Origin of the sequence: Citrobacter sp. U14242, from assembly GCF_046555775.1 — a bacterium.
In the GTDB taxonomy this organism is placed as follows: Bacteria; Pseudomonadota; Gammaproteobacteria; order Enterobacterales; family Enterobacteriaceae; genus Citrobacter.
In genome coordinates, this window is the sequence record NZ_JBKGLW010000008.1 from 115,343 (window position 1) to 230,685 (window position 115,343).

The 115,343-nt window shown below is 52.4% G+C and carries 105 protein-coding genes and 1 riboswitch (2 of these 106 running past the window's edge); of the genes, 54 read left to right on the forward strand and 51 right to left on the reverse strand.

Features of this window, described 5'->3' with window-relative positions; genetic code table 11:
- A protein-coding gene (locus tag ACLJXE_RS14670; protein WP_286628242.1) for a YbjC family protein crosses the window boundary here: on the reverse strand, positions 1-176 show its 5' portion. Its footprint begins 115 nt before the window's first position; only the first 176 of its 291 coding nucleotides appear in the window; its start codon is at positions 174-176; its stop codon lies off the left edge, out of view.
- 192 nt (positions 177-368) lie between these two features.
- Here ACLJXE_RS14670 and ACLJXE_RS14675 point away from each other — a divergent pair, with 192 nt between their 5' ends.
- Positions 369-632 (forward strand): GrxA family glutaredoxin, encoded by a 264-nt coding sequence (locus ACLJXE_RS14675; RefSeq protein ID WP_005123606.1) that lies wholly within the window; start codon positions 369-371, stop codon positions 630-632.
- Positions 633-666: 34 nt separating this feature from the next.
- On the opposite strand, the gene ACLJXE_RS14680 is transcribed toward ACLJXE_RS14675, so the two are convergent.
- Complete coding sequence (locus ACLJXE_RS14680; RefSeq protein ID WP_286628243.1) at positions 667-1,047, reverse strand: inner membrane protein YbjM; 381 nt, start codon at positions 1,045-1,047, stop codon at positions 667-669.
- Between the two features lie 269 nt (positions 1,048-1,316).
- Here ACLJXE_RS14680 and ACLJXE_RS14685 point away from each other — a divergent pair, with 269 nt between their 5' ends.
- Positions 1,317-3,002: an aspartate:alanine antiporter gene (locus ACLJXE_RS14685; protein WP_286628244.1), complete on the forward strand. Its 1,686-nt coding sequence runs from the start codon at positions 1,317-1,319 to the stop codon at positions 3,000-3,002.
- A gap of 272 nt (positions 3,003-3,274) precedes the next feature.
- Entirely contained in the window at positions 3,275-4,072 is a 798-nt protein-coding gene (locus ACLJXE_RS14690) for an SDR family NAD(P)-dependent oxidoreductase (RefSeq protein WP_410751257.1), read from the forward strand.
- A 13-nt stretch (positions 4,073-4,085) separates the two neighbouring features.
- Here ACLJXE_RS14690 and ACLJXE_RS14695 read toward each other — a convergent pair whose 3' ends face one another.
- Positions 4,086-5,000, reverse strand: a complete 915-nt coding sequence (locus ACLJXE_RS14695) for a DMT family transporter (RefSeq protein ID WP_410751258.1) — start codon at positions 4,998-5,000, stop codon at positions 4,086-4,088.
- Between the two features lie 102 nt (positions 5,001-5,102).
- Here ACLJXE_RS14695 and ACLJXE_RS14700 point away from each other — a divergent pair, with 102 nt between their 5' ends.
- Positions 5,103-6,017 carry a LysR family transcriptional regulator gene (locus tag ACLJXE_RS14700; RefSeq protein ID WP_410751259.1) on the forward strand — a complete coding sequence of 305 codons (915 nt, stop codon included), beginning with the start codon at positions 5,103-5,105 and terminating at the stop codon, positions 6,015-6,017.
- A 5-nt stretch (positions 6,018-6,022) separates the two neighbouring features.
- Here the strand turns inward: ACLJXE_RS14700 and ACLJXE_RS14705 are convergent, their stop codons facing one another.
- Positions 6,023-6,571 carry a TetR/AcrR family transcriptional regulator gene (locus ACLJXE_RS14705; protein WP_286628248.1) on the reverse strand — a complete coding sequence of 183 codons (549 nt, stop codon included), beginning with the start codon at positions 6,569-6,571 and terminating at the stop codon, positions 6,023-6,025.
- Between the two features lie 85 nt (positions 6,572-6,656).
- Between ACLJXE_RS14705 and ACLJXE_RS14710 the strand changes: the two genes are divergently transcribed.
- The 3 genes from ACLJXE_RS14710 (at position 6,657) to ACLJXE_RS14720 (ending at position 9,070) form a co-directional block, all read left to right on the forward strand.
- The gene (locus ACLJXE_RS14710) at positions 6,657-7,865 is read left to right on the forward strand and encodes an MFS transporter (RefSeq protein WP_410751260.1); all 1,209 of its coding nucleotides are present in this window, start codon (positions 6,657-6,659) and stop codon (positions 7,863-7,865) included.
- Positions 7,865-8,680, forward strand: a complete 816-nt coding sequence (locus tag ACLJXE_RS14715; RefSeq protein WP_271440621.1) for a Cof-type HAD-IIB family hydrolase — start codon at positions 7,865-7,867, stop codon at positions 8,678-8,680. The genes ACLJXE_RS14710 and ACLJXE_RS14715 overlap by 1 nt, the downstream gene beginning before the upstream one ends.
- 108 nt (positions 8,681-8,788) lie before the next feature.
- A complete protein-coding gene (locus tag ACLJXE_RS14720) occupies positions 8,789-9,070 on the forward strand; it encodes a hypothetical protein (protein WP_286628250.1) in 282 nt (93 codons plus the stop codon).
- Between the two features lie 26 nt (positions 9,071-9,096).
- Here ACLJXE_RS14720 and ACLJXE_RS14725 read toward each other — a convergent pair whose 3' ends face one another.
- A complete protein-coding gene (locus ACLJXE_RS14725; RefSeq protein ID WP_286628251.1) occupies positions 9,097-10,329 on the reverse strand; it encodes an MFS transporter in 1,233 nt (410 codons plus the stop codon).
- Between the two features lie 296 nt (positions 10,330-10,625).
- On the opposite strand from ACLJXE_RS14725, the gene ybjG reads away from it, so the two are divergent.
- Positions 10,626-11,234 (forward strand): undecaprenyl-diphosphate phosphatase, encoded by a 609-nt coding sequence (gene ybjG / locus ACLJXE_RS14730; protein WP_410751261.1) that lies wholly within the window; start codon positions 10,626-10,628, stop codon positions 11,232-11,234.
- A gap of 64 nt (positions 11,235-11,298) precedes the next feature.
- Positions 11,299-12,057 carry a DNA-binding transcriptional repressor DeoR gene (gene deoR, locus ACLJXE_RS14735; protein WP_048212169.1) on the forward strand — a complete coding sequence of 253 codons (759 nt, stop codon included), beginning with the start codon at positions 11,299-11,301 and terminating at the stop codon, positions 12,055-12,057.
- Between the two features lie 48 nt (positions 12,058-12,105).
- Here deoR and dacC read toward each other — a convergent pair whose 3' ends face one another.
- Positions 12,106-13,308 carry a serine-type D-Ala-D-Ala carboxypeptidase gene (dacC, locus tag ACLJXE_RS14740; RefSeq protein ID WP_137384369.1) on the reverse strand — a complete coding sequence of 401 codons (1,203 nt, stop codon included), beginning with the start codon at positions 13,306-13,308 and terminating at the stop codon, positions 12,106-12,108.
- A gap of 327 nt (positions 13,309-13,635) precedes the next feature.
- Here dacC and ACLJXE_RS14745 point away from each other — a divergent pair, with 327 nt between their 5' ends.
- Entirely contained in the window at positions 13,636-14,262 is a 627-nt protein-coding gene (locus ACLJXE_RS14745) for a glutathione S-transferase family protein (RefSeq protein ID WP_048212170.1), read from the forward strand.
- A gap of 5 nt (positions 14,263-14,267) precedes the next feature.
- Here ACLJXE_RS14745 and ACLJXE_RS14750 read toward each other — a convergent pair whose 3' ends face one another.
- Positions 14,268-15,365 carry a PQQ-dependent sugar dehydrogenase gene (locus tag ACLJXE_RS14750; RefSeq protein ID WP_410751262.1) on the reverse strand — a complete coding sequence of 366 codons (1,098 nt, stop codon included), beginning with the start codon at positions 15,363-15,365 and terminating at the stop codon, positions 14,268-14,270.
- A 102-nt stretch (positions 15,366-15,467) separates the two neighbouring features.
- Entirely contained in the window at positions 15,468-15,851 is a 384-nt protein-coding gene (gene bssR, locus ACLJXE_RS14755) for a biofilm formation regulator BssR (protein ID WP_286628255.1), read from the reverse strand.
- 231 nt (positions 15,852-16,082) lie between these two features.
- On the opposite strand from bssR, the gene ACLJXE_RS14760 reads away from it, so the two are divergent.
- Complete coding sequence (locus ACLJXE_RS14760; RefSeq protein WP_410751263.1) at positions 16,083-17,006, forward strand: LysR family transcriptional regulator; 924 nt, start codon at positions 16,083-16,085, stop codon at positions 17,004-17,006.
- A 35-nt stretch (positions 17,007-17,041) separates the two neighbouring features.
- Here ACLJXE_RS14760 and glgP read toward each other — a convergent pair whose 3' ends face one another.
- Entirely contained in the window at positions 17,042-19,492 is a 2,451-nt protein-coding gene (glgP, locus tag ACLJXE_RS14765; RefSeq protein WP_410751264.1) for a glycogen phosphorylase, read from the reverse strand.
- Between the two features lie 457 nt (positions 19,493-19,949).
- Here glgP and rimO point away from each other — a divergent pair, with 457 nt between their 5' ends.
- On the forward strand, positions 19,950-21,257 hold the full coding sequence (gene rimO / locus ACLJXE_RS14770; RefSeq protein WP_271449699.1) for a 30S ribosomal protein S12 methylthiotransferase RimO: 1,308 nt from the start codon (positions 19,950-19,952) through the stop codon (positions 21,255-21,257).
- A gap of 94 nt (positions 21,258-21,351) precedes the next feature.
- On the opposite strand, the gene gsiD is transcribed toward rimO, so the two are convergent.
- Genes gsiD through iaaA form a run of 5 tightly spaced genes read right to left on the reverse strand, consistent with a single transcriptional unit; the run spans position 21,352 to position 27,622 of the window.
- The gene (gene gsiD / locus ACLJXE_RS14775) at positions 21,352-22,263 is read right to left on the reverse strand and encodes a glutathione ABC transporter permease GsiD (RefSeq protein ID WP_005123642.1); all 912 of its coding nucleotides are present in this window, start codon (positions 22,261-22,263) and stop codon (positions 21,352-21,354) included.
- Between the two features lie 2 nt (positions 22,264-22,265).
- On the reverse strand, positions 22,266-23,186 hold the full coding sequence (gsiC, locus tag ACLJXE_RS14780; protein WP_410751265.1) for a glutathione ABC transporter permease GsiC: 921 nt from the start codon (positions 23,184-23,186) through the stop codon (positions 22,266-22,268).
- Positions 23,187-23,232: 46 nt separating this feature from the next.
- A complete protein-coding gene (gsiB, locus tag ACLJXE_RS14785) occupies positions 23,233-24,771 on the reverse strand; it encodes a glutathione ABC transporter substrate-binding protein GsiB (RefSeq protein WP_410751266.1) in 1,539 nt (512 codons plus the stop codon).
- A 27-nt stretch (positions 24,772-24,798) separates the two neighbouring features.
- A complete protein-coding gene (gene gsiA / locus ACLJXE_RS14790) occupies positions 24,799-26,670 on the reverse strand; it encodes a glutathione ABC transporter ATP-binding protein GsiA (protein WP_410751267.1) in 1,872 nt (623 codons plus the stop codon).
- Positions 26,657-27,622 (reverse strand): beta-aspartyl-peptidase, encoded by a 966-nt coding sequence (gene iaaA / locus ACLJXE_RS14795; protein ID WP_286628261.1) that lies wholly within the window; start codon positions 27,620-27,622, stop codon positions 26,657-26,659. Before iaaA ends, gsiA begins: the two co-directional genes overlap by 14 nt.
- 284 nt (positions 27,623-27,906) lie before the next feature.
- Between iaaA and moeA the strand changes: the two genes are divergently transcribed.
- Complete coding sequence (gene moeA, locus ACLJXE_RS14800) at positions 27,907-29,142, forward strand: molybdopterin molybdotransferase MoeA (protein ID WP_286628262.1); 1,236 nt, start codon at positions 27,907-27,909, stop codon at positions 29,140-29,142.
- On the forward strand, positions 29,142-29,891 hold the full coding sequence (moeB, locus tag ACLJXE_RS14805) for a molybdopterin-synthase adenylyltransferase MoeB (RefSeq protein WP_410751268.1): 750 nt from the start codon (positions 29,142-29,144) through the stop codon (positions 29,889-29,891). The genes moeA and moeB overlap by 1 nt, the downstream gene beginning before the upstream one ends.
- Before the next feature lie 86 nt (positions 29,892-29,977).
- Here moeB and fsa read toward each other — a convergent pair whose 3' ends face one another.
- On the reverse strand, positions 29,978-30,640 hold the full coding sequence (fsa, locus tag ACLJXE_RS14810) for a fructose-6-phosphate aldolase (RefSeq protein ID WP_410751269.1): 663 nt from the start codon (positions 30,638-30,640) through the stop codon (positions 29,978-29,980).
- A gap of 132 nt (positions 30,641-30,772) precedes the next feature.
- Between fsa and ACLJXE_RS14815 the strand changes: the two genes are divergently transcribed.
- From ACLJXE_RS14815 to ACLJXE_RS14830, 4 genes are all read left to right on the forward strand, one after another.
- On the forward strand, positions 30,773-31,672 hold the full coding sequence (locus ACLJXE_RS14815; RefSeq protein ID WP_410751270.1) for a glycyl-radical enzyme activating protein: 900 nt from the start codon (positions 30,773-30,775) through the stop codon (positions 31,670-31,672).
- 5 nt (positions 31,673-31,677) lie between these two features.
- On the forward strand, positions 31,678-34,110 hold the full coding sequence (locus tag ACLJXE_RS14820; protein WP_410751271.1) for a formate C-acetyltransferase/glycerol dehydratase family glycyl radical enzyme: 2,433 nt from the start codon (positions 31,678-31,680) through the stop codon (positions 34,108-34,110).
- A 121-nt stretch (positions 34,111-34,231) separates the two neighbouring features.
- Positions 34,232-35,047, forward strand: a complete 816-nt coding sequence (locus tag ACLJXE_RS14825) for a Cof-type HAD-IIB family hydrolase (RefSeq protein WP_286628267.1) — start codon at positions 34,232-34,234, stop codon at positions 35,045-35,047.
- A gap of 148 nt (positions 35,048-35,195) precedes the next feature.
- On the forward strand, positions 35,196-36,458 hold the full coding sequence (locus tag ACLJXE_RS14830; protein WP_410751272.1) for a DUF1479 domain-containing protein: 1,263 nt from the start codon (positions 35,196-35,198) through the stop codon (positions 36,456-36,458).
- A gap of 72 nt (positions 36,459-36,530) precedes the next feature.
- Here ACLJXE_RS14830 and ACLJXE_RS14835 read toward each other — a convergent pair whose 3' ends face one another.
- On the reverse strand, positions 36,531-38,123 hold the full coding sequence (locus ACLJXE_RS14835; protein ID WP_410751273.1) for an ABC-F family ATPase: 1,593 nt from the start codon (positions 38,121-38,123) through the stop codon (positions 36,531-36,533).
- A gap of 228 nt (positions 38,124-38,351) precedes the next feature.
- On the opposite strand from ACLJXE_RS14835, the gene ldtB reads away from it, so the two are divergent.
- Entirely contained in the window at positions 38,352-39,272 is a 921-nt protein-coding gene (gene ldtB / locus ACLJXE_RS14840) for a L,D-transpeptidase (RefSeq protein WP_410751274.1), read from the forward strand.
- A 62-nt stretch (positions 39,273-39,334) separates the two neighbouring features.
- On the opposite strand, the gene ACLJXE_RS14845 is transcribed toward ldtB, so the two are convergent.
- On the reverse strand, positions 39,335-40,444 hold the full coding sequence (locus ACLJXE_RS14845; protein WP_410751275.1) for an anion transporter: 1,110 nt from the start codon (positions 40,442-40,444) through the stop codon (positions 39,335-39,337).
- Positions 40,441-40,914, reverse strand: a complete 474-nt coding sequence (gene mntR / locus ACLJXE_RS14850) for a manganese-binding transcriptional regulator MntR (protein ID WP_003831586.1) — start codon at positions 40,912-40,914, stop codon at positions 40,441-40,443. The genes ACLJXE_RS14845 and mntR overlap by 4 nt, the downstream gene beginning before the upstream one ends.
- A gap of 186 nt (positions 40,915-41,100) precedes the next feature.
- Between mntR and mntS the strand changes: the two genes are divergently transcribed.
- Together mntS and ACLJXE_RS14860 are read left to right on the forward strand one after the other, a co-directional pair.
- A complete protein-coding gene (gene mntS, locus ACLJXE_RS14855) occupies positions 41,101-41,229 on the forward strand; it encodes a manganase accumulation protein MntS (RefSeq protein WP_137384317.1) in 129 nt (42 codons plus the stop codon).
- 275 nt (positions 41,230-41,504) lie between these two features.
- A complete protein-coding gene (locus ACLJXE_RS14860) occupies positions 41,505-43,091 on the forward strand; it encodes a phosphoethanolamine transferase (RefSeq protein WP_286628688.1) in 1,587 nt (528 codons plus the stop codon).
- Between the two features lie 64 nt (positions 43,092-43,155).
- On the opposite strand, the gene ompX is transcribed toward ACLJXE_RS14860, so the two are convergent.
- Positions 43,156-43,671: an outer membrane protein OmpX gene (ompX, locus tag ACLJXE_RS14865; RefSeq protein ID WP_048212190.1), complete on the reverse strand. Its 516-nt coding sequence runs from the start codon at positions 43,669-43,671 to the stop codon at positions 43,156-43,158.
- Between the two features lie 411 nt (positions 43,672-44,082).
- Here ompX and rhtA point away from each other — a divergent pair, with 411 nt between their 5' ends.
- The 6 genes from rhtA to ybiO all read left to right on the forward strand — a co-directional run bounded on the left by rhtA (position 44,083) and on the right by ybiO (position 50,758).
- A complete protein-coding gene (gene rhtA / locus ACLJXE_RS14870; protein ID WP_286628271.1) occupies positions 44,083-44,970 on the forward strand; it encodes a threonine/homoserine exporter RhtA in 888 nt (295 codons plus the stop codon).
- A gap of 303 nt (positions 44,971-45,273) precedes the next feature.
- The gene (gene dps / locus ACLJXE_RS14875) at positions 45,274-45,777 is read left to right on the forward strand and encodes a DNA starvation/stationary phase protection protein Dps (RefSeq protein WP_005123679.1); all 504 of its coding nucleotides are present in this window, start codon (positions 45,274-45,276) and stop codon (positions 45,775-45,777) included.
- Positions 45,778-46,141: 364 nt separating this feature from the next.
- Positions 46,142-46,888 (forward strand): glutamine ABC transporter substrate-binding protein GlnH, encoded by a 747-nt coding sequence (glnH, locus tag ACLJXE_RS14880; RefSeq protein WP_271456484.1) that lies wholly within the window; start codon positions 46,142-46,144, stop codon positions 46,886-46,888.
- A gap of 133 nt (positions 46,889-47,021) precedes the next feature.
- Positions 47,022-47,681, forward strand: a complete 660-nt coding sequence (glnP, locus tag ACLJXE_RS14885; RefSeq protein ID WP_005123684.1) for a glutamine ABC transporter permease GlnP — start codon at positions 47,022-47,024, stop codon at positions 47,679-47,681.
- Entirely contained in the window at positions 47,678-48,400 is a 723-nt protein-coding gene (gene glnQ, locus ACLJXE_RS14890) for a glutamine ABC transporter ATP-binding protein GlnQ (protein WP_410751276.1), read from the forward strand. Before glnP ends, glnQ begins: the two co-directional genes overlap by 4 nt.
- 120 nt (positions 48,401-48,520) lie before the next feature.
- Complete coding sequence (ybiO, locus tag ACLJXE_RS14895) at positions 48,521-50,758, forward strand: mechanosensitive channel protein (RefSeq protein WP_410751277.1); 2,238 nt, start codon at positions 48,521-48,523, stop codon at positions 50,756-50,758.
- On the opposite strand, the gene rlmF is transcribed toward ybiO, so the two are convergent.
- Positions 50,755-51,681 carry a 23S rRNA (adenine(1618)-N(6))-methyltransferase RlmF gene (gene rlmF, locus ACLJXE_RS14900; RefSeq protein WP_410751278.1) on the reverse strand — a complete coding sequence of 309 codons (927 nt, stop codon included), beginning with the start codon at positions 51,679-51,681 and terminating at the stop codon, positions 50,755-50,757. The genes ybiO and rlmF overlap by 4 nt on opposite strands.
- Before the next feature lie 200 nt (positions 51,682-51,881).
- Between rlmF and mcbA the strand changes: the two genes are divergently transcribed.
- The 5 genes from mcbA to ybiJ all read left to right on the forward strand — a co-directional run bounded on the left by mcbA (position 51,882) and on the right by ybiJ (position 56,372).
- On the forward strand, positions 51,882-52,142 hold the full coding sequence (gene mcbA, locus ACLJXE_RS14905; RefSeq protein WP_286628274.1) for a DUF1471 family periplasmic protein McbA: 261 nt from the start codon (positions 51,882-51,884) through the stop codon (positions 52,140-52,142).
- A gap of 305 nt (positions 52,143-52,447) precedes the next feature.
- Positions 52,448-54,733 (forward strand): catecholate siderophore receptor Fiu, encoded by a 2,286-nt coding sequence (locus ACLJXE_RS14910; RefSeq protein WP_410751279.1) that lies wholly within the window; start codon positions 52,448-52,450, stop codon positions 54,731-54,733.
- 43 nt (positions 54,734-54,776) lie between these two features.
- On the forward strand, positions 54,777-55,454 hold the full coding sequence (gene ybiX, locus ACLJXE_RS14915) for a PKHD-type hydroxylase YbiX (RefSeq protein ID WP_410751280.1): 678 nt from the start codon (positions 54,777-54,779) through the stop codon (positions 55,452-55,454).
- An 89-nt stretch (positions 55,455-55,543) separates the two neighbouring features.
- Positions 55,544-55,810 carry a DksA/TraR family C4-type zinc finger protein gene (locus tag ACLJXE_RS14920; RefSeq protein ID WP_410751281.1) on the forward strand — a complete coding sequence of 89 codons (267 nt, stop codon included), beginning with the start codon at positions 55,544-55,546 and terminating at the stop codon, positions 55,808-55,810.
- 301 nt (positions 55,811-56,111) lie between these two features.
- Complete coding sequence (gene ybiJ / locus ACLJXE_RS14925; protein ID WP_048212199.1) at positions 56,112-56,372, forward strand: DUF1471 family protein YbiJ; 261 nt, start codon at positions 56,112-56,114, stop codon at positions 56,370-56,372.
- A 96-nt stretch (positions 56,373-56,468) separates the two neighbouring features.
- On the opposite strand, the gene ACLJXE_RS14930 is transcribed toward ybiJ, so the two are convergent.
- The 5 genes from ACLJXE_RS14930 to pcaB form a co-directional block, all read right to left on the reverse strand.
- Positions 56,469-57,554 carry a malate/lactate/ureidoglycolate dehydrogenase gene (locus tag ACLJXE_RS14930; RefSeq protein ID WP_286628278.1) on the reverse strand — a complete coding sequence of 362 codons (1,086 nt, stop codon included), beginning with the start codon at positions 57,552-57,554 and terminating at the stop codon, positions 56,469-56,471.
- Positions 57,555-57,724: 170 nt separating this feature from the next.
- Positions 57,725-58,693 (reverse strand): DNA-binding protein YbiB, encoded by a 969-nt coding sequence (gene ybiB / locus ACLJXE_RS14935; protein ID WP_410751282.1) that lies wholly within the window; start codon positions 58,691-58,693, stop codon positions 57,725-57,727.
- A 29-nt stretch (positions 58,694-58,722) separates the two neighbouring features.
- Positions 58,723-60,873: an ATP-dependent DNA helicase DinG gene (dinG, locus tag ACLJXE_RS14940; protein ID WP_410751283.1), complete on the reverse strand. Its 2,151-nt coding sequence runs from the start codon at positions 60,871-60,873 to the stop codon at positions 58,723-58,725.
- Between the two features lie 208 nt (positions 60,874-61,081).
- Complete coding sequence (locus tag ACLJXE_RS14945; RefSeq protein WP_410751284.1) at positions 61,082-62,503, reverse strand: DASS family sodium-coupled anion symporter; 1,422 nt, start codon at positions 62,501-62,503, stop codon at positions 61,082-61,084.
- 33 nt (positions 62,504-62,536) lie between these two features.
- Positions 62,537-63,889: a 3-carboxy-cis,cis-muconate cycloisomerase gene (gene pcaB / locus ACLJXE_RS14950; RefSeq protein WP_410751285.1), complete on the reverse strand. Its 1,353-nt coding sequence runs from the start codon at positions 63,887-63,889 to the stop codon at positions 62,537-62,539.
- A 202-nt stretch (positions 63,890-64,091) separates the two neighbouring features.
- On the opposite strand from pcaB, the gene ACLJXE_RS14955 reads away from it, so the two are divergent.
- Positions 64,092-64,826: a GntR family transcriptional regulator gene (locus ACLJXE_RS14955; protein WP_410751286.1), complete on the forward strand. Its 735-nt coding sequence runs from the start codon at positions 64,092-64,094 to the stop codon at positions 64,824-64,826.
- A gap of 71 nt (positions 64,827-64,897) precedes the next feature.
- Here ACLJXE_RS14955 and rhlE read toward each other — a convergent pair whose 3' ends face one another.
- Positions 64,898-66,241: an ATP-dependent RNA helicase RhlE gene (gene rhlE / locus ACLJXE_RS14960; RefSeq protein ID WP_286628283.1), complete on the reverse strand. Its 1,344-nt coding sequence runs from the start codon at positions 66,239-66,241 to the stop codon at positions 64,898-64,900.
- A gap of 220 nt (positions 66,242-66,461) precedes the next feature.
- On the opposite strand from rhlE, the gene cecR reads away from it, so the two are divergent.
- The 5 genes from cecR to ACLJXE_RS14985 are packed head-to-tail and all read left to right on the forward strand — an operon-like array spanning position 66,462 to position 72,103.
- Positions 66,462-67,139: a transcriptional regulator CecR gene (gene cecR / locus ACLJXE_RS14965; protein ID WP_410751287.1), complete on the forward strand. Its 678-nt coding sequence runs from the start codon at positions 66,462-66,464 to the stop codon at positions 67,137-67,139.
- Positions 67,136-68,131 (forward strand): secretion protein HlyD, encoded by a 996-nt coding sequence (gene hlyD / locus ACLJXE_RS14970; RefSeq protein ID WP_271441260.1) that lies wholly within the window; start codon positions 67,136-67,138, stop codon positions 68,129-68,131. Before cecR ends, hlyD begins: the two co-directional genes overlap by 4 nt.
- The gene (locus ACLJXE_RS14975) at positions 68,124-69,860 is read left to right on the forward strand and encodes an ATP-binding cassette domain-containing protein (protein ID WP_410751288.1); all 1,737 of its coding nucleotides are present in this window, start codon (positions 68,124-68,126) and stop codon (positions 69,858-69,860) included. Before hlyD ends, ACLJXE_RS14975 begins: the two co-directional genes overlap by 8 nt.
- Entirely contained in the window at positions 69,853-70,986 is a 1,134-nt protein-coding gene (locus ACLJXE_RS14980) for an ABC transporter permease (protein ID WP_410751289.1), read from the forward strand. The genes ACLJXE_RS14975 and ACLJXE_RS14980 overlap by 8 nt, the downstream gene beginning before the upstream one ends.
- Before the next feature lie 10 nt (positions 70,987-70,996).
- Positions 70,997-72,103, forward strand: a complete 1,107-nt coding sequence (locus ACLJXE_RS14985) for an ABC transporter permease (protein ID WP_286628287.1) — start codon at positions 70,997-70,999, stop codon at positions 72,101-72,103.
- Here ACLJXE_RS14985 and ACLJXE_RS14990 read toward each other — a convergent pair.
- Positions 72,065-72,475: a YbhQ family protein gene (locus ACLJXE_RS14990; protein WP_286628288.1), complete on the reverse strand. Its 411-nt coding sequence runs from the start codon at positions 72,473-72,475 to the stop codon at positions 72,065-72,067. The two genes, ACLJXE_RS14985 and ACLJXE_RS14990, sit on opposite strands and share 39 nt — an antisense overlap.
- Positions 72,476-72,665: 190 nt before the next feature.
- On the opposite strand from ACLJXE_RS14990, the gene ACLJXE_RS14995 reads away from it, so the two are divergent.
- Positions 72,666-73,427: an endonuclease/exonuclease/phosphatase family protein gene (locus tag ACLJXE_RS14995; RefSeq protein ID WP_410751290.1), complete on the forward strand. Its 762-nt coding sequence runs from the start codon at positions 72,666-72,668 to the stop codon at positions 73,425-73,427.
- Positions 73,424-74,665 (forward strand): cardiolipin synthase ClsB, encoded by a 1,242-nt coding sequence (gene clsB / locus ACLJXE_RS15000; protein WP_410751291.1) that lies wholly within the window; start codon positions 73,424-73,426, stop codon positions 74,663-74,665. The genes ACLJXE_RS14995 and clsB overlap by 4 nt, the downstream gene beginning before the upstream one ends.
- A 156-nt stretch (positions 74,666-74,821) precedes the next feature.
- Here the strand turns inward: clsB and ACLJXE_RS15005 are convergent, their stop codons facing one another.
- From ACLJXE_RS15005 to moaA, 6 genes are all read right to left on the reverse strand, one after another.
- On the reverse strand, positions 74,822-75,526 hold the full coding sequence (locus tag ACLJXE_RS15005) for a Bax inhibitor-1 family protein (RefSeq protein WP_040230421.1): 705 nt from the start codon (positions 75,524-75,526) through the stop codon (positions 74,822-74,824).
- Positions 75,527-75,567: 41 nt separating this feature from the next.
- Positions 75,568-76,020 carry a molybdopterin synthase catalytic subunit MoaE gene (gene moaE, locus ACLJXE_RS15010; RefSeq protein ID WP_410751292.1) on the reverse strand — a complete coding sequence of 151 codons (453 nt, stop codon included), beginning with the start codon at positions 76,018-76,020 and terminating at the stop codon, positions 75,568-75,570.
- Between the two features lies 1 nt (position 76,021).
- Entirely contained in the window at positions 76,022-76,267 is a 246-nt protein-coding gene (gene moaD / locus ACLJXE_RS15015; protein ID WP_410751293.1) for a molybdopterin synthase sulfur carrier subunit, read from the reverse strand.
- Entirely contained in the window at positions 76,260-76,745 is a 486-nt protein-coding gene (gene moaC / locus ACLJXE_RS15020) for a cyclic pyranopterin monophosphate synthase MoaC (protein ID WP_286628293.1), read from the reverse strand. The genes moaD and moaC overlap by 8 nt, the downstream gene beginning before the upstream one ends.
- A 2-nt stretch (positions 76,746-76,747) precedes the next feature.
- Positions 76,748-77,260 (reverse strand): molybdenum cofactor biosynthesis protein B, encoded by a 513-nt coding sequence (gene moaB, locus ACLJXE_RS15025; protein ID WP_286628294.1) that lies wholly within the window; start codon positions 77,258-77,260, stop codon positions 76,748-76,750.
- Between the two features lie 19 nt (positions 77,261-77,279).
- Complete coding sequence (gene moaA, locus ACLJXE_RS15030) at positions 77,280-78,269, reverse strand: GTP 3',8-cyclase MoaA (RefSeq protein WP_286628295.1); 990 nt, start codon at positions 78,267-78,269, stop codon at positions 77,280-77,282.
- Positions 78,257-78,402: riboswitch (molybdenum cofactor riboswitch) on the reverse strand. Its footprint overlaps the gene before it by 13 nt.
- Before the next feature lie 288 nt (positions 78,403-78,690).
- Here moaA and yvcK point away from each other — a divergent pair.
- A complete protein-coding gene (yvcK, locus tag ACLJXE_RS15035) occupies positions 78,691-79,599 on the forward strand; it encodes a uridine diphosphate-N-acetylglucosamine-binding protein YvcK (RefSeq protein WP_286628296.1) in 909 nt (302 codons plus the stop codon).
- 115 nt (positions 79,600-79,714) lie between these two features.
- On the opposite strand, the gene uvrB is transcribed toward yvcK, so the two are convergent.
- Positions 79,715-81,736 carry an excinuclease ABC subunit UvrB gene (gene uvrB, locus ACLJXE_RS15040; protein WP_286628297.1) on the reverse strand — a complete coding sequence of 674 codons (2,022 nt, stop codon included), beginning with the start codon at positions 81,734-81,736 and terminating at the stop codon, positions 79,715-79,717.
- A gap of 768 nt (positions 81,737-82,504) precedes the next feature.
- Here uvrB and ACLJXE_RS15045 point away from each other — a divergent pair.
- On the forward strand, positions 82,505-83,227 hold the full coding sequence (locus ACLJXE_RS15045) for an ABC transporter ATP-binding protein (RefSeq protein ID WP_410751294.1): 723 nt from the start codon (positions 82,505-82,507) through the stop codon (positions 83,225-83,227).
- On the opposite strand, the gene bioD is transcribed toward ACLJXE_RS15045, so the two are convergent.
- From bioD to bioB, 4 genes are read right to left on the reverse strand one after another with little or no spacing between them, the layout of a single operon-like run.
- Complete coding sequence (gene bioD, locus ACLJXE_RS15050) at positions 83,193-83,891, reverse strand: dethiobiotin synthase (RefSeq protein WP_410751295.1); 699 nt, start codon at positions 83,889-83,891, stop codon at positions 83,193-83,195. The genes ACLJXE_RS15045 and bioD overlap by 35 nt on opposite strands.
- Entirely contained in the window at positions 83,884-84,639 is a 756-nt protein-coding gene (gene bioC, locus ACLJXE_RS15055) for a malonyl-ACP O-methyltransferase BioC (protein ID WP_410751296.1), read from the reverse strand. The genes bioD and bioC overlap by 8 nt, the downstream gene beginning before the upstream one ends.
- On the reverse strand, positions 84,623-85,780 hold the full coding sequence (gene bioF, locus ACLJXE_RS15060; protein ID WP_410751297.1) for an 8-amino-7-oxononanoate synthase: 1,158 nt from the start codon (positions 85,778-85,780) through the stop codon (positions 84,623-84,625). Before bioF ends, bioC begins: the two co-directional genes overlap by 17 nt.
- On the reverse strand, positions 85,777-86,817 hold the full coding sequence (gene bioB, locus ACLJXE_RS15065) for a biotin synthase BioB (protein WP_410751298.1): 1,041 nt from the start codon (positions 86,815-86,817) through the stop codon (positions 85,777-85,779). The genes bioF and bioB overlap by 4 nt, the downstream gene beginning before the upstream one ends.
- Before the next feature lie 76 nt (positions 86,818-86,893).
- On the opposite strand from bioB, the gene bioA reads away from it, so the two are divergent.
- Both bioA and ACLJXE_RS15075 read left to right on the forward strand, forming a co-directional pair.
- Complete coding sequence (gene bioA, locus ACLJXE_RS15070; protein WP_410751299.1) at positions 86,894-88,183, forward strand: adenosylmethionine--8-amino-7-oxononanoate transaminase; 1,290 nt, start codon at positions 86,894-86,896, stop codon at positions 88,181-88,183.
- A 57-nt stretch (positions 88,184-88,240) separates the two neighbouring features.
- The gene (locus ACLJXE_RS15075) at positions 88,241-88,717 is read left to right on the forward strand and encodes a kinase inhibitor (RefSeq protein ID WP_410751300.1); all 477 of its coding nucleotides are present in this window, start codon (positions 88,241-88,243) and stop codon (positions 88,715-88,717) included.
- 61 nt (positions 88,718-88,778) lie between these two features.
- Here ACLJXE_RS15075 and hutH read toward each other — a convergent pair whose 3' ends face one another.
- The 5 genes from hutH to hutI all read right to left on the reverse strand — a co-directional run bounded on the left by hutH (position 88,779) and on the right by hutI (position 95,097).
- Complete coding sequence (gene hutH, locus ACLJXE_RS15080) at positions 88,779-90,299, reverse strand: histidine ammonia-lyase (RefSeq protein ID WP_410751301.1); 1,521 nt, start codon at positions 90,297-90,299, stop codon at positions 88,779-88,781.
- Position 90,300: 1 nt separating this feature from the next.
- Positions 90,301-91,986: a urocanate hydratase gene (hutU, locus tag ACLJXE_RS15085; protein WP_410751302.1), complete on the reverse strand. Its 1,686-nt coding sequence runs from the start codon at positions 91,984-91,986 to the stop codon at positions 90,301-90,303.
- A 137-nt stretch (positions 91,987-92,123) separates the two neighbouring features.
- Positions 92,124-92,849 carry a histidine utilization repressor gene (locus ACLJXE_RS15090; RefSeq protein ID WP_286628306.1) on the reverse strand — a complete coding sequence of 242 codons (726 nt, stop codon included), beginning with the start codon at positions 92,847-92,849 and terminating at the stop codon, positions 92,124-92,126.
- Between the two features lie 86 nt (positions 92,850-92,935).
- Positions 92,936-93,877 (reverse strand): formimidoylglutamase, encoded by a 942-nt coding sequence (gene hutG / locus ACLJXE_RS15095; protein WP_410751303.1) that lies wholly within the window; start codon positions 93,875-93,877, stop codon positions 92,936-92,938.
- Positions 93,874-95,097 (reverse strand): imidazolonepropionase, encoded by a 1,224-nt coding sequence (hutI, locus tag ACLJXE_RS15100; RefSeq protein ID WP_410751304.1) that lies wholly within the window; start codon positions 95,095-95,097, stop codon positions 93,874-93,876. The genes hutG and hutI overlap by 4 nt, the downstream gene beginning before the upstream one ends.
- A gap of 224 nt (positions 95,098-95,321) precedes the next feature.
- Between hutI and ACLJXE_RS15105 the strand changes: the two genes are divergently transcribed.
- A complete protein-coding gene (locus ACLJXE_RS15105; protein WP_410751305.1) occupies positions 95,322-96,605 on the forward strand; it encodes a putative acyl-CoA thioester hydrolase in 1,284 nt (427 codons plus the stop codon).
- 52 nt (positions 96,606-96,657) lie between these two features.
- On the opposite strand, the gene ACLJXE_RS15110 is transcribed toward ACLJXE_RS15105, so the two are convergent.
- The 3 genes from ACLJXE_RS15110 to ACLJXE_RS15120 form a co-directional block, all read right to left on the reverse strand.
- A complete protein-coding gene (locus ACLJXE_RS15110; RefSeq protein ID WP_410751306.1) occupies positions 96,658-98,919 on the reverse strand; it encodes a hydratase in 2,262 nt (753 codons plus the stop codon).
- 63 nt (positions 98,920-98,982) lie between these two features.
- Positions 98,983-100,416, reverse strand: a complete 1,434-nt coding sequence (locus ACLJXE_RS15115; protein WP_410751307.1) for an anion permease — start codon at positions 100,414-100,416, stop codon at positions 98,983-98,985.
- An 83-nt stretch (positions 100,417-100,499) separates the two neighbouring features.
- Positions 100,500-101,552 (reverse strand): 4-oxalomesaconate tautomerase, encoded by a 1,053-nt coding sequence (locus tag ACLJXE_RS15120; RefSeq protein WP_410751308.1) that lies wholly within the window; start codon positions 101,550-101,552, stop codon positions 100,500-100,502.
- A gap of 178 nt (positions 101,553-101,730) precedes the next feature.
- Between ACLJXE_RS15120 and ACLJXE_RS15125 the strand changes: the two genes are divergently transcribed.
- A complete protein-coding gene (locus ACLJXE_RS15125; protein WP_410751309.1) occupies positions 101,731-102,684 on the forward strand; it encodes a LysR family transcriptional regulator in 954 nt (317 codons plus the stop codon).
- Between the two features lie 56 nt (positions 102,685-102,740).
- Here ACLJXE_RS15125 and pgl read toward each other — a convergent pair whose 3' ends face one another.
- Positions 102,741-103,736 (reverse strand): 6-phosphogluconolactonase, encoded by a 996-nt coding sequence (pgl, locus tag ACLJXE_RS15130; RefSeq protein WP_410751310.1) that lies wholly within the window; start codon positions 103,734-103,736, stop codon positions 102,741-102,743.
- 164 nt (positions 103,737-103,900) lie between these two features.
- On the opposite strand from pgl, the gene ACLJXE_RS15135 reads away from it, so the two are divergent.
- On the forward strand, positions 103,901-104,719 hold the full coding sequence (locus tag ACLJXE_RS15135; protein WP_410751311.1) for a pyridoxal phosphatase: 819 nt from the start codon (positions 103,901-103,903) through the stop codon (positions 104,717-104,719).
- Here the strand turns inward: ACLJXE_RS15135 and modC are convergent, their stop codons facing one another.
- From modC to ACLJXE_RS15155, 4 genes are all read right to left on the reverse strand, one after another.
- Complete coding sequence (gene modC, locus ACLJXE_RS15140; RefSeq protein ID WP_286628312.1) at positions 104,720-105,778, reverse strand: molybdenum ABC transporter ATP-binding protein ModC; 1,059 nt, start codon at positions 105,776-105,778, stop codon at positions 104,720-104,722.
- A gap of 2 nt (positions 105,779-105,780) precedes the next feature.
- Entirely contained in the window at positions 105,781-106,470 is a 690-nt protein-coding gene (gene modB / locus ACLJXE_RS15145; protein WP_005125418.1) for a molybdate ABC transporter permease subunit, read from the reverse strand.
- Positions 106,470-107,243, reverse strand: a complete 774-nt coding sequence (gene modA, locus ACLJXE_RS15150) for a molybdate ABC transporter substrate-binding protein (RefSeq protein ID WP_286628313.1) — start codon at positions 107,241-107,243, stop codon at positions 106,470-106,472. Before modA ends, modB begins: the two co-directional genes overlap by 1 nt.
- Positions 107,244-107,432: 189 nt before the next feature.
- Positions 107,433-107,582, reverse strand: a complete 150-nt coding sequence (locus ACLJXE_RS15155; RefSeq protein ID WP_003023026.1) for an AcrZ family multidrug efflux pump-associated protein — start codon at positions 107,580-107,582, stop codon at positions 107,433-107,435.
- 130 nt (positions 107,583-107,712) lie between these two features.
- On the opposite strand from ACLJXE_RS15155, the gene modE reads away from it, so the two are divergent.
- The 7 genes from modE to gpmA all read left to right on the forward strand — a co-directional run.
- Complete coding sequence (modE, locus tag ACLJXE_RS15160; protein WP_137384363.1) at positions 107,713-108,501, forward strand: molybdenum-dependent transcriptional regulator; 789 nt, start codon at positions 107,713-107,715, stop codon at positions 108,499-108,501.
- 157 nt (positions 108,502-108,658) lie between these two features.
- Positions 108,659-110,131, forward strand: a complete 1,473-nt coding sequence (modF, locus tag ACLJXE_RS15165) for a molybdate ABC transporter ATP-binding protein ModF (RefSeq protein ID WP_410751312.1) — start codon at positions 108,659-108,661, stop codon at positions 110,129-110,131.
- A 219-nt stretch (positions 110,132-110,350) separates the two neighbouring features.
- Entirely contained in the window at positions 110,351-111,367 is a 1,017-nt protein-coding gene (gene galE / locus ACLJXE_RS15170; RefSeq protein ID WP_040232497.1) for a UDP-glucose 4-epimerase GalE, read from the forward strand.
- 9 nt (positions 111,368-111,376) lie between these two features.
- Positions 111,377-112,423, forward strand: coding sequence for a galactose-1-phosphate uridylyltransferase (gene galT, locus ACLJXE_RS15175; RefSeq protein ID WP_410751313.1), 1,047 nt, complete (start codon positions 111,377-111,379; stop codon positions 112,421-112,423).
- 3 nt (positions 112,424-112,426) lie between these two features.
- The gene (galK, locus tag ACLJXE_RS15180; protein WP_410751314.1) at positions 112,427-113,575 is read left to right on the forward strand and encodes a galactokinase; all 1,149 of its coding nucleotides are present in this window, start codon (positions 112,427-112,429) and stop codon (positions 113,573-113,575) included.
- The gene (gene galM / locus ACLJXE_RS15185) at positions 113,569-114,609 is read left to right on the forward strand and encodes a galactose-1-epimerase (RefSeq protein WP_410751315.1); all 1,041 of its coding nucleotides are present in this window, start codon (positions 113,569-113,571) and stop codon (positions 114,607-114,609) included. Before galK ends, galM begins: the two co-directional genes overlap by 7 nt.
- A 220-nt stretch (positions 114,610-114,829) precedes the next feature.
- A protein-coding gene (gpmA, locus tag ACLJXE_RS15190) for a 2,3-diphosphoglycerate-dependent phosphoglycerate mutase (RefSeq protein WP_003022999.1) crosses the window boundary here: on the forward strand, positions 114,830-115,343 show its 5' portion. It continues 239 nt past the right edge of the window; 514 of the gene's 753 nt are visible here — the first part of the coding sequence; its start codon is at positions 114,830-114,832; the stop codon falls past the right edge of the window.

Consider the following 115,343-nt stretch of genomic DNA (forward strand, 5'->3'; position numbering starts at 1 on the left):
GCGGGAAGCATCAACAGTACGCCCAGAAATATCATTACCACACAGGCCAATGGCCCGTTTAGCGGTGCGGGTAAAGTGAGATAATCGTTAAGCGACAACAGCGCCAGCGATAACAAAACCATCCCGATGATTTCCAGAATCAATACGCTTTTGGGTAACACGCCCACTGTGCGCATAGGTGCCTCCCGATAAATGGCGCTTAGTGTAAAACGTTCCGACAGCCCATGTTTAACAAAAATGCGGTTTGAAAGACGAAGGCATAGACTAAGGATATCAAAGCAACAGGCTGAACCTGCTTTCCATCCGTCACAAATCGCGGCATCATAACAACATTCGCCATCCGGCCTGATAAGTTCGAGGAGATAGAGATGTTTGCCGTTATTTTTGGTCGCCCAGGGTGCCCGTATTGCGTGCGCGCAAAAGAATTAGCTGAAAAATTAAGCAATGAGCATGACGATTTTAACTTCCGCTACATTGATATCCATGCCGAAGGAATAACTAAAGCAGATCTGGAAAAAACGGTAGGTAAGCCAGTTGAGACCGTTCCGCAGATTTTCGTTGATCAACAACACATCGGCGGCTGCACGGATTTTGAAGCGTGGGCAAAAGAGAATATGAATCTGTTCGCCTGATAGCTGTTTCTACGCCCTCCGCTGGAGGGCGTCATCAGTTTTTTTTCCGCCGCTGACGCTGGTTGAATAAACTACTGATAAATAAAAAACACAATGCGCCAAGCGCGCACCAAAACACTGCACTAAACAACCATGCCAGCTCTTGCCACAGCGAACGCGTCGGCATAAACACGAACCGCATCAGCAACAAGCAACACGGCGCTGCCAGTATTGCACCAAGAAGGGGTTTAAGCACTTCCCGACGGTGGGAGAAAAAGCTTGCCACAGCGCCAGGCAGTATAAAAAATAACAACCCGACCTCAGGATGCCCAGCCGCTCTAAATGCGCCTTTGATATTCAGCGTTAATGAAAGACACACTACAATAAAGAGCACAAAGCAGCAGATCGCACCCGCCCAACTTTGCTTATGTTTCAATCGTTCCTCCTGACACTCTCTCTATCGAACACTCTTTTCGCCCGCAGGCGTCCAGTCAGATAAAGTTACTCGGCATTCCATGCCAAAAACACACCCACACGATTCTTATAGCCGTTGATACGTAATGAGATTAAACTAGTCACATATATTGTCGTGCTGCATTATTTGGGGCTGTGTGCGATGCAGTCGCCCCTTAATTTCTGGCAAAAACATTAGCGTAAATTGCCATTTCTTTCAATAGCTTACTAGTAAACAAGAAGTTAGCCTCCGTGAATATAAACGTCGCAGATTTGTTAAATGGGAATTACATCCTGTTATTATTTGTGGTCCTGGCTCTGGGCCTGTGTCTGGGTAAATTACGCCTGGGGACAGTCCAACTCGGTAATTCCATTGGCGTTTTAGTGGTGTCCCTATTATTAGGTCAGCAGCACTTTAGTATTAACACTGATGCTTTAAATCTCGGCTTTATGCTGTTTATTTTTTGTGTCGGCGTCGAAGCCGGTCCCAACTTTTTTTCGATTTTTTTTCGCGATGGGAAAAATTACCTAATGCTTGCACTGGTGATGGTCGGTAGTGCACTGCTGATCGCCCTGGGACTGGGTAAGCTATTTGGCTGGGATATCGGCCTGACCGCCGGTATGTTGGCCGGCTCAATGACTTCAACGCCGGTGCTGGTCGGCGCAGGTGACACATTGCGCCATTCGGGGATGACGGGAACACAATTGTCGACCGCCCTCGACAACCTGAGCCTCGGTTACGCACTGACCTATCTGATCGGACTGGTCAGTCTGATTGTCGGTGCCCGCTATCTGCCAAAACTGCAGCACCAGGATCTCCAAACCAGCGCCCAACAAATCGCGCGTGAGCGCGGGCTGGACACTGACGCCAACCGTAAGGTCTATCTGCCGGTGATCCGTGCCTATCGTGTCGGCCCGGAACTGGTTGCCTGGGCTGACGGTAAAAATCTGCGCGAGCTGGGCATCTATCGCCAGACCGGTTGTTATATCGAACGTATCCGTCGCAACGGTATTCTGGCTAATCCGGACGGAGACGCCGTGCTGCAGATGGGCGATGAAATCGCCTTAGTGGGCTACCCGGATGCGCATGCTCGCCTCGACCCTAGCTTCCGTAATGGTAAAGAGGTGTTCGATCGCGATCTGCTCGATATGCGCATCGTCACCGAAGAGATCGTGGTCAAAAACCACAATGCCGTCGGCCGTCGTCTGGCCCAGTTGAAGCTGACTGATCATGGCTGCTTCCTGAACCGCGTGATCCGCAGCCAGATTGAGATGCCGATTGATGACAATGTGGTGCTCAATAAAGGCGACGTGTTGCAAGTAAGCGGCGATGCCCGCCGTGTGAAAACCATCGCAGACCGTATCGGCTTTATTTCCATTCACAGCCAGGTGACCGATCTGCTGGCTTTCTGCGCGTTCTTTATTATTGGCCTGATGATCGGGATGATCACCTTCCAGTTCAGTAATTTCAGCTTTGGCATCGGCAACGCGGCCGGGTTGCTGTTCGCCGGAATTATGCTCGGCTTCCTGCGTGCTAACCACCCGACGTTTGGCTACATCCCGCAGGGTGCGTTGAACATGGTGAAAGAGTTTGGCCTGATGGTCTTTATGGCTGGTGTCGGTTTGAGCGCAGGTAGCGGCATTGGTAATGGCCTCGGCGCAGTGGGTGGCCAGATGCTGATTTCAGGTCTGATTGTCAGCCTGGTGCCGGTTGTCATCTGTTTCTTGTTTGGGGCTTACGTATTGCGCATGAACCGGGCCCTGCTGTTCGGGGCAATGATGGGGGCACGTACCTGTGCGCCAGCAATGGAAATCATCAGTGATACCGCACGCAGCAACATTCCCGCTTTAGGCTATGCAGGCACATACGCGATTGCTAACGTTCTGTTGACGCTGGCAGGGACACTCATTGTCATCATCTGGCCGGGCATTGGTTAGAACTGTTTTTTTTTGCTTTTAATGAAAATTTTTTGCAGGTAAGCAGAACTTTTCTTAAAGGTGTCAGTCATAACTATTGCCACTGCTTTTCTTTGATGTCCCCAATTTGTGGAGCCCATCAACCCCGCCGTTTTGGTTCAAGGTTGATGGGTTTTTTGTTGCCTGAAATTTACCTCTCGTCCCCTCTTTATCACTCGTTCTCCCTCTGATTTGCAGCATGCCGGTTATGACTCATACTTTTAAACTGTGCTGTTTCCATAAAGGGGTTAGCAATGTTACTGACTGACAAAATCGCTGTGATTTTCGGTGGCAGCGGCGCTATTGGTAGTGCGGTTGCGCAGGCGATGGTGCGCGAAGGTGCTCATGTGTACCTGGGCGCGCGCTGTCAGGAAAAGCTTGATTGGACGGCCAGTCGCCTGCGAATGGCAGGTGGTACTGTCAATACGTTTATCACCGATGTGCTCGATGAATATGACGCCGTGGAGCAGGTTACGCACCTCGCTCAGCATACTGGCGGCATTGACGTAGTGGTCAATGCAACGGGTTTTATGCATGAACAGGGAAAACGTATTGAAGCATTGTCCCTGACTGAGTTTATGAGCGGTATCACTCCTTTCCTCTCAGCACAGTTCAACATCGCAAAAGCCGTCACACCGCATATGGGTGGTAAACGTGCTGGCGTTATTCTCTCTGTCGTCGCCCCTGCGGCCTCCATGGCGATGCCAGGCCACCTGGGCCACATTGTCGGTTGCGCGGGTGCAGAAGCCTTCATGAAAGCGCTGGCCAGCGAATTGGGCCCACGAAATATCCGTGTTCTCGGGGTACGATCGCACGCAATTATTGATGCCATGTCGGCGGGGTCTTACACGGGGGAAATATTTAGTGCCAAAGCCCAGTCGATGGGGCTAACCGTTGAGCAATGGTTGGGCGGTGCGGCACAAAGCACCATGATCGGACGCCTGCCTACGCTTGCACAAATCGCTGAGGTTACAACCTTTCTGGCTTCAGACCATGCCGGAGCAATGACCGCTACGGTGGTCAATATTACCGGGGGCGCAACCGTAAGCTAATTTACCCGCTCTTTCACGCCGTGCGCTGCTGCGAACCTTTTTTTGCGCTCGGGCGGGAACACAATGCTATACCGCACATAATAACCAACGCGCTGACCAGATGGTATGAATGCAGAGTAACGTGCATAAACATCACGCTAAATAATCCGCCACTCAGTGGAATCAAGTGTGAATAGATCTCTCCGCGCGTTGCGCCAATGGTGCTAATCCCTTTGTTCCATAACAGATATGACAGCCAGGAAGGAAAAATAACAAGGTATGCCAGCCCAGTAATAACCCCCGTATTTGCATAGCTATTCCAGCCCGGCATACCATTGTGTATCAACTCCAGAGTCAATACTGGAATAAGTACCATCGCGCCTATCAGGGCGCTCACGGCGACAAAGGCGTTTCCCTTTACCTCAACCGGTTTAATGCGTAAAAAAGCGCAATAGACCGCCCAACTCAGCGCTGACCCCATCGTCCAGAAATCGCCCTGATTCAGGTGTTCAAACACCCGCGCGTGCATCACATCACCCTGCGATACCAACCAGATAACGCCAACGGTACTGAGGATCACGCCGGCAATATTACGCGCAGAGATCCGCTCTCTAAAAAAGAATTTATTGATTAACAGGACGAGAGCCGGTGTGGTGGACATATAAATCGCCGCATTGAGCGACGTTGTATATTGCAGACCGATATACAACGTTAAGGGGAAAAGAACCTGACCACATAACGCGAGGAACACGATAGTACCAAAGGATTTTCTCATCGCTGGCCACTGCACGGCGATCTGTCGGAAATAAAGCGTCATCAATAGCAATGCGGTAAATACCCAGCGTGCTGCTGATAAAACGATGGGATTAACATCGGCAACCAATATATGGCCGACCACATAGTTCCCGCCCCAAAAACAGGCAGCCAGACTGAGTAAAAGATAGGGCATATTTGCGCCTTATTGTCAGTTGTACGGTATGACCACAAGGCTACGGCGGCGTGAGAATGAATGCTAATATAACGTTTTCATCCTTGTGCATAGATTAAAACTATGAAATTCACGCTAAGGCAACTTGAGTTTTACATCGCACTTGCAGAAACATTACAAATTTCCAAAGCTGCTGCGCGCTGCCATATTTCTCAGTCATCAATGACCATTGCCATGCGGAATCTGGAAGTATCATTAGACGTGCAGCTATTTGTACGTTACCCCAAAGGCGTGAAGCTCACCGCCGAGGGCGAGCGCTTTCTGGCACATGCCTGCAACATCATCAACAGTAGCCACTCGGCAGTTGACGCTTTGCATGACCGGAGCGACATTCTCACCGGCACGGTGCGCATAGGCATTGCCGAAACGCTCTCTGCCTATCTTATCCCGGATATACTCAACGATCTTGAACGACGCTTCCCTTTGCTGGAGATCGTATTTTATGAAGCTACTGCACCGGAACTGGTACAGGCGCTACGGGAAAAAAAGGTCGATTTTTGCCTGCTCCTGACCTCAAATATCAGCCACGACACCGATCTGGAAATCGAAACATTCATTCGTTCACAACGCCGCCTGTGGACGTCTGTTGGACATCCGCTCCAGAGCCAGCCCTCGATCCACCTTACTGATGTCGTAAAACAGCCGTTTTTACTGCTGGAAACCGATAAATACCCTGACGTGATCATCGATTACTGGCAGCAGCGTGGCTATACGCCCAATATCTGTTTTCGCAGCAACTCTTTTGAGGCAATAAGAAGCCTGGTGGCAAAAGGCAGAGGAATAACCATTTTATCTGATCTTGTTTATCGCCCGTGGTCGCTGGATGGCCTGCGCGTCATGCACAGAACAATTGATGATTTTATTACCTGGATGGACGTCGGGACGGTAAAAACAGCGGCTCAACCGCTGACAACAGAGGCGATGAAAGTCATCGACTTTTTACGTCAGGCGATTTCCCGCCTCGACAAGCCATTTTAATGATTTTACTTCTGCGGCACGCCAGCAATGCGTTCCACCATCGTCAGAATATCTTCTCGCGATAGCGGTTTTTTGTCCGTGACAAAATGCAGCGTCATGCCTTCAAGAAACGCATCCAACGCGCGTGCGGTTACCGGCTCGAACCACTGTTCCAGCGTCTGCTGGCTGCGTAACATCCAGTTTTGCATAACCGTCTTTAACGCCGGTTTACGACTGGCAAACGCATACAATTGGTACATGAGTTCCATATTGCCAGGCGTAGTGACCTGGGAGCTATAGATCATATCGGTAATGGCATGGCAGGCCTGTGGCGCATTTTCAACACTGGCAAAAAATGCCTGATATTGCACAGACATGGTGTCAGTAAAACGCTCGAATGCCTCCATTAAAAGCTCATCTATTCCCGAAAAGTAATAGGTCATTGAGCCCAGCGGCACCTCGGCAATCATGGCGATTTTCCGGTGTGTAACCCCATGAATACCATGGATTATAACCGCATCCAGCGTGGCCTGGACTATTTTATCCCGTCGTCGTGGGTCGTTCGCGCGTCGCACTGCATTCCCTCTTTTTGCATTTGTGTACAAATGTACACAACCTTGCTAATGTTGTCTTCTTTCCTCTTTTCTTTGGCTCGAATTCATGACTGGCATCTCATCACGCAAAGCCTTAAGACGCCGTATGTGGGCGCTTTTCACATTCTTCTTTTTACCAGGATTATTAATGGCTTCCTGGGCGACGCGTACCCCTGCTATCCGAGACATCCTCTCTATTTCCACTGCCGAAATGGGCGCGGTGCTGTTTGGACTCTCAATTGGCTCGATGAGTGGCATTCTTTGTTCGGCCTGGCTGGTGAAACGATTTGGCACACGAAACGTCATCCGCACCACCATGTCATGCGCGGTGCTGGGAATGATAATTCTCAGCCTCGCATTATGGTTGCATTCCGCCTGGCTGTTCGCGTTTGGTCTGGGCGTGTTTGGTGCCAGTTTTGGCGCGGCTGAAGTTGCAATCAACGTCGAAGGCGCAGCGGTTGAGCGTGAAATGAACAAAACTGTGCTGCCGATGATGCATGGTTTCTACAGCCTGGGAACGCTGGCTGGCGCAGGCGTTGGCATGGTACTTACCGCCGTCAGCGTTCCGGCGACCGCGCATATTCTGCTGGCGGCGATGGTGGCTATTACCCCTATTTTTATCGCGATTAAGGCTATCCCCGACGGCACAGGTAAGAATGCTACTGACGGTTCGCACACCGCTGAAAAAGGGTTGCCATTCTATCGCGATATCCAGTTGCTGCTGATTGGCGTCGTGGTGCTGGCGATGGCGTTTGCCGAAGGTTCCGCCAACGACTGGCTGCCATTACTGATGGTTGATGGGCATGGATTTAGCCCGACATCCGGATCGCTGATTTATGCCGGCTTTACGCTCGGTATGACCGTCGGGCGCTTCACCGGTGGCTGGTTTATCGACCGCTACAGCCGTGTGGCAGTAGTCCGCGCCAGTGCACTGATGGGTGCGATCGGTATCAGCCTGATCATTTTTGTCGACAGCTCATGGGTGGCTGGTGTCTCGGTGATCCTTTGGGGGCTAGGGGCTTCTCTCGGCTTCCCGCTGACTATTTCGGCCGCCAGCGATACCGGCCCTGATGCGCCAACCCGCGTGAGCGTTGTTGCGACTACTGGCTATCTGGCATTCCTGGTCGGCCCGCCGCTGCTGGGCTATTTGGGTGAACACTATGGCCTGCGCAGCGCCATGCTGGTTGTGCTGGCGCTGGTGCTTGTCGCGGCCATCGTTGCGAAGGCTGTTGCTAAACCGGATGTCAAAAATACAACTGTGATGGAGAACGGCTAATGGGTATCAAGTTAATTGCAGTAGACATGGACGGCACGTTTTTAAGTGACCAAAAGACCTATAACCGCGAGCGGTTTATGGCGCAGTACCGTCAAATGAAAGCGCAGGGGATCCGCTTTGTGGTCGCCAGCGGCAATCAGTATTACCAGCTGATCTCTTTTTTCCCCGAACTGGCCAATGAAATCTCATTTGTGGCAGAAAACGGGGGCTGGGTGGTCAGCGAAGGGGAAGATATTTTTAACGGTGAGCTGGCTAAAGACGATTTCCAGACCATCGTGGAGCATCTGCTGACCCGCGCAGACATCGAGATTATCGCCTGCGGCAAAAACAGCGCCTACACCCTGAAACAGTACAGCGATGAGCATAAATCCATCTCTGCCATGTATTATCACCGTCTTGAATTTGTCGATAACTTCGACAACATCAATGATGTATTCTTCAAGTTTGGGCTGAATATCTCCGACGATCGCATTCCCCAGGTGCAGGCAGATCTTCATGAGGCGATTGGCGACATTATGGTACCGGTGCATACCGGATACGGCAGTATCGATTTAATTATTCCGGGCGTTCATAAAGCCAACGGTTTACGCCTGCTGCAACAACGCTGGAATATCAGCGACGATGAAGTCGTGGTATTTGGTGATGGTGGAAATGATATTGAGATGCTACGCCAGGCCGGATTTAGCTTCGCAATGGCCAACGCTCACGAACCCGTTGTTCAGGCAGCAAAATATCGTGCGGGTTCGAATAACGAAGAAGGCGTGCTGAATGTCATAGATCGTGTACTAAAAAATGAAGCGCCCTTTACTCGTTAACGCATCAGCACAGACGGCAACAAAATGATGGCATGATCTATTCATAATCCGCCTCAAAATTAACCCGCTGGATTATTAACTCCAGTGAATATTTCAGGCGAGCGAATTATGAAAAAAAGTGTACTGATGGCAACAGTGTTGCTGGGATTTGCAGGAACAGCATCTGCACAGAATGTTACTGTTGATGTGCCAGGCGGATACAAAGTGGTGGTTGTTCCTTCTTCCGTCAACGTTCCGCAGGCGGTCAGTGTCACTACTGCCCCGCAAACGGTTTATGTTGCTCCGGCAGCCACTCCAGCCCCTGTTTACCGCGCACATCCGTATGCGCGTCATGTCGCCAGCGTAGGTGAAGGGATGGTCATTGAGCATCAGATTGACGACCATCACTAATGATTGCAAAGCCCGGAAACCGGGCTTTAACCTTCCCGGGAATTCCCTACCCGCTTATCTTTTAGAAAGATAACCATCAGAATCAGCCACAGCACACCGCTCGCCAGATTAAACAGACTGAACAAGCCGTTTCCACCCAACAGATAAGCATGTTTGCTCAGCTCAATACCGACGGTAAATATCAGCATTTGCAGCATACCCATTGCTGCTGAAACTGTCCCTTTGCTCATTTCACTGGCAAACAGCGTCAGGCGCACCAACCCGGCATTCGCCACGCCAATGCCAAACGCATAAAGACTTAAACCTGCCGTCATCCACAGATACGCATGAGAAGAAACAACCGTGGCCGCGGCGGCAATGATCAATCCCATAGAGATTGGCCAGCCCCCCATGATAATCAGCGAGCGCACCGTGCGGCGTGATGTCAGACGCGCCAGCACCAGGTTACCGGCAATCAGTGCGCCAAAAATCGGTACCTGAAGCAGGCCATATTCATAACTGCTGAGATGTTCGCCACTGATAATAATGATCGGGGACTGCGCAATCCACGCCAGCAATGGCAGACTGACAAAGCCCAATGCCAGTGCGCCTGCGACAAACCGCACATTCTTTAGCACCAGCTTATAATCTTTGCCCAACTCTTTAATGGAAAGCTTCTCGCCCAGACGGGTGGCCGTTTCCGGCATCGCGCGCTGCAGGCCAAAAAAGGCGATGGCAGCCAGCGCGGCAAACAGGACAAACATGCCTTCCCACGGAAGGACATGTACCCAGGCGGCCCCAACCAACGGCCCCAAAAGTGGTGCAATCAATGCTACGTTTGCCATTAACGCAGTAATTTTAATGCACACCGCTTCTTCAAAGGACTCCTGAATTGCGGCGTAACCTACCGCGCCAATAAAGCACAGGCTAATCCCCTGTAAAAAACGCAGGAAAGTAAATTGCTCAATATTTTGTGCAAACAGCGTTGCAAGGCAGGTCACAATGAACCAAACCACCCCGGTTAACATCACCGGACGACGACCAACACGATCCGACAGCGGCCCTAACAACCACTGTAAAAACATGCCGCCTGCCAGATAAGCGGTCATGGACGTTGGAACCCAATCTAAACCGGCCTGATATTGCTCCACCACCGCCAACATTCCGGGTTGGATCATATCGTTACCGATATACGTAGAGAATTCGTAAAGCACCAGACAGAGAGGGAAAAGTAATGCCTGACGTCCCAAGCGGGCGCCTGAAGATAAACGGTTCTGCATGCAATCTCTTAACAAATGAAAAAACGCGCAAAGTGTAATAAATGCGCCGTACTGGTGATAGTGAATTATGTGATTTGAAAGCAAAATGCGCACATTTTTACACTCAATTGCACGAGAGCTTTTTGTTTTAAGGTTAATTTAAGTTGAGACCGCTATCATGCTCAATAAGCCTCATTAATTGTCTTAAAAAGAGTCAGTTAACAGACAAATAGGACAAGACCGCTTTTTATCGCCTGAAAGTAATTTTATGATCCCCAATAGGGGCCTTTTTAACGATTACATTGAGTCTGGATGTTATGCTGGAAAATCTGAACAATTCGCTTTTTTACCTGATCAACGCCACGCCGGACTCTGCGCAATGGACGATCTCGCTCGCCATTTTTATTGCCAAAGATCTGATTAGCATCGTACCGCTACTGGCGATCATTCTCTGGCTTTGGGGGCCGCAAAACCGCGTGACCCTCCAGCGCCAGTTGGTCATAAAAATGGCGATTGCGCTGGCAGTCGGCCTGACCATTTCATGGCTCATGGGTCATTTATTCCCTCACGACCGGCCATTCGTCAATCATATCGGCTATAACTTCCTGCACCATGCCGCAGATGACTCTTTCCCGAGCGACCACGGTACTGTTATCTTTACCTTCGCGTTGGCCTTCCTGTTCTGGCACCGCCTGTGGTCCGGAGCACTGTTGATGGTCGTCGCCGTGGCGATTGCCTGGTCACGTGTTTACCTCGGCGTACACTGGCCGCTGGATATGCTGGGGGGGTTACTGGCAGGGCTGATCGGCTGCCTGAGCGCCCAGATGATCTGGCAACGATTCGGCACAACCCTGTACCACGGTTTGCAGACCTGCTATCGCACCTGCTTCGCCCTGCCTATTCGTAAAGGCTGGGTACGTGACTAACCCACGGTAAAGAGAGTAGTATTACGCGCGAAACTGAGCACTTATTCTACTCTCCAGGGGAACTATGGAAACTCGACGCGACGAGCGTATTGGTCAATTACTGCAGGCGCTGAAACGCAGCGATAAATTACACCTTAAAGAAGCCGCGACACTGCTGGGTGTATCAGAAATGACCATTCGTCGCGATCTGAATAATAACACGGCCCCGGTCGTATTGCTTGGGGGCTATATTGTTCTGGAACCCCGTAGCGCCAGCCACTATTTAATCAGCGATCAAAAATCCCGCCTGGTTGATGAAAAACGCCGGGCAGCGCAGCAGGCAGCCAGCCTCGTCCAGGCGCATCAGACCGTTTTCTTCGACTGCGGAACAACAACGCCCTGGATCATTGAAGCGATCGATAATGAATTACCGTTCACCGCAATCTGCTATTCACTGAATACGTTTCTGGTGTTGCAGGAGAAACCGCAGTGCCGCGTCATTTTATGTGGCGGCGAATTCCATGCCAGTAATGCTATTTTCAAGCCACTCGATTTCCAGGAAACCCTGAATAATGTATGCCCGGATATCGCTTTTTATTCCGCAGCCGGCGTGCATATCGATAAAGGCGCAACCTGTTTTAACCTTGAGGAATTACCGGTTAAACACTGGGCGATGTCGATGGCGCAGTATCATGTTCTGGTGGTTGATCACAGCAAGTTTGGGAAGGTGCGCCCCGCGAGGATGGGTGAATTAAAACGCTTTGATACCATCATCAGCGATAACCGCCCGGATGATGCGTTTGTCGAGTACGCCAAAGCGCAGCATATCAAGTTGATGTACTAAATTTGTGCCGGATGACGGTGCTATCACATCGTCATCCGGCATCAGAAATTAAGAGAACCAGCCACCAAACCACTGGTGGAATTTCATCATAACGAAGTCCCACATCCGGCTAAAGAATCCCCCCTCTTCCACCGCTTCCATCACCATCAACGGACGCTGTTCAATAGATTTTCCGTTCAACTGGAAGTCGATTGTCCCCACAACCTGGCCTTTCTTCAGTGGCGCGGTCAGTTGTGGCTCTGTCAGAGTAAAGCTCGCCTTCAGGTTTTTCAGCTGACCGCGCGGAATGGTCACAGACCCACCTTCCCCAGCGCCCAGATTGACTTCACTCTTATCACCAAACCAGACACGTTGGGTAACAAAGGTGGCGTCCGGTTTAATCGGCGTAACGGTTTCAAAGAAGCGGAAACCCCATGTCAGCAGCTTTTCGGATTCATTAAAGCGAATGCGATCGGTTTTTGCCCCCAGCACGACGGAGATCAAACGCATATCGCCCTGTGTCGCGGATGCAACCAGGTTATAACCGGCTCCCGCCGTGGTGCCCGTTTTCATACCATCCACATTCAGGTTGGTACTCCACAGCAGGCGGTTACGGTTTGGCTGGCGAATTTTATTAAAGGTGAACTCTTTCTCTTTATGAATGGCGTATTCTTCCGGCACATCGTGGATTAACGCTTTACCCAACAATGCCATATCACGCGCGGTACTGAACTGCCCCGCGGCATCCAGACCGTGTACCGTCTGGAAGGTCGTGTTCGTCAGCCCCAGTTTTTGCGCATAGCCGTTCATCAAACCAATAAACGATTCCTGGCTTCCGGCAACATAATCAGCGAGCGCAATACAGGCATCATTACCAGACTGAATGATCACGCCTTTGTTCAGATCGGACACCGCAACCTGATCGCCAGGCTTGAGGAACATCACCGAAGAACCGCGCAGGGCCGGATTACCGGTAGCCCAGGCATCTTTCCCGACGGTAACCATGTCATTCAGATTAATTTTCCCGGCTTTTAGCGCCTGACCGACCACATAGCTGGTCATAATCTTGGTCAGACTGGCGGGATCCAGTTTCTCATCGGCATTACCTTCCGCCAGCACTTTGCCGCTGGCGTAATCCATTAAGATCCACGCACGTGCGTCAACGCTCGGCGGGGCCGTTGGTTGTTCCGCCGCCTGTACGGTCGGCGCAAAAAGGATTAAGAGTGCTGAACCTGCAGCAAGGCTGCGTAGGGAAGAGAAGTATTGCGTCATAAATGCCACCCGAGTATCCATTCCAAAAAACCACGTCATACCACACCGTGTTTACACAAAACCGGCCAAGTTGCCTCAGCCAACCATACAGAAAAGTTCTGATGGATGACGTGTAAAATAAGTGCGGTGAGTAATAACGCACTAACGAGCTTAAAGAAACCGTAAGTTGGTAAAGTTTTTAAAGTTTATGCAATAACGCTGCGCTGTGCTGCTCTCATCACGATTTTTTTGCGCCTTGTTGCGTAAATATTAGGTTTACCCCACCATGTGAGCGAGTCAGATAGAGAATGCGGCCATAAAGCTGCTCAATTAATTTACGGGGTTACTATGATTACACTGTGGGGTCGCAATAATTCGACCAACGTAAAAAAAGTATTGTGGACACTCGAAGAACTGGAACTGCCGTACAGTCAAATTCTGGCTGGCGGACAGCATGGCGTAAATCATGACGCAGACTATCTGGCGATGAACCCTAACGGGCTGGTTCCACTGCTACGCGATGACGAAACAGATGTCTTGCTGTGGGAATCAAATACCATTGTCCGCTACCTGGCGGCCCAATACGGGCAAAAACGACTGTGGGTTGACGCCCCGGCGAAACGCGCCGAGGGCGAAAAATGGATGGACTGGGCTAACCAGACGCTGAGCCCTGCACATCGGGTTATCTTATTTGGTCTGGTCAGAACCCCTGCCGATCAACGCGATCAGGCAGCCATCGAGGCCGGTGCGAAGGTCTGTGATAACCTGTTTGCCATTCTCGACAACGCACTGGCCGACCGGGCGTGGTTCTCTGGCGCTGAATTTGGCACTGCGGACATCGCCGTCGCGCCGTTCATCTATAACCTGTTTAATGTCGGCTTGAGCTGGACGCCGCGCCCTCACCTGGAACGTTGGTATCAACAGCTCACCGAACGCCCCGCATTCCAGAAAGTCGTGATGATCCCGGTCAGCTAATCCAATCAGGGACTCACTTTCAGTAATTCCCCGTCGGACTCGTCGGTTAATACATACAAATAACCGTCTGGTCCGACGCGCACATCGCGGATTCGCTGCCCTCTGTCATGCAAAATACGCCCGTCTTCCGTCACTGTATTGCCTTTCACGCTTAACACAATCACCCCCTGTTCTTTCAGCGCGCCAATAAACAGTTTGTGTCGCCACTGTGGGAACGTATCGAGGTTATAAAAAGCCATCCCACTGACTGCAGGTGATTTTTCCCAGTAAAAGATAGGCTGCTCAGTGCCCGCCACAATTGTGCCTTTTGCTTCGGGGATGTTGAAACCACTGTAGTTAACACCCCATGTCGCGATTGGCCATCCATAGTTTTTACCTTTCTCGGGGATATTGATCTCATCTCCGCCACGCGGACCATGCTCGTTGAGCCACAACGCATTACTCCAGGGGTTCATCGCCATCCCCTGCGGATTACGGATCCCATACGACCATATTTCAGCCCGCGCGCCAGTCTGGTTCACAAACGGGTTATCCGGTGGAATTTTGCCCTCATCCGTTAGTCGAACCACTTTGCCCTGTAATTTATCCAGTTCCTGAGCGGTTATACGCTGGTTATTCTCGCCAAGGCCGATAAACAGATAACCTTTGCCATCAAATACCATACGCCCGCCAAAATGGTTCCCGGTTGATAACTTAGGCATTTGGCGGAACACCGTCTGGAACCCCTGCAAGTGTTTACGATCGTCACTTAACCGCCCGTAGCCCACTGCTGTCCCGGCTCTCCCTTCACTGTCAGCTTCCGCAAAGCTAAGCCACACCCGCCGGGATTGTGCAAAATCCGGCGCTAACACCACATCGAGCAAGCCGCCCTGGCCATGCGCCCAAACCTTAGGTACGCCAGTCAGTGGGTCAGAAAGCCCCTTATCGGGTTGCCAGAGCCGAAGTTGCCCTCCTCTAAGCGTAATCAGCATACTGCGATCATCCGGTAAAAAGGTCAGCGACCACGGGTGGTCGAGTTTGGTTTGCAGGACCTCCACCCTGACGGCAGCGGCATAGGGGGAAAGCAACGCTAATGAGGCAACACAGAGAAAGAGTCGACGCATAGCACCTCCTTAATGGCTCTGCTTAAAGCGTAGCCAGCAAGGGGAATTGTTACGCCACTTTTACATAATCTTAACGAAAAGGGGGAGCGCCCTCCCCCTGGTTCAGATGTGTTCCAGCGTTGAATAAGCTTGCAAACTCTGGATACTCAGCGTCAGCGTTGTCAGGCAGTTTTCCAGTTTCTCTGCGTTAACGGCAATAAAGTTCGGACAATCATGATGTCCACTCATCAGACAAACAGCGGTGGCGGCTAACGCCCCTTCAGCACGACGAAGGGCATTCCACTCTTCCTGATCAAGATGCATACCGTGGCGCTGTGATTGATCGTGCAATTCGCGATTCAGTTCAAAAAAGTTATCACGCAGACGATCGCTCTCGCTGACTGACATATAGCCTTTCGCTTTTCTCAACAGCAGATAAGCGGCAAGATCGATGCGGGCGTTTATCAATTTGTTGAGAAGATCGGTTCTCAGTCTGTCAACAACCATACCTTGTTCCTCCTCTTTCCAACCATGGTGCAACTTAATAGTATGGTTGTTTTTTGAACAAATTGATGCTCTACATCAATAAAGCCTAATTGATTAACATAATTTACAATGTTACAACCTTCGGCATGATGCCGGTGTTGCACTTACGCAAAACATCTCGTTTCTGGCGCACCGAACATTTTTTGCTATACCTGAAGTGATTACTGCCATAGCGCTGATTATGAGGGATTTATGTCAAAAGCAAGTGATGCAGAAAAAATACGCACACTATCCAAAATAGATCTGAATTTGCTGACAATTTTCTGTTTGATCTATAGCGTTGGCAGTATTTCCAGAGTCGCTGACATGCTTAACATTTCGCCTTCTGCCGTCAGCCAGTCACTACGAAAACTGCGAGAAATGATGGGCGATAATCTCTTTGTCCGTAGCGGAAATGCGCTGTTACCGACCGTCTACTCTGATGAACTTTATGACAATACGATCCCAATTATCGACAAACTATCGGCGCTGATGCCGCTTTCCTCTCCGGCGGCGAAAAAAAGGCTAACGCTGTATACTGAGTCATTTATTTCCCCGATTGTTATTCCCGATGTCACAGCCAGAATAATCAATACCGATGCGGATATCAGTCTCCTGCACCTCACCGCTGATTTAAACGAGCAGAGCATTGTTGAGCTATTAAACATGCGCCAGGCTGATGCGGTGTTTTCAACATTTTCCGTTGAGTCAGGAAATATCACCTGCCAGAAAATATCTGATATGCGGCTGGTCCTTGTAGCCTCGCAGAATAATGTATTATACGGAAATGCAATGACAGAGGAGCAGTTCAGAAGTGCCAACCTGGTGGGCTACAATACCAAGAATGAAAAAATAATTTACCACCGGAGTATTGTGGATAAAAAATTCAGAACCGGTGAACGTTGTCTGCTTACCTCTTCTTTTACGGCCATACTCACTATTGTGTCCACAACCCAATGCTTAGGGGTGATCCCGGAAAAGGTATTTGAAACACACGCGCATCTGTATGGTCTTAAAAAGATAAACACACCATTTCCATTACCGCAATTTAGTGTATTTTCTTCTTTACGCAAAGATGGTCCAGCCCATCAAATACTGTCACCCATTCTGGCTGATTTACAAACAACCTCCCGGTGATAAAATCCCGGGAGGCCAGATGCCGCCATTAATAACTACACGCGGATTTTAGCGATACGCCAGATATGGTCAGCATATTCCTGTACCGTTCTGTCCGACGAGAAATACCCCATATTAGCAATATTATGCATCGTCTTTGTCGTCCACTCGCGGGGATAACGATATAATTCATCCACCGAATCCTGGCAGTCCACATAGCTGCGGTAATCCGCTAATACCTGATAGTAGTCGCCAAAGTTGATTAACGAATCCAGTACATCTTTGTAGCGTCCGGGCTCTTGCGGGCTGAACATCCCCGTGCCAATTTGCGTCAGTACCTGATGTAACTCCACATCGTTTTCAAAAATACAGCGCGAGTCATAGCCATCGCGACGCAGCGCATCAACCTCACTCGCCGTATTACCAAAGATAAAGATGTTATCTTCCCCAACGTATTCACGCATTTCTATATTCGCGCCATCCAGCGTACCGATTGTTAGCGCCCCATTCAGCCCAAACTTCATGTTGCTGGTACCGGATGCTTCCGTCCCGGCCAGGGATATTTGTTCAGAAAGATCGGCTGCCGGAATGATCATTTGCGCCAGGCTGACGCTGTAATCCGGGATAAACACCACCTTCAGCTTGCCGCCGATTTGCGGATCGTTATTCACCAATCTCGCCACATCATTAATTAAGCGAATGATCTGTTTCGCCATGTGATAGGACGACGCCGCTTTTCCCGCAAAGATATTCACACGCGGAACCCAGTTGGCATCCGGTGCCGCTTTAATGCGGTTGTAGCGAGTAATGACATGGAGCACATTCAGTAACTGCCGCTTATATTCATGAATACGCTTCACCTGCACATCAAACAACGCACCAGAATCCACCACCACCCCATACTGTGTTGCAATATGGTGCGCCAGTCGCTGCTTGTTTGCTCGTTTCGCTCGATGTACCGCCTCATTCACCGACGGATAATCAATATACTGCTTCAACTCGCCCAACTGCATTAACTTAGTCCGCCAGCTATCACCGATATTCTCATCCAGCACTTTTGCCAGCGGAGGATTAGCCAACGCCAGCCAGCGGCGAGCCGTGACACCATTGGTCACATTGGTGAAACGCAGCGGAAAGATGCGTGCAAAATCAGCAAACAGCGATTCCGTCATCAATTTGGAATGGAGTGCCGACACGCCGTTTACCTTATGACTGACCACGACTGCCAGCCAGGCCATGCGCACCACACGACCATGAGATTCATCAATGAGCGATACACGTTTCAACAGCTCACTGTCATCACGATATCGCTCCTGCAACGTCTTCAGAAAGCGATCGTTAATGTCGAAAATAATCTGCAAGTGACGCGGCAAAATTCGACTCAGCATCTCGACCGGCCATGTCTCCAGCGCCTCACTCATCAGCGTGTGATTGGTGTACGAAAAAATCTGACAGGTCACATCAAACGCGTTATCCCAACTGAACTGGTGATGGTCAATCAGCAGACGCATCAGTTCCGGAATCGCCAGGACCGGGTGAGTATCATTGAGGTGAATCGCAATTTTATTCGCCAGATTATCGTAAGTCCGGTGTAACTGGTAATGGCGACTCAGGATATCCTGAATCGTTGCCGAGGCCAGAAAATAAGCCTGCCGTAAGCGCAATTCACGTCCTGCATCGGTGGAGTCATCCGGATACAGGACCCGTGAAATCCGATCAAAGTGGTATTTATTTTCCACTTCAGTTACAAAGTCATCATGTGGATTTAATTTCCCGACATTGACCTCACTATTCACCTGTACATTCCACAGCCGCAGCGTATTCGTCGTGTCGGTCGCATAGCCGGGGATAATCTGGTCATGTGCGACAGCCAGAATATCCTCGGTTTCAATCCAGCGGGCTTTATTCCCCTCCAGTTGCACGCGTCCGCCAAAACGCACTTTATAATGCGTATTATGACGTTTGAACTCCCATGGGTTCCCGTATTCCAGCCAGTAGTCCAGAGACTCTTTTTGAACACCATCAATGATATTTTGTTTAAACATACCGTAATTGTAGCGGATACCGTAACCGCACCCAGGTAAGCCCAGAGTTGCCAGCGAATCAAGGAAACAGGCCGCCAGACGACCAAGGCCGCCATTCCCGAGCCCTGGGTCATTCTCTTCGTCGATCAGCTCTTCCAGATCCAGCCCCATGGCCTCAAGCGCGCTCCGGACTTCATCATATAAACCCAAAGAGAGTAGTGCATTGGAGAGCGTGCGGCCGATGAGAAACTCCATTGACAGATAATAAACCTGGCGGGCATCCTGAGAGAATTGTGCCCGATTAGAGCGGTGCCACCGCTCTACCATTCGATCGCGTACAGCATATAACGTCGCATTCAACCACTCCCTTTTCGTGGCAATTGCGGGATCTTTACCGATAGTAAATAAAAGCTTATTAGCAATATCATCTCTCAGCTTATCAACATCAGAATCCGGGGCAACCGGAAGCGGTGAAATATACATATGAACATTACCTTTCATAATATTGTAGGATACGTAACAGACAGGTGAATTATTTAAAATCTGCTTTGCGAGCGTCAGCTTTATTTCGAATTACTTCATGACTGGCGAGGAAACTTAACTCCGACATTAATACCCGCCAACTCAGTCCCGTAGCCAGAGAGATATAATATAAACTCACTCCGTTAGCATACAGTGTTTTAGCCATTTCAAGTTTCGACTTTAAAACAATTTCTTTCAAAATAAACCTCATTAATAACGCTCGACGAGATAAAATTTACGATAATAAGTTTATATAGCCAAGAAGCGGCACTTAAAGCCGGAATTAGACTCGCTAAACACCTTTCACTAACAGAAACACGTTATGAGTATTCTCTGCGTGTTATGCCGATCAGATATAGATGTAGTGTGAAGGCATCTGTATAATCCCCCGATTACGAGCAATGTACAGTATAAGAAAATGGCAAAAATTGGTTTTATATCACTAGGTTGTCCGAAAAACCTCGTCGATTCTGAGCGCATCCTGACCGAACTTCGTACCGAAGGCTATGATGTTGTGCCAAGTTACGACGATGCGGATATGGTTATCGTTAACACCTGCGGCTTTATTGACAGCGCAGTTCAGGAGTCACTGGAAGCCATTGGCGAAGCGCTGAACGAAAACGGCAAAGTGATCGTCACTGGCTGTCTGGGCGCCAAAGTCGATCAGATCCGTGAAGTCCACCCGAAGGTACTGGAAATTACCGGACCGCACAGCTACGAACAGGTTCTGGAGCACGTGCATCACTACGTGCCGAAGCCAAAGCACAACCCGTTCCAGAGTCTGGTTCCTGAGCAAGGTGTCAAACTGACCCCGCGCCATTATGCCTATTTGAAGATTTCTGAAGGCTGTAATCACCGCTGCACATTCTGCATTATTCCATCCATGCGTGGTGATCTGGTGAGCCGTCCGATTGGCGACGTTCTTAGCGAGGCTAAACGTCTGGTCGATGCAGGCGTGAAAGAGATTTTGGTGATCTCCCAGGATACTTCTGCTTACGGTGTGGATGTGAAGCATCGTACCGGTTTCCATAACGGCGAGCCGGTTAAAACCAGCATGGTTGACCTGTGCGAACAGTTGTCGAAACTGGGCATCTGGACCCGTCTGCACTACGTCTATCCTTATCCGCACGTAGATGATGTGATCCCGCTGATGGCGGAAGGGAAAATCCTGCCGTATCTGGATATCCCACTACAGCACGCCAGCCCGCGTATTCTGAAACTCATGAAACGTCCGGGTTCTGTGGACCGACAGCTGGCGCGTATTAAACAGTGGCGTGAAATCTGCCCTGAACTGACCCTGCGTTCAACGTTTATTGTTGGCTTCCCGGGCGAAACCGAAGAAGACTTCCAGATGCTGCTCGACTTCCTCAAAGAAGCGCGTCTGGACCGCGTCGGCTGCTTTAAATACAGTCCGGTAGAAGGAGCAGGAGCCAACGATCTGCCAGATCAAATCCCGGAAGAAGTAAAAGAAGAACGCTGGAACCGCTTTATGCAGCTGCAGCAGCAGATCTCTGCTGAACGTTTGCAGGAGAAAGTAGGCCGCGAGATTCTGGTCATCGTTGATGAAGTTGACGAAGAAGGCGCGATTGGTCGAAGTATGGCTGATGCTCCTGAAATCGACGGTGCGGTATATCTGAATGGCGAAACCAACGTGAAGCCTGGCGATATCATCCGCGTGAAAGTCGAAAACGCAGATGAATACGACCTGTGGGGCACGCGCGTTTAAATAATCGTAACCTCACCGTAGGCCGGATAAGGCATTTATGCCATCATCCAACAATGCCTGATAAGATGCTAACGCATCTTATCAGGCCTACGCGTTATCCTTTGATCTTCGGATCCAGCGCGTCGCGCAACCCATCCCCCAGCAGGTTAAACGCCAGCACCGTCAGGAATATCGCCACCGCCGGGAAAATCGCCACGTGGGGCGCGATCACCATATCAGCCCGCGCTTCATTGAGCATGGCTCCCCATTCCGGCGTCGGCGGCTGTGCCCCTAACCCCAGGAAAGACAGACTTGCGGCAGAAATTATTGACGTCCCGATACGCATGGTGAAAAAAACCACGATTGAAGAGACCGTACCCGGCAAAATATGGTTAAAGATAATGGTCGCGTCGCTGGCACCAATGCTGCGTGCTGACTCAATAAATGTTTGTTGCTTAAGAACCAACGTATTGCCACGAACCAGTCGCGCAAAAGCCGGAATAGAAAACACCGCAACCGCAATAATCACATTCGCAATCCCGCTTCCCAGCACCGCCACCACTGCTATTGCCAGCAAAATCCCTGGAAAGGCAAACAGTACGTCACAGATACGCATAATCAGCCGATCCCACCAGCCTTCGTAATATCCGGCCAGCAGGCCCAGCACCGTGCCAATCGCCGCACCAATAAAGACGGCAAAGACCCCGGCCGCCAGCGAAATTTGTGCGCCAACCAGTACGCGGCTAAAAATATCCCTGCCTAACGAATCCACGCCAAACCAGTGCAGCATCGACGGTCCATCATTCAGCCGGTCGTAATCGAAGTAGTTTTCAGCATCAAACGGCGTCAGCCAACGGGCAAAGATGGCCACCAGGATCAGGGCCAGCACAAATAACCCCGCGATCATCGCAACATGTTGACGACGAAAACGACGCCAGAACTCATGCCACGGCGTACGTATTTGCTCTGGCTTAACGAGGGGCATCGCATTTAAAATCGCCTGTCGGCGCCAGTTAAAAAATCGCATCCTTACTTGTACCTGATAGCCGGATTAATGGCGGCATAGAGCACATCCACCACTAAGTTGATAAGAATAAACTCCAGGGAAAACAACAGCACTTCGGCCTGGATCACCGGATAGTCACGCATTTCAACTGAGTCGACTAACAATCGCCCAAGTCCAGGCCAGTTGAATACCTTCTCAACCACAATCGAGCCACCCAGCAAAAAGCCAAACTGCAGCCCCATCATCGTGACAACCGGGATCATCGCGTTACGCAGACCATGTTTTAGCACTACCCAGGTTTCGCTCACCCCCTTCGCCCGCGCGGTGCGCATATAGTCCTCGCTAAGCACATCGACAAACGAGGCGCGGGTAAAACGGGCGAGTACCGCCGCCACCGCCGCCCCTAGCGTGATTGAAGGAAGAATGTAGTGCAACCAGGTATCCGCGCCTACAGTCGGTAGCCAACCCAACTCCACAGAAAAGACCTGCATTAACAGCATACCAAGCGCAAAGGCCGGGAAAGAGATCCCGGTGACTGCAAGCGTCATACTCAACCTGTCAGGCCAGCGGTTGCGCCAAACGGCGGCAATGATCCCCGCCGTCATACCAAACAAAACCGCCCACGCCATGCTGGCGATCGTCAGCCACAACGACGGCATAAAACGGCTGGCAATCTCATCGGCAACCGGACGGCGAGAAACCATCGAGGTACCGAAATCGCCTTGTAATACGTTGGTCATGTAATGCCAGAACTGAACGTGCAGCGGCTGATCCAGGCCCAACTGCCGACGTACCAACTCAATCACCTCTGCATCGGCCTCCGGCCCGGCAATAAGCCGCGCCGGATCGCCGGGTAGCAAGTGAACAAACAAAAACACCAGCACCGCCACAATTAACAGCGTCGGAATCAACCCCAGCAGGCGCTTGAAAACATAGTTGAGCATCAGACTCCCTTCGCCGGCCCCATCCACGCAGGGCCGAATGAATAGCTTATTTCAAATCCGCGTCATCAAAACTAAACCCGGTGTCAGGCATGATCCAGAATCCGGTCAAATTCGTACTGTGCGCCGAGATCAGTTTCTCCACCACCAGCGGGATCCACGGCGACTCTTTCCAGATAATATCCTGCGCGTCTTTGTACAACTGCGCTTTTTGCGCCGGATCGTTAGTCTGCAATGCCGCCGTTAAATCCTTGTCCACCTGCTTGTTACTGTAGAACGCGGTATTAAACAAGGTTGGCGGCCAGTTCTGTGACGCAAACAGCGGCGACAACGCCCAGTCCGCTTCGCCCGTAGACGCCGACCAGCCGGTGTAGAACATCCGTACCCCGCTTTCTTTCTGCGCCTTGCCCTCGACTTCTGCGGCCCGCTGCCCGGCATCCATCGCCGTGACCTGAGCCTTCACGCCCACCTGCGCCAGCTGCTGCTGGGTAAATTGCAGCACTTTCTGCGCGGTGCTGTGGTTATGAGATGACCACAGCGTGGTGGTAAAGCCGTTGGGATAACCCGCTTCTTTCAGTAATTCGCGTGCTTTTGCCGGATCGTAAGGCCACGGCGTGTAGCTTTGCGCATAGGCTATCGATGGCGGAAGAACGCCAGTTGCCGGCGTGGCATAACCCGCAAACGCCACTTTAACCAACGCCTGACGGTTGATGGCATAATTCAACGCCTCGCGCACCTTCGGATTATCGAACGGTTTTTGCGTGACGTTCATGCTGATATAACGCTGCATAATAGACGGGCTGGCGACCAGTTCCAGGTTTTTATTCTTCGCCAGTAACGCTGCCTGCTCGTACGGAATTGGGAAAGCAAACTGCGCTTCCCCGGTTTGCAGCATTGCCGCACGCGTATTATTGTCCGTTACCGGACGCCAGGTAATCGTATCAAGCTTTGGCAATCCTTGCTGCCAGTAGCCCGCGAACTTCTTAACTTTGACAAAGTCGGTCTGATTCCAGGTTTCAAGCTGGTACGGCCCCGTCCCTACCGGATGGAAACCGATCTCTTTCCCGTATTTCTCCAGCGCGGCCGGAGATATCATCGCCGTCGCCGGATGCGCCAGAATATTGATAAAGGCAGAGAATGGCTGCTTCAGTGTAATTTTCACCGTAGCGGGATCAACAACCTCGGTTTTATCGATATTCTTATACAGGTTATAGCGTTTAAGGTGATTTTCCGGATTGCTGGCGCGATCAAGGTTGGCTTTTACCGCAGCCGCATTGAAGTCAGTCCCATCCTGAAACTTCACGCCCTGTCGCAGTTTTACGGTGTAAGTCAGACCATCATCAGAAACGGTATAGCTTTCCGCCAACACATTTTTCAGCTTCATCTCTTTATCAAGGCCAAACAGTCCCTGGTAAAACGACTTGGCTACCGCCTGCGACAACGTGTCGTTGGCATCATAAGGGTCGAGCGTGGTGAAATTAGACCCTACCGCAACGACCACATCTTTGGCAGCCCAGGACGGGGATGCAGCCAGCGCAGAGGCAACCCCCAGAGCAACCAGCCATTTACGAGCAACAATTTTTGTCATGTTATTCTCCTTAACCCTGCCTGTCTGTCATAAACGCGAAAGCGCATTTTCCGCTGGCGCACGCGCAACATAATGCCCCGGTCCTACTAACTGTAGTGAAACCGGGGGGATCTCTTCACCGCGTTTGCGGATATTACTGGGGATATCATCCGACAACAGTACGCGCTGTGGTCTTTGATGCGATGGATCGGCAACCGGGACTGCCGCCATAAGTTTTCGCGTGTAGGGATGCTGTGGATTTTCAAACACCGCCCGTCGGGTGCCGATCTCAACAATCTGCCCCAGGTACATCACCGCCACGCGGTGACTAATGCGCTCCACCACCGCCATATCGTGGGAAATAAACAGGTACGCAATTCCCATTTCCCGCTGTAGATCGAGCAACAGGTTAATAATTTGCCCACGAATTGAGACATCCAGTGCCGAGACGGACTCATCGGCAATGATCACTTTTGGATTGAGCGCCAACGCCCGGGCTATACAGATACGTTGCCGCTGACCGCCGGAAAATTCGTGCGGATAGCGCCAGGCGTGCTCAGGTAGCAACCCGACACGCTCCAGCAACCACGCGACCCGTTTTGTCGCCGCATCGCCTTGTAACAAACCGTGCACCCGCAATGGCTCTAAGATGGAATATCCCACCGTCTGGCGCGGATCGAGCGACGCATAAGGGTCCTGGAAGATAAACTGGATATCCCGACGCAGCGGCTGCAACTTGCTGGCGGCCAGGGTATCAATGCGTTGTCCATTGAAGAAAATCTCCCCACGTTGGGACTCCACCAGACGCAGCAATGCCCGTCCGGTCGTTGATTTACCGCAACCCGATTCGCCAACCAGTGAAAGCGTTTCGCCTGGCCAGAGATCAAAACTGACGTTTTCCACCGCATGCACCTCGCGGGTCACGCGATTAAGGATGCCGCTACGCAGGGGAAAACGTGTCACCAGGTTGCGAACCTGCAGAATCGGGTCTCCCTCAACCACCGTATCCTGCTCGGTTTGAGGTTCAACATGATGAGGATCGTGCAGAGAAATAAGCGGGAAGCGTCGCGGAAGGTCATGCCCGCGCATCTCACCAAGTTGCGGCACAGCCGCCAGCAGCGCTTGCGTGTAAGGATGCTGAGGAGCATGAAAAATTTGCGCAACGCTGCCCGTTTCGACCGCTTCGCCCTGGTACATTACCAGCACACGGTCAGCGATATCTGCCACCACCCCCATATCGTGGGTGATAAAAATGACACCCATCGACATCTCTTGCTGCAGCACTTTTATCAGTTGCAGGATCTGCGCCTGAATAGTGACGTCCAGCGCCGTTGTCGGCTCATCAGCAATCAACACCGCCGGTCGGCATGATAGCGCCATGGCAATCATCACTCGCTGGCGCATTCCGCCGGAAAGCTGGTGTGGATAGCGCGATAAGATGGCCTTCGATTCGGGGATTCGAACCTGGTCAAGCATGCGCTTGGCTTCCACCATTGCCTCTTCGCGACTGGCTCCCTGGTGTAGACGGATGGACTCAGCGATCTGCTCACCGACGGTAAACACAGGGTTGAGCGACGTCATCGGCTCCTGAAAAATCATCGCGATATCCGCGCCGCGAACATGGCGCATCTGTGCTGCGCTCTGCTCACCGAGTTCAATCACCTGCCGATTGCGCCGCCGTAGCAGCATCGCATCACAGCTTACCTCGCCGCCCGCCTGTTCAATCAGACGCATCAGCGACAAGGCCGTTACCGATTTTCCGGAACCGGATTCGCCAACAATCGCCAGCGTTTCTCCACGTTTCAGGCGAAACGACAGATTTCGTACGGCGCTGATACGCTGCTGCTCTTGTTCGAAGGCGATATTCAGGTTGCTGACGGCCAGTACATCACTGACATCAAGCTCATCACTGTGTGGCAACACTCTCTCCTTTTTCCCGATAAATTCCGGTGGTTGGCGTATCGCCAGCGTATCCCCATGCGCGGTACATACCTTCACTGTTAAACGGCAAAGCCACATTCCCTTCATGATCGATAGCAATTAATCCGCCGCTGCCGCCCAGCGCCGGCAACTTTTCCATCACCACGCGCTCGCACGCCTCTGACAGACTCAGGCCGCCATAATCCATCAGCGCCGCAATGTCATAGGCCGCCAGCGCGCGAATGAATACTTCTCCGGTTCCCGTACATGAAACCGCAACGTTGGCATTGTTGGCATAGCAACCCGCGCCAACCAAAGGACTGTCGCCCACCCGCCCCGGTAATTTGTTGGTCATTCCGCCAGTCGACGTCGCCGCAGCCAGATTGCCGAAAACATCCAGCGCCACCGCGCCAACGGTGCCCATTTTGTTGTTTTCGTCCAGCGGTGTGCCGCTATGATCAAGTACCGTTTTACCCTCAGCACGCGCCACCAGCAGTTGCGCATAGCGTTCAGGGGTAGAGAAAACATCAGCAGAAACCCGTTCCATGCCCTGTGCAATCGCAAAATTTTCCGCCCCTTCGCCAATCATCATGACGTGAGGGCTGCGTTCCATCACCAGACGAGCCGCGAGGATCGGGTTACGCAGATGACTGACTCCGGCAACAGCACCGGCTTGCAGGGTATTACCATCCATGACGCAGGCATCCAGTTCATGGGTTTCATCACGGGTATACACAGCGCCAATTCCGGCGTTAAACAAGGGGCACTCTTCCAGTAGGCGTACAGCCTCAGTGACAACATCCAGCGCGCTACGGCCCGCTTCCAGCATACGTTGACCGGTTTCAACGATATCTGACAGCGCCTGTATATAACGCAACTCCTGCTCCTGGCTTAGCTCTGCGCGGGTTATTGCCCCAGCGCCGCCGTGAATTGCAATGACTGCTTTGCCCATTTTTTCATCCATTAAGGTGGCAGGTAACGGGGTTATAAATATCAGAATTTCGGTGAGTTATTGATTCGATTTTTGAATATAGAAAGATGCAGACGTCATGTAAAGGTAAAGGCCCCTTCTGCAGAGCCAATCCCATTAACCTCAGGATAGCGGTGAAATATGCAGCGTTACTCTCTGGTATAAAACCTTCAGCAGATCGGATTCTAAGCCTGAGGTGGCATACTGTCCGCGTCCATTTTCTGACATAATAACCGGATTCGATTTTGCCCCGCAGGAGTCTTCACATGGAATTTACCGCCGGACTGATGCCGCTTGAAACGGCTCTCTCTCAGATGCTTTCGCGTATTACCCCACTTACCGCCGTCGAAACGCTGCCACTGGTTCAATGCTTTGGTCGCATTCTGGCGACCGACATCGTCTCTCCCATTGATGTTCCAGGATTCGATAACTCGGCAATGGATGGTTATGCGGTGCGTTTGGCCGACCTGCAATCCGGCCAGCCGCTCTCCGTTGCCGGTAAAGCTTATGCCGGTCAGCCTTTCCATGGTGAATGGCCTGCGGGAACCTGCATTAGAATTATGACGGGCGCCCCGGTACCGACCAGTTGTGAAGCCGTCGTCATGCAAGAACAGACAGAACAAACTGACGACGGTATTCGTTTTACCGCCGACGTCCGCAGCGGACAAAATATTCGTCTGCGCGGTGAAGACATTGCCAACGGCGCGGTGGTTTTTCCGGCAGGAACACGTCTGACAACCGCAGAACTTCCGGTACTGGCCTCGCTGGGTATTGCGCAGGCACAGGTTGTGCGTAAAGTCCGCGTGGCGTTGTTCTCCACCGGTGATGAACTGCAACTACCTGGTCAGCCGCTGGGCGACGGGCAGATTTACGATACCAATCGCCTGACCGTGCATCTGATGCTGCAACAGTTGGGCTGTGAAGTCATCAACTTAGGGATTATTCGCGATGATCCTAACGCGCTACGCGCCGCATTTATCGAAGCCGACAGCCAGGCCGATGTTGTCATCAGCTCCGGTGGTGTATCGGTGGGCGAAGCAGACTACACCAAAACCATTCTGGAAGAGCTGGGAGAAATTGCCTTCTGGAAATTGGCCATCAAACCTGGTAAACCGTTCGCTTTCGGTAAACTGAGCAACAGCTGGTTTTGCGGCCTGCCTGGAAACCCGGTCTCCGCGGCCCTCACGTTCTATCAACTGGTACAACCGTTACTGGCGAAACTCAGCGGTAACACCGCCTGCGGACTGCCGCCACGCCAGCGCGTGCGCACGGCATCTCGTCTGAAGAAAACGCCAGGCCGTCTGGATTTTCAGCGCGGTGTATTGCAGCGTAATGCGCAAGGCGAACTGGAAGTCACCACCACGGGACACCAGGGGTCGCATATTTTCAGTTCTTTTAGCCTCGGTAACTGCTTTATCGTGCTGGAGCGCGATCGCGGTAACGTCGAAGCAGGAGAATGGGTTGAGGTCGAGCCGTTTAACGCCCTGTTTGGAGGCCTGTAATGGCAGAACTCAGCGACCAGGAGATGATGCGCTATAACCGGCAAATCATTCTGCGCGGCTTCGATTTTGAAGGTCAGGAAGCGCTCAAGGAAGCGCGGGTACTGATCGTGGGTCTGGGTGGGCTTGGTTGTGCTGCCACCCAGTATCTGGCGGGTGCTGGCGTCGGGCAGTTAACCCTGCTCGACTTTGACACCGTGTCCGTCTCAAACCTGCAACGCCAGACGCTGCATAGTGACGCAACCGTTGGTCAACCAAAAGTAGAGTCGGCACGCGAGGCACTGGCGCGGATTAATCCTTATATCGCCATTACGCCGGTGAATGCGCTTCTCGACGATACCGCAATTCATGCGCTGATCGCTGAATATGATTTGGTTCTTGACTGCACCGATAATGTCAGTATCCGTAATCAGCTTAATGCCGGCTGCTTCGCCGCAAAAATTCCACTGGTTTCCGGCGCGGCAATCCGCATGGAAGGACAAATTACAGTCTTCACATACCAGGAGGGTGAGCCCTGCTATCGCTGCCTGAGTCGCCTGTTCGGTGAAAATGCCCTGACCTGTGTAGAAGCCGGTGTAATGGCTCCGCTCATTGGCGTGATAGGTTCACTTCAGGCGATGGAAGCCATTAAGCTGCTGGCAAACTACGGTAAACCGGCATCCGGTAAAATCGTGATGTATGACGCCATGACCTGTCAGTTTAGGGAAATGAAGCTAATGCGTAATCCGGGATGTGAAGTTTGTAGTCGGTAAAAAAGTCGGGTGGCGGCTTCGCCTTACCCGACCTACAACGGCCAGAACGCAGGCCGGGCAAGCGTTAGCGCCACCCGGCAACAGCATCAGATCGACGTCCGCCCAAACGCATTCTGCCAGTCGTGTTCAAACTTCGCCACGGCAGCATCAACGGCCGGGGAACTAATCAGCTGCTGTGCAACATCCAGCGGCAGCGTAATGGCTTCACAGCCTGCCAGCAGGCAGTCCAGCGCCTGGCGTGGGGTTTTGAAACTGGCTGCCAGTACTTTGGCGTGCGGAGCATGCATTTTCAGTAAATTCTGCAGATCGGTCACTGTCTGGATGCCATCGCCGCCCTGGGCATCCACGCGGTTAACGTATGGCGCAATGTATTCTGCCCCTGCCAGCGCCGCCAGCAGTCCCTGTGCTGCACCGTATACCGCCGTCCCCAATGTCGGGATACCCTCTTCCTTCAGTTGCTTAATCGCCGCCAGACCTTCTGCTGTGACCGGTACTTTCACCACAATATCCGGAATGATTGCCCGTAATTTACGCGCGTCGCTGACCATCCCTTCGGCGGTCGTCGCCATCACCTGCGCAAACAGACGACCTTGTCCCCCCAGCGCTTCCTGCAATTGCGGCAGTAACACTTCCAGCGTCTTTTTACCTGCCGCCACAATGCTTGGGTTAGTGGTCACCCCTGCCAGCGGAAAAACACGCGCCAGAGCTTTTACCGCATCAACATCAGATGTATCTAAATAGAGTTCCATAACCTGCCCTCAAACGAATAATTAGCATGAATTAAAGGTAGCACGACGAAACCGCGCGGTTAGTTGACGCACGTCAATATAGATTTCATTCGAAAGTAATTTAATCTTTATACGAAAGAAAAGAGGCCGCTTATGATTTTCAATATCCAGCGTTATTCCACCCACGATGGTCCCGGTATCCGTACCGTGGTGTTCCTTAAGGGATGCTCCCTGGGCTGTCGCTGGTGCCAGAACCCGGAGAGTCGTGCCCGTACACGGGATCTGCTGTACGACGCGCGTCTGTGTCTGGACGGCTGCGACCTGTGTGCTCAGGCTGCACCTGACGTTATTGAGCGAGCGCTGAACGGCCTGCTTATTCATCGCGAAAAACTGACCGATGAGACTCTCACCGCGCTGACCCACTGCTGCCCGACCCAGGCGCTGACCGTCTGCGGCGAAGTCAAAAGTGTGGAAGACATTATGGCGACCGTGCTGCGCGATAAACCGTTTTACGACCGCAGCGGTGGCGGGGTAACGCTTTCCGGCGGTGAACCGTTTATGCAGCCGGAGCTGGCTGCGGCGTTGTTCAAAGCCAGCCACGATGCGGGCATTCATACTGCGGTCGAAACCTGCCTGCACGTGCCGTGGAAGTATATTGAACCTTCGTTGGCGAATATCGATCTGTTTCTTGCCGATTTAAAACACGTCGCCGATGCGCCGTTTAAGCAGTGGACCGATGGCAACGCCGCTCGCATTCTGGAAAATCTAAAAAAACTGGCTGCCGCAGGTAAAAAAATGATTATCCGCGTACCGCTGATTCAGGGATTCAATGCCAACGCGGCCGATATTCAGGCCATTACCGATTTTGCTGCCGACGAACTGCACGTCGATGAGATCCATTTTTTGCCCTATCACACGTTGGGCATCAACAAATACCTCTTACTCAATCAACCCTACAACGCCCCGGAAAAACCGCTTGATGCGCCTGCGCTGCTCGAATTTGCCCAGCAGTACGCCAGCCTTAAAGGTTTAACCGCGACCCTACGAGGATAACCGCCATGACGACTCTGAAACTGGACACACTCAGCGACCGTACTAAAGCGCATAAAACGGCCCTGATCCACATTGTGAAGCCGCCGGTTTGTACCGAACGCGCCCAGCACTATACCGAGATGTATCAGCAACATCTGGACAAACCCATCCCGGTACGCCGCGCGCTGGCACTGGCGCATCATCTGGCGGAACGAACCATCTGGATTAAACACGATGAGTTGATTATCGGTAACCAGGCGAGTGAAGTACGCGCTGCACCGATCTTCCCGGAATATACCGTGTCGTGGATTGAAAAAGAGATCGACGATTTGGCCGACCGTCCTGGTGCAGGCTTTGCGGTCAGCGAAGAGAATAAGCGCGTACTGCATGAAATATGCCCGTGGTGGCGTGGTCAGACCGTGCAGGATCGCTGCTACGGCATGTTTACCGACGAACAAAAGGGCCTGCTGGAAACCGGCATCATCAAAGCCGAAGGCAACATGACCTCCGGCGATGCACACCTGGCGGTGAACTTCCCGCTGCTGCTTGAAAAAGGCATTGATGGTCTGCGCCACAAAGTCGATGAACGTCGTTCCCGTATCAACCTGACCTGCCTGGAAGACCTTCATGGCGATCAGTTCCTGAAAGCGATTGATATTGTGCTGGATGCCGTCAGCCTGCATATCGAACGTTTCGCCAGCCTGGCGCGTAAAATGGCGGCGACTGAAACCCGTGCAAGCCGTCGCGATGAGCTGCTGGCAATGGCAGAAAACTGTGATGTCATCGCCCACGAACCGCCAACAACCTTCTGGCAAGCGCTGCAATTGTGCTACTTCATCCAGTTGATCCTGCAAATCGAATCAAACGGTCACTCGGTGTCATTTGGCCGCATGGACCAGTATCTCTACCCGTTCTATCGCCGCGACGTGGAGCTGAACCAAAGTCTCGACCGCGAGCACGCTATTGAGCTGCTGCACAGCTGCTGGCTGAAGCTGCTGGAAGTGAACAAAATCCGCTCCGGCTCCCACTCGAAAGCCTCCGCAGGCAGTCCGTTGTATCAAAACGTCACTATCGGCGGCCAGAACCTGGTCAATGGTCTGGCGGTGGATGCCGTCAATCCGCTCTCCTATGCCATTCTGGAGTCCTGCGGCCGCCTGCGTTCTACCCAGCCGAACCTCAGCGTGCGTTATCACGCGGGGATGAGTAACGACTTCCTTGATGCCTGTGTGCAGGTCATCCGTTGCGGCTTTGGCATGCCGGCATTCAATAACGATGAAATCGTTATCCCGGAATTTATCAAACTCGGCATTGAACCCGAAGATGCCTACGACTATGCGGCCATCGGCTGCATCGAAACTGCCGTGGGAGGCAAATGGGGCTACCGCTGCACGGGCATGAGCTTTATTAACTTTGCCCGCGTGATGCTGGCCGCGCTGGAAGGTGGACGCGATGCCACCAGCGGTAAAGTATTCCTGCCGCAGGAAAAAGCGCTCTCAGCCGGTAATTTCAATAAGTTCGATGAAGTAATGGACGCCTGGGATACACAAATCCGCTACTACACGCGTAAATCTATTGAGATTGAATATGTGGTCGATACCATGCTGGAAGAAAACGTCCATGACATTCTGTGTTCCGCACTGGTCGATGATTGTATTGAGCGCGCGAAAAGCATTAAGCAAGGTGGCGCAAAATATGACTGGGTATCCGGTTTGCAGGTCGGCATTGCTAACCTTGGTAACAGTCTGGCAGCAGTGAAAAAACTGGTCTTCGATCAGGGGGTTATCGGTCAGCAACAGCTGGCGGCTGCGCTGGCGGATGACTTCGAAGGCCTCACTCATGAACAGTTGCGCCAGCGTCTGATCAACGGCGCACCGAAATACGGTAACGATGATGACAGCGTCGACACCCTGCTGGCCCGTGCCTATCAGACCTATATCGATGAGCTGAAGCAGTATCATAACCCGCGTTACGGTCGCGGCCCGGTTGGCGGCAACTACTATGCAGGGACCTCTTCCATTTCCGCAAACGTACCATTCGGAGCAGCAACGATGGCAACGCCGGATGGTCGTAAAGCACATACACCGCTGGCTGAAGGTGCAAGCCCGGCTTCCGGTACTGACCACCTCGGCCCAACGGCAGTCATTGGCTCGGTGGGGAAACTGCCCACGGGTTCGATTCTTGGCGGCGTACTGCTCAATCAGAAACTGAATCCGGCTACGCTGGAAAATGAGTCTGATAAACAGAAGCTGATTTTCCTGCTGCGGACCTTCTTTGAAGAGCACAAAGGCTGGCATATTCAGTACAACATCGTGTCCCGTGAAACGCTGCTGGACGCGAAAAAACACCCGGATCAGTACCGTGACCTGGTCGTTCGTGTCGCAGGCTATTCTGCTTTCTTCACTGCGCTGTCTCCTGACGCCCAGGACGACATTATCGCCCGTACTGAACACATGCTGTAATCCCATTGCCCGGGGGCATTTTCGCCTGCCGGGCATTTTAGTTTCGAATGAAATAAATTTGTGCTTCAGGTCACATTGTTATTAGAATGTTTCTGGTCGCAGTTATGAGCCAGGAGCAAGTATGACCATCAACGTTATCGTCACAGATATGGACGGAACGTTTCTCGACGACGCCAAAAAGTACGATCGAGTACGATTTATGGCGCAGTATCAGGAACTGAAAAAACGCAACATTGAATTTGTCGTGGCCAGCGGTAACCAGTATTACCAGCTCATCTCTTTTTTCCCGGAACTCAAAGATGAGATCTCTTTTGTCGCCGAGAACGGTGCATTGGTGTTTGAGCATGGTAAACAGCTCTTTCACGGCGAACTGACTCGCCACGAATCGCAAATTGTGATTGGTGAACTGTTAAAAGATCGGCAACTTAACTTCGTAGCGTGTGGTCTGCAAAGCGCCTATGTCAGTGAAAACGCCCCGGAATCTTTTGTGGCGTTGATGTCGAAACACTATCACCGACTGAAGCCAGTTAAAGATTATCAGGACATTGATGATGTGCTGTTCAAATTCTCGCTGAATCTGCCTGACCAGCAAATCCCGCTGGTTATCGATCACCTGCATACTGCTCTCGACGGTATTATGAAACCCGTCACCAGCGGCTTTGGGTTTATCGATCTGATTATTCCAGGTTTACATAAAGCCAATGGTATCAGCCGTCTGCTAAAACGCTGGAACCTGTCACCACAAAACGTCGTCGCCATCGGCGACAGTGGCAACGATGCGGAAATGTTGAAAATGGCGCACTACTCTTTTGCCATGGCTAATGCAGCCGGGAACATCAAATTTATTGCCCGCTATCAGACCGACGATAATAACCATCAAGGTGCACTGAACGTGATTCAGGCCGTGCTGGATAACACCTCCCCTTTCAACGCCTGATCCTGCCGACCGGAGTACCTGCTCCGGTTCTCACCGTTTTTGCATTCCGTGCACGCCATCAAGTTTTTAAACTTGCATTAACTTATTTTTAACTTATATTGCACTTGTAAGTTAAATTAGTTTCAAATGAAAGTTATGCGAGGTGGTTATGGCTTTTACTTTTACCAGCGACACGTTACCTGCCGATCACAAAGCAGCGATCCGTCAGATGAAACAGGAATTGCGGACACAGCTTGGCGACGTCCAGCAAATCTTCAGTCAGCTCAGCGATACCATTGCCAGCCGTGTGGCGGAGATCAACGCGCTCAAAGCGCAAGGTTCTGCGGTCTGGCCGGTATTATCTTATGCCGATATCAAAGCGGGCCGTGTGAGCACAGAGCAGCGGGAAGAGATTAAACGTCGCGGATGCGCAGTCATTAAAGGCCATTTCCCCCGCGAGCAGGCGCTGGCATGGGATCAGTCGATGCTGGATTACCTGGATCGCAACCACTTTGACGACGTCTACAAAGGACCGGGAGATAATTTCTTCGGTACCCTGAGCGCATCGCGTCCAGAGATCTATCCAATCTACTGGTCACAGGCGCAAATGCAGGCCCGTCAGAGTGAGGAGATGGCGAATGCCCAGTCCTTTCTCAATCGCTTATGGACGTTTGAAAGTGACGGTAAGCAGTGGTTTAACCCGGATGTCAGCGTCATTTATCCTGACCGTATTCGCCGCCGCCCGCCAGGTACCACCTCGAAAGGGCTTGGCGCACACACCGACTCCGGAGCACTGGAGCGCTGGCTGCTTCCGGCTTATCAGCGTGTTTTCGCCAATGTCTTTAACGGCAAGCTGGCAGAGTACGATCCGTGGCATGCTGCACATCGTACCGATGTTGAAGAGTACACGGTAGATAACACGACGAAGTGCTCAGTGTTTCGTACTTTCCAGGGTTGGACGGCACTTTCCGATATGCTGCCCGGCCAGGGGTTGCTGCATGTTGTACCTATTCCGGAAGCAATGGCTTATGTGCTGTTGCGTCCCTTGCTGGACGATGTTCCGGATGATGAACTGTGCGGCGTCGCGCCAGGCAGAGTGTTGCCAGTGTCAGAACAGTGGCACCCGTTACTGATGGAGGCGTTAACCAGCATTCCACAACTGGAGGCTGGAGATTCAGTGTGGTGGCATTGTGATGTCATTCACGCCGTTGCGCCGGTAGAAAATCAACAGGGCTGGGGTAATGTGATGTACATCCCTGCCGCACCGATGTGTGAGAAGAATCTGGCCTACGCCCATAACGTGAAGGCTGCCCTGGAAAAAGGCGCATCACCGGGTGATTTCCCGCGTGAGGATTATGAAACGAACTGGGAAGGCCGCTTTACACTGGAGGATTTGAATATCCACGGTAAGCGTGCACTGGGGATTATCTAATTTCTAATCCCCTAAGTATTTCACGTTACAGGTGCAGCCAACACACCTGTAACGCGAAAAACGACGGGAACGTTATTCGACGCCTTTAGTACGCAGATAATCTTCGTAGTTCCCGGTGAAGTCGATCACGCGTTCCGGCGTAATTTCAATCACGCGGGTTGCCAGCGAACTGACAAACTCACGGTCGTGAGAAACAAAAATCAGCGTACCCTGATACATTTCCAGTGCCATGTTCAGCGATTCGATTGATTCCATATCCAGGTGGTTGGTTGGTTCATCCATAACCAGGATATTCGGTTTCTGCATCATCAGTTTACCGAACAGCATGCGCCCTTTTTCACCACCGGAGAGCACCTTCGCAGGTTTCTTGATGTCATCCTGACTGAACAGCAGACGACCGAGGAAGCTGCGCACAACCTGCTCATCATCGCCTTCCTGTTTCCACTGACTCATCCATTCGAATACGGTCAGATCGTTTTCAAACTCGTATTCGTGATCCTGCGCGTAGTAACCGACCAGGGCATTTTCAGACCACTTAACGGTACCGTTGTCCGGCTGCAAATCGCCAACCAACGTTTTCAGCATGGTGGATTTACCCACACCGTTGGCACCAATGATGGCAACCTTCTCTCCCACTTCCAGCAGCAGATTAAAGTTTTTAAACAGCGGGCCTTCCTCGAATCCTTTAGTCAGGGCTTCCACTTCCAGCGAGTTACGGAACAGTTTCTTATCCTGCTCGAAGCGGATGAACGGGTTCTGGCGGCTGGAGGCTTTCACTTCGTCGAGCTTAATCTTATCGATCTGACGCGCGCGCGAGGTCGCCTGTCGAGATTTAGATGCGTTGGCGCTAAAGCGACTGACGAAGGATTGCAGATCGGCAATCTGCGCTTTCTTCTTGGCATTATCAGCCAGCAGACGCTCACGAGCCTGAGTCGCCGCCGTCATGTATTCGTCGTAGTTACCCGGATAAACGCGCAGTTCGCCGTAGTCCAGATCCGCCATGTGCGTGCAGACCATGTTCAGGAAGTGACGGTCGTGCGAAATGATGATCATGGTGCTGTCACGCTCGTTCAGCGTCTGCTCCAGCCAGCGGATGGTGTCGATATCCAGGTTGTTCGTTGGTTCGTCGAGCAGCAGAATGTCCGGGTTAGAAAACAGCGCCTGCGCCAGAAGCACACGCAGTTTCCAGCCGGGCGCAACTTCGCTCATCGGTCCGTAATGTTGTTCTACCGGAATACCTACGCCCAACAGCAGTTCGCCCGCACGGGCTTCCGCAGAGTAGCCGTCCATTTCGCCATACTGAACTTCGAGGTCAGCCACTTTATAGCCGTCTTCTTCGCTCATCTCGGCCAGGCCGTAGATACGGTCACGTTCCTGCTTCACTTCCCACAGTTCAGCATGGCCCATAATAACGGTGTCGAGAACGGTGAACTCTTCAAAAGCGAACTGATCCTGACGCAGCTTACCGATGCGCTCGTTCGGATCGAGTGAAACGTTACCCAGCGTCGGTTCGAGGTCGCCGCCGAGAATTTTCATAAAGGTGGATTTACCGCTACCGTTCGCGCCAATCAGGCCGTAACGATTGCCGCCGCCAAACTTGACGGAAATATTTTCAAACAGCGGCTTACTGCCGAACTGCATAGTGACGTTGCTGGAAACTAACACTGGCGTATCCTGAAAGAGAAAGAAATATGTGACAAACCGCTTATTATGCCATAACTCTGCAATAAGATCGCGCCGTTCATGCTGGACAGATAAAGTGAAAGCAAAAGGAAAAAAGTGTGATTTAGTACACATCCGAATTCCTTGTTGCACAGAATGCACATATAATGCGTGCCCAACACTACATAAATCTCAACCCACTAGCCTGCTTGGCTTCAGAATCTCGCAAAAATGAATATGAAATTGACAACGCTTTTCGCGGCGGCGCTCGCGGTAGTTGGTTTTTGTAACACCGCTTCAGCCGTCACGTATCCGCTGCCTACCGATGGTAGTCGTTTGATTGGCCAAAACCAGGTCATCACCATCCCTGAAGGTAACACCCAGCCGCTGGAATATTTTGCGGCTGAGTACCAGATGGGTCTGTCCAACATGCTGGAAGCCAACCCGGGCGTGGATACCTTCCTGCCGAAAGGCGGCACCGTACTGAACATTCCTCAGCAGTTGATCCTGCCGGATACCGTGCATGAAGGTATTGTGATTAACAGCGCCGAAATGCGTCTGTACTACTACCCGAAAGGTACGAACACCGTTATCGTTCTGCCGATCGGTATCGGCCAGTTAGGTAAAGACACCCCTATCAACTGGACCACCAAAGTTGAACGTAAGAAAGCCGGCCCAACCTGGACGCCAACCGCTAAAATGCATGCGGAATACCGTGCTGCGGGCGAGCCGCTGCCAGCTGTCGTGCCGGCAGGTCCGGATAACCCGATGGGTCTGTACGCGCTGTATATCGGCCGTCTGTATGCTATCCACGGTACCAACGCTAACTTCGGCGTCGGCTTACGCGTCAGCCACGGTTGCGTGCGTCTGCGTAACGATGACATCAAGTTCCTGTTTGAAAATGTTCCGGTTGGCACGCGCGTCCAGTTTATCGATGAGCCAGTGAAAGCCACCACTGAACCAGACGGTAGCCGTTACATTGAGGTACATAACCCACTTTCTACTACTGAAGCGCAGTTTGAAGGCGGCGAAATCGTACCTATTACGCTGAACAAGAGCATTACCAACATCACCGGTCAGTCTGACGTCGATCAGGCCGTCGTTGAGCAGGCGGTACAGAACCGCTCAGGTATGCCGGTTCGTCTGAACTAAGCAGACCTGAAACGAAAAAGGCGGATGAATCATCCGCCTTTTTTATTGCCTCTCTGCCGCTATCACATCAACAGCAACAAGCCATATCCCACCAGCGCCGCCCAAATCAGCATCGGCACCGAATACCAATGAAAACGCCACCAGATACGCCGGTCGTTTGCCATGCGTAAAGCAATCAGATTCGCCAGCGATCCCGATAACAGGCCAAAACCGCCAATATTGACAGCCCAGGCCAGCAGTAGCGTTGGCGGGACATAGTTCAGTAGCAAAATAGTGCTGGGTACATTACTGATAAACTGCGACAGACCGATTGCCGTCAACCATAGTCCTGGTTGGGAAAGCGTACCAAAGTGTCCCGAAATCCCCTGGAGTACCGGTAACTGCGTCAACAGATGTACATCAATAAACATCGCCATAAATACCAGCAGCAGCGTCCAGTCCACGCTGGTCATCACACGACGAGCCAGTATCATGAATCCTGTCGCCACAATCGCCAGCCCCCAGAGTTCCTGCTTCAGTTCCAGTGCCGTCAGAAAGACGATATACAGCGCCAGGCAGCTCCACACCAACCGAGGTTGCCAGTCAGGTGCGCGCGTACCGCTATGATAGTGCAGTGTTTTATGTAGGAAACTAAACCAGCACAGCACCACCAACGTCAGCATCATGGCACCCGCAAGCGGTGCCATTTGCCAGGTAAACGCAGTAAATGACAGGCCAGAGCGCCCCCACATCAAAATGTTCTGCGGATTACCTATCGGCGTCAGCAGCGAACCTGCGTTCACCGCCAGCGCCTCAAAAATAATGAGGCGGTTTACCGGGATGGCGCACAGTTTTTTCAGGGTAATGGTGAGGGGAACAACAATAAATAAGGCGACATCGTTGGTCAGAAAGGTCGACAGCAGCGCCGCCGCCAGCACCATAAATATCGCTAACTGACGTTCCGTCTTGAAGCGGCGGGTCATCTTGCGCCCTAAAACATCAAAGTAACCGCTTAGCTCCACGCCTTTGGTTAGCAGCATCAGGCCGCTTAGCGTAATAATTGTGTGCCAGTCAATTGCCCCAGGCCAGGTGCGGGGTGTAAATGGCACAAACAGGCTCAGAACACCCCCGATGAGGATTAACAGCTGGAAAAAACGATCGCGCTGTAAGGCACCAAGAAAAGGAAAACTCATTCAGAGCCTGTTCCTTGCTGTTGCGTAAACCGACTAAAAGCCTCCAGTGTTTCCTTACTGACATGATGCTCCATTCCCTCCGCATCGCGACGGGCAATCTCCGGACTGATACCTAACATCAGCAGGAAGTTTTCCACAATCTGATGGCGTTCCCGGCTCTCCTGCGCCAGACGCTCACCTTCGGCAGTTAAAAACACCCCACGCCAGGGAATCATTTCAATCAACCCAACGGAGGCAAGGCGCTTAAGCATTTTGGCAACCGTCGGCTGGGAAACCCCAAGACGTGCGGCCATATCCACCTGACGCGCTTCACCCACCTCGATAATGAGATCGGAAATCAGCTCTACGTAGTCATCAATCAGCTCACGGCGATGTGCCTCGCGGACCTGACGAAATCCTTCAACGTGTTCTTCGACATTCACCAATTGCGTCACTTTTTTTGTTGTTGGCATACCTGCGCGACGACTCATTCTGCTTCCTCGTTCCTGTGACGCATTAACAGCATCTGATTAGAGAACGCTCATTGTAAACCAGAGTTGCGCGGGCACAAAAAATTAACGTTTTAGCAATAGCTATATAATATAGCCTGTGCTATATCTGTATATAATAAAGACATCCCTCAAGGACTGATGGGATCGTGAAGTCAGGAGGTTTATATGAATGAATTTAAGAGGTGTATACGCGTGTTTAGCCACTCTCCCTTTAAAGTACGGTTGATGCTGATCTCAATGCTGTGTGACATGATTAACGGCAAACCAGAGCAGGATAAACCCTCAGCAAAATAATGCGGCGTCGCGGTACGCCGCTTCATTTTTTTGCCGTAACCTGATTACGGTAATAGGTTTTGTCCGAATACCCCTTCTTTTTGTCTGTTTTGCAGTTGCCCTCTCAAAACAATTTCGTTGTAGTAGTTGACCTTCTCATGCACACACTCTATCTTTTCGCAGCCCTGCATTTATTGCGGCTCGCGGATGCGGACCCATTCCCTCTTCTCGCTCTCTCAGGCAGGCATGACCCTTTGCGCCAGGGGTAGCACATGGCGTTTTTGCAACAGTGGCATATGAATTTAACCCTCAAAGATTCACTTATTGCTCGTAGCCGGGCTATTAGTCCGTGGACTGGCTTTTATTTTTTACAGTCTCTGCTGATCAACCTCGCACTGGGCTACCCACTCAGCCTTCTTTATAGCGTTGCCTTTACCTGTGTATTGATGCTGTTGTGGCGTACTGCGCCGCGCGCGCAAAAAACACTGATTGGCATCTGTTCGCTGATTGCAGCGATGTATTTCCCATTCGGCCAGGCTTACGGCTCGCCAAACTTTAATACGTTGTTGGCGCTGCACTCAACCAACATGGAAGAGTCGACCGAAATCCTGACAATCTTCCCCTGGTACAATTACCTGGTTGGCGTATTTATTTTTGCGCTCGGCGTTATCGCCGTACGGCGTAAAAAAGACGAGCAGAAACGTCGCTGGAACAAGTACGACAGCCTGTGTTTGCTGTTTAGCATCGTTGCATTCTTTGTTACTCCGGTACAAAACCTGGCATGGGGCGGCGTTTTCAAGTTAAAGGATACCGGTTACCCGGTTTTCCGCTTTGCCAAAGACGTTATCGTCAACAATAACGAAGTGCTCGACGAGCAAGAGCGTATGGCTAAGTTGTCGAGCGTAAAAGACAGCTGGACGGTAACCGCCGTGAAGCCGAAGTATCACACCTACATGGTGGTGATCGGTGAAAGTGCCCGCCGCGATGCGTTAGGGGCATTTGGCGGCCACTGGGATAACACGCCGTTTGCCAGCTCGGTTAACGGCTATATCTTCGCGGATTACATTGCCGCCAGCGGTTCTACGCAAAAATCGCTCGGCTTAACGCTAAACCGGGTCGTCGATAATAAGCCTCAGTTCCAGGATAACTTTGTCACGCTGGCCAACCGCGCCGGGTTCCAGACGTGGTGGTTTTCCAATCAGGGACAGATTGGTGAATACGATACGGCAATCGCCAGCATTGCGAAGCGAGCAGATGAAGTTCAGTTCCTCAAAAACGGTGACTTCGAAGCCGACAAAAACACCCGTGATGAAGCCTTGTTGAAAATGACGGCTCAGGTGCTGGCCACCGAACGCACCCAGCCGCAACTGATTGTGCTGCATTTAATGGGTTCTCACCCGCAGGCCTGCGATCGTACTCAAGGAAAATACGACACATTCGTCCAGTCGAAAGAGACCTCCTGTTATCTGTACACCATGACGCAAACCGACGATCTGCTGCGCCAGCTTTACGAGCAGTTGCGTAACAGCGGCAGTAGCTTCTCCATGGTCTATTTCTCCGATCATGGCCTCGCCTTTAAAGAGCGCGGAAAAGAGGTGCAGTACCTAGCGCATGACGACCAGTTCCAGCAGAACTTCCAGGTGCCCTTTATGGTACTGTCCAGCGATGACAAAGCGCATCGGGTGATTAAAGCCCGCCGCTCGGCGAATGATTTCCTGAGTTTTTTCTCACAGTGGACGGGGATCAGCGCGAAGGAAATTACCAACAGCTACCGCTTTATCTCTGAGAAAAAAGCCGGGCCAGTGTATATCACCAACTTTAAGCTGCAGAAGGTGGACTACAACCACCTTGGTACCGACATCTTTGAGACCAAATCTCGTTAATAGCTCAAATTGCAGGCAAAAAAAATCCGCCCCTGGAGGCGGATTTTTTATATCACCGAAGTGATTAGAAGCGGTAACCAACACCCGCGATCCAGGTACCTACGTCAACGCTACGAATACGGCTCTGCTCGTAAGAGAAGTCCAGAGCAACGTTTTCGATCGGGTTGAACTGCACACCGGCACCGTAAGAGAAACCGTAGTCGCTGGTGTCGTGTTTGTCAGCAGGCGTTGCTGCATCCTGGAATTTACCGTAGCCAACACCTACAACACCGTAGACGCTTGCCCAGTCATTCAGACGGTAAGCCGGACCTGCAGTGATGCCGTAGTATTGAGTTTTGTTGTAATCGCCAAACGAGTCGGTACGATCTTTTTCAGTGTAAGTGAAGGAACCGATCACGCCCAGCGGGCTGTTGTCCTGCTCATAACGATACTTCAGGTTGAAACCGTTCATTTTGTTCGCTGCGCCCTGAGCATCGCTCTGAGCGTAACCACCAGTAACGGTAGAAGTAGCCGCTACAGCGGTACCTGCGGAGAAAGCCAGAACAGCGGCCAGTGCTGAAAGACATGCAATTTTTTTCATAACCACCTCAAATGTGCTTCAAGTAAATCTTAAGTTTTAAATATACCAAAAACTGATGGGAAACTCTTTGCGATTAGCGATGTCTAACGGAGCTTTTCATGTAACAGAACATTTCAAAAACCCGCTATCTCTTTCAATTAACATCACTTTTCTAATGATTTATGCCATTATTGCGCGCACAACACGGCACATTCATCCAGATGATTCCTAATCGTGCAGATTATTAATCCATCGTTTTCATGCCATTGTACGGATCTCAGTAATTTTTTTTTCAACGAATACTCAACCAGCCGAGCGTATTTCCATTACACTCGCTGTTTTACTTTTCTATACACAAACTCACGCGCATCGCAGCCAATCTGCGGCGTCCCGCAGGGGAAGGTGTGTAACCATCATTTGACAGGAGAAAGGATGCCGGGGTCGTTACGTAAAGCGCCAGTCTGGTTGCCTATTTTGGTTTTACTGATAGCTATGTCCTCTATTCAAAGCGGCGCATCGCTGGCGAAATCGCTGTTCCCTCTCGTCGGTGCGCCAGGCGTTACCGCCCTGCGCCTCGCGCTGGGAACGCTCATCCTTATTGCATTCTTTAAACCCTGGCGTTTACGTTTTGCCAAAGAGCAACGTCTTCCCCTGCTGTTTTATGGTTTGTCTCTGGGTGGGATGAACTATCTTTTTTACCTGTCAATTCAGACTGTACCGCTGGGTATTGCCGTCGCACTGGAGTTTACCGGCCCTCTTGCGGTGGCGTTATTTTCCTCCCGACGCCCGGTCGATTTTATTTGGGTTGCGCTGGCCGTACTCGGACTTTGGTTCCTGCTGCCGTTAGGTCAGGACGTTTCTCATGTTGATTTAACCGGCGCCGCGCTGGCATTGGGGGCCGGTGCCTGCTGGGCTATCTATATTCTTACCGGGCAACGCGCAGGCGAAGAACATGGTCCGGCAACGGTCGCAGTAGGTTCATTAATCGCAGCGCTGGTTTTTGTGCCGATTGGCGTCATTCAGGCAGGCGATGCGCTGTGGCACTGGTCTATTCTTCCGTTGGGCTTAGCGGTAGCGGTCCTCTCTACTGCGCTCCCCTATTCACTGGAAATGATCGCATTAACGCGACTGCCTACACGTACCTTTGGGACACTGATGAGTATGGAGCCCGCACTGGCGGCGGTGTCTGGGATGATTTTTCTCGGTGAAACGCTGACGCTTATCCAGACGCTGGCTCTGGGCGCGATTATTGCTGCGTCAATGGGCTCTACGCTCACCATCCGCAAAGACCCGCAAATTAAGCAAGTTGACGTGAATTAACCTGCCAATATTCTGCATGGTTTGCATAATCATGCAGAATATCTTGTTATATATCCCCACTATTATTATCGCCCTCTACCTCCCAGTTGAAGCTCGCTATTTATGCTGAGGTACTGCATTAACACAATAATAACACACCATCGCATTAAAATTACATATCATATTGATTTATATTGGTATTTTATATTTTCATTCACCTCGCTATTAAAGTGATAGGTAACACCGGAAAAAGAAAACTGAAATTAGCGCTATACTTATTCTCGTTGAAGATTTGGGACATAAACATCAAGAGGATATGAGATTATGAGTACCGCAAAACTGGTAAAAACAAAAGCATCCGCCCTCCTTTATACCCGTAACGATGTAACAGACAGCGATAAAAAAGCGACCGTTGAACTGCTGAATCAGCAGGTGATCCAATTCATCGACCTGTCACTGATCACCAAGCAGGCACACTGGAATATGCGCGGTGCAAACTTTATTGCCGTACATGAAATGCTGGATGGTTTCCGGACTGCACTGACCGATCACCTCGATACCATGGCTGAGCGTGCCGTACAGTTAGGCGGTGTTGCACTGGGGACAACGCAGGTTATTAACAGCAAAACGCCACTGAAAAGCTACCCACTGGATATCCATAACGTACAGGACCACTTAAAAGAGCTGGCCGAACGTTATGCTGTGGTTGCTAACAGCGTACGTAAAGCGATAAGCGAAGCAAAAGACGAGGATACAGCAGATATCTTCACTGCAGCTTCCCGCGACCTCGACAAATTCTTGTGGTTTATCGAAGCGAACATCGAATAACAGACATATAAGAAATACCTATATTGCCCTCGCAGTTGCGGGGGTTTTGCACTTCTATGGTGCATAACATTGATCATTCGTCACTCCAAAGTAAATTATTTGTAATAATCACCTCACACAATCGTTAACGAAAGATTGTTTTATCAACAATTTTTACGCTAAATAGTCATACCGTTTGCACCGCGCCCGTCATGCACCAAATGAGTGCCCTGAAACGGTGCAGGCCGCCCGCTTTGCCCTACTTATTGTGCAATAAAATGAGCCTCCCTCTTTTTAAAACAATGAGTTGCAAAATTGGCACGATTTTTTCATTAAGCCATATGTTCTCGCAGGGGATCGCCCCGTGGATATAAAAGGAAATCCTATGAAGTCTGTATTAAAAGTTTCACTGGCTGCACTTACCCTGGCTTTTGCGGTGTCCTCCCATGCCGCAGATAAGAAACTCGTTGTCGCAACCGACACCGCCTTCGTTCCATTTGAATTCAAACAGGGCGACAAATACGTTGGTTTTGATGTGGATCTGTGGGCTGCCGTCGCCAAAGAATTAAAGCTGGATTATGAACTGAAACCTATGGATTTCAGCGGCATCATCCCGGCTTTGCAAACTAAAAACGTCGATTTGGCGCTGGCTGGTATCACCATTACCGAAGAGCGTAAAAAAGCCATCGACTTCTCTGACGGCTACTACAAAAGCGGCCTGTTAGTGATGGTCAAAGCGAACAATAACGATGTGAAAAGCGTAAAAGATCTGGACGGTAAAGTCGTTGCAGTGAAAAGCGGTACCGGCTCAGTGGATTACGCAAAAGCGAACATCAAAACCAAAGACCTGCGTCAGTTCCCGAACATTGATAACGCGTATATGGAACTGGGTACCAACCGCGCAGACGCTGTACTGCACGATACACCAAACATTCTGTACTTCATCAAAACTGCCGGCAACGGTCAGTTCAAAGCTGTAGGTGATTCCCTGGAAGCCCAGCAATACGGTATCGCTTTCCCGAAAGGCAGCGATGCACTGCGTGAGAAAGTGAACGGCGCGCTGAAAACGCTGAAAGAGAACGGCACTTACAACGAAATCTACAAAAAATGGTTCGGTACTGAACCTAAATAATAACCTACAACGTAGCCCCGGTAGCGTGATGCTTACCGGGTCTACGCCAGCATTTTACAGACCTGTAGGCCGGATAAGTCTCTCCGGTAAAACGGGCATTTGACTATTTTCACCACGGTAACAGGAACGACATATGCAGTTTGACTGGAGTGCCATCTGGCCCGCCATCCCGCTTTTGATAGAAGGCGCCAAAATGACCCTGTGGATTTCAATCCTCGGTCTGGCTGGCGGTCTGATTATCGGGCTCGCAGCAGGTTTTGCGCGTACCTTCGGCGGTTGGATAGCCAACCACGTAGCGCTGGTCTTTATCGAAGTCATCCGCGGTACGCCAATCGTTGTACAGGTCATGTTTATCTACTTCGCCCTGCCAATGGCGTTTAACGATTTACGTATTGACCCCTTCAGCGCCGCTGTTGTCACCATCATGATTAACTCCGGTGCCTATATCGCGGAAATCACGCGTGGTGCGGTACTCTCAATCCACAAAGGGTTCAGCGAGGCAGGCCTGGCGCTTGGGCTTTCACGCACGGAGACCATCCGCCACGTTATTTTACCTCTTGCGCTGCGTCGTATGCTGCCACCGCTGGGCAACCAGTGGATCATCAGCATCAAAGATACCTCGCTGTTTATCGTCATTGGCGTCGCGGAACTGACTCGTCAGGGTCAGGAAATCATTGCGGGTAACTTCCGCGCCCTGGAAATCTGGAGCGCCGTTGCGGTGTTCTATCTGATCATTACGCTGGTGCTGAGCTTCATTCTGCGTCGTCTGGAAAGAAGGATGAAAATCCTGTGATTGAATTTAAAAACGTTTCTAAGCACTTTGGTCCAACCCAGGTGCTACACAACATCGATCTGAATATTAAACAAGGTGAAGTCGTGGTGATTATCGGGCCATCTGGCTCCGGTAAATCCACGCTGCTGCGCTGCATTAACAAGCTGGAAGAAATTACCTCCGGTGATCTGATTGTTGACGGTCTGAAAGTCAACGATCCCAAGGTCGATGAACGATTAATCCGCCAGGAAGCCGGGATGGTGTTTCAGCAGTTCTATCTGTTCCCCCATCTGACTGCGCTGGAAAACGTCATGTTTGGCCCGCTACGCGTACGTGGGGCGAATAAAGAACAGGCGGAAAAGCTGGCCAAAGAGCTGCTGGCAAAAGTCGGTCTGGCCGAGCGTGCCCACCACTACCCTTCTGAGCTTTCCGGCGGTCAGCAGCAGCGTGTTGCCATTGCCCGTGCGCTGGCGGTGAAGCCGAAAATGATGCTGTTTGATGAGCCAACCTCAGCACTGGACCCGGAACTGCGTCACGAAGTGCTGAAAGTTATGCAGGATCTGGCGGAAGAAGGGATGACCATGGTGATTGTGACTCACGAAATTGGCTTCGCCGAAAAAGTGGCCTCACGCCTGATTTTCATCGATAAAGGACGTATTGCCGAAGATGGTAATCCGCAAGCCCTGATTGACAATCCACCCAGCCAGCGTTTGCAGGAATTTTTGCAACACGTTTCCTGATACCTGATACCTCCCTTCAGCCGGAAGGGAGGTTTTTCACCAGAATCCTCTCATTTCAATCCTCTCCCGCCCTGACATCTATACTTATCCTTTTGAATTTATTTTCTCATGGGAGGAGTGATGCGGTGGATCGTGTTCATCTGCTTTTTTCTGCTGAGCGTCCCGGCTCAGGCGGTCACCATACCCGGTGTAACAACCACAGCATCCGCCAGCCCGCCAACAGAACCCGTTGCAGAGCCTGATATTGAACAAAAGAAAGCCGCCTACGGTGCGCTGGCAGACGTGCTGGAGAATGACGCCTCACGCCAGGAGTTGATAGGTCAACTGCGAAAAGTAGCGGCGACGCCTCCGCCTGACCCGGTTCCGACTATCGTTCCCCCCACCTTGACGGAAGAAAAAACGGTGCTGGAGAATGTCACGGATGTCAGCCGTCATTATGGTGAGGCTCTCTCAAGCCGTTTTGCCCAGCTGTATCGCAACATCACTGACGCCCCCCATAAAACCTTTAATCCGCAAACATTCACGAATGCCCTGACCCATTTCCTTATGCTGGCGGCATCTGTTTTTGGCTTTTACTGGTTGATTCGGCTTTGCGCACTGCCGCTGTATCGCAAAATGGGGCAATGGGCGCGACGGAAAAACCGCGAGCGCAGTAATTGGGTACAGCTTCCCGCCATGATCATTGGCGCGTTCATTATCGATTTACTGCTGCTGGCGCTCACCTTGTTTGTCGGGCAGATATTGAGCGACCGAATGAATGCCGGCAGCCGAACTATTGCATTCCAGCAAAGCTTGTTTCTCAATGCCTTTGCACTGATTGAATTCTTTAAGGCCATTTTACGCCTGATTTTTTGCCCGGCGGTGACAGAACTGCGACCCTTTAACATTCAGGATGCAGGCGCACGCTACTGGAACCGGCGTCTGAGTTCATTAAGCAGTCTGATTGGTTACGGGCTTATTGTGGCGGTCCCCATTATCTCGAATCAGGTCAACGTACAGGTCGGCGCAATGGCTAACGTCATCATCATGCTGTGCATCACACTGTGGGCGCTGTACCTGATTTTCAGAAACAAGAATGAGATTACCCGGCACTTACAGAACCTTGCCGAACGCTCTTTAGCTTTCTTTAGCCTGTTTATCCGTGCTTTTGCGCTGGTCTGGTATTGGCTGGCCAGCGCCTATTTCATTGTGTTGTTCTTCTTCTCACTATTTGATCCGGGCAATAGTCTGAAATTCATGATGGGCGCAACGTTACGCAGTCTGGTGATCATCGGGATCGCCGCCTTTGTATCCGGCATGTTATCCCGTTGGATTGCCAAAACGATAACCCTGTCGCCGCACACGCAGCGCAGCTATCCGGAATTACAAAAGCGGCTAAATGGATGGCTGTCAACGGCGTTAAGCGTGGCCCGGATCTTGACAGTGTGTGTCGCCGTTATGTTGCTACTCAACGCCTGGGGGCTGTTCGACTTCTGGAACTGGCTGCATTACGGCGCTGGCGAAAAAACGGTCGACATTCTGATCCGCATCGCACTGATTCTCTTCTTCTCTGCTATCGGCTGGACGATCCTTGCCAGCCTGATTGAAAACCGCCTGGCTTCAGATATTCACGGTCGTCCGCTGCCCAGTGCGCGGACTCGCACGCTGTTGACGTTATTTCGCAACGCGCTGGCAGTGATCATCAGTACCATCACGATCATGATTGTATTGTCAGAGATTGGCGTCAATATCGCCCCATTACTGGCCGGGGCGGGAGCTCTGGGACTGGCGATCTCTTTTGGATCACAGACACTGGTGAAGGATATTATTACTGGGATATTTATCCAGTTTGAAAACGGCATGAATACCGGCGATCTGGTCACTATCGGCCCGTTAACCGGCACGGTCGAACGCATGTCGATCCGTTCTGTTGGCGTACGCCAGGACACTGGGGCATACCACATCATCCCGTGGTCCTCGATAACAACCTTCGCCAACTTCGTGCGTGGGATCGGCTCGGTCGTCGCAAATTACGACGTCGACCGCCATGAAGATGCGGATAAAGCCAATCAGGCGCTGAAGGATGCGGTCGCTGCGGTGATGGAACAGGATGATATTCGTGGGCTTATCATTGGCGAGCCGTCATTCGCCGGGATTGTGGGTTTGACCAATACAGCATTCACCTTGCGGGTCTCGTTTACCACCCTGCCGCTGAAGCAGTGGACGGTACGTTTTGCGCTCGACAGCCAGGTGAAAAAACACTTCGATCTGGCCAACGTGCGCGCCCCGGTACAGACCTATCAGGTACTGCCTGCACCGGTGTCGGGCCCACAATCAACAGCAGCAGAACCGCTGCCGCCAAGCGAGCCCACGATTTAGCGTTGACGCGCCATAAAACGACGACGCTGATCGTTATCCATAAAGGTCCAGGCAATAAAGCGACTCTGCTTTTGCCCCTGGGCCATCTCTTTTTTAACCACTTTCACCGCGCCGGCATCGGTTAACGCATGGTACAACGGAGGCAGATTCTCGCCCCGTGATACCAGAGTGGTGAACCACATCACCTGACGACCAAAGGCCTGGCTTTCTGCGATCATTTTCTTGATGAACGCCACTTCCCCCCCTTCGCACCACAGCTCCTGCTGCTGGCCACCAAAGTTCAGCGCATCATCTTTGTCTTGCCCCAGGTTGCGGCGTTTGCGCTCGCTTCCGGCACGGGCAGAGGCAGCAGAATCATGGAATGGCGGATTACACAACGTGGCTTCGTACTGCTCATTCTTGTGAATAATGCCGTTGAAGATAGCCGAAGCATCTTTCTGACGACGCAGACGAATCGCCCGGGTTAAGCCAGGGTTGCCATTGATGATTGCCTGAGCGCTGCTAAACGCTTCGCTACTGGTTTCACTGCCGGTAAAACGCCAGCCGTATTCATGCACGCCGATCAGTGGATAAATGCAGTTCGCCCCTACTCCAACATCCAGCATGCTGGCATTTGCAGGGATGGTTCCGGTGGTTTCACCCAACAGGTCGGCCAGATGGTGAATGTAGTCCGCACGACCCGGAACCGGCGGGCACAGGAAACCTTCCGGGATATCCCAGTTTGCCACCGCATAATAATGCGCCAGCAGTGCTTTATTGAGCGCCTTAACTGCCTGCGGATTCGCGAAATCAACACTCTGCTCGCCGCCTGGTGTGAGGGTGAGAAATTGCGTCAGTTCGGGGGTAACCTGGCATAACGTCGCAAGATCATAACGGCCATTGTGGCGATTGCGTGGGTGTAATCCCGGTTTCTGGGGGGGCATAGCATTCTCCTTTTAACAGCGGCGTAAGATACCCGCATAACGCCACGGGGTAAACATACACAGCCGGGAAATTTCATTTTTTATGCGAATTGCATCGTTCAAAAAACAGCCTGTTGTTGGTCGATTTTTTGCGGCAAATGCCCTGCAATGACGACCTAAACTTATCAGGCACGAACTGTTGTTTCTCAGAGGATATCATCATGAAAAAATGCCTCACATTCCTTGCCGCTACCGTACTTACCGGCATGACATTTGCGACTTTTGCTGCACAGCCCAATACCCCTCCAGCCACCGGTCCGCTACAAGCCTCCGGTACGATTTCCGTGAGCGGAGCATCAAGCCTGGACGACCTCGAAGGTAAGCTGGCAGAAAAAGCAAAAGAGCAAGGCGCGAAAGGTTTTGTGGTTAATTCCGCTGGCGGTAAAAATCAGATGTACGGTACTGCAACTATCTATAAGTAACTCTCTAAAAGTCACTCTCCCTCAGCTCAACTGCATTCGCCCTGAATGCAGTTTGCTGTCCTTTCTTGCTGAAATCCCCCGCATGAACTGTAACCGCCATGTTGGAAATTTGAATTCAATGTAAATAAATGTATTTATTTTTGAAGTAATGAATGCTAAAACAACGCACTTATTGATAATGCTTATCAAAATTATTATCAATTACGCATTTCATTCAGGCGAGGCCTGCAGGGTATAACGTCCACAGAGATGTCCCTTCGCTTGAATGAAACCTTCTACTCAAAAATAATAAGTCATTCATTAACATGGATAAAAATCGCAATCTGCCGTCTTGTAGTTTTCATTCGCTCACCTTCTTTGCCGGCCTGTGTATTGGCCTGTCTCCTGTAGCCCAGGCCGTCGCCGCAGGCTCGCAAGAGACAAAGCAGGAAGATACGCTGGTCGTTGAAGCAGCTAAACCCTCGTTGTATGCCCCAACGCAATCTGCCGACCCGAAGTTCTCTCGTCCAGTGGCTGACACCACTCGCACCATGACGGTAATTTCTGAGCAGGTTATTAAGGATCAGGGGGCCACCAATCTTACTGATGCGTTGAAAAACGTGCCGGGTGTTGGCGCATTTTTTGCGGGTGAAAATGGTAACTCCACCACCGGCGATGCGGTGTATATGCGAGGTGCTGACACCTCAAACAGCATTTATATCGACGGTATTCGTGATATTGGTAGCGTCACGCGTGACACCTTCAATACTGAACAGGTTGAAGTCATTAAAGGGCCTTCCGGCACCGACTATGGTCGCAGTGCCCCCACAGGCTCCATCAATATGATCAGCAAGCAGCCGCGCACCGATTCAGGTATTGATGCTTCAGCCAGCGTCGGTAGCGCCTGGTTCCGCCGCGGCACGCTGGACATCAATCAGGCTATTGGCGACACTACCGCGGCACGCTTAAACCTGATGGGTGAGAAAACGCATGATGCCGGACGCGATAACATTAAAAACGAACGCTACGGCGTGGCCCCCTCTATTGCCTTTGGTTTAGGCACTGAAAACCGACTGTATCTGAACTATCTACACGTCACCCAGCACAACACGCCGGACGGAGGAATTCCTACCATCGGCCTGCCGGGTTACTCTGCGCCTTCTGCGGGAACGTCGGCCCTGAACCATTCCGGGAAAGTCGATACGAACAACTTCTATGGCACCGATTCGGATTACGACGATTCAACGACCGATACCGCAACAATGCGTTTCGAGCATGACCTGAGTGACAGCACGACCCTTCGCAACACCACGCGCTGGTCGCGCATTAAACAGGATTATCTGATGACCGCGGTAATGGGCGGCGCATCAAACATCACGCAGCCAACCCGCAACGTCGATACCTGGAGCTGGTCACGGGTGGCGAATACCAAAGATGTCAGCAACAAAATCCTCACCAACCAGACCAACCTGACGTCAAAATTTTATACTGGTACTGTCGGGCATGACATCAGTACCGGCGTGGAGTTGACGCGTGAAACACAGACCAACTATGGCGTGGCGCCACTCACACCACCACCGGTCAATATTTACTCACCAAACAGCAACGTGAACATTGGCGGATTATCCCGTAATGGCGCCAACGCCAACGGCCAGACCGATACCTTCGGTATTTACGCCTTCGATACTCTGCAAATTACGCGTGATATTGAACTGAACGGTGGTATTCGTCTGGATAATTACCGTACCGAGTATGACAGTGCAACCGCGTGCGGCGCTTCTGGTCGCGGTGCCGTTGCGTGCCCAACGGGCGTTGCCAAAGGTTCTCCGGTCACGACCGTCGACACCGCGAAATCCGGTAATCTGGTGAACTGGAAAGCGGGTGCGTTATACCATTTAACAGAGAACGGCAACGTTTACATCAACTACGCGGTTTCCCAGCAACCGCCGGGCGGCAGTAATTTTGCCCTTGCTCAAAGTGGGACCGGTAACAGCGCCAACCGTACCGATTTTAAACCACAAAAAGCGAAGACCAGCGAAATTGGCACCAAATGGGAAGTGCTGGATAAACGCCTGCTGCTGACCGCCGCCGTTTTCCGCACGGATATCGAGAACGAAGTTGAACAGAACGATGACGGGACCTACTCCCAGTATGGCGAAAAACGTGTTGAAGGCTACGAACTCTCCGTGGCAGGAAATATTACCCCGGCCTGGCAGGTGATTGGCGGGTATACCCAGCAGCGCGCCACGGTACATAGTGGCAAAGACGTCGCTCAGGATGGTTCATCCTCCCTGCCGTATACACCGGAACATGCATTCACCCTGTGGAGTCAGTATCAGGCCACTGATGATATCTCCGTTGGCGCAGGCGCACGCTACGTGGGCAGCATGCATCGCGGCGCTGACGGCGCAGTGGGTACACCATCCTTTACCGAAAGCTACTGGGTCGCTGATGCCAAACTGGGATATCGCGTGAACCGTAATCTTGATTTCCAGCTCAACGTCTACAACCTGTTCGACACCGATTATGTCTCCTCGATCAACAAGAGCGGATACCGTTATCATCCGGGTGAGCCAAGAACCTTCCTGCTCACCGCCAATATGCATTTCTGATTTATCGCGTGGGGCGTAAGCCCCACTTGCAGGAGAAACACTGATGATGTACCACATTCCTGGCGTCTTATCGCCGCAGGACGTTGCCTGGTTTCGTGAACAACTGGACACAGCAGAATGGGTAGATGGCCGCGCCACCACCGGCGCTCAGGGTGCACAGGTTAAAAATAACCAGCAGGTTGATACCCGTAGCGAGCGCTATGACATGTTACAGAAAGAGGTGCTGGCCGCCGTGAACAACAATGCGTTGTTCTTTGCCGCTGCGTTACCCAAAACGCTTTCCACGCCATTGTTCAATCGTTATCAGAATGCTGAGACCTATGGCTTTCACGTTGATGGCGCGGTGCGTAGCCATCCGGAAAGTGGCTGGATGCGTACCGACCTTTCCGCCACGTTATTCTTAAGCGATCCCGACAGCTATGAGGGCGGGGAACTGCTGGTCAATGACACCTACGGCCAGCATGCGGTCAAGCTCCCGGCTGGCGATCTGGTACTTTACCCCTCCAGCAGCCTGCATTGCGTCACGCCAGTTACCCGTGGAACCCGTGTGGCATCGTTTATGTGGGTCCAGTCGATGATCCGTGATGACAAAAAACGCGCCATGCTGTTTGAACTGGATAAGAACATTCAATCACTGAAAGCGCGCCACGGAGAAAGTGCAGAGATCCTGTCGTTGCTTAATCTTTACCATAACCTGCTGCGCGAGTGGTCCGAAATCTGATACGCCTGTAGGCGCTCGTTTTTCCCCCATCTCATTCGCTATAATTATTCTATAAACGAATTTTAAAAAACGAATGACAGGAGGCACACATGGCATCCGGCTGGGCAAATGACGACGCCGTGAACGAACAGATCAACAATACAATTGAAGATGCTGTTGCCCGTGCCCGTGGCGAGTTACCCACGGGAGAAAGTCTGCATGAATGTGAAGAATGCGGCAATCCTATCCCACAGGCACGACGTGAGGCAGTACCTGGCGTGCGTTTGTGCATCGCCTGTCAGCAGGATAAAGATTCACATAACGCTGCATTTTCAGGATATAATCGCAGAGGTTCGAAAGACAGCCAGCTACGTTGACTCATCTTTACCAAAAGTTTCAGCGCATACGATTTCCTTTACGAGCACGCTTTTTCACTCGCGGTGTAGCAAAATGTGCCGTTGTCACATTCTCTGTAAAGCGCAATGACAAGAACTGTAAATCCATCTTCTGAATTTATTAATATTCAATAAGTTATTTGTCATTCAATATTTTTGATTGATGTCGTCAATTCTATTCGATTTTCTCTCACCGAAAAAAACGTGATACTTCTCACATCGACGGAACAACGTCTGCTGAACAGAACATCGACTAACCGAATAAACCTGCGAGAGAAAAATCATGAAAAACATTAAATTTGCTGTTGCTGCTATCGCCCTGTCTACCCTGTCATTTGGTGTTTTCGCTGCTGAACCGGTCACCTCCACTCAGGCACAAAGCATGAATAAAATGGGTGTGGTATCTGCTGATGGCGCCACCACGCTGGACGGCCTGGAAGCAAAACTGGCTGAAAAAGCGGCTGCTGCTGGTGCAAGTGGTTACAGCATCACCTCCGCTGTCGGCAACGACAAAATGAGCGGTACCGCGGTTATCTACAAATAACCAACAGAATTCCTGTACGACCCAATGCTCCAACCCTCATTGACCCTGTTTGTTACCCTTTGTTTGCCCGTCCGCCACTGGACGGGCTTTTTTTATCTAACGTTCAAGCCGTTGGCGAAACGCCTGCAATACCGCATCCGGCATACCGATTTGCCGTGCCGCCTCACATATCGCTTGCCAGCTTCCGGCATCAAGCGGGATCCCCTGCGCCAGCCGTTCTTCACGGGTATTCACTTCCCACTCACCCGGTAACAGGATGGGCGCATCCTCAGCATGCGGCGACGCTTTGACCCATTCAGCAAATGCCGAAACCTGATTGTCACAGTCCGGGGCACCGAAGAGTGTTGGGTTAATGATGATCGTGGTCATGCAGTTAATAATGGCGTCCGCGCTGTTCTGCAAACTGGCTTCGTGGGTAGTTTTACCGCCAGAGAGCGCACCGCCCATGATTTCACACATTGCCGCCAGCGCGTAGCCTTTATGCTGAGCGAAGGTGAGCAGTGAACCCAATGGTGATTCCTGCATAACAGCAGGGTCGGTGGTAGGAGCCCCCTGAGCATCAATCAGACAGCCCGGCGCAACCGGCTCACCTTTGTGCCACGCCACGCGCGTTTTACCGAAAGCAATAGCGCTGGTCGCGTAGTCCAATAGCAACGGGAAATCATTTTTACGTGGAAACACAACGCAGAAAGGGTTGGTGCCAAAACGGCTATCACGACCATGGAAGGGGGCAACCATCGGAATCCCCACCACATTCACAAAGTGTATAGAGACAAAACCCGCCGCCGCACACTGCTCCGCCCAGTAGCCAATGCGCCCAATGTGGTGAGAATTATGCAGGGCTACCGCAGCAATTCCGTACTGCTGCGCTTTCTCAATCCCCAGCGCGATAGCTTCATGCGCGGCTACCTGACCAAATGCGCAATCCCCATCCAGCGTAACCACTGCACCTGCCTCTTTCACCACTTTCGCATGACGATTGATCTGCAAATGCCCCTGCGTGAATGAGCGAATATAGCTTGGGATCATCCCGATACCGTGTGAATCATGGCCGGCGAGGTTTGAGGCAATCAGATGATCGGCCACCAACTGCGCTTCCTGCTCGTCACTTCCCATATGGCGGAAAACGGCCTGAATAAACGCATGCAGCGTTGGCGCGTGAAAGCGATGTCCACTGTTCATTGTATTCTCCTGTTGTGTTGCGTGTTTGTTGTGTTTCTTATTTTTCAACAAACTATGCTGCGCCACGGTAGCCAGGAGGTCAATAAACGTGCAGAAATTTCACGTTGCAGGGGGGCAGGACAGGAATGACTGACGGGCCAGATGACAGGCCCGTCGGGATGAAGAGAGGGTCAGAAGCTTTGCTCGACGCGAGCAAGCCCTTCTGCCAGCGTGGCGGATTCCCCGGTGGCCACCAGACAGCAAGCCATCTGAATTTTTAATGAGGCCGGTATCGGCTCGCTTCCGGCCAGACAGCGTTCTATCCAGCGGGCTGTCGTCTCCGGATCTTTTGCTACCGGCAGTGGAACTGGCTCGTCAGGCATCTCACTCTGGCGATCCTGTAGCACACGCACCCCCGTCGTGTCTATCAGGCTTATCTGCGGGCAACGTTGAGGATTGGCGTACACTTCCCCTTCCGTACCGTGCATCAGCAGACCGCGTCCACCGATATCGCCAAAGAATTTCGCCACTCGCGAGACATATTCAGGATGCGAAACGCTGGCAAGACGCAACGCGGCATCTTCGGCAAACGGCGTGGCTAATTTCGCCAGCGTATGCGCACTGTTACGCACACCCATCCGCCAGCGCATCGCCAGTTGTTTCTCCAGCGGAGGACACAGCGCGCGCACCGGGATAAACACCGGTTCATGACCATCCAGTTTTGCCTGCGCCTGCCCCGCATGCAGGGTTGGCACAATACCCATCAGGTCAAAAATAGTTTCCGTCAGCACGCGGGTCGGATCTTCACTCACCCCGTGCACCACCACCGGAAATCCCAGTTTATGCAATAAGATAGCCAGCAGCGGTGTCAGATTGGCCTGCTTTCGCGCGCCATTGTAACTGGGGATAACAATGGGCATGGGTTTGGCCACAGGCGGCGTCAGGCGAATGGTATGGTTTTGCATCGCCTCATAAAAGCCCAGCATCTCCGCTTCTCCCTCGCCTTTAATGCGCAGCGCAATCAGCACGCCGCCCATCTCAAGGTCGGGGACGTCGCCATTCAGCATATGGGTATACAGTCCGCGAGCAGTATCCTGGTCCAGGTCACGCGCGTGATTTTTACCTCGCCCAATCTCTTTGATGATTTTGCGGTAATCCATCGATAACTCCTTTCCTGTTGCTCGCATCGTTAACGCCTACGGCGGCGCGTGGGTTTCGCTTTTTCTTTTGGTTTTACTATAACGTCTGGCACAGCAGGTTGCTCTATCGGAAAAATGGGTAACGCATTCAGTAAACGCTTGCCATAGTTTTTGGTCAACAACCGCTTATCGTAGATCACGACTTCACCCCAGCAGCCATGGCTACGAATGAGTCGCCCAACTTGCTGGATCAAATTGAACGACGCTGCCGGTAAGCTTTGCACCTCAAAAGGGTAGCGGTTCAGGCTTTTCAGCCACTCGCCCTCAGTGACCACGACCGGACTGTCGATGGGCGGAAACGCGATTTTGTGAATATGTACCTGAGTCAGCAATTCGCCTTTCAAATCCAGACCTTCGGCAAAAGATTGCAGTCCGACCAGTACACTGCGTTCGCCGTTTTCCACCCGCTTTCGGTGTAACTCCACCAGACGATAGCGCGGCTGGTCACCCTGTACCAGCAGCAGCAAGCGCAGATCGGTAACGTGCTCAAGAAAACGCTGCATCGCCCGCCCGCTGGCAAAAAGCACCAACATGCCCTGATGTTTTTTACTTTCCAGTTGCTCGCGGAAATAGGCCGCCATTTCGGCTATATGCTGCTCTTCGTTATCTATCAACGGTTCGTAGCGCATCTGCGGAATCACGATTTTGCCTTGCTCTACATGGTTAAACGGTGAATCCAGTGCAACAAAGCGGTCTCCGGCTTTTTCTTTCAGACCGCTCATCTCCTGCAGGCGCGAGAAACTGTTAAGTGAACGGAGCGTGGCAGAGGTCACAATAATATGCGGTACGCTGCGCCACAGCAGTCTTTCGAGCTGATCGCTCACACGGATCCCAACACAATGGAACCAGACATGGAGCTGCCCATCGCGCACCTCGCGCGTCGCCCATTTACTCACTGGCGCGCCTGATGACTGCGCCAGCGACGCCAGACGCCACAATTTGCTTTGCGCCTCGAACATGCCCAATGCCCGGTTCATTTGCAAAATAACCCGATGCAGCCGCACAATATCGTGGGTACCGGTTTTTTCACTGAGATCGTTCAGGAACAGTTCTGCCAGGCCGCGCAGCATTTCCGTCAGTTTCGCCAGTCGCTGGCAGATCTCCATCACTTCACCAGGCAGTTCTCCCATTGCAAAGCGGTGTTCCGCCTCCTGCGTTGCGGGCATATAGAGATTGAGGATGTTATTAAGTGAGGCAATCAGTTCATACAGCTCTTCACAGTGACCATTCAACCGCTCGGCGTTCGCCAGCGGCGGCGTGGTTTTCGGGCGGAACTGCTCCATGCAGGTCGCCACTAATTTGCAGAACAGATCCAGCTGAAGTCGATACCAGGGGGCGCTGATTTCTGCACTCATCTCCAGCGCATCGCGGGCGACATCCGGCAAATGATGGCCTTCATCAAGGACTAACAACAGGTTTTTCGGCTCTGGCAGAACGGCTTCGCTTTCCATTGCCGCCATCACCAACGCGTGGTTCGCCACCACCACTTCGGCTTCCTGAATCTCGCGGCGGGCGACAAAGAAAGGACATTCACGGTAGTAGTGGCAGTTGCGGTTCAGACAGCTCGCTTTATCGGTACTCAGACGCTGCCAGAGTCCGTCATCAATGGCGATATCAGTGTGATCGCGCAACCCGTCCCATTTATAGCTGTCGAGATCGCCTTTCAGCCTGGCGCAGCGCTTTTGTTCTTCCTGATTATTTGGCGTCAGGTCATCGTCTAGAAAGGCCAACAGATCCTGTTGATTGGGTTCGGTACTCGCCAGCGCGGCTAAATTGCGCGGGCAGACATAACGCCCACGACCAAAAGCAGCGGTAAAACGCAGATCGGGGATGATTTTACGCAGCAACGGCAGGTCTTTGCTGTAGATCTGATCCTGCAACGCGACGTTAGCGGTACTGACCACCAACGTTTTCTGTTCTTCACGCGCAATGGCGATACCGGGGATCAGGTAAGATAACGTTTTCCCTACACCGGTCGGTGCTTCAATCGCCAGATGCCGTCCCTCTTCCCCTGCCAGCGTTTTCGCGACATCGGCAATCATCTGTCGCTGCGGTGCACGGGGAATAAAGTCGGGGATCTGTTCCTGAAGCGCCTTGTACCAGGCGGCTATTTGCGCTTTTAGCGCCGCGGTTAATGCCATGAGAAAACCTGAAATACTGTATAAACAGCCACTATTGTGGCACATTTCAGACGCTCAATGTACCTTTTTCCCCCATTCTGGAAAGCGGCTCGCAGCACTGGCTTAAATTGCCGGATAGCGGCTTACACGCCTTATCCGGCCGACAATCCGGGTTCGCACCTTATTCAGCCTACGGTGAGGAACATTGCAGGCCGAATAAGGGGGTTGGTTAATAGTATCCCAACAACTTCCACCACAGCATGCCCACGGCAAAAATGATAATCACATTCGCCGTCACCACGCAGAGGTTGATTTTGTAAAAGCGCGGACGTTCAAAATACCCTTGGGCAAAATAGATAGGACCTGGCCCACCACCGTACTCGGTATTGCCCCACATCAGGTTACTGAAGATACCAAAACAGATAGCGACCATCATCGGTGGCGCGCCTGCTGCGATCGCCGTTGCCGCAAAAGGGGCATACAGTGCAGCAACATGCCCGGTCGCCGTGGCGAAGAGATAATGAACGTAAATATAAAGAATCCCCAGCATAATAAAGGATTCTATCGCGCCAAATCCCTGAATACCGCTGCCCAGTTTTATCGTCATCCATTTAATAAAGCCCAGATCGGCAAGTCCGGTCGCGAGGCTAATAATGACGCTAAACCAAATCACCGTATCCCAGGCCGCGTGGTCATTGAGCAGGCTCTTCCAACTGACCGCGCCAGAGGCAAACAGATACGCAGCCAGCCCCAGCCCGACAGAGGTCGCCGATAATCCCGTGATCAAGCTGGTGCCCCAGCCAACCAACGCCAGCACAAAGCCAAATGCGACCTTTTTCTCGTTACTGCTCATCGCACCGAGTTCACCCAGCGCCTGCTTGCCCATCGCTTTTGCTTCTGGCGTACGCTTAAGCTCAGGGTCCAGCAATTTATAGACCAGAAGCGGCATCAGACAGAAACAGACCATCGCCGGAACCACTGCGGAAACAAACCATCCGCCCCAGGTTATCTCAACGCCTAACGAGGATTTTGCCAGACTGGCCACCAGCGGATTCGCCGCCATCCCGGTGAGGAATATCGCCCCGGTAATTGGCGTAAACTGAAAGCACACCATGGTTAAGAAATCACCGATACGCTTGCCGGTTACCCCAGGAGCCGAGCCCAGCACGTCATTGATTGAGCGGGTGATGGGGAAAATAATCCCCCCGGAGCGGGCAGTAACCGACGGCATTGCCGGGGCCATAATCAGATCGGACACCCCCAGCGAGTAGGCGATACCCAGGCTGCTGCCGCCAAAAAGCGACAGCATTTTGTACGCAATACGTTTCCCAAGCCCTGAGGTAACAAACCCCAGAGAAAGGATATAGGCGCAGAAGATAAGCCATACCGTGCCGGAAGCGAACCCGGAAAGCGCTTTCGCCTCTGGCAACGTTTTGGTAAAAATCACCACGCAAAGCGCAATCAACATGACCGCCCCCGAAGGGAGCGGTTGGGTCAAAATGGCGGCAATAGTGGCGGCAAAAATAGCAAACATATGCCAGGCCTGAGGCGTCAGACCATCAGGTACGGGATAAAACCAAATGATCCCCCCAATCACCAGCGGAATCAGGAACGACAGAATGGATTTTCCCGTGACAGAATTCGTTGACATAAAAATATCCTTATTCCGTTAACCCGAGAACCGTCATTTCTGCGACAGATATTTGGCCAGCACCTGATCGACCATCGCAGGCGCCATTCCCAGGTAATTTGCCGGGTCGGTCAACTCTTCAATCAACTGCGGATCCAGACGTTCTGAAACTGACGGCATCGCATTCAGTACATCCGCCAGTCGTCCCCCTTGTTCATTGACGATACGGCAGGCGTCATACACGACATCATGCGCATCCTGACGACCAATATACGGTGCCAGTCCCATCATGACCGCTTCAGCCACAATCAGTCCGTTAGTCATGCCGAGGTTACGTTTCATCGCAGCTTCATCAACCACCAGCCCCGCTAACATAAAGTTGGCCTGATGCAATGCCCCGGCGCTGAGGACGAAACTTTCCGGGATAGCAATCCATTCTGCATGCCACGGTCCGGTCGCCCGCTCCAGATCCTGCACCATCGCATCCAGCATGAGCCCTGCTTGCTGACGTACGCCTTTCGCACAGGCCAGCATCAACTCGCTGGAAATAGGGTTACGTTTCTGTGGCATAGTACTGCTGGCGCCGCGTCCTTTAACAAACGGTTCATACAGCTCACCAAACTCATTTGATGCCATCAGCATCACGTCATAAGCAATTTTGCCCAGCGAACCGGTCATCACCGCCAGCAGGTTTACGGCTTCTGCAAAACCATCACGTGCAACGTGCCAGGTGGAGGTCGGTACATTGAGCCCTAACTCTTCCATCATGGCTTTTTGTACCGCCAGACCCTTATCCCCCAGCGATGCCAGCGTACCGGCTGCACCAGCAAATTCGCCAACCAGTACACGTGGACGCGCCTGGGCAAGACGTTCAGCGTGGCGTTCGAACATATCCAGCCAAATAGCGGCTTTATAACCAAAGGTTACTGGCAACGCTTGCTGCAAATGGGTTCTGCCCGCCATTGGCGTATCGCGGTAACGGCGCGCGAGGTCAGCGAGCGTCGCACGAAGTTTGTCCATATCGGTTTCAATTAACGCAAACGCATCACGAATTTGCAGAACTACCGCGGTGTCCATGATGTCCTGCGTGGTTGCGCCCCAGTGCACATAGCCACCAGATTCCCCAGCTTGTTTCGAAATCTGGTGTACCAGCGGCAGGATTGGATAACCCACAATCTCGGTTTCATGGCGCAGCACATCGAAATCAAGCGTATCGGCATTACATTTCTCGGCAATTTCCTGTGCCGCAGCCTCGGGTATCACACCGCAGCGTGCCTGGGCTTTGGCTAAGGCCACCTCCACTTCCACGTATTTGCGTACCAGCTCGCGATCGTCAAACACCGCGCGCATCGCCGGTGTGCCGAAAGAATCCCTGAACAGAACAGAATCAAGTACATTCGAAGCCATAAATCCCCCTGGAAAATCTGATAATGATAAGATGCGTGTTTCGGATCATTTGTTGGATAAACAAAGACCGCTTCAATGTCCAGACATAACCAAATGTCCGTACATTTAAATGTACGGACATTTATAGTATTCATGAGAAATGTATGGAATAGTCCGTACATATTTTTGTGATGAAGATCATTAATTTTTTGATGAAACCGCGATGAAAGAATCTCTGTACAAGCGAATAGCACGTGAACTGGCACAGCAAATTTCGGTGGGTACCTTTGCTCCCGGCTCGCTGTTTCCCACAGAAATGGAGCTGTGTGAAACGTGGCAGGTCAGCCGCCACACCATAAGAGAGGCGTTGAGAGAATTAACAGAACAGGGGCTGATTTCACGGCGTAAAGGTGCAGGAACACGCGTTTGCGAACCACAGGCAAACGGTGTTAATCACCCGCTATCGCATCTGGAAGATCTCTTACTGCTGGCAAAAAATAACCTGCGCGTGATTAAGAGAATCGACGAGATTGTGGCGGATATTGAACTTTCCCAGATGATTGGTTGCCCGCCAGGCTCCCGCTGGCTGCACATTGCCAGTACTCGTGAAGATGCGCAGAACCCGGATGCACCAATCTGCTGGACCGACAGTTACGCCAGTACGGATTACGCCAAGCTGCGCACGTACATCCGCGACGATCCGCACTCGTTAATTAGCGATCTGATCGAAACGCATTACGGCATTAAGAGCCATGAAGTTCATCAGACGATTACGGCCGTCGGCGTGCCCAGGAAGATGGCAAAAATCCTTAACGTAGCACCTGATTCTCCGGCGATGAGAATTGTGCGTCGCTATCTGGACAGGGAAGGAAAGGTATTTGAAACGACGATTTCTATTCATCCGGCAGGACGCTATACCTGCTCAATCGTACTGAAATCGCAAAGTTCTGGGGAATGATGCATTGCGTATCCGACCTACGCGACAGGCAGGCCGGATAACACGTTTACGCTGCCATCCGGTAACGTAACTTACTGCGCAGACGAGGGTTTGCGCGGACGACGCGGCGGACGAGGCTTATCGCCCGCCGGTTTGCCTTCGCTGCTACGCGGTTTCGCTTTTGGCGCACCGCCATCCTGACGACGCGGCTGCTGCCCACGACCAGCACCACCCTGACCACGACCACCGCCACCACGCTGCTGACGTCCGTTCTGGATTGGCTCAGCTTTGATTGACGGGTCTGGCTCATAGCCTGGGATCGCAATACGCGGGATCTCTTTTTTCAGCAGCTTCTCGATATCACGCAGCAACTTGTGTTCATCAACGCACACCAGCGACAACGCTTCACCGGTTGCCGCCGCACGGCCGGTACGGCCAATACGGTGCACGTAATCTTCCGGTACGTTTGGCAACTCGTAGTTCACAACATGCGGCAACTCTTCGATATCCAGCCCACGCGCGGCGATGTCGGTCGCCACCAGCACGCGAATATCGCCAGATTTAAAATCAGCCAGCGCACGTGTACGCGCACCCTGAGATTTATTGCCGTGGATCGCCGCACTGCGAATACCGTCTTTGTTCAACTGTTCTGCCAGATGGTTCGCGCCGTGTTTAGTACGGGTAAAGACCAGCACCTGCTGCCAGTTACCCTGACCAATCATCTGCGACAGCAGTTCACGTTTACGTTTTTTATCAACGAAATGCACATGCTGAGTCACCTGCTCTGACGCGGTATTACGACGCGCTACTTCAATTTCCAGCGGATTGTGCAGCAGCTTTTCGGCAAGCTGCTTAATGTCGTCAGAGAACGTGGCCGAGAACAGCAGGTTCTGACGTTTTGCCGGCAGTTTAGCCAGTACGCGACGAATATCATGGATAAAACCCATATCCAGCATTCGGTCGGCTTCATCCAGCACCAGGATCTCAACCTGATCCAGCTTCACCGCATTTTGGTGTTCCAGATCGAGCAAACGCCCCGGCGTTGCAATCAGTACATCCACACCACCGCGCAGTTTCATCATCTGCGGGTTAATGCTCACGCCGCCAAAAACGACCAGCGAGCGAATATTCAGATACTTACTGTAATCACGCACGTTTTCGCCAATCTGAGCCGCCAGTTCGCGGGTTGGCGTGAGGATCAGCGCACGTACCGGACGACGGCTTTTGCCATGCGGCTGGTGGGTAATGAGATGTTGTAACAGCGGCAAGGTAAAACCTGCCGTTTTACCCGTACCGGTCTGGGCACTTGCCATCAGATCGCGGCCTTCCAGCACAGCAGGGATCGCCTGCTGCTGAATAGGGGTAGGTTCACGGTAACCCTGCTCGGCAACGGCACGCAAAATATCAGGATTTAAACCAAGGGAATCAAAAGACATAACTACTCCGAACCGCCCCGACCGTTACCGGTGTCGTTTTCAGGGAGATACACACAATAGAGATGACAAAAACCACAATGTCATGAAGGGGCGGAGTGTAGCAGTTTTTGTGATATGCCGCATAAATTTCCCGCCCACGGAAAATACGTCGACAGACTGGACAAGGGGACATTTGAGTCATAATCTTAATCAATCGATTGATTAATTTCAGAGTCGCGCAATGAATGCACCCACCATGACAACCAAAGGTGAACAGGCGAAAAATCAGCTCATTGCCGCCGCACTGGCGCAATTTGGCGAGTACGGCCTGCACGCCACTACGCGTGATATTGCGGCTCAAGCCGGACAAAACATTGCGGCCATCACCTACTATTTTGGCTCAAAAGAGGATTTATATCTCGCCTGTGCCCAGTGGATTGCTGATTTTATCGGCTCGCAGTTTCGCCCTCACGCGGAGGAAGCAGAGCGACTGTTTGCTCAGCCAAAGCCAGACCGGGCCGCGATGCGCGAACTTATCCTGCGGGCCTGCAAAAATATGATCATGCTGTTAACCCAGGACGACACGGTTAACCTGAGCAAGTTTATTTCACGCGAGCAGCTTTCCCCTACCGCCGCGTATCAGCTGGTGCATGACCAGGTTATCAATCCACTGCATACCCACCTGACACGTCTGATCGCTGCCTATACTGGCTGCGATGCCCATGATACCCAAATGATCCTGCACACCCACGCCATACTTGGCGAGGTGCTGGCCTTTCGCCTGGGTAAAGAAACGATCCTGTTACGTACGGGCTGGTCACAATTTGATGAGGATAAAACCGCGCTGATTTACCAAACGGTCACCTGTCATATCGATCTTATTCTGCAAGGTTTAACGCAAAGGAGTCTGGAGTCATGAAAAAACCTGTCGTTCTTGGGCTGGTTATCGCGGCCCTCGTTGCCGTGATTGCTGGTGGAACGTGGTGGTATCAAAGTCGGCAAGATAACGGCCTGACGCTGTACGGCAACGTCGACATCCGTAGCGTCAACCTGAGTTTTCGTGTCGGTGGCCGACTGGCCTCGCTGGCCGTTGACGAAGGCGATGCCATTACTGCAGGTCAGGTACTGGGCGAACTGGATCACGCCCCGTATGAGAACGCGCTAATGCAGGCGAAAGCCAATGTTGCCGCCGCCCAGGCGCAGTATGATCTAATGCTGGCAGGTTATCGGGAAGAAGAAATCGCACAAACTGCCGCGGCGGTAAAACAGGCCCAGGCGGCTTACGATTACGCGCAGAATTTTTATAATCGACAGGTAGGATTGTGGAAAAGTCGCACTATCTCCGCCAACGATCTGGAAAATGCCCGTTCATCACGTGACCAGGCGCTGGCATCGTTAAAATCCGCGCAAGATAAACTCACGCAATATCGCAGCGGTAACCGTCCGCAGGATATTGCGCAGGCAAAAGCCACGCTCGAACAGGCTCAGGCTGAGCTGGCACAGGCTGAGCTAAATTTGCATGACACCACGCTGACCTCACCGTCTGACGGTACGCTGCTTACCCGTGCGGTCGAACCCGGCAGTATGCTAAGCGCAGGCGGTACGGTACTGACGCTGTCGCTCACCCGTCCGGTATGGGTCCGCGCCTATGTTGACGAACGTAATCTGAGCCAGGCGCAGCCGGGACGTGAAATTTTGCTCTACACCGACGGTCGGCCGGACAAGCCGTATCACGGTAAAATTGGCTTCGTGTCACCTACTGCAGAATTTACTCCGAAAACGGTGGAAACCCCGGACCTGCGTACTGACCTGGTTTACCGTCTGCGTATTGTCGTGACCGACGCAGACGATGCGCTACGCCAGGGAATGCCGGTGACGGTAAAATTCGGTACCGAGGCACGGCATGAATGACGCCGTCATTACGCTGAATGGTCTGACGAAACGCTTTGCCGGGATGGAAAAACCGGCAGTCGCCCCACTTGACTGCACCATTCATGCAGGCTACGTCACCGGTCTGGTAGGTCCTGACGGCGCGGGGAAAACCACGCTAATGCGGATGCTGGCAGGTCTGTTGAAACCGGACGATGGCAGTGCGACGGTGATTGGCTTTGACCCGATAGTCAACGACAGTGCGCTGCATGCGGTACTGGGCTATATGCCGCAGAAATTCGGCCTGTATGAAGATTTAACCGTCATGGAGAACCTCAATCTCTATGCCGATTTACGCAGTGTCACCGGCGAAGTGCGGGAAAAAACCTTTGCCCGCCTGCTGGAATTTACCTCACTGGGGCCATTTACCGGGCGTCTGGCGGGCAAACTTTCCGGTGGGATGAAACAGAAGCTGGGGCTGGCCTGTACGCTGGTCGGCGAGCCCAAAGTACTGTTGCTTGATGAGCCAGGGGTCGGCGTCGACCCCATCTCCCGTCGTGAACTGTGGCAAATGGTGCACGAACTGGCGGGGGATGGCATGTTGATCCTCTGGAGTACCTCGTATCTGGATGAGGCAGAGCAGTGCCGCGATGTGCTGTTGATGAACGAAGGCGAACTGTTGTATCAGGGCGAACCGACGCGACTGACGCAAACCATGGCGGGCCGCAGTTTCCTCATGAGCAGTCAGCAAGAAAATAACCGTCGGTTGCTGCAGCGGGCATTAAAACTACCGCAGGTCAGCGACGGGATGATTCAGGGGAAATCGGTACGTTTGATCCTGAAAAAAGCAGCCACTGCAGACGATATTCGTCAGGCAGACGGGATGCCGGAGATTAACATCAGCGAAACGGCTCCCCGCTTCGAGGATGCCTTCATTGATTTACTGGGTGGTGCCGGTACGTCGGAATCACCGCTGGGCGCGATCCTGCATACGGTTGAAGGAACGCCAGGTGAAACGGTGATCGAAGCTAAAGCACTGACCAAGAAATTTGGTGATTTTGCGGCCACCGATCATGTGGATTTTGCAGTACAACGTGGTGAGATTTTTGGCCTGCTTGGGCCAAACGGTGCCGGTAAATCCACCACCTTTAAAATGATGTGCGGCCTGCTGGTCCCCACCTCCGGCAAAGCGCTGGTGCTGGACATGGATCTGAAGGTCAGCTCCGGCAAAGCGCGCCAGCATCTGGGTTATATGGCGCAAAAATTCTCCCTGTACGGCAACCTGACGGTTGAGCAGAACCTGCGCTTTTTCTCCGGCGTCTACGGTCTGCGCGGTCGGGCGCAGAAAGATAAAATCGATCGTATGAGCGAGGCATTCGGCCTGAAAAGCATCGCGTCTCACGCCACCGACGAACTGCCGCTGGGCTTTAAGCAGCGCCTGGCACTGGCCTGCTCGCTGATGCATGAACCCGATATCCTGTTCCTTGATGAACCCACTTCCGGGGTCGATCCCCTCACCCGTCGGGAGTTCTGGCTGCATATCAACAGCATGGTGGAGAAAGGCGTGACGGTGATGGTCACCACCCACTTTATGGACGAGGCGGAATACTGTGACCGTATCGGGCTGGTGTATCGCGGCAAGCTGATTGCCAGCGGCACGCCTGATGACCTGAAAGCACAAGCAGCCGATAGCGACACGCCGGACCCGACGATGGAGCAGGCGTTTATTACGCTTATCAATGACTGGGATAAGGAGCATACGCATGAGTAGCCACTCTCTCTCCTGGCGGCGCGTACGGGCGTTGTGCGTGAAAGAAACACGCCAGATCGTCCGCGATCCCAGTAGCTGGCTGATTGCCGTCGTGATCCCGTTACTGCTGCTGTTTATCTTCGGCTACGGCATTAATCTCGACTCCAGCAAGCTACGGGTGGGGATTTTGCTTGAACAGCAAAGCAAAGAGGCACTGGACTTTACCCATACCATGACCGGCTCGCCCTATATTGATGCCACCATCAGCGATAACCGTCAGGAATTGATTGAGAAAATGCAGGCCGGACGCATTCGCGGCCTGGTGGTGATCCCGGTAGATTTTGCCCAGCAGATGGCGCGGCCCAACGACGTAGCACCCATTCAGGTCATCACCGACGGCAGTGAGCCAAACACGGCTAACTTTGTGCAGGGTTATGTCGAAGGTATCTGGCAGATTTGGCAAAAGCAACGGGCGGAAGACCAGGGTGAATCGTTCGAGCCACTGATCGATGTGCAGACTCGGTACTGGTTCAACCCGGCGGCCATCAGCCAGCATTTTATTATCCCTGGGGCGGTCACTATCATTATGACGGTCATTGGCGCGATCCTCACCTCGCTGGTGGTGGCGCGTGAGTGGGAGCGCGGAACCATGGAAGCGTTGCTGTCAACCGAAGTGACTCGCGTGGAGTTGCTGCTGTGTAAGCTTATCCCCTATTACTTTCTTGGCATGCTGGCGATGCTGCTGTGTATGTTGGTGTCGGTATTTATTCTGGGCGTGCCGTATCGCGGTTCGTTACTGATCCTGTTTTTTATCACCAGCCTGTTTCTGCTCAGTACGCTTGGCATGGGATTGCTGATCTCCACCATTACCCGCAATCAGTTTAACGCCGCACAGGTGGCGCTGAACGCCGCCTTCCTGCCTTCAATTATGTTGTCGGGATTTATCTTCCAGATAGACAGCATGCCGGCGATTATCCGCGCGGTGACTTACATTATTCCCGCACGCTATTTCGTCAGTACGTTGCAAAGCCTGTTTCTGGCGGGAAATATTCCGCTGGTGCTGATTATCAACGTGCTGTTTTTAATCGCTTCGGCGGTAATGTTTATTGGTCTGACGTGGCTTAAAACCAAACGTCGGTTGGATTAAGGGGACTGGCATGTTTCATCGCTTATGGACATTAATTCGCAAAGAGCTGCAATCGCTGCTGCGTGAGCCGCAAACGCGGGCCATTCTGATTTTACCGGTACTGATTCAGGTCATTCTGTTCCCGTTCGCCGCAACGCTGGAAGTCACTAACGCCACTATCGCTATCTATAACGAAGATAACGGTAAACACTCGGTTGAATTAACCCAGCGTTTTGCCCGCGCCAGCGCCTTTACCCATATTCTGCTGCTAAAAAGCCCACAGGAAATCCAACCCACCATCGACACGCAAAAAGCACTACTGCTGGTGCGCTTCCCGGCAGACTTCTCGCGTAATCTGGATACTTTTCAACAAGCACCCATGCAGCTCATTCTCGATGGACGCAACTCCAACAGCGCGCAGATTGCAGCGAATTATCTGCAGCAGATCGTTAAGGAGTATCAGCAGGAGCTGATGGAAGGCAAGCCGAAACCGAACAACAGCGAGCTGGTCGTGCGTAACTGGTATAACCCGAATCTGGATTACAAATGGTTCGTGGTTCCGTCGCTGATCGCTATGATCACCACCATCGGCGTGATGATCGTCACCTCACTGTCGGTCGCCCGCGAACGCGAACAGGGCACACTTGATCAACTGCTGGTTTCCCCACTGACGACCTGGCAGATTTTCATCGGTAAAGCCGTGCCAGCACTCATTGTTGCCACCTTTCAGGCCACTATCGTACTGGCAATCGGCATCTGGGCCTATCACATCCCGTTTGCAGGTTCACTGGGTTTGTTCTACTTCACAATGGTGATTTACGGGTTGTCGTTGGTGGGATTTGGCTTGCTGATTTCGTCACTGTGCGCGACGCAGCAGCAGGCATTTATCGGCGTGTTCGTCTTTATGATGCCGGCGATTTTGCTGTCCGGGTACGTCTCTCCGGTCGAAAATATGCCGGTATGGTTACAAAACCTGACGTGGATAAACCCGATCCGTCACTTTACGGACATCACAAAACAGATTTACCTGAAGGATGCGAGTCTGAAGATTGTCTGGGGAAGTTTGTGGCCGCTATTGGTCATAGCGGCCACAACAGGCTCAGCGGCGTATGCGATGTTTAGACGCAAAGTGATGTAACTTTTTCTCTTTCGTCAACAACGAGACCACTGCGGGTCCGGCAAGGACAGCCAGCCCCGCCAGCGCCAGTAACACGTTATTTTGCAGCACACGCGACAGCAGCCACAGTACGATCATTGCCGCACCGAAATACCACGTGGTCGTCAGCTCTTCCAGCACATCCGCCACATCACGCCAGCGCTGTTCATGGTGACGTTGCAATGCCAGCATTAAGATAACCGTTACGCCATACACGACGCATAATCCCAGGCCGACGTGCACCAACTTGCCGCTCATCCAGCCCATTACCAGCAACGCCACTACCAGTAAATGCAACACAATCTGCCAGCAACTTAGACCCGTTGCGACACGAACACGTTGTTGCCACCTCATGGCTTTTCTCCTGAAGGATTTTTAACTAATTATTCAGAGTACCGGACTTTCCGGAAAATTCCGTAACACCGCATCTTTTTGTGACGGCGACTACACTATTTATTTCGCCACAGAATTCGGGATGCGGTCAAACCCCCGCATCCCGAAGGATGACGGAGAGAGTCAGGATAGTGACGCCAACGGGAGAATCATGAGCGAATCAGCAGATCGATTTTCATTCAATGTGCTCACCATTAATACTCACAAGGGTTTCACCGCCTTTAACAGACGCTTTATTTTGCCCGAGCTGCGGGATGCCGTCAGGGCAATTGGCGCAGATATTGTGTGCCTGCAGGAGGTGCTGGGCGCTCACGACGAACACTCACTGCAGATAGAAAACTGGCCGGATACCAGCCACTACGAGTTTCTGGCCGACACCATGTGGCGCGATTTCGCCTACGGGTGCAATGCCGTGTATCCACAAGGACATCACGGCAATGCCGTGCTATCGCGTTACCCCATTGAACATTATGAAAACCGTGATGTATCCGTAGGCACGAGTGAAAAACGTGGTGTGCTTTACTGCCGCATTATGCCGCCGATGCTGTCCCGCCCGATTCATGTGATGTGCGTCCACCTCGGTTTACGTGAAGCCCATCGCCAGGCACAGCTCAGCATGCTGGCAAATTGGGTCAATGCCCTGCCCGACACGGACCCCGTAGTGGTTGCTGGCGATTTTAACGACTGGCGACAACAGGCAAATGATCCGTTGAAGAGCCAGGCCGGTCTTGACGAGATTTTTACTCGCGCTCACGGTCGCCCGGCACGAACTTTCCCGGTGCGATGTCCTCTACTGCGCCTCGACAGAATCTATGTAAAAAATGCTAACGCCAGTACACCAGCCGTGCTGGCGCTGCGACACTGGCGACATTTGTCCGATCATGCCCCCCTGAGCGCGGAGATTCGTGTATGAAAACAGGCTGGCGTGAAGGCAATCAAATTCAGCTACTGGAAAACGGCGATCAGTACTATCCCGCCGTATTTCACGCGATTAAACACGCGGAGCAAAAAATCATTCTGGAGACCTTTATCTGGTTTGAAGATGAGGTAGGGAAACAGCTACATGCCGCACTGCTCGCTGCCGCGCACCGCGGGATCGCCGCAGAGGTGTTGCTCGACGGCTACGGCTCACCTGATCTCAGCGATCGCTTTGTCGAAGAGTTAACCGCGGCAGGTATTGTTTTCCGTTATTACGATCCGCGCCCACGTCTGTTCGGGATGCGTACCAATCTGTTTCGCCGGATGCATCGCAAAATTGTGGTCATTGACGATCGCATCGCCTTCGTCGGCGGCATTAATTACTCCGCCGAACACATGTCTGACTACGGGCCGGAAGCCAAGCAAGATTACGCGGTGTGTGTTGAAGGTCCGATTGTGGTTGATATTCTTACATTCGTGCTGGGCAACCTGCCGGGACAAAGCGCCGTACGCCGCTGGTGGCCACGCCATCACCGGGCAGTCGAAAACCATCGCCCCGGTGAAGCGCAGGCGCTGTTCGTCTGGCGTGATAACGAGGAACATCGTGATGATATTGAACGTCATTATTTGAAAATGCTTGCTCAGGCAAAACGGGAAGTGATTATTGCCAATGCCTATTTCTTCCCCGGTTATCGTCTGTTGCATGCACTACGTAAAGCAGCACGACGCGGCGTACGGGTAAAACTCATCGTTCAGGGCGAGCCTGATATGCCCATTGTGAAAGTGGGCGCCCGGCTGCTGTATCACTATCTGGTCAAAGGGGGCGTCCACGTCTACGAATATCACCGCAAGCCGCTGCATGGCAAAGTGGCGCTGATGGACGATCACTGGGCTACTGTCGGCTCCAGCAATCTTGACCCACTCAGTCTGTCGCTGAATCTGGAAGCCAATCTCATTATTCACGACCGTGCTTTTAATCAGATCCTGCGCGACAACCTGAATCCAATTATTGCAGATGACTGTCAGCGAATTGATGAATCAATGTTACCCAGACGTACCTGGTGGAACCTGACCAAAAGCGTATTGGCATTTCACTTTTTACGCCACTTCCCGGCACTGGTCGGTTGGCTACCGGCACACACTCCACGTCTGACGGAAGTGGAGCCGCCAGCACAACCCGCGATCGAAACACAAGATCGCATTCAAACCGAGGATGCAGGAGGAAAAAGCTGATGGCGAAGTCGGGCGAAAACGCGGCGGGTAAAAAACGAGGAGACGATGGCTAAATCATCGTGACGTTAGTGCCGGATGCGGCTTAACACCTTATCCGGCCGACTTTCGTTGCAAAACCGTGGGCCGGACAGGCACTGCCCCATCCGGCGACAAGAATTAGCGGCGATTACCGAAAATACGCAGCAGCATCAGGAACAGGTTAATAAAGTCCAGATACAGCGTTAACGCCCCGAGGATCGCGTATTTACGCAGGTTGGAACTGTCGCGCAGATCAATCTGTTCGCCAATATTTTTCAGCTTCTGCGTGTCATAGGCGGTCAGGCCAACAAACACTATCACCCCAATGTAGGTCACCGCCCACATCAGCGCTTCGCTCTTCAGCCAGAAGTTAACCAACGAGGCCAGAACGATACCAATTAACGCCATAAACAACATGTTGCCAAAACCGCTGAGATCGCGTTTGGTGGTGTATCCGTACAGGCTCATGATACCGAACATCCCGCCGGTAACCACGAAGGTGCTGGCGATAGACGAGTAGGTATAAACGATAAAAATACTCGATAGCGTCAGCCCGGTTAATGCCGAATAGAGCATAAACAGCGTCGTTGCCATTCCAGCACTGAGCTTTTGCACCATTCCCGACAGGACAAATACCAGCGCCAGTTGTGCAATGATCAGCCCAAAGAAGGTAATTTTGCTGGAAAAGACAAACATCATCACCGCAGGCGTATTCGCCGCATACCATGCAATAAACGCCGTCAGTAACAACCCACAGGTCATCCAGCCGTAGACCTGCGCCATGTAGGTTTGCAGGCCGGAACGGGCCTGCACAATAGAATCGGATCGTGGGAATCGGTCCATGACAATCTCCTGAGTCAGTATGTGCCTAAACCAATTGTACTCTACCAGCGTTTTGCTGCTTGCTTATCGCTGTCGCGGGCGTCAACCCAACGTTCACCTTCTGGCGTGGCTTCACGTTTCCAGAACGGCGCACGCGTTTTCAGGTAATCCATAATGAACTGCCCGGCATCAAACGCGCTACTACGATGTGCACTGGTCACACCGACAAATACAATTTCATCGCCCGGCCACAGTTCGCCAATACGGTGGATCACCGTCACACGGCCCAGCGGCCAGCGCTCACGTGCCTCATCGACGATTTCCGCCAGCGCTTTTTCGGTCATGCCTGGGTAATGCTCCAGCGTCAACGCCTGCACGCTGTCACCCAGATTGTGATTACGAACTTTACCGGTAAAAGTGACCACCGCGCCGTCTTCATCGCGCCCGGCAAGCCAGGGGTACTCGTCACCAACGCTAAATGGCGCATACCCAACAACAATTCGCGTTTCAGCCATTTTAGCCTCCGGTCACTGGCGGGAAGAAAGCCACTTCATCACCCGCCCTGAGCGGATGATCAAAGCTGACCAGCGTCTGGTTTACCGCCGCCAGTAGCTTGCCATCTTCCAGCGCCAGCGCCCAACGATCGCCTTTGCCCGCCAGATACTGGCGCAGTGCTTCTACCGTTGGAAATTCAGCCGCAACCTCTAGCGCATCGGTGTTGACCAGTTCTCGCACCTGGGCAAAGAAAAGAACCTTAATCATGTGCATCCACCTTAAAATCCCCCGACTTGCCGCCGCTTTTTGCCAGCAGACGTACCGGACCAATCACCATATCCTTTTGTACGGCTTTGCACATGTCGTAAATGGTCAACGCCGCTACGGAAGCCGCCGTTAATGCTTCCATTTCAACGCCAGTTTTTCCCGTCAGCCGACATAGTGTTTCAATGCGGACACGGTTTTGCTCCGGTTCAGCCAGCAGGTTGACTTCAACCTTGCTGAGCATCAGCGGATGGCACAGCGGGATCAGATCCCAGGTACGTTTGGCCGCCTGAATACCCGCAATGCGGGCCGTAGCGAAAACATCACCTTTATGATGACTGCCATCGATAATCATCGCCAGCGTTTCACTGCGCATGGTCACGAATGCTTCAGCTCGCGCCTCGCGTACAGTCTCAGCTTTGGCAGAAACATCCACCATGTGCGCTTCGCCAGCGGCATTAATATGGGTTAATTGCGACATACTTATTTCTTCAAATGTGGGTGGAAGTTACACGGACGTGTACGGGCATCGAGCTGCGGCGCAATAATATTTTCCCAGGCGGTACGACACGCTTTGGTCGACCCTGGCATGGCGAAAATCAGCGTCTTATTTGCCACCCCGGCAACCGCACGAGACTGCAGCGTCGCCGTACCAATCTCTTCAAAGGAGAGCATGCGGAACACTTCGCCGAAGCCTTCGACTTCTCTGTCAAACAGCGGCAGCAGCGCTTCCGGTGCCTGATCGCCTTCGGTTAAACCGGTACCACCGGTAATGAGCACCACTTGCACATCGTCACTGGCAATCCACGCTGAAACCTGGGCGCGAATCGCATAGCGGTTCTCTTTGACAATCGCCTTATCAACAATCTGATGACCCGCTTCCAGCGCAGAGTCGCGCAGATAATGGCCGGAAGTGTCGTCATCTTCGCCTCGACGGCTGGAAACGGTAAGAATAGCAATGCGTGTCGGGATAAATTCAGCGCTTACCTGACTCATGAGAAACTCCTTTTAGCGATCAGCCGCCAATGTAAGATAAGTTTTGCGTAATACCGGTATTATTCTGATGCAGGAAATGGGTCTGCTTTTTCTCCAGCAACGCGGCAGAGATACGTTCTTCAAGCGCAGACTGCTGGGCGTCGTCTGTCAGCAAATCACGCAAGTTCACCCCGCCTTCACCAAATAAACACAGATGAAGTTTGCCGACGGATGAAACACGCAGGCGATTGCAGGTGGCGCAGAAGTCTTTCTCATAAGGCATGATAAGACCAATTTCACCGGCATAATCAGGATGACAGAAAACCTGAGCCGGACCGTCGCTGCGCTGGCGTAACTGGTGGATCCAGCCGCGCTTAAGCAGTTCATCGCGCAGTACCTGCCCGGAGATATGGTGTTTGCGAAAGAGAGAGCTGCCCTCACCCGTTTCCATCAGTTCAATAAAACGTAGCTGAATCGGCCGCGGTTGAACCCAGGCCAGGAAGGTATCCAGTTGATGATGGTTTACATCGCGCATCAACACGGTGTTGACTTTCACTTTTTCAAAACCGGCATCGAAGGCGGCGTCAATCCCCGCCATCACCTGCTGAAACTTATCCTGCCCGGTAATAGCGTGAAACTGACGTGCATCGAGACTGTCGACGCTGACGTTGAGTGCCGTCAGCCCGGCATCGCGCCATGCAGCAGCATCGCGCGCCAGACGATAACCATTGGTGGTTACCGCAATCTGACGGATAGCGTCGTTTTCACGTACAGCAGCAATAATGTCGGTAAAATCGCGACGCAGTGACGGTTCGCCACCTGTCAGACGCACCTTTTCCGTTCCCAGACTGGCGAACGCACGTGTGACGCGGCGAATTTCATCAACGGTCAGAAAGCCGTTATTAGTCACGCCACCAGGCTTATAGCCATCTGGCAGACAGTAGGTGCAACGAAAGTTACACACATCGGTAATCGACAAACGCAAGTAGTAAAACTTACGCGCGAATGCATCGGTAAGTTGAGAGCCCATGTACACCTTTCCAAATACGGGAGGCGAAGTCATTTCTTCCTGCGCCCTGGTGACAATCGTATTCACGTATCGTCACGGCCAAAGCACCGTATCATTTGACCCAGGTGCAGAGGCTAGAGTGTTTATACTCGTCATGCTTTGAGTACATTGTGGTTATGCCGATACTAGCGTGTAAATGACACTTTTGCCATGTACACTTTCGCTGTATAAACATATATATAGCGACATGATCGTGCAATTTCGCTACAGAATAAGCAAAAACCATGGTTTTGCATTGATATACATCATCTTGCTATCAGGTGGATGTCGTCAGAAAGTGGTAGATCGCAGAAAATTATTTTCTGCGATGACGACTGGATAATTGCTGAAAATACGCTATTTACGTTATTGTAACGCCGATCAATTGATATCAGGAATAACTATGCGCACTCGTACGCTGGCAGATCTGGATCGCGTTGTCGCTCTCGGCGGAGGGCATGGATTAGGACGCGTTCTGTCGTCACTTTCCTCTTTAGGCTCACGCCTGACGGGCATCGTCACGACCACCGATAACGGTGGTTCCACAGGGCGAATTCGCCGTTCAGAAGGCGGTATTGCCTGGGGAGACATGCGGAACTGCCTCAACCAGTTAATTACCCAACCCAGCGTCGCATCGGCGATGTTTGAGTACCGTTTTGGCGGTAATGGCGAGCTTTCCGGCCATAACCTCGGAAATCTGATGTTAAAGGCGCTCGATCACCTCAGCGTGCGGCCTCTGGAAGCCATCAATTTAATTCGCAGCCTGCTAAAAGTTGATGCGCATTTAATTCCCATGTCAGAACTGCCGGTGGACCTGATGGCGCTGGACGATCAGGGACATGAAGTGTATGGCGAAGTAAATATCGACCAGCTCACTACCCTGCCACAAGAATTAATGCTCTCACCTAAAGTTCCCGCTACGCGAGAGGCAATTGAAACCATCGCAGAAGCGGATCTGATCCTGATAGGACCGGGGAGTTTTTATACCAGCCTGATGCCGCTACTGCTGCTTGACGAACTGGCGCAGGCCTTGCGTCGTACGCCGGCTCCAATGGTTTATATCGGCAATCTGGGACGTGAACTCAGCCTGCCTGCCGCCAGCCTGACGCTTGCCGATAAGCTGGCTATCATTGAGCAATATGTTGGTAAGAAGGTGATTGATGCGGTGATTGTAGGGCCAAAAGTCGATGTTTCGGCCGTGACCGACCGCATTGTGATTCAGGATGAACTGGAAGCCAGCGATATCCCCTATCGTCATGACCGTCAGTTGCTGCATAGCGCGCTGGAGAAAGCGGTGCAGGCGTTAGGTTGAACGTATTTGCCTGATGCGCTGCGCTTATCAGGCATACAAAACGCTCTGCGGCACCAAACACAGCCTGGTGCGCTTATAGGCCGGATAAGGGATTCATCCCGCATCCGGAACACGCTTACGATGCCGCGATAAACAACTCACGCAACTGATGCAACTGGTCACGGATCTGGGCGGCCTCTTCGAACTCAAGGTTCTGCGCATGCTGCATCATCTGACCTTCTAACTCGTGAATCTTCTGCTGCAGCGCTTTCGGCGTCATATCCAGCTCAACAACCTCGGATTTCGCCCCGGCACGCGACTTCCCTTTGCCTTTCGCTTTGGTCTTCGCAATATTCTGACCCAACGCCAGAATATCAACGACTTTCTTGTTCAGCCCCTGTGGCGTAATACCGTGCTCTTCGTTATACAGTTGCTGCTTCTCGCGACGACGTTCGGTCTCACCAATGGCCTTCGCCATCGATGCGGTAATTTTATCGCCGTAGAGAATCGCTTTACCGTTGATGTTACGTGCCGCTCGACCGATGGTCTGGATAAGCGATCGTTCCGAACGCAGGAACCCTTCTTTGTCCGCATCCAGAATCGCCACCAGAGAGACCTCTGGCATGTCCAGGCCTTCTCGTAACAGGTTGATACCCACCAGCACGTCAAACTCGCCCAGGCGCAAATCACGAATGATTTCCATGCGTTCCACGGTATCAATGTCGGAGTGCAAATAGCGCACCCGCTCGCCGTGTTCTTCGAGATATTCGGTGAGGTCCTCCGCCATCCGTTTCGTGAGTGTCGTCACCAGCACGCGTTCGTTAATCGCCGCGCGAGTGCGGATCTCAGACAGCAGGTCATCAACCTGCGTCGCGACCGGACGAACTTCAATTACCGGATCCAGCAGCCCGGTTGGTCGCACCACCTGATCGACCACGTCATCACCGGATTTCTCCAGCTCATAATTGCCCGGTGTCGCTGAAACATAAATGGTTTGCGGTGCCAGCGCCTCGAACTCTTCAAACTTCAGCGGACGGTTATCCAGCGCCGACGGCAGACGGAATCCATATTCAACCAGCGTCTCTTTTCGTGCCCGGTCGCCGCGGTACATCCCACCAATTTGCGGAATCGTTACGTGGGATTCATCCACCACCAACAGACCATCGGCAGGCAGGTAATCAAACAGCGTCGGCGGCGGCTCGCCCGGACCGCGTCCGGACAGATAGCGTGAATAGTTTTCAATACCCGAGCAGTAACCCAGCTCGTTCATCATTTCCAGATCGAACTGCGTACGCTGGCTTAAACGCTGTTCTTCCACCAGCTTGTTGTTCGCCAGCAGGATTTTGCGGCGGTCCGCCAGCTCAACTTTAATTTCTTCCATTGCCTGCACAATACGTTCGCGCGGCGTCACGTAGTGGGTTTTCGGGTAAATGGTGAAGCGCGAAATAGTGGATTCAACCTGCCCGGTTAGCGGGTCGAACAGCGACAAGCGCTCAACTTCTTCATCAAACAACTCGACGCGCAGTGCAATATCGTCAGATTCGGCTGGAAAGATGTCGATCACCTCACCACGCACGCGGAACGTCCCGCGCTGGAATGCCTGATCGTTACGCGTGTATTGCAGCTCAGCAAGCCGACGCAGGATCGCGCGCTGGTCGATAATCATCCCCACCGTCAGGTGCAACATCATCTTCAGATACAGATCCGGATCGCCCAGACCATAGATCGCGGAAACCGAGGCCACCACCACCACATCCCGCCGTTCAAGCAGAGCTTTGGTCGCCGACAAACGCATCTGTTCAATGTGTTCGTTTACCGACGCATCTTTCTCGATAAACGTATCAGAGCTCGGGACATAAGCTTCCGGCTGATAATAGTCGTAGTAGGAGACGAAATATTCCACTGCGTTATCCGGGAAAAACTCTTTCATCTCGCCATACAACTGGGCTGCGAGGGTCTTGTTAGGGGCCAGCACCATAGTCGGACGCTGTAAGTCCGCAATCACATTGGCGATAGTGAATGTCTTCCCCGACCCCGTCACCCCGAGCAGCGTCTGATGCGCCAGACCATCCTCCAGCCCTTCTTCCAGGCGACGAATCGCCTCAGGCTGATCGCCAGAGGGTTTAAAAGCGGAATTCAGTTTGAACGGTTTACTCATGGGCAGTTACCTGAAGCAATGGGCGGGCAGGTGTGTAATTTTACTCGCAGCAGTATATTTTGCCAGTAAAATATACTGGATGAAAAAACAGTAACGCGCCAGATTATTTCTGTTACGCCATCAGAAAGCCCGTCATAGCAGGCTAAAATTTTGGCACTGGCGAGATAAAACACCAGTAAAAATGTGTTATCCCCAAACCAATGACTTTTTTAACATTTGTCAAGACGGCAGATGAAAGTTTTATGGCAACGCATGACGCTTCTGCGACAGCCATTGCTTTTATCTAACATTCTGAATTTCAATAACTATTCTCTCGAGCCGTCTTTCGCATCAATTTAGTCGCAGGCCGCGTCTTCTCTCGCTTACATTGTGTTTTCTAACTCTAATACACAAGGTTATCCACAGGAATAGTGGATAACTGCCTCCAGCCCGTGCTGACTGCCGCCTGGCAAAAACACCGACTTGCTCTTTTCGGGTGGGATAAAAAACAATTATCGCCATTTTTTTATATTTATCAGCTAACGCAGCCCTGGACGCAGCCGAGATCTTGCTCGCATTTTCACCATTTACCTGCCTGCACCATCCCGACGCGACCAGGCACTGGCAATGTGCACAAAATCAAGTCAGGTCGTTAAAAGCCAGACATCGCTGCCGGTAGATCACGCTATCCCGCTGTTTTTCGTGTAGTTCCCTTTTCTGGCAAGAGATTTGCAATTTTCTTCTGCTCCCCGGCCTGTCGGGCGGATAACATCATGATGGAGAAAACCTATGTTGAGTCTTCGTGCGGTGAATCACTATTACGGTAACCAGCACACGCTATGGGATGTGGATCTCGACCTGCAACCCGGCAAGTGTACCGGTGTGCTGGGACTTCCGGGGATGGGGAAAACAACGCTTGCCAATTGCATCATCGGCAATTTGCCGATTGAAAGCGGTACGATGGTCTGGTATCAGGCTGGGGCACCACCGTGCGATCTGCGGCCAATGGCAATGGTCAACCGTATCGCCCTGGGTATTCGCTATGTCTCACAAGAACGGCGTATTTTTTCGCAGTTGACCGTCGAGGAAAACCTGCATATTGCGCGTAAAGCGATCGGGGAAAACGCGGCGATGACCGGCAGCGATATATACCGCCTCTTCCCACAGTTGTACAGTCTGCGTCAGACCAAAGGGGGGGTCTTATCAGAGGATGATCAGCACCAGCTCGCGCTCGCCAGCGCACTGGTTACACGCCCACGCCTGCTGATCCTCGATGAGCCTACGCGAGGCACGGGCCAGGCGTATGTTCACAAATTGGGCAATCTGATCGTGCGCCTGAGCCAGGAGTTGGGTATCGCCATTATGCTCGCAGAACAAAGCCTGCCGTTTATTCGTCGGGTCGCGGATTGCTATTGCCTGTTACATCGCGGACGCAATGTGGCCCAGGGACAACTGGCGCAGCTCAACGACCCGTTTCTTAACGACTGGATGGCACCAGAGGCAAAACGCTAAGGTCGAGATAGTGACCTGTCGTTGCGCGTTCTGGCTCGTCTTCCAGCCAGGGAATTTCCCCCAGCAGCTGGGCCGGAATCGCGCGCTTCAGCGTTGCCATATATTCAGCATGGCGTTTCCCTGGTGGAGCCACATCATTGGCAACCCACCCCGCCAGCGTCACCCCCGCCTGTTGTACCGCTTGCGCAGTCAGAATGGCATGGTTGATACAGCCAAGCTTGACGCCAACCACCAGAATCACCGGAAGTTGTTCTGTTTGTACCCAGTCAGAAAAACTCAGCGTGGGTGAAAGCGGCGTAAACCAGCCGCCAGCGCCTTCCACCAGCACCCAGTCGGCTTGCATTTGCAGTGCCTGTAAACCAGCAGACATCACTGAAGCCAGAATCGGTCGCCCTTCATCAGCGCTGATGATATGCGGTGACGTGGGTTCGGCAAAGGTATAGGGATTGATTGCCGCATAGTCCAGTGCCAGCGTGCTGTTACGTTGCAACGCCAGGGCATCGCTGTTACGCAAACCGTCCACCGTCATTTCACTGCCCGACGCAACCGGCTTATAGCCAATGGTCCGATAGCCCAGTTTCCCAGCAGCCTGCAGCAGCGCACAGCTGGCGATGGTTTTACCGACTTCGGTGTCGGTCCCGGTGACAAAATACGTTTTAGTCACGTTGAATCACTCCCAAAAAAAGATGATACGTCAGCGGGTATTTCCCCTGCTGCTGGGGCCAGGCTAACTGAAGCTGGTGCAGCTGTGAGCGAGTCAGCACGCGCTGCTCGCGTCCATCATGGAGATGCGTCGCACCGATCCCTTTGAGCGAGCGCATGGCGCTCAATGCGTCGTCAAACCACAGTGTCACCGTATGAAGCTGATACTCGACGTCCCAGCCATGCAGAGCCTTTTCAAGTTGCTCCACGGGCAAGAAACGGTTGATGTGCTCCCGGTCATCCACCGCCTGCCACGCCCGGCGTAATTCCGGCATCGAGCCGTGCGCCAGCGTACTAAATGCCACCGTGCCTCCGGGGCGCACAACCCGGCAAAGCTCGTTTAACGCCCCGCGTAAATTATCACACCACTGAACCGCCAGATTGCTCCATGCCAGGTCAAAAGTGGCGGCGTTTTGTGGGATGGCTTCAATATCCGCCAGCAGATAGTGGTGGGCGGCATTTTGCCGCTGTGCCTCTGCCAGCATTTGTTCAGAAAGATCCAGTGCGCTGACTTCGCTTCCCTGCTCACGCCAGTAGCGACTCATGCGCCCAGGGCCGCACCCCGCATCCAGTACCCGTGGGAAATCCCGTTCGCCAAGCAGCGTCAGCAAGGCATCGGCGCTTTGGCACTGTAGCCCGGCATGTTGTTCATAATGGGAAGCGGCGCGCCCAAAGGCGGCAGCAATGGCCTGTTTATTGACCTGTGCCATGCAGCACCTCCAGTAAACGGTCGATATCCTGGCATTCATGAGCCTGCGTCAGCGTCAGCCGTAATCTGGCGGTGCCGACCGGTACCGTAGGAGGCCGGATAGCTGTCACCCAACAACCTTGAGCGCGTAAAGCTTCCGCCAGTTGCAGCGCTTTATGATTATCGCCCACGATCAATGGCTGGATGGCACTGTCCGAATTTGCCAGCGTGAAATCCGGAATGTCCAGGCCGGCACGAAAACGTTGGATCAACATCGCCAGTTTTTCCCGGCGTTCATCGCCCTCACGACTGCGGATCACCGCCAGCGCAGCACGTAAGGCCTGCGCCTGCGCCGGAGGCATACTGGTGCTGTAGATCAGATGACGGGCAAACTGCAGCAGATAGTCAGCCACACTGTCAGAACACAGTATTGCCGCACCGCTGACGCCAAATCCTTTTCCGAACGTCACCACCAGCAACTCGGGCTTAACCTGCTGTTGCCAGCACGATCCGCGGCCTTCTTCACCAGTGACACCAATACCGTGCGCATCATCCACCAGCAACCAGGCCCCCTGGCGTTGCGCTGCGGCATGGATATCCGCCAGCGGCGCGCTATCGCCATCCATGCTGAACACGCCTTCGGTCACCACCAACTGTTGTCCCGGACAGGGGGCAGACAGCAGACGAGCCAGATGTTGCGGGTCGTTATGGGGAAAACGGCGTAACGCGGCGGGACTCAGGCTGGCCGCTTCCAGCAACGAAGCGTGGCTGAGGCGGTCGGCGACAATCCGGTCATCTTTGCCCATCAACGCGGTGATCACCGCCTGGTTGGCAGCAAAGCCGGAGATGAACAGCAATGCGCGTGAATAACCCAGCCATTGCGCTAACTCCTCTTCCAGCGCCTGATGCGCAATGGAATAACCGCTGACGTGACCAGAGCCGCCGCTGCCGACGCCAAACCGTTCCGCCCCCTGCTGCCACGCGCACACAATTTGCGGATGGTGACTTAGCCCAAGGTAATCATTGCTGGAAAAATTCAGATACTGACGACCGTCGGCCTGCAGCCAGCGCCCGGCTCCCTGCGTCACTGCATAACGCCGACGCAAGGCATCGGCAGAACGACGCGCCGCCAGCGCATCGTCAATTTTTTGCTGCCAGGTCATACGGTGGCCGCGTTGTAGTAGTCGTCGGTATCCGGCGTGCGCAGGGCCTGTTCCAGGCGCTGTTGCTGTTCGTTATCGCCCGCCAGCACTGCCGTTTGCTGTGGATTCAGACCCAGCTTGCGAAACAGCAGCAGGTCTTTATCTTCGTTTGGATTCGGCGTAGTCAGCAGTTTGCAGCCGTAGAAAATCGAGTTGGCCCCGGCCATAAAACACATTGCCTGGGTCTGTTCGTTCATCTGTTCGCGTCCTGCGGAAAGGCGCACGTACGAGGTCGGCATCATGATACGCGCCACCGCGATGGTGCGGATAAAATCAAACGCATCCACATCGTCGTTATCCGCCAGCGGCGTGCCTTTTACTTTCACCAGCATGTTGATGGGCACGCTTTCCGGCGGCGTGGGCAGGTTCGCCAGTTGCAACAGTAAACCGGCACGGTCAGTAACCGTTTCACCTAAGCCGACGATGCCACCTGAGCAGACTTTAATCCCCGCTTCACGCACTTTATCCAGCGTATCAAGTCGCTCCTGGTAGGAACGGGTGGTGATGATATTGCCGTAGAACTCCGGCGAGGTATCGAGGTTGTGATTGTAGTAGTCGAGACCCGCGCTGGCCAGACGTTGCGCCTGCGTTTCGTCCAGCGTACCCAGCGTCATACAGGTTTCCAGCCCCAGTTCTTTTACGCCCTGGACCATCTGCTCCAGGTAAGGCATATCGCGATCATGCGGATTCTTCCACGCCGCCCCCATGCAAAACCGCGTTGAACCGGCCTGTTTCGCCTTACGCGCAGAGTCCAGAACCTGCTCAACTTCCATCAGACGCTCGGTTTCCAGACCGGTTTTATAGCGGGAACTTTGCGGGCAGTATTTGCAATCTTCCGGACAGGCGCCGGTTTTAATCGACAGCAGTGTACTCACCTGTACCTGCCGCGGATCAAAATGCTGACGGTGCACCTGTTGCGCTTCAAACAGCAGATCCAGCAGGGGTTTTTCAAATAATTCGGTGACTTGCGACATTGTCCAGCGAGAAGTGTGGGCCATATTGATATACGTTTCATTGTGAGTTTCGTGTAGACTCGTAAACCTAAATCTTTTTAATTTGGTTTACAAGTCGATTATGACAACGGACGATATTGCTTTTGACCAACGCCATATCTGGCATCCCTACACCTCTATGACCTCCCCTTTGCCGGTTTACCCGGTGGCACGCGCCGAAGGTTGCGAACTGATTTTAGCCAGCGGTGAAAGACTGATTGATGGCATGTCATCCTGGTGGGCGGCGATCCACGGCTACAATCACCCGCAGTTGAACGCCGCGATGAAAACGCAGATTGATGCCATGTCACATGTGATGTTTGGCGGTATTACCCATGCCCCGGCCATTACGTTGTGTCGTCAGTTGGTAGACATGACACCCAAGGCGCTGGAGTGCGTTTTTCTCGCGGATTCAGGTTCGGTTGCCGTCGAAGTGGCAATGAAAATGGCGCTGCAATACTGGCAGGCAAAAGGCGAAGCGCGCCAGCGTTTCCTGACGTTTCGTAATGGCTATCACGGTGACACCTTCGGCGCCATGTCGGTCTGCGATCCCGACAACTCAATGCACAGCCTGTGGAAGGGTTATCTGCCGGAAAACCTGTTCGCCCCGGCCCCGCAGAGCCGCATGAACGGTGAGTGGGATGAACTGGATATGGTACCGTTCGCCCGCCTGATGGCCGCACATCGCCACGAGATAGCGGCGGTGATCCTCGAGCCGATTGTGCAAGGTGCAGGCGGTATGCGTATGTATCACCCCGAATGGCTGAAGCGTATTCGTAAGATGTGTGACCGTGAAGGTATCCTGTTGATTGCCGATGAAATCGCCACCGGTTTTGGTCGCACGGGTAAGCTGTTTGCCTGTGAACATGCCGGCATTACGCCGGATATACTGTGCCTCGGCAAAGCGTTAACTGGCGGCACGATGACCCTTTCCGCAACGCTCACCACGCGCCAGGTGGCGGAAACCATCAGCAACGGTGATGCTGGCTGCTTTATGCACGGCCCGACCTTTATGGGTAATCCGCTGGCCTGCGCCGTCGCCTCGGCCAGTTTGTCCCTGCTGGAATCGGGCGAGTGGCGCTCACAGGTGGCAGCTATCGAAGCGCAGCTTCATCGTGAACTGGCACCGGCGGCGGATTCCGCGTATGTCGCCGACGTGCGGGTGCTTGGCGCCATTGGCGTCATTGAAACTACGCGTCCGGTGAATATGGCCGCATTACAGAAGTTCTTTGTTGAACAAGGCGTGTGGATACGGCCATTTGGCAAACTCATCTACCTGATGCCGCCGTACATTATCCAGCCAGATCAACTGCGTCGCCTGACAAAGGCCGTGAACGATGCTGTGCGCAATGAAACATTTTTTAGTGAATAATCAGCGGTAAGTTATGAGGTTTCTGGCTACACTTTTTGGCTAACGAGAGGAGTCAGCATGAAATTAATCAGCAACGATCTGCGCGATGGGGAAAAGCTACCACATCGTCATGTCTTTAACGGCATGGGATATGACGGGGACAATATTTCCCCACATCTGGCGTGGGACGATATACCCGCCGGGACCAAAAGCTTTGTCGTGACCTGCTACGATCCTGATGCGCCAACCGGCTCCGGCTGGTGGCACTGGGTGGTGGTTAACCTGCCTGCAGATACCCGGGTTTTACCACAAGGGTATGGCTCCGGACTGGTTGCACTGCCGGATGGGGTAATTCAAACCCGAACAGATTTCGGAAAAGCGGGCTATGGCGGTGCGGCGCCACCGAAAGGCGAAACGCATCGCTATATCTTTACGGTTCACGCGCTGGATGTGGAACGGATTGATGTCGATGAGAGCGCCAGCGGAGCGATGGTCGGATTTAACGTCCATTTTCATTCGCTCGCCAGCGCGTCGATTACCGCGATGTTCAGTTAAGCTGTGCTGTGCCGGATGGCGACGCGATGCGTCTTATCCGGCCGACAAAGCAAGGCGTTATTTACAGAAACTCGGGCACCAGCTTCAGCAAGGTTCCCTGTGCCAGCAGTTCGGTCGCACACTCGATATCCGGGGCGAAAAAACGGTCCTGGGTATAGTGTGAAACCTGCTCACGCAGCGTCTGACGCGCCTGCTCCAGTAGCGGGCTTGAGGTTAATCCTTCACGTAGATCGATCCCCTGACAAGCCGCCAGCCACTCCACAGCAATCACGCCACGCGTATTCGCCGCCATCTCCCACAGTCTACGACCTGCTGCAGGTGCCATTGAGACATGATCTTCCTGATTTGCTGACGTTGGTAAACTGTCCACGCTGTGCGGGTGCGCGAGTGCTTTATTTTCGCTCGCCAGCGCAGCTGCGGTTACCTGGGCAATCATAAAGCCGGAGTTAACCCCGCCATTTTTCACCAGGAAAGGCGGCAGTTGCGACATGTGTTTATCCATCATCAGCGCAATACGCCGCTCGGATAACGCCCCGATTTCGGCAATCGCCAGCGCCAGATTATCCGCTGCCATTGCTACCGGTTCCGCATGGAAGTTGCCGCCGGAAATAACATCACCTTCTTCGGCAAACACCAGCGGGTTGTCCGACACGGCGTTGGCTTCGACCAGCAACACCTCCATCACCTGGCGCATTTGTGTCAGACACGCGCCCATCACCTGCGGCTGACAGCGCAGAGAATACGGATCCTGCACTTTTTCACAGTTATGGTGCGATTGCGAAAGCGCGCTGGAGTCGGTTAATACATGACGATAAAGAGACGCGGCATCAATCTGCCCACGTTGTCCTCGTGCCGCATGAATACGGGCATCAAACGGACGACGAGAACCCAGCACCGCTTCAGTGGTGAGCGCCCCGCACACCGTCGCAGACGCAAACAGCTCCTGCGCCTCAATCAACCCACGTAATGCAAAGGCGGTGGACGCCTGGGTGCCGTTCAACAGCGCCAGCCCTTCTTTCGCCTCCAGCGTAATCGGCTCCAGTCCGGCCTTCTTCAGCGCATCTGTCGCCGGGAGCCATTCCCCCTGCCAGCGCGCCTTCCCTTCTCCCAGCAACGTCAGCGACATATGCGCCAGCGGAGCCAGGTCGCCCGATGCCCCCACCGATCCTTTCGCCGGAATTAGCGGGTACACCCCGGCGTTGACCAGCGCAATCAGCGCGTCAATGACGCTCAGGCGAATACCGGAAAAACCACGCGCCAGGCTGTTAATTTTCAGCACCATAATCAGGCGCACCATCGCATCATCTAACGCTTCGCCTACGCCTGCTGCATGAGACAATACCAGCGAACGCTGTAAATTTTGCAGATCGTCAGTCGCGATACGTGTCTGAGCCAGCAGCCCAAACCCGGTATTAATGCCATACGCCGTGCGGCCTTCCGCGACAATGCTATTGACGCAGGCGACGCTTGCATTAATTGCGTCAATCGCACTGGCATCGAGTCTCAGTTGAACCGGCTGCTGCCAGATATCGCGCAACTGCGCAAAGCTTAGGTGGCCAGGCGTTAAGGTAATTGTGTTCATATCAGCGTTTCCCCTGCGTGGCGGCAATCATCGGCAAATTCAGCCCTTCTTCGACGGCGCATTCCACAGCAATGTCATACCCGGCATCGGCATGGCGCATGACGCCTGTCGCCGGATCGTTATGCAATACCCGGGCAATACGTGCAGCCGCTTCATCAGAACCATCACAAACAATCACCATTCCGGCGTGTTGGGAGAACCCCATCCCAACGCCACCACCGTGGTGCAGTGATACCCAGGTCGCACCGCTGGCGGTATTAAGCAGTGCATTCAGCAGCGGCCAGTCGGATACGGCGTCAGAACCGTCGCGCATCGCTTCGGTTTCGCGGTTCGGGCTGGCAACCGAGCCAGAATCCAGATGATCGCGACCAATGACGATAGGTGCAGAGACTTCACCGCTGCGCACCATCTCATTAAATGCCAGACCCAGCTTTTGTCGCCATTCCAGACCAACCCAACAGATACGTGCCGGTAAGCCCTGGAAGTTAATCCGCTCACGTGCCATGTCCAGCCAGTGGTGCAGATGCTTATCATCAGCCACGATCTCTTTCACTTTGGCATCGGTCTTATAAATATCCTGCGGATCGCCGGAAAGCGCCACCCAGCGGAAAGGGCCAATGCCACGGCAGAACAACGGACGAATATAAGCAGGCACAAACCCTGGGAAATCAAAGGCGTTTTCCACCCCCATCTCTTTGGCCATCTGGCGAATGTTATTACCGTAATCAAACGTCGGTACGCCCATTTTGCTAAACGCCAGCATCGCCTCAACATGCGTCGCCATTGAACGTTTTGCCGCCTGTACCGTACCCTGTGGATCGGACACCGCTTTCGCCTGATACTCTTCCCAGCGCCAGCCGGACGGCAGGTAACCGTGCAGCGGATCGTGGGCGCTGGTCTGGTCAGTAACCATATCCGGGCGCACGCCACGCTTCACCAGTTCCGGCACAATGTCTGCCGCGTTCGCACACAGCGCAATAGAAACGGCTTTCCCCTCGCGGGTGTATTTGTCGATACGCGCCAAAGCGTCGTCCAGTGAGGTGGCCTGCTCATCCACGTAACGGGTACGCAGACGGAAATCAATGCGGCTTTGCTGGCATTCAATATTCAGAGAACACGCGCCCGCCAGCGTTGCAGCGAGCGGCTGCGCGCCACCCATGCCCCCCAGCCCGGCAGTCAGAACCCAGCGTCCACTCAGGTTCCCCTGATAATGCTGACGTCCGGCCTCAACGAAGGTTTCATAAGTGCCCTGTACGATGCCCTGACTGCCGATGTAGATCCAGCTCCCGGCCGTCATCTGGCCATACATCGCCAGACCTTTGGCGTCCAGCTCGTTAAAGTGTTCCCAGGTCGCCCAGTGCGGCACCAGGTTGGAGTTGGCAATCAACACGCGTGGCGCATTGTCATGAGTTTTGAACACGCCGACCGGTTTCCCGGACTGAACCAGCAGGGTTTCATCAGATTCCAGTTGGGTCAGTGCCTTGACGATGGCGTCATAGCATTCCCAGTCACGCGCTGCACGGCCAATCCCACCGTACACCACCAACTCATGCGGATTTTCTGCCACATCAGGATCCAGATTGTTCATTAACATGCGCAGCGGCGCTTCGGTCAGCCAGCTTTTGGCCGTTAAGGTAGTGCCTCGTGGGGCACGAATATCCTGCTGACGATACTTGCTGTGAGACATGGTAGAGCACTCCTCGCGAACGTTCGGACAGATAAGTAACATATACTTGTCTATACAAGCTATCGCAAGGTTGAATTTAACAATTAAGATACATTTTTATTATATTGCGTCAGCAATCACGGTTTTCATCTCCTGCATCAGGACATGAAACGCCCCTGCAGACGGTAGCGGGAACCTGGGAAAAGTAAGCGGGCATGAGAGACAATAGAAGACGCCGACCAGGTCTTCCGGCGGATCAACAGGCAGGGATCGTGCTCTTTGATATGCAACAGCGCACACTCTTCCGCGCTGGCGCGTACCGCTTCGACAATATGTTCCCCTTCCGTCAAAGGGGCGATGAGTGACAGGTAAGCATGCGGCGTGGTCTGGCTGTAATCCTGCAACAGATACTCCGGCACAATCTCCGCATTCACGCAGCGATCTTCAATCTGCACCGGCAGCTCATTCTCATAGTGCACCATGACGGAGTGAAAAATAGGGGTACCTTCTTTGACGTTTAATGCCGTGGCCTGCTGCGCGTTTGCCCGGGTTCTTTCCAGCGTCAGGACCTCACATCGATGCTGATGCTGGCGCGCATTAATTTCATCCGCGATGCTGCGAATTTCGAACAGCGCGGACTGACCTTTAGGTTCGGCGACAAATGTTCCCACCCCTTGCAAACGCACCAGTAATCCTTCATCCGTTAGCTCACGCAGCGCCCGGTTGATCGTCATACGGCTAAAACCATACTGCGCCACCAGTTCCGCCTCCGATGGGATACGATCGTGAGGTTGCCAGATACCGCTGGAAATCTTCTCACTGATCTCCATTTTGACCTTTTCGTAAAAAGGAGCCGGAGCAGTTTGGGGGCGGGTTCGGTGCATTCGTTAGCCTTCCTTAAGCTGAGAATTTTAATAAGTGCAGTTTACAGGTATAACCTGGACCTGATAAGCGCATACCCTCAGGCATATCAGTGCCACCAGTGTGCAATTTGCCAACCTAATCGCGCCGCAACGCGCGCCGCCCTGCCATCATCATCAAAACGCGGGTTAAACTCAACCATATCCACCGCCTGTAATTTACCGCTGCGACAAAGGGGTTCAATGAGCCCCAACAACGCCGCCAGCGGAACACCCAACGCGGCAGGCGCGGATACGGCCGGCATTTCCCACACCGGTAACACGTCAAGATCGATAGTCAGATAGATGACATCCATGTTTGCAACAAATTGCGCCAGCTGCGCCTGCGCCGTATGACAGTGCAGATCTTCCACCACAGTAACCCCCAGCCGCTGCGCCTCATCCCACAGCGCCTGGGTATTCGCTGCCCGACTGACGCCCACGCAGGCGTAATGAAATTCACGCTGCTGTTGCTCACAGAGGTGCGCCAGTTGACGAAACGGCGTACCGGATGTGGGTTGTTCGGCGTAGCGTAGATCCAGGTGCGCATCGAGATTAACAATTCCCACTTTGGCCTGCGGGAATGCATCCAACACCCCTGCACCATGAGCAAATGCCGTTTCGTGTCCCCCGCCCAACACGAAGGTACGCATATCCGCCCGCAGACAACGCTGCACCGCTATGCGCAGCGCCTGCTGAGCACCTTCAAGGTCGGGAGCCTGGGCCACAATGTTTCCCAAATCCACCAACCGTTGATGGCCCGCGTGACTGGCTAAATTGGCCAGAGCTTTACGCAGCGCATCGGGCGCACCAGCCGCCCCCATACGCCCCTGATTGCGCTTTACACCTTCATCACAGGCAAATCCGAGCAACGCAATCTGCTCTCGGTACATTTCCGGTGTAAATGCCGGGCTAAGCGAAATGGTCTGAAACAGACGCAGCGCATTCGGCGACTCGGCGCGATCATCACGCCCCTGCCAGAGCGCAGGAGAAGCGGGTTGCCAGTGAGTCATGATGGTTGCCCTCTGAATACGCGTTGATAGATTGGGTTGCGACCAGGTTCATAGAGAATTTCGACCGGTAATTGTGCGTCCCACACCACAAAGTCGGCCACAAACCCGGCTTTCAGTTGTCCATGAGTGGCGTGACGACCCAGCGCGCGGGCAGCATGACGCGTGACCCCTGCCCATGCCTCTTCCGGCGTTAAGCCAAACTGTACACAGGCCATATTCATCGCCCAGTGCAGGCTAATAAACGGGCTGGTGCCTGGGTTGTAGTCAGTCGCCACCGCCATCGGAACCTGATACTGACGTAATAACTCAACTGGCGGACGCTGCTTCTCTTTGAGGAAATAAAAAGCGCCGGGCAATAACACACCAACCGTACCGTTTTGGCTCATCGCCGCTACGCCCGCTTCATCCAGATATTCAATGTGATCGGCTGATAATCCGTGGTAGCGGCTAACCAGTTGCGCCCCGCCCAGTAATGACAGTTGTTCGACATGACCTTTAACCGGGATACCCAACGCCTGCGCGGCCTGAAATACGCGTTCGCTCTGCGCCAGCGTAAAGCCCACGGTTTCACAGAACAGGTCAACGGTTTCGAACAATCCCTGTTCCCACAACTGCGGCAAAATCGTTTCGCAAACCAGCGTAATGTAGCTATCGGGATCATCGCGATACTGGGCCGGTGTGGCATGTGCAGCTAACAGCGTTGGGCTTATTTCGACGGTGTTTTCTGCCGCCAGCGCAGCCACGACGCGTAAAATTTTCTCTTCTGTCGTCAAATCCAGGCCGTAGCCCGATTTGATTTCCAGCAACGTAACGCCTTCTTTGATCAACCGTTCCATTCGCCCCTGCGCCAGCTGTAAGAGCTGCTCATCGGAGGCGCTGCGCGTCGCCGTAACGGTGGCATTGATCCCTCCCCCCTGAGCACTGATCTGTTGGTATGAAACGCCGTTTAGCCGCTGTTCCCATTCACCTGCCCGATTACCACCAAACACCAGGTGCGTATGGCAATCAATCAGACCCGGCGTAATCAACCGTCCTTGCATATCAAGGGTATTATCGTGTGTAAGGTATAACGACGACTCAGGCACAATGGCCCGAATCTTACCCTGACGGACGATCAACGCATGGTCATCCACCAGCCCATACGAAGTATCACGTTCAGGATCCATGGTCGCCAGGCGGACATTACGCCAGATAACATCATCAGGGAAAAATTGCTGCATTCGACTCACCACTTGTCATAGGTTGTATAGACATTTATTTTGCATCCTGTGGATGTTGTCAACCTGAAGGACCGAAATTGTTATCTAATTGTGATATAAGGACTCTCTACACCCGACATTGCTGCTATAAAAAACAACTTTTTACCTTTTCGCCTTCCCGTTTCGCTCAACTTAGTATAAAAAAGCAGGCTTCAATGGATAACTTTCAAAGCCCGGAGCAACCTGTGAACATTTCATCAGTTTCCCGTCTGGCGCTGGCAATGGCTTTTGGCGTGACGCTGACAGCCTGTAGCTCTACACCGCCCGATCAAATTCCTTCCGATCAGACCGCGCCAGGAACGTCTATGCGCCCGATTCTGTCGGCAAATGAAGCGAAAAGTTTTGTCGCTGCACACTATTTTTCTGCCCTGACGCCAAACACTGCGCCATGGAGTCCTTCCACGATTTCTCTGCCCGCCCAGCCTGACTTTGTCGTCGGCCCGGCAGGAACTCAAGGCGTTACCCATACCAGTATTCAGGCGGCAGTGGATGCGGCAATCATAAAACGCACCAATAAGCGTCAGTACATCGCCATCATGCCTGGCGAGTATCAGGGCACGGTCTATATCCCGGCGGCGACAGGAAGCCTGACGCTCTACGGTATGGGCGAAAAACCGCTTGATGTGAAAATTGGCCAGGCTATTGATGGCGAAATGAGCACCGCAGACTGGCGTCGTACGGTGAACCCTGGCGGTAAATATATGCCGGGTAAACCTGCGTGGTATATGTATGATAATTGCCAGAATAAGCGTGGCACAAACATCGGCGTGATGTGTTCTGCGGTTGTCTGGTCGCAAAACAATGGTCTGCAGTTGCAGAACCTGACCATCGAAAATAACCTCGGTGACAGCGTTGATGCGGGTAACCACCCGGCCGTCGCGCTGCGTACCGATGGCGATAAAGTGCAAATCGACAAGGTCAACATTCTGGGACGTCAGAACACCTTCTTCGTGACCAATAGCGGCGTACAAAACCGTCTGGAAAACGATCGTCAGCCGCGTACGCTGGTGACTAACAGCTACATTGAAGGTGATGTGGATATGGTTTCTGGTCGCGGCGCTGTCGTGTTCGATAACACCGATTTCCGCGTAGTAAACTCCCGCACCCAGCAGGAAGCCTACGTATTTGCGCCAGCAACCCTGTCGAACATTTACTACGGTTTCCTCGCCACCAATAGCCGCTTTACCGCAGCAGGCGATGGCGTGGCGCAGTTGGGCCGTTCGCTGGATGTCGATGCTAACACCAATGGTCAGGTTGTTATTCGCGACAGTGTGATCAATGAAGGCTTTAACATGGCAAAACCCTGGGCTGACAGCGTTATCTCAAAACGTCCGTTTGCAGGGAACACCGGTGCGGAAGATGACAAAGGTGAAATTCAACGTAACCTGAATGACACCAACTTTAACCGCATGTGGGAATACAACAACCGTGGTATCGGTAGCAAAGTGGTTGCCGTACCTAAGCAGTAATCCTTGAGTAAAAAAGGTCGCCATATTTAAGCTGGCGACCTTTTTTATGGCGTTACACCAAACGCGATTTATTAAAGTTAATCAAACTCCCCGCTTTAATAATTTCACGCTCCTCGGCGGTCAGGCTTTCCATATACAAGCTGATTTCACTCACTGCGCCATCATCATGAAGAACGTACGCTTTTATCTCGCGGCTGCACTCATCCAGCGCACGGCGAATACCGGGAATATAGAGATAGTCCCCCACCTCGAAAGACGGCTTTCCGGCCATTTGTAGCGGTAACATCCCCCAGTTAATGACATTGGAACGGTAGCGCTTGGTGGCATATTCCTCGGCGATATTTGCCAGTCCACCAATCACACGCTGACAGCTTGCCGCCTGCTCGCGCGCAGAACCATCTCCAGGCTTAACAGCATAAATCATGCTGCCAATCTCAGTCTCCAATGGTTGCACGTTTTCCTGACCGGTAATCTGCTGGATGCGTGCAAAAATGGACACCAGCTCGCTAACGTCACCCGCCTGACGTTGTTTTTCCCGTTCAGCGACCGCCTTGCTTCTGCCAACATAACCAGGATCGCGTCGGGAAAGCGTAAATTCCGCCAGCCCCAAAGGATTGGAACGATACGAAGAGGTTTCTCCGGACGGGATAAGTTCATCCGTCGTTGTCACATCATCAAGGATTTTTGAGGCCACTTTCAGCAGAATATTTTCCGTTAACGTGCCCAGTTCCGGCCAGTCTTTAATATTCGGGCCGTAAATGAGCGGCTGTTGCGTGGCCCCTTTGACGAACCCTTGGTATACGCGGCTCTTATAAGGCGCAGAATTAAACACATAGTCAGGTACCGCATCCCAGCAGTCCAACTCCGTCGCGGCAGTGAGGTATCCCCCGTTGGCGGCTGTTGCCGCTATCGAACGTGCATCCATCAGCGCAACGGCGGACATTTGCCCGTTGCCCGGTTTCGAGCCTTCGCGGTTGGGGAAGTTACGCGTGGTATGGCGGATACTAAGACCATTGTTGATTGGCGTATCGCCCGCACCAAAGCATGGGCCACAGAACGCGGTTCTGATGACGGCTCCCGCCCCCAGCAAATCCGCAACGACGCCTTTCTGCGCTAAATCCATAAACACCGGTTGTGAAGAGGGATAGACTGCCAGCGAGAAAGCATCATTGCCACAAGATTGACCACGTAATGCCTGTGCCGCAGCAATCACATTTTCATAGTTGCCCCCCGAGCATCCAGCAATGATCCCCTGCTGCACTTTTAAGCGCCCGTTCTTCACTTTATCCAGCAATGACAGGCTGGCTTTACCTTGCGCGATTCGCGCAGATTCAATTTCAATCTCCCGGAGAATATCCGTCAGATTTTCATTGAGTGTCGCAATCTCATAGACATTACTTGGATGGAATGGCAGCGCAATCATCGGATTAATCGCACTCAGATCGACATAAATACACCCATCGTACCAGGCCATCGGTTGCGGGTTGAGCGGGCGATAATCCTGTTCGCGACCGTGTAATGCCAGCCAACTGCGAGTTTCATCATCCGTTTGCCAGACGGAGCTTAGGCAGGTGGTTTCGGTGGTCATCACATCAACGCTGTTGCGAAAATCCGTTGAAAGATGCCGAATGCCAGGGCCGACAAATTCCATGACCTTATTTTTGACGTAGCCATTTTTAAATACCGCACCAATGATCGCTAAAGCCACATCCTGGGGACCTACACCCGCGACAGGCTTTCCGGTCAGATAAACTGCCACAACGCCAGGATAATCGATATCCCAGGTATCGTTTAACAGCTGTTTGACCAGCTCACCGCCCCCTTCCCCCACCGCCATCGAGCCTAATGCGCCGTACCGCGTATGGCTGTCTGAACCGAGGATCATTTTGCCGCCCCCGGCCATCATTTCACGCATGTACTGATGGATGACAGCAATATGTGGCGGCACAAAGATTCCACCGTAACGCTGTGCCGCTGACAGGCCAAACATATGATCGTCACCGTTAATGGTTCCCCCTACCGCGCATAATGAGTTATGGCAGTTCGTCAGAACGTACGGTAAAGGAAAGCGCTCCATTCCTGATGCTTTAGCGGTCTGAATAATCCCGACAAAGGTAATATCGTGTGAGGCTAATGAATCAAACTTAATTTTTAGCTTATTCATGTCACCGGACGTATTATGCGCAGAGAGAATTGACCACGTGATAGTTCCTTTTTTTGCCTCTTCTTTACAGATAGGTTCAGACACCCCATCCTCAGCGATAATTTCATTATTACCGGAGAGGTAAATCCCTTTCTCATATAATTTAATCATTAGATACTCCACATTGATTTGCTCCAACCAGAGCACAGACAACCAATGAACGATGTAATTTAGTTAGAGCATGTTCCAGCCAATCAACATATTCCACCACCAAAGACCCAGCGTAATATGGACAATGAATGTCAAGAACGTCAGCATTGCGCCAACCAGCCACCACGATTTGATGTCGTTATACCCAACGCCAAAAATAACCGGTCCCGCAGCGCCGCCATAATGGGTAACCATACCGCCGTAAGAGTTAGAAAAGAGTAATGCCAATGCGGTCAACATCAGCGGCGCCCCGGATACATTTGCCAACATGGCAAATACCGGCATCATTGCCACAATATAGGCGCTGCCAGAGGCAAAGAAATAACGAACAATAATGCTCAAAAAGAGAATAACAAAAAACGCAACGTTCCCGTGGTTACCAAAGTCGAGGTTATTTTTAAACAGTTCGGCTAACCAGTCAAAAAACTTCACTTTTGATAAGAGTGAACTCAAACCGATAATACCGCCGTACCAGATTAAGGTATTCCAGCCGCCCTTATTTTTAACCACATCATCCCAGGTAACTACGCCAAATAAGAGCATCATCCCCATTACTACAATCGCTACCGTAGATTCATCAATGCCGAGAGTTTTACTAAAGATCCATCCTAATAGCGCGAGGACGAAAATGCCCAGCAGCATTTTTTCGCGCCCTTTCATTGGTCCTAAATCCTGAAGCCCAGCTTTGGCGATGGTCTTGTTATCTACCTTTTTAATTTCAGGTGGATACATAAAATAAATAACTAATGGCGTTAACAGCAGCATGATCAATCCAGGCAGCGCAGCCGCAAGAGCCCATCCTCCCCAACTCAGCTGCAAATGACAGATATCGTTGATCATCTTTAATGCCAGAATGTTTCCTGCCATCGCAGTAAAAAACATATAGCTGGTTGTTTTAGTGACCATATACACCGTCATCATCAGGTAATGACCGACGCGGCGTGGACTCTTGTCTGGCTCAGAGCCTAACGCCACCGCCACGCTATTGATGATGGGTAATACAATGCCTCCCGCGCGCGCCGTATTTGACGGTGTTGCCGGGGCTAAGACCAGATCAAGAAATACGGTCACGTAGCCCAGGCCAAGCGTGGTATTACCTATTTTACCGATCAGAATATAGGCAATGCGTTTGCCCAGTCCCGTCGTCACAAAAGCTGCGCTTAAGGTAAACGCGGAGAAAACCAGCCATGTCGTACCGGAAGCGTATCCGCTCAGCACGCTACTGGTTTTAAGTACACCGCCACCTAAATTTCCGACAACCACCATTGAGGCGGCAACAGCAATCAATAACACTACCGGTTCAGGAAACGGTTTGATTACCAGCCCGACAATCGCAGCAAGATAAATACCAAAAAGCACCCATGCCAGTTCACTTAACCCCGCCGGGGCAGGAATGAGACCAATAATACAGGGAATCGCTAATATCAAAATTAGCTTCCATAATGATTTAACGTTCATTTTTGAGTCCTGGATAATCTGTATATGTAATACAGAATGTTTTTTCGATTTTCCGTAATCACAGCAAAATGAGGTCGATGCTGTCAGGGAAGGTAAACATCACCTGCGAATATTTTTCTGGCGGTGCGAATAACCGAAGCTCTGATAGTTGCAGGCTCATCCCCTTCATTGGTTAAATGAATATCAAGAGCGCCACCGGGATGTTCAATATTGATATTTCCATAATGCGCGCCTGGCGTTACCTGACGCGTAACGGTACCGTTAATGACACAACTGCTGGCGATAGCTATCGCCCCGGTAATTGCCAGTGCTTTGTGGCAGGAGTGCGGCATAAAATAGCGAACATTAATTGCGCCACCGTGCTGGGGTGCCGAGATGAGAATCGGTTTGGGGATAACCTTATTACTGACATTCCCCAGCCCCATTGCCTCACCGGCCAGTAAACGAATAGACTCGATGCGCGACGATAATTCGCTGTCTGCATCTAATTCTTGCGCTGATTCATAGCCCGTTTTTCCGAGATATTCGGCAGGAATAATCACCACGGGTGTCGCCATATCCATGCAGGTGACAGGAACGGAGTCGATATAATCGATCTGCTGACCTGTCGGGAAGATGTGCCCGGTTTTAGAACCCGCGGCATTGAGAAACGTCAGCGCAACAGGGGCCGATGTTCCCGGTACACCATCAATTCTTGCTGCTCCCTCATACTCAACAACACCATGTGGAGTCTGTATATCAGCTTCAATAAACGTGTTGGTGTTTACATTGCGAATACGAACGCGAGTGGTCGGCGTTACGGCATTAATTAATCCCTTTTCAATAGCAAACGCGCCAACAGCGGAAAGCATATTACCGCAGTTCGGCGTGGTATCGACCCGCTGCTCATGCACCAATACCTGAGCAAATAAATAATCGATATCAGCTTTCGGATCATTTGAACGACTAATAATCGCAACTTTACTGGTTAACGGATTGCCACCGCCAATACCGTCAATTTCCAGTGCATTTCCGGAACCCATAATTTTAATCAATATATCATCACGCAGTTTTTCTTCTTCCGGTAGGTCTTGTGCTAATAAATACGCGCCTCTGGACGTTCCTCCGCGCATCATTACGCAAGGTATTTTTTTCATGACAATGCTCTCTGTATTATTTCCACTGCGTACATGGTTGCATGTCATGAATAGGGTGACTAATGACTTCGCTTTCGTGATTAGTGATTTATTTTTATTAATTAAAATTTAAGAATTGCAGATACACTGAACGCATTCATCTTAGACAGGGGCTTCCCCGATTTAGTCCGGAGTCAGAATGAAACATGAATTATCGAGCATGAAGGCATTTGTTACGTTGGCCGAGTCCAGTTCTTTTAACAATGCAGCTAGATTACTTAACATCACACAACCTGCCTTAACACGCAGAATTAAAAAAATGGAAGAGTATTTACATATTCAACTTTTTGAAAGAACAACCCGTAAAGTTAAATTAACAAAAGCGGGGAGAGTGTTATTACCTGAAGCCATAGAGTTAATTAGAAAACTGGATGAAACTCTTTTTAATGTTCGCGGAATGAATGCTTATCATCATGGAATAGTGACGCTGTCCTGCATTCCAACAGCCGTTTTTTATTTTTTACCGCTGGCGATCGGAAATTTTAATGATCTATATCCCAACATTAAAGTAAAAATTCTTGAGCAAGGGACGAGTAATTGTATGGAGTCCGTACTTTGCAACGAGGCTGATTTAGGCATAAATATGAGCGGCATCACAAATTCGGCTATCGACTTCACACCACTAGTAAATGAACCGTTTGTTCTGGCATGTCGGCGCGATCACCCACTAGCCAATAAGCAACTGGTTGAGTGGCAGGAATTGGTGAATTACAAACTGATCGGTGTGCGTTCATCAAGCGGCAATCGCCTGCTCATCGAACAAAATCTGGCGGATAAACCATGGAAACTGGACTGGTTCTATGAAGTACGCCATCTCTCGACCTCACTGGGTCTGGTTGAGGCAGGTCTGGGCGTTTCGGCGCTACCAGGCCTGGCGATGCCACAAACATCGCACCCCACAATTACAGGGATCCCGCTGGTTGAGCCAGTTATCAGACGTACATTGGGAATTATTCGGCGCAAGGATGCTGTTCTCTCACCACCCGCTGAGCGTTTTTTCGCTCTGTTGCTGAATTTATGGACCGATGATACAGACAATCTGTGGAGACCTATTTCTGAACACCAGAAATGCGTATTGCCCGATGCCAGCTAATGTCTTATCAGGTCTACGAGTTATGCCGCCATCGCAGACCTGATGAGAACAGATCTTTAGTACGCGTTAACCACCACCCACATTGGGCCCTGGCCTACCGCATAGCGTCCTTTCTCAGCCAGCAATCCCTGTTCCCCCACAATTTCATACACCGCAATATGGTGGGACTTCTGCCCTGCGGCAATCAGGTATTTCCCACTGTGATCGATATTAAAACCGCGCGGCTGTGTTTCAGTAGGCTGGAAGCCTTCTTTGGTCAGCACACTTCCGTCTTCTGATACGCTGAATACCGTAATCAGGCTGGCGGTACGGTCACAGGCATACAGATGACGACCATCTGGCGTAATATGGATATCTGCCGCCCAGCGGGTATCAGAGAAATCAGCAGGCATCATATCCAGCGTCTGTACACACTCAATTTTGCCGTACGGATCTTTCAGTTCCCAAACATCGACTGAACTGTTCAGCTCATTCACACAGTAGGTATATTGCTGATTCGGATGGAACGCCATATGACGCGGACCCGCACCTTCAACGGTAGTCACTTCCGCAGGTTCCTGTGCGACCAAATGGCCATCATCGCTGACGGTGAACAGGCAGATACGATCCTGTTTCAACGCAGGAACCCACAACGTACGGTTATCTGGTGAGATATTGGCCGAGTGACACCCATCCAGACCTTCTACCACATCCACCAGTTCCACCGGCAGGCCATCTTCCAGACGCGTGACGCTCACACTACCCGCGTTATAAGAGCCGACGAATACGAAACGCCCCTGATGATCGGTCGAAATATGCGTCGGGCTCCCCGGCAGTGCAGATTCCGCAGCGAATGTCAGCGCACCGTCATCAGGCGCGATACGGTATGCCAGCACACGAAACTCCGGGCGCACACCGACATAGAGGTAGCGTTTATCCGGGCTGACAACCATCGGCTGTACCTGACCCGGTACATCAACCACCTGCGTCAGCGTCAGTGACCCATCGTGATTCAGGCTCCAGACGTGAATTTGCTGACTCTCAGGGCTGGCGGTATAAACGGTTTGCTTCATGAAAACTCCTTTGCTTTTGGCAGGTGGCTGCAATTGCCTGACACACGCCTAAGGTAGACGCTTTTAACGGTGAATGCTTAATTAAGGCTCAGAATTTTGTCCGACTGCCGACTCGGTGTACCATGCCAAAAGACACAATTCTCAACCTTAATCTGGAATAACTGATGACCACTCGCGTGATTGCCCTGGATTTAGACGGTACGTTGTTGACCCCGAAAAAAACCTTGCTGCCCTCCTCTCTCGAAGCGCTCTCACGCGCCAGAGAAGCCGGCTATCAACTTATCATTGTCACGGGCCGCCATCACGTTGCTATTCATCCTTTTTATCAGGCACTGGCGCTGGATACACCTGCAATTTGCTGCAATGGCACTTACTTGTATGATTATCAGGCAAAAAAGGTACTGGAATCCGATCCCCTTCCGGTTAACCAGGCGTTGCAGCTGATCGACATGCTGGAGGCTCATCAGATCCACGGTCTGATGTATGTGGATGACGCGATGCTGTATGAACGCCCGACCGGGCATGTCGTGCGTACTGCAAACTGGGCGCAAACTCTGCCGCCGGAACAGCGCCCTACCTTCACTCAGGTTCCGTCTCTGGCACAGGCTGCGCATGACGTTAACGCCGTGTGGAAATTTGCCCTGACTGACGAAGATATTCCAAAGCTGCAGCAGTTTGGTAAACATGTTGAACAGCAGTTGGGGCTCGAGTGTGAGTGGTCCTGGCACGATCAGGTCGACGTGGCCCGCAAAGGCAACAGCAAAGGAAGACGCCTTGCCCAGTGGATTGAAGCGCAAGGCGGGTCAATGGAGAATGTCATCGCCTTTGGTGACAACTTTAATGATATCAGCATGCTGGAAGCCGCGGGTACCGGCGTGGCGATGGGGAATGCGGACGACGCAGTCAAAGCCCGCGCCAATATCGTGATTGGCGACAATACCACCGACAGCATCGCCAAATTTATCTACTCTCACCTGCTGTAATCAGGCAGTAATCGACACGCTCTTAATTTGTGCGTACAGCCACAGGCCAGGTTTGATGCCCAGTTCATCCCTGGCCCACGGGCTGATCCTCGCCCACAGCGTTTTCCCGCCGACCTCAAGCTGTACTTCTACCTGTCCGTTGTCGTCATAGCATGACGCCACCTTTGCCCGTAGTACGTTACGAATACTGGTCTGCTGCGGCGGTTGTAATACCAGCGAAACATCAGATGCCTGAATCCGGATACGCAATGCGGTTTGCAGCGGTTTATCCAGCTTATTGACCCACAGATGCTGATCGCCCAGCGCCAGGGCTGTCATCGCATAATGCGGGTGATGCTCCAGTACGTTAACTTTCAGTATGCTGCTCTGCTGCTCTTTCGGTAGCCAGGGATGCATCACACTGCTCCCCCAGACATCCTCCAGTGAGCCAAACGCTTTTACCTGCCCGTTTTCCAGCACCATCACTTTATCGGCCAGATGCAAAATCTCATCAAGCGAGTGGCTGACATACAACATGGGAATATTAATTTCGCGCGCCAGCCGCTGCAGATAAGGCAACAACTCACGCTTACGTGGAATGTCCAGCGAGGCTAACGGCTCATCGAGCAGCAACAATTCAGGTGCGGTCAGTAACGCGCGACCAATAGCAACACGCTGCTTTTCACCACCAGAAAGGCCTCCGGGTAGACGGTCGAGCAAAGGCTCAATGCCCAACAGCGCCACCAGCTTATCAAACTGCCCGGCCATGCTTTTCGCCATACCATAACGCAGATTACCGCGCACTTTGTAATGCGGGAACAGACGCGCATCCTGAAAAACATAGCCCACCCGGCGTTTTTCAGGCGTCAGGCAGATACCGTTTTCAACGTCATTCAGTACCCGACCGTTGAGCACAATGCGCCCGGACTGTGGTTGGGTCAGACCACTGATAGCATTAATCAGCGACGTTTTGCCCGCGCCAGAGACACCAAAAATAGCGGTAATACCGCTGGCTGGCAGCGTTTCGTTGAGCGTCAGACAGTGGGTTCCCAGCGTCTGGGAGAAATGAAGTTCCAGCATGATTATCGCCCCGTCCGCTCACGGCTAATTCGCGCCAGCCACTCAGAAATGAGCAGCGAAATCAGCGCCAGCACAATAGAAATAATGCATAACCTTGCCGCCGCACTTTCGCCGCCAGGCGTCTGGATGAGAGTGTACATTGCCGAAGGAATGGTGCGCGTTTCGCCCGGGATATTAGAAACAAAAGTAATGGTTGCGCCGAATTCACCGAGTGAACGCGCGAACGCCAGCACCGTACCGACAATTATGCCAGGCAGCATCAACGGTAAGGTAATGGTCATGAATACGCGCCAGCGCCCGGCCCCCAGCGTGCGGGCGGCCTGCTCCAGCTTGACGTCCACCCCTTCGAGCGCCAGACGGATGGCCCGCACCATGAGCGGGAAGGACATCACCGCCGCAGCCAGAACCGCGCCGCGCCAGCTAAACGCAAACGTGATACCGAACCAGTCATATAGCCACTCGCCAATAAATCCGCGCCGCCCCATAGCCACCAGCAGCAGGTACCCCACCACGACAGGAGGCAGTACCAGCGGCAAGTGCAGCACGCTGTCGAGCAACGCTTTGCCCGGGAACTTACAGCGTACCAGTAACCAGGCAAAGAAGATCCCAAACGGCAGGCTAAACAACACGGCCAGGGAAGAAACTTTCAGGCTCAGTAAGACAGCCTGCCATTCTGGATCAGTCAGTATCATTACTTGGTCGTAAATCCATAACGTTTGAAGATTTCAGAAGCCTGCGGTCCCTTCAGGTAATCATAGAACGCGCTGACCGTTGCGTTGGCGTGCCCATCAACAATCGCGATAGGGTATTCCACTTTTTTATGTGAGTCTTCCGGGAAGGTCGCCACAACTTTTACGCCTTTGCTGGCTACGGCATCAGAACCATAGACAATACCCAGCGGGGCTTCGTTACGTTCAACCAGCGCCAATGCGCCACGAACATCTTCAGCCGGAGCCAGTTTCGGCGCCAGGGTATCCCATGCGCCCAATTTCTGCAGCGCTTCTTTCGCGTAAATACCTGCCGGAACATGTTCCGGGTCACCCACGGCCAGACGCCCGCCGTTCAACAGGCTGGTCCAGTTGGTTTTGCTGTCGATGGTGAAGTCTTTCTGCGCACTGGCTTTCGGAGCGACAACGACCAGGCTGTTACCGAGCAGCGTTTTGCGCGTTGCGGTATCGATAGACTTTTTGTCTACCGCGTAATCCATCCATTTCTGATCGGCTGAAATAAACAGATCGGCGGGTGCGCCTGCTTCAATCTGGCGTGCCAGCGTAGAAGAAGAGGCAAAAGAGGAGACAACATCAACATTCTTCTCTTTTTTATATTCTGCGGCAATGTCCTGCATCGCGTTCGTTAACGACGCCGCTGCAAACACTGTGATTTTACCTTCATCCGCCAGTGCATGTCCGGCAACAGAAAGAGAAAGTGTTGCCCCTGCAAACAAGCGTAACCATGTACGTGCCATCTGTAACTCCTTTGAGTTTCGTTATGTAGGCGCAAATATAACGATTAAATCAGGATTTTCCCAGTGGTTATTACTACCAATTAGAGGTTACACAAAGAAAATATCGGCAGGGAAAGCAGGATCTTGAGAAACTAACGCAGTTGGATAATGCGCAATAAAAAACGCCCGGCTAAGCGGGCGTTCGGGGAATCAATGGTTCTGTCTGGATTGGTCTTTCTGACCGATACCGGAAAAAATGTTGAACACTTCACCCAGTCCGTAAATCAGTCCCAGAATGATGGCCATTACCACAGGTACCATGATTACGGCGAATACCAGACTTTTCAATAACTCTAACATGGTCAACTCCAGATATAGTCCTTAGTTGTATTCTAACCACATAACACAGAAAAGCACTCCCCTTTTGTGCGGTCGGCTTTGCTCAGGCGCGGTTTTCCGTCACAATACCCTTTTTTGCCAGGAGCTTGTTATGCAGGCCGAAATCCTACTTACACTGAAACTTCAGCAAAAACTGTTTGCCGATCCCCGCCGCATTTCTCTGCTTAAGCACATTGCGCTTTCCGGCTCCATCAGTCAGGGCGCGAAGGATGCAGGTATCAGTTATAAAAGCGCCTGGGACGCGATTAACGAAATGAACCAGCTTAGTGAGCAGACGCTGGTAGAGCGCGCCACCGGTGGCAAAGGCGGCGGCGGTGCAGTGTTAACCCGCTACGGCCAACGCCTGATTCAGTTATACGACCTGCTGGCGCAAATTCAGCAAAAAGCCTTCGATGTCCTGAGCGATGACGATGCGGTTCCACTCAATAGCCTGCTGGCGGCCATCTCCCGCTTCTCACTGCAAACCAGTGCGCGTAACCAATGGTTTGGCACCATCACCGCACGCGACCATGACCAGGTTCAACAGCATGTTGACGTCCTGCTGGCCGATGGCGAAACCCGGCTGAAAGTCGCGATTACCGCGCAGAGCGGTGAACGTCTGGGACTTGATGAAGGCAAAGAAGTCTTGATCCTGTTGAAAGCGCCGTGGGTGGGGATCACCCAGGATGATGCTATCGCTCAGGCCGCCGATAACCAATTGCAAGGCACCATCAGCCATATTGAACGCGGGAGTGAGCAGTGTGAAGTGTTAATGACCTTACCGGATGGACAAACGCTGTGCGCCACCGTTCCGACTGACGATGCGCTATCACTGCAAGAAGGCGCGAATGTCACTGCATATTTCAACGCGGACAGAGTGATTATCGCAACGCTGTGCTAAATCTTGAAGCCCGCTTCGCCTGATGGCGCTGCGCTTATCAGGCCTACGTTCAGGCCGGATAAGGTACCCGCGCCGCCATCCGGCAACAAACGACATTGACATTCCCGCCCGGACAAAGTATCCCTGTCATTCATCGCTGCAAAAAATGGGATGCAAAATGTCATCGTTGCAAATTTCGCAAGGCACGTTTCGTCTGAGTGATACCAAAACGCTTCAGTTGAATTCGTTGACGTTAAACGCGGGTGATAGCTGGGCGTTTGTAGGGTCTAACGGCAGCGGAAAATCCGCGCTGGCGCGAGCGCTCGCCGGAGAATTGCCGTTACTAAAAGGCGAACGCCACAGCCAGTTCACGCGTATAACCCGTCTCTCCTTTGAGCAGCTACAAAAGTTGGTCAGCGACGAATGGCAGCGTAACAACACCGATCTTCTGAGCCCTGGCGAAGACGATACCGGGCGCACCACCGCGGAAATTATTCAGGATGAGGTCAGCGATCCTGCTCGCTGTGCCGCCCTGGCGCAGCAGTTTGGTATCACCTCACTGCTCAGCAGACGTTTCAAATACCTTTCCACTGGCGAAACGCGGAAAACCCTGCTCTGTCAGGCACTGATGTCCGAACCCGATTTGCTGATCCTTGATGAACCGTTTGACGGGCTGGATGTGGCTTCACGTCGCCAGTTGGCAGAGCTGCTAGCGGCGTTACATCAGGCCGGTTTTACGTTAGTGCTGGTGCTAAACCGCTTTGATGAGATCCCCGATTTTGTGCAATTTGCTGGCGTACTCGCCGATTGCACATTGACTGAAACCGGTGAAAAAACGGCTCTTCTGCAACAAGCGTTAATCGCCCAACTTGCCCACAGTGAACGGCTTGATGGTATTATCCTCCCCGAACCGGATGAACCTTCCGCACGCCGCATATTGTCTGAGAACGAACCGCGGATTATGCTCAACGACGGGGTCGTTTCCTATAACGATCGCCCTATTCTTCATCATCTGAGCTGGCGGGTAAACCCAGGGGAACACTGGCAGATTGTCGGTCCAAACGGGGCGGGAAAATCAACGCTGCTCAGTTTAATTACCGGCGATCATCCGCAGGGTTATAGCAATGATTTGACGCTGTTTGGCCGTCGTCGGGGTAGCGGCGAAACGATCTGGGATATTAAAAAGCACATTGGCTACGTCAGCAGCAGCCTGCATCTGGATTACCGGGTAAGCACCACGGTGCGTAACGTCATTCTCTCAGGCTACTTCGATTCAATCGGTATTTATCAGGCCGTATCAGACAGACAACACAAGCTGGTGCAACAGTGGCTAGACATTCTGGGAATGGCTAAACGCACTGCAGACGCCCCTTTCCACAGCCTTTCCTGGGGGCAGCAGCGCCTGGCGCTGATCGTCCGCGCATTAGTGAAACACCCTACGCTATTGATCCTTGATGAACCCTTGCAAGGGTTGGATCCGTTAAACCGCCAGTTGATCCGCCGCTTCGTTGATGTTCTGCTCGGCGAAGGCGAAACCCAACTGCTGTTTGTTTCTCACCATGCTGAAGATGCACCAGCCTGCATTACCCACCGACTGGAGTTCGTACCAGAAAACGATATCTACACCTATCGGCAATCCTCCCTGCGTTAGTTTTCATACCTGGGCGCGTTAATGCGCCCTTTTTTAGGCCTGATTTTTCAGATAAAAGCTGTAATCATTAAATAACATAATGATTTAAAATCAAAAAATGCAATTCATTCGTTGAGGATCATTGCGTGTAAACGATTCCACTATTTTATCCCATGTCACACTTTTCACAACTTTGTTATGCTATCTTCATTACATGATATATGCATAACGGAGCGAATTATGAGAGTATTGGTCACAGGTGGTAGCGGTTACATTGGAAGCCACACGTGTGTGCAGTTGCTTAAGAATGGCCACGACGTCGTGATCCTTGATAACCTCTGCAACAGTAAGCGCAGCGTACTGCCCGTTATTGAGCGTTTAGGTGGAAAACATCCGACCTTCGTCGAAGGTGATATCCGTAACGAAGCGCTGATCACCGAAATCCTGCACGATCATGCCATCGATACGGTCATCCACTTTGCTGGTCTGAAGGCCGTCGGCGAATCCGTGGCTAAGCCGCTGGAGTACTATGACAACAACGTCAACGGCACTCTGCGTCTGGTCAATGCGATGCGCGCCGCCAACGTGAAAAACTTCATATTCAGCTCCTCCGCCACAGTCTATGGCGATCAGCCGCAAATTCCTTACGTTGAAAGCTTCCCGACCGGCACACCACAAAGTCCGTACGGCAAAAGTAAGCTGATGGTCGAGCAGATCCTGACCGATCTGCAAAAAGCACAACCTGAGTGGAGCATCGCGTTACTACGCTATTTCAATCCGGTTGGCGCACATCCGTCAGGAGACATGGGCGAAGATCCGCAAGGCATCCCTAACAATCTGATGCCTTACATCGCGCAGGTTGCCGTAGGCCGCCGTGAGTCTCTGGCCATATTTGGTAATGACTACCCTACCGAAGACGGTACCGGTGTTCGCGATTACATCCACGTGATGGATCTTGCCGACGGTCACGTTGTCGCCATGGAAAAACTGGCAGGCAAGCAAGGGGTACATATTTACAACCTTGGCGCTGGCGTTGGTAGCAGCGTACTGGATGTGGTCAACGCCTTCAGCAAAGCCTGTGGTAAGCCAGTAAACTATCATTTTGCTCCGCGCCGCGACGGCGATCTGCCTGCCTACTGGGCTGATGCCAGCAAAGCAGACCGCGAACTTAACTGGCGCGTGACGCGTACACTGGATGAAATGGCACAAGATACCTGGCACTGGCAATCACGCCATCCACAGGGATATTCGGATTAAGGACACGTTATGACGCAATTCAACCCTGTCGATCATCCACACCGCCGCTTTAACCCGCTCACCGGGCAGTGGATCCTCGTTTCGCCACATCGTGCAAAACGCCCCTGGCAAGGGGCGCAGGAAACGCCATCTAAACAGGTTCTGCCCGCGCATGATCCGGACTGCTTCCTGTGTGCAGGCAATACACGCGTCACCGGTGATAAAAACCCCGATTACACGGGAACCTACGTTTTTACCAACGATTTTGCCGCTCTGATGTCTGATACCCCGGATGCTCCCGATAGCCACGACCCATTAATGCGTTGCCAGAGCGCACGCGGTACCAGTCGCGTGATCTGCTTCTCGCCCGATCACAGCAAAACGCTGCCAGAGCTCAGCGTACCCGCGCTGACCGAAATCGTGAAAACGTGGCAGGAACAAACCGCAGATTTAGGGAAAACCTATCCCTGGGTGCAGGTATTTGAGAATAAAGGTGCGGCGATGGGATGTTCAAACCCGCACCCACACGGACAGATTTGGGCCAACAGTTTCCTGCCCAACGAAGCCGAACGTGAAGACCGTCTGCAAAAAACGTACTTTGCCGAGCAGGGCACGCCAATGCTGCTGGATTATGTCCAGCGTGAACAGGCAGACGGCAGCCGTACGGTCGTAGAAACCGAGCACTGGCTGGCGGTTGTGCCCTATTGGGCGGCATGGCCATTCGAAACGCTGCTGCTGCCTAAATCACATGTCCTGCGCATTATCGATTTGACCGACGAGCAGCGAACTGACCTGGCGCTGGCGTTGAAAAAACTGACCAGTCGTTATGACAATCTGTTTCAGTGCTCTTTCCCCTACTCTATGGGCTGGCACGGCGCACCGTTTAACGGCGAAGAGAATGACCACTGGCAGTTGCACGCACACTTTTATCCACCGCTGCTGCGTTCCGCGACCGTACGTAAGTTTATGGTTGGTTACGAAATGCTGGCGGAGACCCAACGCGATCTGACAGCAGAACAAGCGGCAGACCGTTTGCGTGCGGTCAGCGACACCCATTTTCGCGAATCCGGAGTTTAAATAATGAGTCTGAAAGAAAAAACACAATCTCTGTTTGCTGAATCGTTTGGCTACCCTGCCCCCCATACCATTCAGGCACCCGGTCGTGTAAACCTGATCGGCGAACACACTGATTATAATGACGGCTTCGTCCTGCCGTGTGCCATCGACTATCAAACGGTTATCAGTTGTGCCCCCCGCGATGATCGCACCGTTCGTGTGATTGCGGCGGATTACGAAAATCAGATAGATGAGTTCTCGCTTGATGCGCCGATTATCGCCCACGAAACCCAGCAGTGGTCAAATTACGTGCGCGGCGTCGTGAAGCATCTGCAAAAACGCAATAACGCCTTTGGCGGCGCGGATCTGGTGATCAGTGGCAATGTGCCGCAAGGTGCGGGTTTAAGCTCTTCTGCTTCACTGGAAGTGGCGGTAGGTACCGTGTTCCAGCAGCTTTATCATTTGCCACTCGACGGCGCACAGATTGCCCTGAACGGCCAGGAAGCGGAAAACCAGTTTGTCGGCTGTAACTGCGGCATTATGGACCAGCTCATCTCTGCGCTGGGCAAGAAAGATCATGCGCTGCTGATTGACTGTCGTACGCTGGGCACCAAAGCGGTTTCCATGCCGGAAGGTGTGGCGGTGGTGATCATCAACAGCAACTTTAAACGTACACTGGTTGGCAGTGAGTACAACACCCGTCGCGAACAGTGTGAAACCGGTGCGCGCTTCTTCCAACAACCCGCGCTGCGTGATGTCAGCCTTGAGGCCTTTAACGCGGTTGCACATGAACTGGATCCCATCGTTGCCAAACGTGTTCGCCATGTGATCACAGAAAACGCCCGCACGGTTGAAGCCGCAGCGGCTCTGGAGAAAGGCGACCTGCAACGTATGGGTCAGCTGATGGCTGAATCTCACGTTTCAATGCGCGATGATTTCGAAATCACCGTGCCACAAATTGATACGCTGGTCGAGATTGTGAAAGCAACTATCGGCGATCGGGGTGGCGTGCGCATGACGGGTGGCGGCTTCGGCGGCTGCATCGTGGCGCTGATCCCGCAAGATTTGGTTCCTGCCGTACAGCAGGCTGTCGCTGAACAATACGAAGCGAAAACCGGTATCAAGGAAACCTTTTACGTCTGCAAACCTTCACAAGGAGCTGGACAGTGCTAAACGAAATTCCCGTAATGGCGCCCGATGGCCAACCCTTTCGTCTGCTCACCCTGCGTAATGACGCGGGGATGGTAGTCACACTGATGGACTGGGGCGCGACGCTGCTTTCTGCCCGTATCCCGCTTAATGATGGTAGCGTGCGAGAAGCATTACTCGGTTGCGCCAGCCCGGAGCAATACCCACAACAGGCCGCATTTTTAGGCGCATCCATTGGCCGCTATGCTAACCGTATCGCAGACAGCCGTTATACCTATGCCGGTGAGACCGTTGCGTTACTGCCAAGCCAGGGTGACAACCAGTTACATGGCGGGCCGGACGGCTTCGATAAACGCCGCTGGCAGATAGTGAATCAAAATGATCGTCAGGTGCTGTTTGCCTTAACCTCTGACGATGGCGACCAGGGTTTTCCGGGTCACCTCTGCGCCACCGCGCAATATCGCCTGACCGATGATAACCGTATTTCGATTACCTACCGTGCGACGGTGGATAAGCCCTGCCCGGTAAATCTGACGAATCACGTTTATTTCAACCTTGACGGCGACAAAACGGATATCCGTCAGCATACGCTGCAGATTCTGGCCGATATGTACCTGCCGGTTGATGAAATGGGTATCCCGCATGACGGACTGAAACCCGTGGCTGGCACCTCGTTCGATTTCCGTGCACCTAAACGCATCGACAGCGAATTTCTGGCCGATGACGATCAGCGCAAGGTGAAAGGTTACGATCACGCTTTCTTGTTGCAGGCGCAAGGCGACGCCCGCAAACCGGTCGCTATGGTTTGGTCCCAGGATGAAAAACTGCAAATGGAGGTATACACCTCTGCCCCGGCATTGCAGTTCTATTCCGGTAACTTCCTCGGCGGCACGCCATCCCGTGGGCCTGAAGTCTATGCTGACTGGCAAGGACTGGCGCTGGAAAGTGAGTTTCTGCCTGACAGCCCAAATCATCCGGAATGGCCGCAACCAGACTGCTTTCTGCGACCGGGTGAAGAGTACACCAGCCTGACCGAATACCGATTTATTCCAGCCTGATCGTTGGCCGTGATGAGCCGAAACCCGGCTCATCATATATTCCCACGCGGGATCCGCTCAAAACCACACCACTCAAAGACAAAATCGCAACCTTGAGTTCACAAGAACCTTACACTGTGCCGCTATTTTCGCTATGGTTATGCGTAAGCATTGCCGCTGGTGCATTACGGTAATATAATGATAATTATTATCATTCAATATGATTTATAGGAGTGAGTGTATGGCTGTAACTAAGCTGGTTCTGGTACGTCACGGTGAAAGTCAGTGGAACAACGAAAACCGTTTTACCGGTTGGTATGATGTTGACCTGTCTGAGAAAGGCGTGGGCGAAGCAAAAGCGGCAGGTAAACTGCTGAAAGAGGAAGGCTACAGCTTCGATTTTGCTTATACCTCTGTGCTGAAACGTGCCATCCACACCCTGTGGAATGTCCTGGACGAACTGGACCAGGCCTGGCTGCCTGTTGAAAAATCCTGGAAACTGAACGAACGTCATTACGGCGCGCTGCAGGGGCTGAACAAAGCCGAAACTGCCGAGAAATACGGTGACGAGCAGGTTAAGCAATGGCGTCGTGGCTTTGCGGTAACCCCGCCGGAACTGACTAAAGATGACGAACGCTATCCGGGTCACGATCCGCGTTATGCCAAACTTACGGACAAAGAACTGCCGGTCACCGAAAGCCTGGCACTGACTATCGATCGCGTTATCCCTTACTGGAATGAAACCATTCTGCCGC

What these genes read in the sequence shown, in the direction of transcription:
- ACLJXE_RS14675 (WP_005123606.1), top strand. Translation starts at nt 369, where the DNA reads ATGTTTGCCGTTATTTTTGGTCGCCCAGGGTGCCCGTATTGCGTGCGC.
- ACLJXE_RS14690 (WP_410751257.1), top strand. Translation starts at nt 3,275, where the DNA reads ATGTTACTGACTGACAAAATCGCTGTGATTTTCGGTGGCAGCGGCGCT.
- ACLJXE_RS14695 (WP_410751258.1), bottom strand. Translation starts at nt 5,000, where the DNA reads ATGCCCTATCTTTTACTCAGTCTGGCTGCCTGTTTTTGGGGCGGGAAC.
- ACLJXE_RS14700 (WP_410751259.1), top strand. Translation starts at nt 5,103, where the DNA reads ATGAAATTCACGCTAAGGCAACTTGAGTTTTACATCGCACTTGCAGAA.
- ACLJXE_RS14710 (WP_410751260.1), top strand. Translation starts at nt 6,657, where the DNA reads ATGACTGGCATCTCATCACGCAAAGCCTTAAGACGCCGTATGTGGGCG.
- ACLJXE_RS14715 (WP_271440621.1), top strand. Translation starts at nt 7,865, where the DNA reads ATGGGTATCAAGTTAATTGCAGTAGACATGGACGGCACGTTTTTAAGT.
- ACLJXE_RS14720 (WP_286628250.1), top strand. Translation starts at nt 8,789, where the DNA reads ATGAAAAAAAGTGTACTGATGGCAACAGTGTTGCTGGGATTTGCAGGA.
- ACLJXE_RS14725 (WP_286628251.1), bottom strand. Translation starts at nt 10,329, where the DNA reads ATGCAGAACCGTTTATCTTCAGGCGCCCGCTTGGGACGTCAGGCATTA.
- ybjG (WP_410751261.1), top strand. Translation starts at nt 10,626, where the DNA reads ATGCTGGAAAATCTGAACAATTCGCTTTTTTACCTGATCAACGCCACG.
- deoR (WP_048212169.1), top strand. Translation starts at nt 11,299, where the DNA reads ATGGAAACTCGACGCGACGAGCGTATTGGTCAATTACTGCAGGCGCTG.
- dacC (WP_137384369.1), bottom strand. Translation starts at nt 13,308, where the DNA reads ATGACGCAATACTTCTCTTCCCTACGCAGCCTTGCTGCAGGTTCAGCA.
- ACLJXE_RS14745 (WP_048212170.1), top strand. Translation starts at nt 13,636, where the DNA reads ATGATTACACTGTGGGGTCGCAATAATTCGACCAACGTAAAAAAAGTA.
- ACLJXE_RS14750 (WP_410751262.1), bottom strand. Translation starts at nt 15,365, where the DNA reads ATGCGTCGACTCTTTCTCTGTGTTGCCTCATTAGCGTTGCTTTCCCCC.
- bssR (WP_286628255.1), bottom strand. Translation starts at nt 15,851, where the DNA reads ATGGTTGTTGACAGACTGAGAACCGATCTTCTCAACAAATTGATAAAC.
- ACLJXE_RS14760 (WP_410751263.1), top strand. Translation starts at nt 16,083, where the DNA reads ATGTCAAAAGCAAGTGATGCAGAAAAAATACGCACACTATCCAAAATA.
- glgP (WP_410751264.1), bottom strand. Translation starts at nt 19,492, where the DNA reads ATGTATATTTCACCGCTTCCGGTTGCCCCGGATTCTGATGTTGATAAG.
- rimO (WP_271449699.1), top strand. Translation starts at nt 19,950, where the DNA reads ATGGCAAAAATTGGTTTTATATCACTAGGTTGTCCGAAAAACCTCGTC.
- gsiD (WP_005123642.1), bottom strand. Translation starts at nt 22,263, where the DNA reads ATGCGATTTTTTAACTGGCGCCGACAGGCGATTTTAAATGCGATGCCC.
- gsiC (WP_410751265.1), bottom strand. Translation starts at nt 23,186, where the DNA reads ATGCTCAACTATGTTTTCAAGCGCCTGCTGGGGTTGATTCCGACGCTG.
- gsiB (WP_410751266.1), bottom strand. Translation starts at nt 24,771, where the DNA reads ATGACAAAAATTGTTGCTCGTAAATGGCTGGTTGCTCTGGGGGTTGCC.
- iaaA (WP_286628261.1), bottom strand. Translation starts at nt 27,622, where the DNA reads ATGGGCAAAGCAGTCATTGCAATTCACGGCGGCGCTGGGGCAATAACC.
- moeA (WP_286628262.1), top strand. Translation starts at nt 27,907, where the DNA reads ATGGAATTTACCGCCGGACTGATGCCGCTTGAAACGGCTCTCTCTCAG.
- moeB (WP_410751268.1), top strand. Translation starts at nt 29,142, where the DNA reads ATGGCAGAACTCAGCGACCAGGAGATGATGCGCTATAACCGGCAAATC.
- fsa (WP_410751269.1), bottom strand. Translation starts at nt 30,640, where the DNA reads ATGGAACTCTATTTAGATACATCTGATGTTGATGCGGTAAAAGCTCTG.
- ACLJXE_RS14815 (WP_410751270.1), top strand. Translation starts at nt 30,773, where the DNA reads ATGATTTTCAATATCCAGCGTTATTCCACCCACGATGGTCCCGGTATC.
- ACLJXE_RS14820 (WP_410751271.1), top strand. Translation starts at nt 31,678, where the DNA reads ATGACGACTCTGAAACTGGACACACTCAGCGACCGTACTAAAGCGCAT.
- ACLJXE_RS14825 (WP_286628267.1), top strand. Translation starts at nt 34,232, where the DNA reads ATGACCATCAACGTTATCGTCACAGATATGGACGGAACGTTTCTCGAC.
- ACLJXE_RS14830 (WP_410751272.1), top strand. Translation starts at nt 35,196, where the DNA reads ATGGCTTTTACTTTTACCAGCGACACGTTACCTGCCGATCACAAAGCA.
- ldtB (WP_410751274.1), top strand. Translation starts at nt 38,352, where the DNA reads ATGAATATGAAATTGACAACGCTTTTCGCGGCGGCGCTCGCGGTAGTT.
- ACLJXE_RS14845 (WP_410751275.1), bottom strand. Translation starts at nt 40,444, where the DNA reads ATGAGTTTTCCTTTTCTTGGTGCCTTACAGCGCGATCGTTTTTTCCAG.
- mntR (WP_003831586.1), bottom strand. Translation starts at nt 40,914, where the DNA reads ATGAGTCGTCGCGCAGGTATGCCAACAACAAAAAAAGTGACGCAATTG.
- mntS (WP_137384317.1), top strand. Translation starts at nt 41,101, where the DNA reads ATGAATGAATTTAAGAGGTGTATACGCGTGTTTAGCCACTCTCCCTTT.
- ACLJXE_RS14860 (WP_286628688.1), top strand. Translation starts at nt 41,505, where the DNA reads ATGAATTTAACCCTCAAAGATTCACTTATTGCTCGTAGCCGGGCTATT.
- ompX (WP_048212190.1), bottom strand. Translation starts at nt 43,671, where the DNA reads ATGAAAAAAATTGCATGTCTTTCAGCACTGGCCGCTGTTCTGGCTTTC.
- rhtA (WP_286628271.1), top strand. Translation starts at nt 44,083, where the DNA reads ATGCCGGGGTCGTTACGTAAAGCGCCAGTCTGGTTGCCTATTTTGGTT.
- dps (WP_005123679.1), top strand. Translation starts at nt 45,274, where the DNA reads ATGAGTACCGCAAAACTGGTAAAAACAAAAGCATCCGCCCTCCTTTAT.
- glnH (WP_271456484.1), top strand. Translation starts at nt 46,142, where the DNA reads ATGAAGTCTGTATTAAAAGTTTCACTGGCTGCACTTACCCTGGCTTTT.
- glnP (WP_005123684.1), top strand. Translation starts at nt 47,022, where the DNA reads ATGCAGTTTGACTGGAGTGCCATCTGGCCCGCCATCCCGCTTTTGATA.
- ybiO (WP_410751277.1), top strand. Translation starts at nt 48,521, where the DNA reads ATGCGGTGGATCGTGTTCATCTGCTTTTTTCTGCTGAGCGTCCCGGCT.
- rlmF (WP_410751278.1), bottom strand. Translation starts at nt 51,681, where the DNA reads ATGCCCCCCCAGAAACCGGGATTACACCCACGCAATCGCCACAATGGC.
- mcbA (WP_286628274.1), top strand. Translation starts at nt 51,882, where the DNA reads ATGAAAAAATGCCTCACATTCCTTGCCGCTACCGTACTTACCGGCATG.
- ACLJXE_RS14910 (WP_410751279.1), top strand. Translation starts at nt 52,448, where the DNA reads ATGGATAAAAATCGCAATCTGCCGTCTTGTAGTTTTCATTCGCTCACC.
- ybiX (WP_410751280.1), top strand. Translation starts at nt 54,777, where the DNA reads ATGATGTACCACATTCCTGGCGTCTTATCGCCGCAGGACGTTGCCTGG.
- ACLJXE_RS14920 (WP_410751281.1), top strand. Translation starts at nt 55,544, where the DNA reads ATGGCATCCGGCTGGGCAAATGACGACGCCGTGAACGAACAGATCAAC.
- ybiJ (WP_048212199.1), top strand. Translation starts at nt 56,112, where the DNA reads ATGAAAAACATTAAATTTGCTGTTGCTGCTATCGCCCTGTCTACCCTG.
- ACLJXE_RS14930 (WP_286628278.1), bottom strand. Translation starts at nt 57,554, where the DNA reads ATGAACAGTGGACATCGCTTTCACGCGCCAACGCTGCATGCGTTTATT.
- ybiB (WP_410751282.1), bottom strand. Translation starts at nt 58,693, where the DNA reads ATGGATTACCGCAAAATCATCAAAGAGATTGGGCGAGGTAAAAATCAC.
- dinG (WP_410751283.1), bottom strand. Translation starts at nt 60,873, where the DNA reads ATGGCATTAACCGCGGCGCTAAAAGCGCAAATAGCCGCCTGGTACAAG.
- ACLJXE_RS14945 (WP_410751284.1), bottom strand. Translation starts at nt 62,503, where the DNA reads ATGTCAACGAATTCTGTCACGGGAAAATCCATTCTGTCGTTCCTGATT.
- pcaB (WP_410751285.1), bottom strand. Translation starts at nt 63,889, where the DNA reads ATGGCTTCGAATGTACTTGATTCTGTTCTGTTCAGGGATTCTTTCGGC.
- ACLJXE_RS14955 (WP_410751286.1), top strand. Translation starts at nt 64,092, where the DNA reads ATGAAAGAATCTCTGTACAAGCGAATAGCACGTGAACTGGCACAGCAA.
- rhlE (WP_286628283.1), bottom strand. Translation starts at nt 66,241, where the DNA reads ATGTCTTTTGATTCCCTTGGTTTAAATCCTGATATTTTGCGTGCCGTT.
- cecR (WP_410751287.1), top strand. Translation starts at nt 66,462, where the DNA reads ATGAATGCACCCACCATGACAACCAAAGGTGAACAGGCGAAAAATCAG.
- hlyD (WP_271441260.1), top strand. Translation starts at nt 67,136, where the DNA reads ATGAAAAAACCTGTCGTTCTTGGGCTGGTTATCGCGGCCCTCGTTGCC.
- ACLJXE_RS14975 (WP_410751288.1), top strand. Translation starts at nt 68,124, where the DNA reads ATGAATGACGCCGTCATTACGCTGAATGGTCTGACGAAACGCTTTGCC.
- ACLJXE_RS14980 (WP_410751289.1), top strand. Translation starts at nt 69,853, where the DNA reads ATGAGTAGCCACTCTCTCTCCTGGCGGCGCGTACGGGCGTTGTGCGTG.
- ACLJXE_RS14985 (WP_286628287.1), top strand. Translation starts at nt 70,997, where the DNA reads ATGTTTCATCGCTTATGGACATTAATTCGCAAAGAGCTGCAATCGCTG.
- ACLJXE_RS14990 (WP_286628288.1), bottom strand. Translation starts at nt 72,475, where the DNA reads ATGAGGTGGCAACAACGTGTTCGTGTCGCAACGGGTCTAAGTTGCTGG.
- ACLJXE_RS14995 (WP_410751290.1), top strand. Translation starts at nt 72,666, where the DNA reads ATGAGCGAATCAGCAGATCGATTTTCATTCAATGTGCTCACCATTAAT.
- clsB (WP_410751291.1), top strand. Translation starts at nt 73,424, where the DNA reads ATGAAAACAGGCTGGCGTGAAGGCAATCAAATTCAGCTACTGGAAAAC.
- ACLJXE_RS15005 (WP_040230421.1), bottom strand. Translation starts at nt 75,526, where the DNA reads ATGGACCGATTCCCACGATCCGATTCTATTGTGCAGGCCCGTTCCGGC.
- moaE (WP_410751292.1), bottom strand. Translation starts at nt 76,020, where the DNA reads ATGGCTGAAACGCGAATTGTTGTTGGGTATGCGCCATTTAGCGTTGGT.
- moaD (WP_410751293.1), bottom strand. Translation starts at nt 76,267, where the DNA reads ATGATTAAGGTTCTTTTCTTTGCCCAGGTGCGAGAACTGGTCAACACC.
- moaC (WP_286628293.1), bottom strand. Translation starts at nt 76,745, where the DNA reads ATGTCGCAATTAACCCATATTAATGCCGCTGGCGAAGCGCACATGGTG.
- moaB (WP_286628294.1), bottom strand. Translation starts at nt 77,260, where the DNA reads ATGAGTCAGGTAAGCGCTGAATTTATCCCGACACGCATTGCTATTCTT.
- moaA (WP_286628295.1), bottom strand. Translation starts at nt 78,269, where the DNA reads ATGGGCTCTCAACTTACCGATGCATTCGCGCGTAAGTTTTACTACTTG.
- yvcK (WP_286628296.1), top strand. Translation starts at nt 78,691, where the DNA reads ATGCGCACTCGTACGCTGGCAGATCTGGATCGCGTTGTCGCTCTCGGC.
- uvrB (WP_286628297.1), bottom strand. Translation starts at nt 81,736, where the DNA reads ATGAGTAAACCGTTCAAACTGAATTCCGCTTTTAAACCCTCTGGCGAT.
- ACLJXE_RS15045 (WP_410751294.1), top strand. Translation starts at nt 82,505, where the DNA reads ATGTTGAGTCTTCGTGCGGTGAATCACTATTACGGTAACCAGCACACG.
- bioC (WP_410751296.1), bottom strand. Translation starts at nt 84,639, where the DNA reads ATGGCACAGGTCAATAAACAGGCCATTGCTGCCGCCTTTGGGCGCGCC.
- bioF (WP_410751297.1), bottom strand. Translation starts at nt 85,780, where the DNA reads ATGACCTGGCAGCAAAAAATTGACGATGCGCTGGCGGCGCGTCGTTCT.
- bioB (WP_410751298.1), bottom strand. Translation starts at nt 86,817, where the DNA reads ATGGCCCACACTTCTCGCTGGACAATGTCGCAAGTCACCGAATTATTT.
- bioA (WP_410751299.1), top strand. Translation starts at nt 86,894, where the DNA reads ATGACAACGGACGATATTGCTTTTGACCAACGCCATATCTGGCATCCC.
- ACLJXE_RS15075 (WP_410751300.1), top strand. Translation starts at nt 88,241, where the DNA reads ATGAAATTAATCAGCAACGATCTGCGCGATGGGGAAAAGCTACCACAT.
- hutH (WP_410751301.1), bottom strand. Translation starts at nt 90,299, where the DNA reads ATGAACACAATTACCTTAACGCCTGGCCACCTAAGCTTTGCGCAGTTG.
- hutU (WP_410751302.1), bottom strand. Translation starts at nt 91,986, where the DNA reads ATGTCTCACAGCAAGTATCGTCAGCAGGATATTCGTGCCCCACGAGGC.
- ACLJXE_RS15090 (WP_286628306.1), bottom strand. Translation starts at nt 92,849, where the DNA reads ATGCACCGAACCCGCCCCCAAACTGCTCCGGCTCCTTTTTACGAAAAG.
- hutG (WP_410751303.1), bottom strand. Translation starts at nt 93,877, where the DNA reads ATGACTCACTGGCAACCCGCTTCTCCTGCGCTCTGGCAGGGGCGTGAT.
- hutI (WP_410751304.1), bottom strand. Translation starts at nt 95,097, where the DNA reads ATGCAGCAATTTTTCCCTGATGATGTTATCTGGCGTAATGTCCGCCTG.
- ACLJXE_RS15110 (WP_410751306.1), bottom strand. Translation starts at nt 98,919, where the DNA reads ATGATTAAATTATATGAGAAAGGGATTTACCTCTCCGGTAATAATGAA.
- ACLJXE_RS15115 (WP_410751307.1), bottom strand. Translation starts at nt 100,416, where the DNA reads ATGAACGTTAAATCATTATGGAAGCTAATTTTGATATTAGCGATTCCC.
- ACLJXE_RS15120 (WP_410751308.1), bottom strand. Translation starts at nt 101,552, where the DNA reads ATGAAAAAAATACCTTGCGTAATGATGCGCGGAGGAACGTCCAGAGGC.
- ACLJXE_RS15125 (WP_410751309.1), top strand. Translation starts at nt 101,731, where the DNA reads ATGAAACATGAATTATCGAGCATGAAGGCATTTGTTACGTTGGCCGAG.
- pgl (WP_410751310.1), bottom strand. Translation starts at nt 103,736, where the DNA reads ATGAAGCAAACCGTTTATACCGCCAGCCCTGAGAGTCAGCAAATTCAC.
- ACLJXE_RS15135 (WP_410751311.1), top strand. Translation starts at nt 103,901, where the DNA reads ATGACCACTCGCGTGATTGCCCTGGATTTAGACGGTACGTTGTTGACC.
- modC (WP_286628312.1), bottom strand. Translation starts at nt 105,778, where the DNA reads ATGCTGGAACTTCATTTCTCCCAGACGCTGGGAACCCACTGTCTGACG.
- modB (WP_005125418.1), bottom strand. Translation starts at nt 106,470, where the DNA reads ATGATACTGACTGATCCAGAATGGCAGGCTGTCTTACTGAGCCTGAAA.
- modA (WP_286628313.1), bottom strand. Translation starts at nt 107,243, where the DNA reads ATGGCACGTACATGGTTACGCTTGTTTGCAGGGGCAACACTTTCTCTT.
- ACLJXE_RS15155 (WP_003023026.1), bottom strand. Translation starts at nt 107,582, where the DNA reads ATGTTAGAGTTATTGAAAAGTCTGGTATTCGCCGTAATCATGGTACCT.
- modE (WP_137384363.1), top strand. Translation starts at nt 107,713, where the DNA reads ATGCAGGCCGAAATCCTACTTACACTGAAACTTCAGCAAAAACTGTTT.
- modF (WP_410751312.1), top strand. Translation starts at nt 108,659, where the DNA reads ATGTCATCGTTGCAAATTTCGCAAGGCACGTTTCGTCTGAGTGATACC.
- galE (WP_040232497.1), top strand. Translation starts at nt 110,351, where the DNA reads ATGAGAGTATTGGTCACAGGTGGTAGCGGTTACATTGGAAGCCACACG.
- galT (WP_410751313.1), top strand. Translation starts at nt 111,377, where the DNA reads ATGACGCAATTCAACCCTGTCGATCATCCACACCGCCGCTTTAACCCG.
- galK (WP_410751314.1), top strand. Translation starts at nt 112,427, where the DNA reads ATGAGTCTGAAAGAAAAAACACAATCTCTGTTTGCTGAATCGTTTGGC.